Here is a 115,343-nt window from a genome sequence, read left to right on the forward strand (position 1 = left end):
CTTAAAGAAATTTTCAAGGGTTGTTGTTGTCTATTGTTCAGTTATCAAGGTTCTTTGTTTGTGTCGTTCTTTTCAAGCGACAGCTTTTATATTTTATCAAAAGCTTTTGTCTTTGTCAAGAACTTTTTTATTTTTCTTTGCCGCTCTTTTCGAGCTTTCCTTTGCCGTCTCACGCGACAGCTTATTTAGGATATCACTTTCAGAACTCTTTGTCAACAACTTTTTTGATTTATTTTTCAATCATTTCATTGATTTTTAAATCTTCCAGTTTCCTTCCGATCAAGAATGTCCCGCCTCCGCGTCTTCTTTTATCTTCTGTTCCTCTGTTGTTTCCTTTGCTGTTCCTCAGCGACGAAAGTTATCTTATCACAGCTGTTTTTAATTGTCAATGTTTTTTATATATTTCATGCAATTCAGAATATTCTGAAAAATTAGCATCTGCGTTCCCTGACACTAACAGCTATTGCAAGCTTGCTTGCACTAAGCTGATAGGGTTGGGGAACATAGGGCGAATGCCCTTAACCGAAAGGACGTCAGTTCTTTCGGTTGTTGCAGATGCGTAAACTGCGTTCCCCAACTCTAACAAATAGATCCGATAGCCAAAACAGCTGTTTTGCAAACGTCTGAATAATAATCAAAAAAACAAAAGAGACCATGCTCAACACAGTCTCTCTCTTTTACTATTTTATTTTCTTTTCAACTTCTCTCGGAAGACGTTCGTACAACCATGTCATACGTTTCAATCTCTTCACCGTCTCTTCATCAAACTGTCCCTTCTCCATTCTCCAGGTCCAGTTTCCGCCAAGTGTAGACGGTACATTGATTCTTGCCTTGCCATCCAGGTTCAATAAATCCTGCATCGGAGTTACGCAAAGGTTCGCCTTACTGCTCATTGCAAGTCGGATGAAATCCCACGCCAGATCATCTTCATCCAGGCGTTGTGCATTCATATACTCTTTTGCAAAATCTCGCGTTGCTTTATCTGTACTGTGATACCATCCTCTTGTTGTATCATTGTCATGCGTACCCGTATATACAACACTGTTTTCCGGATAATTATGCGGGAGATATGCAGAGCCTCCATTTGGATCAAATGCAAACTGTATTACTTTCATTCCCGGGAATCCACTGTCAGACAACATCTGAAGTACACTTTCTGTCAGGAATCCAAGGTCTTCTGCAATAATATTCAATTTGCCAAGTTTTTCTTCAATTGTACGGAACAGATCCATTCCCGGACCAGGCATCCATGTTCCATCCACTGCTGTCTTATTTCCATAAGGAATGGAATAATATTCATCAAATCCACGGAAATGATCAATTCTTACTACATCATATAATTTGAGACAATGACGGATTCTCTTAATCCACCAGTCGTATTCTGTCTTTTTGTGATATTCCCAATTATACAGCGGATTGCCCCACAACTGTCCTGTTGCAGAAAAATCATCCGGAGGACATCCTGCTACTGCCACCGGATTATTCTCTTCATCAAACTGGAATAACTCCGGAGATGCCCATGTGTCTGCACCGTCAAATGCAACATAAATCGGAATATCTCCAACGATCTGAATTCCCTGTTCATTTGCATAAGCGTGAAGCTGTGACCACTGTTTATCGAATTCATACTGCTGGAATTTGTAAAAATCAATCTCTTCTGCAAGTTCTTCTCTCGCATTCTCAAGTGCTGCTTCCTCACGGTTTTTCAGGGCTTCTTCCCATTCATTCCAGCTGATTCCACCTTTGCTGTCCTTGATTGCCATGTAAAGACTATAATCATCCAGCCAATACGCATTTTCTTTGATAAAGTTATCATATGCTTCATCTTTTTCGAAACGCTCAAATGCCTTTTTCAGCACTTTAAATCTTGAATTGTAGATTTTTTCGTAATCAATACTGTCTGCCTGCTCTCCAAAATCATACACTTTACATTCTTTTTTTGTCAGAAGTCCTTCTTTGATCAGTGTCTTCAAATCAATAAAATATGGATTTCCAGCATATGTGGAGAAAGACTGGTACGGGGAATCCCCGTATCCAGTCGGTCCAAGCGGCAGAATCTGCCAGTAACTCTGTCCAGCCTCTTTTAACTGATCAATAAATTTATACGCCTCTTTTGAGAAACAGCCAATTCCGTATTTTGATGGCAATGAAAATACCGGTAATAATACTCCGCTCGCTCTTTTCACGTTCTTCTCCTCCTCTTACAGATGCCAGATATCTCTGTTGTACTCTTCGATTGTTCTGTCAGATGAGAAATACCCTGCTTTCGCAATATTTACAAGTGCTTTCTTAGCCCATGTTTTCTGATCTACATAAGCTCTCAATGCTTCTTCTTTCTTTTCTTTATAGCTGTCGAAGTCAAGAAGGGTCATGAACCAGTCTTTACTGATAATCTCATGCTGCAGTCTCTCAAGATTCTCTTTCTCTCCAACTTTCAGAACTTCCTCGCTTGTAATAAAGTCAATTGCTGCCTTGATCGCAGGATTCTTCTCATAGAAATCTTTTGCGACATAATCAGCCTTTGCATAATGCTCGATTACTTCATCACTGGATGCACCGAATACAAAAATGTTATCGTTTCCAACGAGTTCATGAATCTCAACATTTGCTCCATCCTCTGTTCCGAGTGTTACAGCTCCGTTCAGCATGAATTTCATATTACCTGTTCCACTGGCTTCTTTAGATGCAAGTGAAATCTGCTCGGAAATATCACAAGCCGGAATTAATTTTTCAGCCTTTGTTACGTTATAATTCTCAACCATAACAACCTTCAGGTATGGACTTACCTCTGGATCATTGTTGATGATCTCCTGCAGACAAAGAATCAAATGAATGATATCTTTTGCGATCACATAAGCCGGTGCTGCCTTTGCTCCAAAGATAGCTGTCACCGGTGCAGCCGGAATCTTTCCTGCTTTGATCTCAAGATATTTATCAATGATATATAATGCATTCAGCTGCTGACGTTTGTACTCATGCAGACGTTTGATCTGAATATCAAAGATTGTATCAGGGCTTACTTTTACTCCCTGTGTCTCTTCCAGATATTTGCAGAGTGCTTCTTTATTTGCATGTTTAATCTCTACTAATCTGTCAAGAACCTTCTCATCATCCTTAAATGCAAGAAGTTTCTCAAGTTCAGCTGCATCTTTCTTGTATCCCTCTCCAATCAGTTCATCAAGAAGCTCTGTGAGAGCCGGATTACAATGCAGTAACCAGCGACGGAACGTAATACCATTTGTCTTATTGTTAAACTTCTCCGGATAAATCTTGTAGAAATTATTCAGTTCTGTCTCTTTCAGAATCTCTGTATGAAGAGAAGCAACACCGTTTACACTGAATCCGTAATGGATATCAATGTGTGCCATATGAACTGTATCATTTCTGTCAATGATAGAAACGCTTTCATCTTCATATTTTCTTCTTACTTTATCATCCAACACTTCGATGATCGGCATCAGCTGCGGAACTACCTTCTTCAGGTAATATACAGGCCATTTTTCCAGTGCCTCTGCAAGGATTGTATGGTTTGTGTATGCACATGTCTTAGAAACAACTTCGATCGCCTCATCCATGTCTAATCCTCTCTCTACAAGAAGACGGATCAGTTCCGGAATTACCATTGTCGGGTGAGTATCATTGATCTGGATCACTGCATAATCAGCAAGATCATGAAGGTTGCATCCCTTTGCTGTACATTCATCAAGAATCAGCTGTGCTCCTGCACTTACCATGAAATACTGCTGATAGATTCGAAGCAGTCTTCCGTTCTCATCACTGTCATCTGGATATAAGAAAAGTGTCAGGTTCTTCTCGATGTCTTCTTTATTAAAAGCAATTCCATCCTCTACGATTGTCTCATCTACAGAGTCAATATCAAAGAGATGTAATTTATTTGTCTTATTGTTATATCCTGTTACTTCAATATCATACATTCTCGCATTTACATTAAGTCCTTTGAAAGATACCGGATAAACAACATCTGTCTTTTTCAGCCAGGATTTTTCTTCAATCCATGGATTCGGAGTTTCTCTCTGAAGGTTATTTTTAAACTCCTGTTTGAAAAGTCCAAGATGATAGTTCAGTCCGACACCGTCTCCTGCAAGTCCAAGTGTTGCGATTGAATCAAGGAAACATGCTGCCAGTCGTCCAAGTCCACCATTACCAAGTGACGGCTCTGGCTCTACTTCTTCGATTTCTGCAATATTCTTACCGTTCTGTGCAAGTACATCTTTTACTTCATTAAAAATACCAAGGTTGATCATGTTGTTAGAAAGCAGTTTTCCGATCAAGAACTCTGCGGAAATATAGTAAAGTTTTTTCTTACTATCTGTACGTTCCTTTTCTCCTGCCATTTCCTGCACCATACTAAGAAGTGCTCCGTAGATTTCTTCATTGGAAGCCTGTGCAATCTCTTTACCCAGTTTCTGCTGTAATGTTTCCTGAATGTTCATTTGAATAATCTCCCTTCAAATCTGATTCTGTTTTTATGTTACATACTTTGTTTCTTTGTTTTTAACTTATGATTGTATTTTAATACGATTATCTTCAAATATCTTGCAATATACTTGCACTTTATTGTACAATACTATCATTCTTATAATTCAATCTAGTTTGACCAGCAGGTGTGTCAGATATCATTTTATTGAAAGGATCTCATTTTTATATGAACATTAACGAATATCAGAATTATCATGAAACAAAAGCGCATACATCCGCAGAATTTCCTTATAATACTTATCTCTGCTCGATCCCTCTCGATTTCCCTGGAGTACCACTGCACTGGCACGATGAGTTGGAACTTGTTGTCATTAAAAGAGGGCAGGGTTTTGTTTCTGTGGACTTTGATAAGCGTCTGGTTCACAGTGGAGATATTATTATTATTCCCCCTAGATGTCTCCATGCCATCGAACAGGATGATACTTTTAAAATGGAATATGAAAATATTATTTTCAAACCAGATTTACTTTCTTCCGGAGCAAACGATCTGTGCATGATTCAATACATCGTTCCACTTCTTGACGGTTCTCTTCCTATTGAATATTTTCTCACTCCGGCTCTCGGATCTTTTGAAGCCTTAAGCAATTGTATCCGACAGATTGACCTTGTCTGTGCTGATCAGACACCTGGATGGCAGCTTGCTGTGAAAAGTTCTCTGTTTAACTTTTTCTTTCTTCTGATCTCTGAACGTCAGAAAAAAACAGTCTCCACTTCCTCCAATTCCAAATCTTTGGAGAAAATGAAAACTGTTTTAAAATACGTAGAAAATCATTATACAGAAAAACTAACGATTGATGACATGGCTGAACTTACTTATTATAGTAAATCTCATTTCATGAAGTTCTTCAAAGCCCACATGGGAATCGGATTCACTGAATACTTAAATGATTACCGACTTACAATGGCTGCCAGACTTCTCAAATCATCCGATGACTCTATTCTGATGATTGCCGATACCAGTGGTTTTGACAACCTGTCCTACTTCAACCGCATTTTCAAAAGAAAATATGGTATTTCGCCTGGGGCTTACAGGAAAGCATAGTAACTATCTAAAAACAATTATGAGTGATAATACAGTTCGATTGGATCAATCGGATCAAATGGATGTTCTTCTTCCATTTTCTTATTCCGCCCACGACGTTTCATTAGCTCACCACTCTTGTTGTATACCCAGAAAGAATATACAAGGAGCTTATTTACCTTCCCGATCTTCTCTTTTGTCGTCTTATTATAATAGACACCACCTGTCTTGAATGCAGTCTTCTTATGGATCAAAGAGATCAGCTCTGTCTCCGTTTTGACCGGTTCAGGTAAGATTGTATATGCCCGTCCGACACAGTCTGTCTTGTGGGAATCACTTCCACCGGTCATCACCTTACCGTATTTCTCTGCCAGTTTTAAGGCACCAGCATTAGAATCCTTCGGTTCACAACAATTGAATGTCTCAATAAAATCAAATCGTTTAACAATCTCAGGTGAGAGGTAGTATCTTCTCGCATGAGTGAAGCTCATGTACTTTTCTCCGCATGGATGTGCCGGTCCCAAAACTCCACCATTGCGGTGAACCAAATCGATCAGAAGTGCAAGCGGCATTCCACGCATCTCAAGTAAACGCATCTTTACACCCTCCGGCATAATTACAAGAATATGCCCTGCATCTCTCGTATCATATTCAATTCCTTTGAGTACCACAAAATCGGTATGTTTCTTTCCTTTTAAATTCTTCTTCCAGTAGCGGTAGCCATTATATGTGTCGTGATCCGTGATCACCATTCCCTGAAATCCGTGTTCCTTGAGTATCGTGATATATTCCTCAATCCCTACCCTGCTGTCTATGGACCCCTCTTTCACGTGACAGTGCATGTCTATCTTCATATTTGAGTCCTCCTTTTCCGCAGTCCTGATTTTATCAAAAAGTACTATGTGAAATAACTTTATTTTCGTTCTTTAAAAAGACTGCTTATTGATAAATTCATTATACCGCGTTTATATAGGAGTGACAACAGAAGACACACAAAAATGCTAATTCTTGTTTAGAGCTTATAATACCTTCGACAAAAAGTTTTTCGTCCTTTCATGTTTTGGATTCTCAAACAATTCTCTAGGTGACTCATCTTCAACAATTACACCTTGATCCATAAAAATAACCCTGTCACTAACATTCTTAGCAAATCCCATCTCATGAGTTACGACAACCATTGTCATCCCTTCTTTTACAAGAGATTTCATAACATCAAGTACCTCTCCGACCATCTCTGGATCTAGTGCAGAGGTCGGCTCATCAAAAAGCATTACTTCCGGATTCATTGCCAATGCTCTTGCAATTGCAACTCTTTGCTTTTGACCTCCTGAGAGCTTGTTTGGATAGGTGTCTGCCTTGCGTTCCAATCCAACTCTTCTTAACAACTCTATTGCTTTCGTGTCTGCCTCTTCTTTTGTCCATTTTTTTAAACGCACTGGAGCTAATGTAATATTCTGCTTTACTGTCATATTAGGAAAGAGATTAAAATGTTGAAAAACCATTCCAAGATTTTCACGATATTTATCAACATTAAGTTTTGGATCCATGATATCCTGTCCATTGATATATATTTCCCCTTCTTCCGGCTTTTCCAAAAGATTAAGACATCTTAAAAAAGTAGATTTTCCTGAACCTGAAGGACCGATCACACAGACACATTCTCCTTTTCGAATATCAACATCTATTCCATTTAATACATGATTATCACCAAACGATTTCTGTAAATTTCGAACTTTAATCACTTTCTTTTAATCTCCTTTCAAATTTTCTTAAGAAAACAGACAACAGTTTTACAATCAAATAATAAACAATGCCTGCCGCAAGCAGTGGAATAAACATCTTATATGTTCTTGATGATACATAACTTGCTGCTTTCGTCAAATCCACTATCCCAACATAACCCAAAATAGAAGTTTCTTTAATCAACTGTATAAACTCATTTCCCATTGCCGGAAGAATATTCTTAACTGCTTGTGGAATAACAATATATCTCATTGTATCTTTATAGCAAAGACCAAGGGATCGTCCTGCCTCTGTCTGTCCCCGGTCAACTGCCTGAATTCCTCCACGTATCACCTCTGACACATAAGCTCCACTGTTAATTCCAAAACTTACAACAGCCGCCACATATCCAAGTCTGCTGTGGAAAACTGCAAAGTAAACAATCATTAACTGCAGTACAGATGGTGTTCCACGGATCACATCAACATAGAATGCAGCAATCAAAGAAGCGATTGTCTTCTTTCCTTTTCTATCAGCATTAATCCTTATAATTGCGACAATCAAACCAAGTAGAAGTCCTACAAAGACTGAAAGCAAAGAAACTAATAAAGTTGTACCAAGTCCATTCACATAGTATTGCCAACGATTTTCATCTACAAAGATAAACTTCAATGTTCCAAAAATTCCAACATTTTTATCCTGTGTCTCTGTTATTTGAACATTGTCATTCTCTTCTCCAGAAAAATACTTTGCATACAATTCATCATATGTTCCGTTTTCCTTTACCTTTTTTAATCCATTGTTTAAAAGTTGTGCACAATTACTGTTTCCTTTTTGAACACAAAATACAGTATCTTCTTCTGTTCCTTCTACCGGAATTGATTTGATTCCATCCGTCTGTCGGCAATAAATTTCTGCCATAATTGTATCAATGATTACAACATCAGCGCCTTTATTTTTCAGTTCCATTATTGCACTGGAAGCATTCTTAAATCGTTTTACTGTTGCACCACTAACAATACCATAATCTTCGTTTTCGCCAGAAGCAATCAAATCACTCTGAGACCCTTCAAGAACAGCAATTGTCTTTCCTGTCAGCTCAGAAAAATCTGTGTATTCATCTCCTGTTCGATATACAATACTTTGAGATCCTGTATAATAAACGTCTGAAAAATCAACACTCTGAGCTCGTTCTTTTGTCGGAGCAATAGATGCTGCAATTGCTTCAATATCCCCTGCTTCAATTGACCCCAGCAAAGAGTCAAATGGAAGATCTACCCATTTGATATTGACGTTCTCCTCTTTTGCTATTGCGTTCATTAAGTCAATATCAAAACCTGTAAGATTCCCATTGCTATCCAGATATTCAAACGGCGCATACTCTGCATTTGTTCCAACAACAATCGTATCTTTTTGTTCTGTCGCACAGACCTGTTGAGGCAGTTGCAGTATTATCATTATGGCTGCAAGTACCACAAAAAATACTGCCTTTGTTTTAAATTTTTTTTCAGTTCTCATGGGCTTCTCCTTTGTTGAAATACGTATTATATCGTTATATGATAATATAACACAGTAATATTTCAGATTCAATATATGCTTGTTTTTCCATTTCTTTTTTCTGTTTTTTACAAATTTCTTCTTTTCTTTTTGTACAAATATACAACACTTTATCTTCTCCTCAAAACAAAAGACTGTCTACAGGCTTTACACAAATGTTTTACCCTCAAACAGTCTTTTTCGTCCATCTTATTATTGCCCTATTTTGCTTCCCATATAATGATGAAACTGTGGATCCTTTGGAATATTAAGATCTATCCCTCTCTCTCTTGATGCTTTCACAAAAAGCATTTGAAATGGAATTGTATATTCTAACGTAGAAAAATCTGAGTCTTGAAGGAACTCCGCATATAGTCCGTCATCATTTTCTTTCTGAGTATTGACTGCATATTGCTTATTTTTCCCTTTATAATATTCATATAAATGTTGCATTTCTTTGGAATCGCTTCCGCTTTGTGAAAACAAATATAAAAACTCCGTCTGTTCTGTTACTGCATTATACATTCCATGAATGAATTCACATGCCTCATAGCCACGTACCGGAAAACGTGATGTTTCCGATATTTTCAACACTTCTTCTAAGAGCAGACTTTTTTGGTTACTCTCTGTCAGAATAATCAGGTCTGTACAGGTTCTCAATTTCTTTGCTTCCTTTTCAGCCCATTTTTCACAAATTGGAAGAAGTTTCGGAAGATTTAAGATTACTTTCTGAATTCGTTCTTCATATACAGTTATCTCTTCCTCTTTTAATTTCAAATCTCCTTCTGAATTTTTTGCAACTTCAAGAAGGAAAAGATATAATGTCAGGACTGTTGCTGTGTAACCTTTTGTTGTAGAACCAGCATCTTCATAACCGCATTCTACATAAATATTCGCATCAGCATGTGACACGATTTCTGTATCATATTCTCCTGTCATAGAGATCGTTGGAATTCCCGTTTCTCTTACTTTATCTAATGCCTGAATCACAGCTGTGCTTGTTCCTTGTTGTGAAATGCCAATCACAAGGGAATTTTTAGGAAATACGGTAATTTCTTCACTTAACTCAACTGGGAATACAGGCGTTACCCGTATTCCCAGTTTCTTTTTTGCAAATGTAGCTGCTGCCAGTGTTGCATTATATGAGGAACCTGATCCCGAGAGAAATATCTCATCGATCTTATGTTTTTTCACCAATTCTATACTATCCTTTAAAATTTCTTCTTTTTTTCGAAAAATTTCAAGTAGAATATCTGGTGTCTGGAGAATATATTGATAAGCATCTCCATGATAAATCATTGTAGCCCTCCAGTTAATCCGACTATTTATTCGTAATGTCTTCCGTAACCAAATGCACCTTCCAATCCACAGATTTCAGATGCAAATTTTGCTGCGTCTGCCAGTGCATTTTTGATTGCTTCTGATTTTTCCTCACCCTTTTTGATACGATCTGTGTAACCAACAAGGAAAGACGTAATCAGAGAATCACCTGCTCCCATTGTATCAACTACTTTTTCAATCGGAACTGCCGGCTGTCTGTAAAATGTTTCTCCATCATAAAGAACACAACCTTCTGCTCCTCTAGAAGCAGTTGCGAGTTCTGCTCCGCCATCAATCATCATCTGAAGATGTGCTTTTAATTCCTCTTCATTTCCGTCAAAAGAACAGAATGCATAATTTACATCCGGAAGTACTTTTTTGTAATACTCTTCTGTTGAATCATCTGAAAAGTCAAATGCAACTTTTACACCTGTCGCCTTAATCTTACCAAGCTCTGATTCTGTAAAACAATAATTACCTGAATGTACTACATCAAACTGCTTAATATAATCAAGATCAAAACGATCCAGGATATATGGTGTCTTTCCACGGATTCCTCCATCGTTCCAGTCAACAAATACTCTGTCTCCATCTTTCAATGTAACTTTAGACCATCCATTCTCGCCATCGAGCTGTTTACATTTATACATTTCGATTCCGATTTCTTCAAGTACCTTGATCACATATTCTGCATTGTCATCATTTCCAAAATATCCCATGTATGCAGATTTCTCGACACCGAAACGCTTTGCATAAGCACACAGATTAACACAATTTCCGCCTGGATACATTGTCTTCAGATGCTCATACATATCAACTACATTATCACCAAAACCTAAAATTTTTACATTATGCTCTGCCATCGCTTTATTCCCTCCTGCTTTTGAAGGGAAAAGCCTTCTCCGGCTTTTCCTCTCATTGCTTTTTCTTAGTACTCTACAACACCCATGTATCTTCTCATATCAAGTGGATGTCTTCTCTTGTCCTGAAGTCCTGTACGGTAAGCAACGCTCATTGCATAGAACAGCATTGGACAGAAGTACTCATTAACACTTTCATCAATTGCATCAATTCCAAGTTCTTTTGCATCGATCACTTCATATTTCTTTGCATATTTCTCAAGGAATGTAAGAGCTCTTTCATCCATTACTCTTGCAGCTCCTGTTCCCATCAGGAGGATATACAGATGATCTTCGTCTGTACACTCGAATGGTCCATGGAAATATTCTCCTGAATGCAGGTAGCAGCAATCCATCCACTGCATCTCCTGAAGAGAACAGATGGAGAATCCATATGCCTGTGAATAAGATGCTCCTGATCCCATGATGTAAAGGAATGGCTCTTCAAAATATTTCTCAGCAAATACCCATGTACGGTTCTGTACTTTCTTTACAGCAGCACGCACGATTCCGTCTGCTTTTTCAAGTCCATCGAGAATAGCTTCATATTTTGTATAAGATGGCTCCTGCATTTTCATCAGCTCGTTCAGAATGCGCATTACAATTCCCTGTGGTCTGTCTTTCTCATTTGTAGAATCTTCCCAAGAATATACGATTGGGTTCATTTCTTCCTGTGCACAAATAGACTCCGGATTGTGTGTCATTGTAATAACAGCTGCGCCACACTCTTTTGCATGCTTTGCTGCTGCTACAGTCTCTCCAGTATTTCCGCCGTGGGAACACAGAATTACAAGTGCTCCCTTTTTCAGGAATTTAGATGGAGAAACTACAAGTTCTTTTGCTGTAAGCCAATGTGAGTGCATTGTCTCAGACTCTGCATTAATAAAATAGTATCCCGGATACAGATCAACTAAAGATCCTCCGCATGCTGTTAAAAATACGTCTTTGATTTCTCCCTGTTCTGCTACGATTGCTTTAATTAATTCTTCTGGTGTTCTCATTGTTTAATCTCCTTTTCTTTTCATTCTTTTTTTAATTTATTTTTCACCCATTATTTGGACGAATACCTATTAGCTACATTCCTGCAGAAATTGCACAGAATACTAATGCGATAATTGTTAATACAACAAATACTTTCCAGATTGTCTTCCACCACTGGCTGAAAGAAATTCTACACACTGCAAGTCCTGCAACTGTTGTTCCTGCAACCGGACTCATCATGTTTGTCAGCTGATTTGCATACTGAAGTACTGTTACAGCTGCTTCTGGATTTGCTCCGTGAAGATCACATAACGAAGACATGATTGGCATTGTCAATGCTGCAAGTCCTGATGATGATGGAACAAGTAATGTTAATACTGACTGTACGATATACATAACAACTACAAACAATACGTTTCCTGTTCCTGCGAGCAGATTACTTAAAGAATTAAGAATTGTATCAATAATTTTTCCATCATTAGCTACAACCATGATTCCACTACAGAATCCAATTAAAATTGCTGCAAAAGCAATATCTTTCACACCTGCTACAAATTCTTCTGCAATCTCTGTCTCTCCAAGACCTCCAATAATTCCCATCAGAAGACCCATTCCAAGAAATACCATAGACAATTCGTTCATGTACCAACCGAATTTTACAAGGCCTGTAATAATTAACGCCATACCAGCAACAAAAACTACAAGTACTAATTTCTGACGAACTGTCAACTTTGTATTCCCTGCCTCTTGCGTGATCATTTCTTGTCTTTTGATGATATCATCTTTATATGTGATAGAACTCTGTGGATTCTTCTTTACTTTCATTGCACGAATTGTAGTAAAAGCAATGATAATCGCCATCATGATCACCCACTGAATCATACGAAATACAAGCTGCGGATTTCCTTGAATTCCTGCAATTCCCTGTGCAACAAGTACGCAGAATGGATTGATCGTTGAAGCAGCATATCCAACAGTAGCTGACATACATACAATCATAAATGTCGTCATTGAATCATATCCCATTGCAAACACAACCGGCATAACCAATAGATAGAATGGAACAAGTTCATCTGACATACCATATGTTGTACCACCTAAGCCGAAAAGTATCATCAAAATAGGAATCATCAAAAATTCTTTATCACCCAATTTATCAATTATACTGCGAATTCCCATATTTAATGCATTTGTTTTTGCCATAATCTGGAATACACCACCAATGATAAATACAAATGCAAGTACTTCAATTGCATTCTGGATTCCAAGCGCCGGTGCTGTAAGCACTGCCTGTATTCCCTGTCTTAGGTTTGTTCCATCTTCTGCGATTTTTGAAACTCCATGATAAGTTCCTGCAACAACTACTTCTCTTTCGCCTGTCGATGTTTCAACCATTGTTCTCTGGAATTCTCCACTTGGAATAATCCATGTCAAGACTGCTACAAGTACAATCAGTAAAAATATCAATGTATATGCATGAGGCATATGAAATCTTTTCTTCTTTTGTTCTCCCATAACTGTTTCCTCTCTCACCTTATTCGTTATAACTTATAAATAATTTTTCCATCTAAAATAGTAAGTATAACTTTTGCATCTTTTACTGTTTTCGGATTTTCTGTTGTTAAATCTCTATCAAAAATTGCAATATCTGCAATCTTTCCTTCTTCAAGCGTTCCTAGCTTATCTTCCATTCCAAGACTCTTCTGTCCACCAAGCGTCCATGCTTTCAATATTTCAGCCGCGCTTAATGTATTTTCTGTCTGAAATGGTTCTTCTTCTCCATCCATGTATCCTCCGCAAGAATAATAAATAGATTCCGGGACACTTGTAATCAAAAGAGGAAGGTCTGTTGCTCCGCAAAGATTGATTCCACTATCCTCCATCTTACGACGATTCCAATAATACTTGCCTCTTTCATTTCCAATTGTTCGCTCAATATTTTCTTTTAGGACATTCCCTGGGTCAAGTGACATAATCTGAAAATATAATTCTGCATTTGCACCAATTTTCCCTAACTTCTCAAGATCTTCTGGTGATGTAAACTCCATGTCTGTGAGTGCCTGCTTATTTACTAACTTTCCATCGACTTTTTTACACTTGTCATAGATTTTTGCAATCTTTGCTACTGCTCCATCTCCCTGCGCATGTAAGGACCACCGGAACCCTTCTTTATCTGCTTCAAGAACATCCTGTTCAATCTCATTCCACGGGATATCAATACTGCACACAAAATCTTTCTTCTCGTACGGTTTTTTCAGTTCACCTTTGTAATCAGCAATTGTTCCATCTGTCATTCGATTAAATCCACTGAATCGAATTTTATCACCTTTAAACTTCTCTCGCATCCTCTTCGCATACTCAAGATTCATTGGTGCTCCAACCGGCTGAGACATAAAGAAAAATCTCAGATGAAGATCGTCCGAATTTTCAATCTCTTTCAGATAATCTGTAAATCCATAAAAGTCATCAAATCCCATTTCTTTTACTGAAGTTACGCCTCTACTATTAAGCATTGCCGCATAATCTTTCAGTTCTTTCTCAATAAACTCACGGTCATTGAGATATTCCTTCATGATTCTGTAGTAACTTTCTGGATAACAGCTGTCTGAGGTAAACTGATACACTTCTTTTGCCTTTTCGTTCATAATACAGCTTCCTCGGTCTTCTGCAAAAAGAATGACCGGCTTATCTGGAAAAGCTTCCTCCAACATCTGCTCTCCATCTTTCTGTTTCCACTGCGTTGGCTTCCATCCATGTCCAAACAATACATTCTTTGGATGTTTCTCCTCTTCATACGCTTTTAAGGCTTTTTCACCTTCTTCATTTGTCTTTATCTCAGAGACATCTACTCCAAGATGAAAGACTGCATACCCAGTAAAGAAAGTATGAGTATCAGTAACGCCAGGCATTACAAGTTCTTTGTCAAACTCAAGAATTTCTTCTGCTTCTTCCTGGATTTTCTGACTGGCTTTTCCTTTTCCCATCTTAACGATCTGCTTATCTTTCAGACAAAGGAAACCTTCATAAGTTGACTTTTGTTTTCCATCAAATACGTGCTTTGCCTGAATTAAGAATGAATACTTTTTACTCACTTTTTCTTCCTCCTTTCTTTACTTGTATTATAACGTTATATATCATTATATTTCAATATGACCTTTCACTTCAATCGTGATTTCGTATAATTTATCCAGTTTATATGTCTTTTTTTGTATGTTCTGCCCAATTTATAGCCAACTTATCAACAAATAAGTTGATTAGAAGCGCATTTTTTTCCAAACTTCTATTTTTTTTCAGATTTAATATAACCTTTCAAACAGATATCTGATATCTCGTTCCAACAATAACTTCACTACTTAGATACAAAGGTCTGCCATCTCCATCATACATATAGTTTTTCAAAAGCATAACCGGCTCATTTTCATCTACCTGAAGATAATGGGCAATATATTCTGGTACAATTCCAACCTCAATAATACTTCGCCCCTTGTTCTGTCGGCAAATCTGATATCTCTCTTCCAGCAACCTTGTCAGAGACCCATTCTCTAGATGATCGATTGGGAAATCCGGAAAACGATCTGCCTCCATGTAAATATCTTCAAAAATTACCGGCAGTCCATCCGCTGACAGAATCCTCTGAATATGATAAACGAAACTTTCTTCTCCTATCTGAAGAAACTGTGTTTTCTCCCCTTTATTTTTTTCAATTCGAAAAGATATAACATGTGAACTCGATGTACATCCATTCAATTTACATGCTTCTGTAAAGCTGATATTATTATCCTGTTCCAATTTTCTATAGATTTTTGGTGCTTCTACAAATGTTCCCTTCCCCTGAATCTTTTTCAGGTATCCTTGCTGACACAGCTCTTCAATTGCCCTTCTAATTGTTATTCTACTAATATTATACATCTTGGACAGTTCCCCCTCTGTTGGAATCTGTTCTCCCTCCAAATATGTTCCGTTATGTATCTGCTCTTTGATTACATGCATCAACTGTATATACAAAGAAACCGTTGATTCCTTATCTAGCTTCATTTTTCGTCTCCTGTCTATGATATATTTTTAGGAGTCGCAAATGCGGCTCCTACTTCACAAAATAACATTATCGAATAAATGGCTCAAAAGCAGCCATATTCTTCCGGTCAATTTCTCCCGGATTTTCATAATAATCAAACTCTGTCAATTCCTGTCCAAGACATCCTTGATAGTTGTGGCGATTTAATGCTTCTAGATATTCCTGAAGACTTCTATTTCCGAATCCCCACGCAAGATGTCCATATGGATTACTATCAATAAAATGGGTATGGATAACTTCATCTCCAAACACATCAAACCAGTCATCTATTGTCTCTCCTTGCACACTCATTGCTGTTGTATCTATCAAAATTTTCAAATTTGGAGAATTCACTTCATCATACATCCTCTTGGCATCTTTCAATGTTACAACTAACTGTGACTCTTGAGGTCTTAAACTTTCCATCGCAAGACAAATTCCTAGTCTGCCAGCCTCATCTGCCAATTTTGAGATCATTTCCCGAGAACGTTTCCATGCTTCTTCCCTGTCTTCATTCCAATATCCCCAACCGGAATTTGTCTGCATAATTTTACAGCCAAGTTCGCTTGCTACCTGAAGACCATTCTTAAAGTACTGGAAACTTTTTTCAAAAAGTTCCGGTGTCTGAGCTGCCATTTGATACTGATACATAACATTTTCCGGTGTAAAAACCTTTACCTGAAGTCCTCGAGATTCAATTTTTTTCCGAACTACCTTCGCATCCTGATATCCCATAGAATCTAAATAAAAGTGTGGTGCCCCACCCCAGAGCTCAATTGTTTTAAATCCAAGCTCTGCCTGTTTATCCAGAAAATAATCCAATGAATAAAATAAATAATGGATATTCATGCCTGCAATCTGTTCTCTGTTTATTAGTTTCATAATTGCCCTCCTTATTTAATACGTCTTATAACGTTATGTATTTATTTAAATATATCACCACTCTACTCAACTGTCAATATTGACACATTATACAATTTCTCTTCGTATTTTTTATATGCTTTTCACAATAAAATGTGCTTTTATAAAATTTTATTTTTTCACAAGCAAAATATGCATTACGCTTTATTGTGGTTTTTTTATCTTTCCTGTATAATGAATTCATAAATTTAATTTAAATACAACAAAGGGGAATATTATGAAACTCGATTCAGGCAATGAAATGCCTCTTTACCAACAATTAAAAGAAGAAATCAAAGGCAAAATTACCGATAATACATTTCCATATGGTTCAAAAATCCCAACTGAAACAGAACTAAGTGAAATGTTTCAGGTAAGCCGTATTACCGTACGCCGTGCAATTCAAGAATTGTGTCAGGAAAATTATCTTGTCAAGAAACAAGGAAAAGGAACTTTTGTAAAACATGCCAAAGTTGCACGCAAGATCAAATATCTATTAGGATTTTCAAAATCCTGTGAAGCAAATGGCATGGTTCCTTCTAGAAAAGTGATCAAACGAGAAATTGTAGAATTATCAGATGAAGATGCAAAAACTATGGGACTAGAAGCTGGCAGCCATGCAGTTTCCATTGAGAGAATCAATCTTGCTGATGGTGTTCCTATCATGTACGAAACAAACCTTTTTCCATATCAGAAATTTGCTTTTCTGTTAGAAGAACCTTTAGATGGATCCTTGTTTGAACTTCTAGAAAAAAAATGCCATACCATTGTTTCTTATTCCAACAACTCCTATCTTGATCTTGCCCGTGCCTCCGGACGTATTGCAAAAGAATTAAGAGTTCCTAATCGCGAACCACTCTTTTTCCTTTATTCGGAAGGTTATGACAGTAATAATGAGCTCGTCTATATTGGAAAAGATTATGTATTGGCTGACCAGTATCGTTTTTATCTGGATGATCCAAAATAATATTACAGAAACTATAGTCTAATAAATCTATAAAAAGGATGCTTAAAGTTACACATATAATTTCAAACATCCTTTTTACTTCTAATTATTTTGTCACATTTTTTATCAGCAATAAGATTTCTTCTGCAAGCCTTCTATGACCTTCTTCCGTGAAATGAATTCCATCTGAGCCAATGCACTTTGCATCCAGTATCTCCGCCGCACTTAAAAAATGTGCCTTGTGAATAGCTGCAATCTGACGATATTCTTCAGTCAGTTGTGTTGCTTTTCTACAAGATTCCTCAGAAAATTCTACCCACTCTGGCTTTGGATATAACTTCGCTGGTGCAATAACTATTTTCACTGGATTCTGACCTTTTCGTCTACACACATCTTCTATTTGTAATAGAACTTCGTCAATGCCATATCCAATCTCTACTGCATTCACACCATATCTTATTTTTGTATCGTTTGTTCCTAGCATAACGATGATATAATCTAAAGGAAATTGTGAAATCAAGCAAGGGTATAAATAATCCAATGCACATGTACCTGGTTCAATTCGATCAGTAAATGCTGTTGTTCTTCCATTCATTCCCTCTTCAATAACTTCATATTCCTGTTGAAGTGCCTGTGCAATCCTTCCTGTCCATCTAACTTCTTTTTCATATTTTTTTCCACTACCTGGCATATATCCCCAAGTATTTGAATCTCCTATACAAAGAATTCTATTTTTCAATTTTATTCCCTCCTTATTTCATTTAGATGTTTACTTTTGATATAATACGTTATATTATGTTATATATAGACAGTAGCACATTGAACATTTTTATTCAATACTTTTTTATTTTTTTGGTGATTATTATGAATAACTCTACTTTTTTCTTTGACATCGATGGGACACTTGCGACTTATCAGAAGCCTGTTTCTCATCAACTACGCAAAAAATTGCTTTATTTAAAAATAAAAGGACATAAAATATTTCTTTGCACCGGAAGAGGTTATTCTGATCTTCCACCTAAGCTTCTATCCATTGGATTTAATGGGATAATTTGTTCCACAGGTGCCTATCTTCGCATACAAGATAACGTAATTTGGGATTGCCCTTTTCCACGCCCATTATTATTAGAACTATATAACTATTTGAGAGAACTTAAAATCTCATCTTATTTTGAAGGGAGTTCTTTTATTTATCGTGCAGAACAAGGAGAATCATTAGAAAAACAATTTCCAGCAATAGATCAACTACTTCAGCAACCCCCTTCCACAATGGACGCAATCTACTCTGTCACTTTTCATCTAAAACAGGCAGAAGAACTTCCTGCTATTACTCAATGGGCGCAGGCACACCACCTAAATCTATTCATGCAGACAAAACTGCATGGTGATATCCTTATGAAAGAATGTAATAAAGCTATAGGGATTAAAAAAATGCTGGAATACCTTCATCTGACAGATTGGCCGTCTTTCGGTTTCGGTGACAGCCCAAATGATATTGATATGTTTCGAACCGTAAATACAAGTATAGCAATGGGCCACGCTCCTACTGAAGTAAAAGAGGCTGCTTCCTACATAACAGGAACCTTTGAAGAAGATGGAGTATTTGAATTTTTAGAAAAGTTTGAGTAACTAACAATAACTAACAAAAAGAGGAAAGCTAACAATTACACTAATCCAACACATTCTATGTTGTTATTGTAATTGTTAGCTTTCCCTTTAATTGAAAGAATCCTGGTTCAACAAATCTTACTGCACCTTCGCAATATCGATCAGTGACAGTTTCTTAATATCTGTATTCTCAAGACTTGTGATCAGTGCATACGCTGTGTCAATTGCAGTCAGTACATTCACACCTGTCTCGATTGCATTTCTACGGATTACAAATCCATCTCTTGAATGCTCTGCACCCTGTGCCGGGATATCGATAACAAGATCGATCTTATGTCCGAGGATCAGGTCAAGAAGGTTCGGTGATTCCTGCTCGATCTTACGAACCGGAGTAGCCTTTACTCCCGCCTCATTCAGCGCACGTGCTGTTCCGCTTGTAGCAAAGATATGGTATCCAATCTTCTCAAATCTTCTTCCGATCTCTACTGCATCTGCATGGTCTTCGTCACGGACTGTCATGATCATGTTTTTATGCTTCGGAAGCTTGATTCCAGCTCCGATAAATGCTTTGTAAAGTGCTTCATCAAATGTCTTTGCAATTCCAAGACACTCTCCTGTAGACTTCATCTCAGGTCCAAGGCTGATATCAGCTCCGCGGATCTTCTCAAAGGAGAATACCGGCATCTTAACCGCTACATAATCAGCTTCCGGCTGAAGTCCCGGTGTGTATCCAAGATCTTTGATCTTCTTTCCTGTGATAACCTGTGTTGCCAAAGGAACAATCGGGATACCTGTCACCTTACTGATATATGGTACTGTACGGCTGGAACGTGGATTTACTTCGATTACATATACATCATCTTCGCCGCACACAATAAACTGGATATTGATCATACCGATAACATGGAGTGATTTTGCAAGTCTTCTTGTATACTCAGCAATCTTTGCTTTTGCTCCTTCTGTCAGGCTCTGTGCCGGATATACGGAAATACTGTCTCCGGAGTGGATTCCTGCACGCTCGATATGTTCCATGATACCCGGGATCAGGATATCAGTTCCGTCGCATACTGCATCGACCTCAATCTCTTTTCCCTGAAGGTATTTATCTACAAGGATCGGGTGATCCTGTGCGATTCTGTTAATGATTCCGATGAATTCATCAATATCATTGTCGTTGATTGCAATCTGCATTCCCTGTCCACCCAGAACGTAGGAAGGACGAACCAATACAGGATATCCAAGTCTGTTGGCAACTTCTTTCGCTTCTTCTGCTGTGAATACTGTTCCACCTGTCGGACGTGGAATCTCGCACTCTTCAAGAATCTCATCAAAGAGCTCACGGTCTTCGGCTTTGTCTACATTCTCTGCGGATGTACCAAGGATCGGTACTCCCATCTTCATAAGTGCTTCTGTCAGCTTGATTGCTGTCTGTCCACCAAACTGTACAACTGCTCCGTCCGGTTTCTCAATATCAACGATACTCTCTACATCTTCCGGTGTCAGTGGCTCAAAATACAGCTTGTCAGCAATATCAAAGTCTGTACTTACTGTCTCCGGGTTATTATTTACAATGATTGTCTCATATCCGTCTTTTGCAAATGCCCATGTACAATGTACAGAACAGAAATCGAACTCGATACCCTGACCGATACGGATCGGACCGGATCCAAGAACAAGTACTTTCTTCTTATCTTTTGTCTGTTCAACTTCATTCTCGCTTCCATATACAGAGTAGTAGTATGGTGTCTCTGCGGCGAACTCTGCTGCACAAGTATCTACGATCTTATATGCTGCAACGATACCGTTTGCATGACGCATATCGTGAATTTCCTGCTCTGTCTTACCTGTCAGCTGTGCGATTACATTATCCGGGAACTCGATACGTTTTGCTTCTGCAAGAAGTTCCGGTGTAAGTTCCTGTGTCTTCAGAGCTGTCTCCATCTCTGTGATGATCGCAAATTTATCGATAAACCACTCATCAACTTTTGTAATCTCGTGGATCAGATCGTAAGAGATTCCTCTTCTGCATGCTTCTGCGATTCTCCACATACGCATGTCATCTACTTTCTTCAGCTGATCGATCAGTTCATCATCTGTCAGATCTGTGAAGTCATAAGACATCAGACTGTCTACATGCTGCTCCAGAGAACGGATTGCTTTCATAAGAGCTCCCTCGAAGTTATTACAGATACTCATAACTTCTCCGGTTGCTTTCATCTGTGTTGTCAGTGTTCTCTTCGCACTGATAAATTTATCAAATGGAAGTCTCGGGATCTTAACTACTACATAGTCAAGCATTGGCTCAAAACTTGCATAGGTCTTCTGTGTGATTGCATTCTTGATCTCATCCAGATTGTATCCAAGTGCGATCTTCGCCGCAACCTTCGCGATCGGGTATCCTGTTGCTTTGGAAGCAAGTGCAGAAGAACGGCTTACACGAGGGTTTACCTCGATTACACAATACTCGAATGTCTCCGGGTGTAATGCATACTGTACGTTACATCCACCTGTGATGTTCAGTTCACTGATAATGTTCAATGCGGAAGTACGTAACATCTGATATTCTTTATCGCCCAGTGTCTGAGAAGGTGCGACTACGATACTGTCTCCAGTATGAACTCCAACCGGGTCAATATTTTCCATATTACATACTGTAATACAGTTTCCTGCTCCGTCACGCATTACCTCGTACTCGATCTCTTTCCATCCCGCGATACAACGTTCAACAAGAACCTGACCAACACGGGAAAGACGAAGACCATTCTCAAGAATCTCTACTAACTGCTGAGAATCATGCGCGATACCACCACCGCTTCCTCCCAGTGTATAAGCAGGACGAAGAACAACCGGATAGCCGATCTTATTTGCAAATGCAAGTCCATCTTCTACATTTTCTACAACGAGAGAAGCTGCAACCGGCTCACCGATCTTCTCCATTGTTGCCTTGAACTCCAGACGGTCTTCTGCCTTCTTAATTGTCTCAGATGTTGTTCCGATCAGGCGTACATTATTCTCTTTTAAGAATCCAGCCTCTTCGAGTTCCATTGCAAGGTTCAGTCCAGCCTGTCCTCCAAGTGTTGGAAGTACACTGTCTGGTTTCTCCTTTTTGATCAGCTGCTCAACAACCTCAATTGTCAGTGGCTCGATATAAACACGATCTGCAATATCTTTATCTGTCATGATTGTCGCAGGGTTTGAGTTGAGAAGTACAACCTCAATCCCTTCTTCTTTCAGTGAACGGCAGGCCTGAGTTCCAGCATAATCGAACTCCGCAGCCTGTCCGATGACGATCGGACCAGAACCGATAACTAATACTTTTTTGATACTATTATCTCTTGGCATTATTTCTCTCCTCCCATCATCTCAAGAAAACGATCGAACAGGTATCCTGAATCCTGTGGTCCCGGGCATGCTTCCGGATGGAACTGAACTGTAAAAATGTTCTTTCCAACATATGCAAGTCCTTCGTTTGTTCCGTCATTTACATTCTTAAATGCAGGAACTGCAACGTTTGGATCAATCTTGTCTTCATCAACAACATAGCCGTGATTCTGTGAAGAAATGTAGACTCTGCCTGTCTGAAGATCCTTCACCGGATGATTTCCACCACGGTGTCCGTATTTTAACTTGTAAGTTGTACCACCTGTTGCAAGTGCCATCAACTGATGTCCAAGGCAAATGGCAAATATTGGGATATCTGTTTCATAAAGCTTTTTGATTTCTTTGATAATTGATGTACATTCTGCCGGATCTCCAGGTCCATTGGAAAGCATAATGCCATCTGGATTAGATGCGATGATCTCATCCGCTGTTGTATCGGCCGGATAAACGGTCACTTCGCAGCCGCGATCATTTAAAGATTTTGCGATGTTTTTCTTAGCTCCGAGATCAAGAAGTGCAACCTTCTTGCCTGTTCCTTCTAAAACGTATTTCTCCGCACATGTAACTTTGGAGACAACACCTTCTACCTTATAATTCTTCAACTTGGAGATTACTTCATCAAGATCGTAATTCTCGTTTGTTGTGATCATACCATTCATGGTACCTTTTTCTCTTAAGATTTTTGTAAGAGCACGAGTATCAACTCCTGCAATACCCGGAATATCATATTTCTTGAGGAAATCCTGAATTGTACCTTCACATCTGAAGTTACTTGGCATTCTGGATAACTCCCTCACAATATATCCATCTGGCCATGCCTTTAATGACTCCATATCCGGTGTAATTCCATAATTACCAATCAGCGGATATGTCATAACCACTGCCTGTCCCGCATAAGAAGGGTCCGTCAGTACCTCAAGATATCCTGTCATTGAAGTATTAAACACGATCTCACTGATCATATCTCTCGTCGAACCAATGCTTGTTCCTGTAAACACAGTACCGTCTTCCAAAATAAGAAACGCTTTCATCTGTTCACCCTTTCCCTTCGTAAAAATATTTTTTCTCAAAAGGAAGGCGCTCATGGAGTCTTTATTCCAGAGCGCCCTCTTTCTCAAATTGTAAAGATTATACTACAGCATGAGAGACATTTCAACATCATTTTTGATGAATAACTTAGTACTTTTATTAATATATATTGGTATTTTTTACTTATAAATGGTATTTTATGCATTTTTATGAATACCAGAAGATCATTATGATCCGCTTTCTGTCGTCCACGGCATACGTATATTTCACCTCTTCCAATTGTCTGAAGTCAACAAGAAACTCCGCCGCCTGTGGAATCAAATTATCTATAATTTTCTCTTTTGCAACTTCATAAACAGCATTTTCCGAAAAGCGGATAGCAAACATTTCCTGTCCCTGTTCTATCCCTGCTTTCATTTTTTCATAGATTTCATTCTCATCAAATGTTTCATAGTACAGACCGTTGATTCGATAATATTCCAGATCATTGGAATCGCACACCGGATACGGCACAAAATCATCCTGCTGATGATCTGTAAAAATTTCTTCATCTGTACAACATAGATACTCATAATTCACAAGATCATGAGGTAGCGTTTCTCCCGTCTCATTCTCCTGAAAGATCGGATCTCCGAAAGTCACATCCATCTGATAATACTTATCATCACATTTCACTATATTCCATGCATGTGCCCCCTGCTCTTTTACTGTTCCCACAACGTAAATACATTCTATTCCCATCTGTTTCAACAGATATTGCGCTGCCCTGGAATATCCTGCGCAGACGGATTTTTTCCCAACCAAAGAACTATAAATATTCTGATTATCCAATGCGTTTTGATCATAATCCACAGTATCTACAAGATATTTGAAAATGTACTTGATCTTCTCATATTCTGTCTCACACCCCTGTGCACCTGCAAGTGCCTCTTGTGCCGCATTTTCAATCTGCTCCCGTCTGGATTCTCTCTGATCCGGTGTACAGATATAAGACGGATGAAACTCGGTATAATCTTTATATACCGTCATTTTTGAGCTCCCGTCACACCAGAACAATTCCGGCCGGTCATACATCAGATATTCGTATATCTTTCCAGCCTCATCGTTCTCGCCTGCGTGAAGAAGAATGGTCTCCTCCATGAAACAAACACCCTGCAGGATCTCACGATAAACCTGTTTTTCCTGCTCCGACAGCTGCTGATAATAAAAACCATCTGCAACATCTTCTTCTGATACATTTAACTCCGGAAATTCTATTTTCTGACCAGAATCAGGCAAAAGGACATTTCCAGACTCACGGAATAATCCGGGTACTGCTTTTGTCATCTTTAATACACCTGCCGCTCCGATGATCACAAGAAGAAGCACAAGAAACACGAATCCTTTTCTTGTTGTTTTTCTATTTCTTCGTCGTTTTTTCCTTCGTCTTCTGTCTCTTTCCATTAATTTCACTGTCTCCTGTCTGAACTGTTCCTGTACTTTATGAAAGCTCTGCTATTCTTGACACGCCAACATAAATTTCCGATATCTTATACCATGTTTTATAATCTATCTCTCCTGTTACCGGAAGACCGAATATAGATTGAAATTTCCGGACAGCCGCTTCTGTTTCAGGTCCATAGATTCCATCTTCCGTCAATTTGGGAATCTCCGGATATGCCCCCGCAATCACATTCAGTTCTTCCTGTATCTGACGCACTTTTGGACCTTGTGAACCTTGTTCCAGTGTATATCCCGGCCAGGAAGACGGAATACCTGAGATTGCTTCTGCCGTATTGATATACATATCGTCACCATAATAATACCTTAGAATTTCAATCGGAGAAAATCCCTGTTCTCCCAGACTTTTTGACCCCCACTGTGTTAACCAGTTTGGACAACTCACTCTGCGACCATCACAATACTGTGTCAGGATTGGCTGGCGCACATTCGGCCGTGACAGATAGTCTGCAAACAGTTCATCCACAATCACTGAAATAGGCTCAAATATATTGCGCTCCGGGATCCATTTATGGTCAAATGCCGTTGATGATGTAATTGTAAAATCAAACCCTTTATTTCGATACCATTCCGTATAAACCCTGTTTAAAGTGAATGACATAATTGCCAGCACATTTGCCCTTATGGTGTCTGCCGGCCAGGTTGCATAGATTTCACTTGATGCGACATTTTTTATATAATCTTTGTACTTCACATAATAATTCTGTGCTGTAGAATCCCGCGGAGATCCATCATGTACGATAATATATTCCGGTACAACCACACGGCTCAAGACAATTTCTCCTGTTTCATTTACCGGCTTAATCTCTTCCTCTGCAATCTTCGGAGGATAATTTCCATATAAAGTATGAGCAGGGATGACGAATACCTGCTCTTCTTCCCTGCTCTGATCCTTTTGTTTCATGCGTATATTCTGGATTGCCTTTGTGTTTGCCAGGATCTCTGTTCCCGAAACACTGATCGACTCAAATCCTTCTGCTTCAATATTCAAGGTATATTCTGAATATGGTTGACGTTCTTCGTTCTCATCCAGACTCCATTCTTCCGGTGGTGCATTCAGTTCAACCAGTTCTGTCTGACCGGAAGAATCCGTGACTACCTGCTCTAATATACTTTCCGGAATTCCTGTATAAGAGATGGAAATCCGTGCTTCTTTTACTGGAAATGCATTCACAGAAGATGTAACATTTACCTGCAGCTGACCACGATCGATCAGATTCTCCTGCGTTTCTTTGCTTTCAATTGAACCTTGTATCGGTTGAAAAAGTTTCATAGTTTGTCTCCCACATCTGATTCGTTTCCTTTTTCCAGTATATGCGGAAAACTCCTATTCTTTCCTGTTTTCTACACAAGTTTCAGAATGTCATTAAACATAATAACAACCATCAATGCCATCAGAAGCACAAATCCTGCAAAATGTACCATGCCTTCTTTCTCAGGCGGTACTCTTTTTCCACGAACGGCCTCAATGATAAGGAATACAAGACGTCCACCGTCCAACGCCGGAAGCGGTAACAGATTCATCACACCCAGGTTGGCGGTCAGAAGTACTCCTATATTGAGAAAATTTAAAATCACTACTACCATGCCTGCCGGAGCTGCTTCCTGATAAACGTTATCTACCGCACTGACAATTCCAACCGGACCGGAAAGATCTTTTACTCCTACCTTTCCACCAACTAACATTTTCAGACTGTCAACTGTATATGTGATCCAATACTTCACCGTATATGCTCCGTATCGAACTGTTCCAAACAGACCCGGACGAACCATCTCACCACCTGTAATTCCAAGCAGAGGAAAAGCATCTCCCTCATTCTGTTTTGGTTCCAGCACAACTGTATAATCCTTACCGTCACGCTCATACTCAACTTCTACACTTTTTGTTCCCGCATGCATCATATTATACAGACTGATATCGTTCCAGATATGAACTGATTTTCCTCCGATCTTCTTGATCACATCTCCCGGTTCGATACCTTCTTCCTGCGCTGAATATCCATCTGTCACATTACTGACAATCGGTGCTCGATATCCCGTCCAGCCAATAATAATCATGCAGAGGATCCATGCAAGAATAAGATTAAACACTGGACCTGCAACAATTACTGACATTCTTGCCCAGACCGATTTGCTGTTAAAGCTCCCTTCAGACATATCATCCACATCATCTTCTCCCATCATGCAGGCTCCGCCAAACGGAAGAAGCTTTAAGCTGAATTTTGTTTCTCCAAACTGTTTTCCAAAAATAGTCGGTCCAAGACCCAGAGAGAATTCATCCACACGGATCTTATTCTTCTTTGCAAGCAGAAAGTGTCCTAATTCGTGAAAGATTACAATCGCACTGAATAGCAGAATTGCCAAGATTATGCCCATACATTACCACCTGTTTTTAATAAATTCATATGTTTCCTGTTCTGTCTTTAGTATCTCCTCAACGGTTGGAGCCGCAATATTTTTATGCGCTTCCATACACGCCTGAATAATCTCAGGAATCTGGAGATACTTAATCTTTCTGTCAAGGAACAGCGCAACTGCTTTCTCATTTGCCGCATTTAACACGGTCGGAAGGGAACCTCCTGTTCTTCCCGCTTCAAAAGCAAGCTTCAATCCATAAAATGTTTCCAGATCCGGCTGTTCAAACGTGATCTGCTGAAGTGTCGAAAAGTCCAGTCTGTCACCCGGAAGATAACGACGTTCCGGATAATAGAGTGCATACTGGATTGGAAGTTTCATATCCGGTGTTCCAAGCTGTGCGATCACTGCACCATCTTCATATTCCACCATTGAATGAATGATACTCTGTGGCTGCACAACAACCTGAATCTGATCTACATCCACTCCAAAGAGCCATTTCGCCTCAATCACTTCAAGACCTTTGTTCACCATTGTAGATGAGTCAATTGTAATCTTGCGTCCCATTGCCCAGTTTGGGTGTTTCAATGCATCCTCTACCTGGATGTTCGCCAGATCTTCCAGTTTCTTTCCTCTAAATGGTCCACCGGATGCCGTCAGGAGAATCTTGTGCAGAGCCTTCTGCTGTCCTCCCTGAAGAGACTGAAAGATTGCGCTGTGCTCGCTATCCACCGGAAGAATAGAAACCCCTTTTTCCTTTGCCAGCGGCATAATGATATGTCCTGCTGTGACCAGTGTCTCTTTATTTGCCAAAGCAATATCTTTTCCTGCATTAATTGCTTCAATTGTAGGAAGAATTCCAATCATTCCGACAATTGCTGTCACAAGAATCTCTGACTCCGGCTGTCTCGCTACTTCAAGCAGTCCATCCATACCGCTTACTACTTTAACATCCAGATCATTTATTTTGTCTTTTAATTCATTTGCTCTTTCTTCTTTCCAAACTGCTGCCAGTTTCGGCTTAAATTCTCTGATCTGTTTCTCCAAGAGATCAATATTATTCCCTGCTGCAAGTGCTGTAACCTCTAGATCGCCATTTGTCCTGACAATCTCCAATGTCTGTGTTCCTATGGATCCTGTGGATCCCAAAATTGCAATTTTCTTCATCGTAACTTTTTACCTCTATTCTGCTTTTATGTTACAATCCACAAAACTGTGGATCAGCAACGCATCTATCACACATATATCTCCTTTTACAGAAACAGGGAAAGATAGAAAATAATAGGTGCTGTAAAGATAACACTGTCAAAACGGTCAAGAATTCCTCCATGTCCCGGAATCAGTTTTCCATAATCTTTAATGTTGTGGTATCTCTTGATTGCAGAAGCTGCCAGGTCCCCAATCTGTGAAATTGCTCCACCGACCGCACCAATGATCGCATATTGCAATAAATCTGCTGCCGCATTTCCCCAGTAGTTAATTGCAAGTCCATACAATACTCCGATCAATGCTGCACCAAGGATTCCTCCGATTCCACCTTCTATTGATTTCTTCGGACTTAAAATCGGTGCCAGCTTGTGCTTTCCGATCAACATACCGACACAGTATGCACAAGTATCACATCCCCAGGAGCATACAAATACAAGCCATACCGAGAAGATTCCTCCCGGAAGATTTCTTGTCTGATAAATGTAAGAGAGCATCACTGCCACATAGAACATTCCAAAAAAACCGGCAAAAATCTGCTGTGTATTATATTTCGGATAGGAAAATACAAGAACCGCCATCTGGCAGATCAAAAAAGCCATAAACAGCATAACAAACCAGTTTAAGGATTCTCCCGGAAGAAGCGGTTTAAAATATAATAACCCATAATACAGGATTGCAAAAATATATCCGACAATTCCTGGTGCCTTCTTCTCTATGTGAAATACTTTATACAACTCTGTCATTCCGATCAGGCTGATTAATAACAAAACTGCAAAGAGCAGGTTTCCGCCCGTGATCACTGTGACAAGCGCGATGATCACTAATAGTATTCCACTTAGTAACCTTGTTTTAAACATCTTTATTCCGCCTCCTCTACTCCGCCGAATCTTCTATGCCTGCGGTTATATTCTTCCACCGCTTTTATAAGCTCTTCTTTCGTAAATGCCGGCCACGGAATATCTGTAAAATAAAACTCTGAATAGGCCAGCTGCCAAAGCAGATAATTCGATAATCTTTGTTCTCCGCTTGTACGGATCATCAAATCCGGATCCGGAATGTCATTTGTATCCAGATAAGAATTAAATAATGATTCATCGATCGTGTCCGGATTTACCTTGCCGGCCGCACAATCCTTCGCAAGCTTTCTGGCTGCTCTTGTGATCTCATCACGGCTTCCATAATTCAGGGCAATTGTAAAATTAAGCCCTCCATTGTTGGCTGTTGCCTCTTCCAGTTCTCTGATCCGGCTCTTGATATCCTCATCCAGCGGTTCAATATCGCCGATCACACGGATCTTCATATCATTCTTTGCCGCTGTCTTCAGACATGTTTTCATGTAATTTCTTAAAAGTTTCATCAGTGCATCCACTTCATTCTGTGGTCTGCTCCAGTTTTCTGTAGAAAATGCATAGACTGTCAGGTACTTGATTCCCATACGCCATGCTTCTTCACAGATCTTCTCAACGTTCTTGGCTCCCTGTGCGTGTCCGTAATTTCTCGGCATTCCTTTTGATTTTGCCCAGCGTCCGTTTCCATCTAAAATAATCGCAATATGCTGTGGTACGTTCATTTTCTTATCCTCTCTGTCGCAACTTTCTTTAAAGAAGAAATGGAGGCCTTAAATAAGCCTCCATGTTCTTAAAAACTTATCTGCGTACAAATAATCTGTAAACAGTTTTTCCACATTACAATCTGACAATTCAGCTCTGCTGTTTTTCGATTTAGACTGTCATGATTTCCTTGGACTTCGCCTCTACCATCTTGTCAATCTTAGCAACATACTTGTCTGTGATCTTCTGAAGTTCATCTTCAAGATCTTTGATCTCATCTTCAGAAATTTCCGTTCCTTTCAGTTTCTTGAAAGCAACATTTCCATCACGACGGACATTACGTACAGCAACTTTCGCTTCCTCACCTTTTTTCTTAACATCTTTCGCAAGTTCTTTTCTGCGATCCTCTGTCAGTTCTGGGAATACCAAACGGATAGATGTTCCATCATTTGTCGGGTTGATTCCGATATCAGATGTAAGAATTGCTTTCTCAATTGCCTTGAGCATGCTCTTCTCCCATGGCTGGATCTGGATCATACGTGCTTCCGGTACAGAAACATTCGCTACCTGCTGGATCGGTGTTGGTGTTCCGTAGTAATCAACTGCCAGCTTATCCAGTACATGTGGGTTTGCACGCCCTGCACGGATTGTAGCAAGTTCTCCATCCAGATTGTTAATTGTCTTTGTCATCTTATCATCATAGATTTTGTTTTTTTCATTCATGCTGTAATTCCTCCGCTATTTGTAACTGTTCAGAGCCAAGCAAAATTTCAAAAAACAGGTATAAAATGCTTGCATTTTTAAAACTGTTTTTGAAATTTTATTTGGCGGATACGCCACACCGACGAAATGCGTAGCATTTTGGAGGTTGGCTCTGAACAGTTACTGCTATTTTAAAATAGTTTATACAGTAACTTTTGTTCCTGTGAATTTTCCCTGCATTGTATTTACAATACTATTCTCTTCATTAAGTCCGAATACAAGCATCGGCATCTTATTCTCAAGACAGAGAATGGATGCTGTCAGATCAACTGCTGCGAGTTTCTGATCGATCACTTCTTGAATAGAAATTTCATCATACTTCACTGCTGCCGGATTCACCTTCGGATCACTGTCATAGATACCGTCAATTGCCTTTGCAAGAAGCATTGCATCTGCCTCAATCTCGATTGCACGGAGAACTGCACCTGTATCTGTTGAGAAATATGGATGTCCTGTTCCACCTGCGAAAAAGATCACCTTACCTTCTTCCAGTGCTGCAACTGCCGCATCCTTTGAGAACAGAGATGTAAATGCTCCGCATACAAAAGGTGTGAATACTTCTGTCTTCATTCCTACATGACGGAAAATATCTGACACATAGATACAGTTCATAACTGTTGCAAGCATACCGATCTGATCTGCTTTTGTACGGTCAATTGTCTCACTTGTTCTTCCTCTCCAGAAGTTTCCTCCTCCTGTTACGATTGCTACCTGCACACCTTCATCTACAAGCTGTTTTACCTGCTTCGCAACTCCGATACAGGTTGCCTCATCAAATCCAGTCTTCTTCTCGCCTGCAAGAGCTTCTCCGCTCAGCTTTAACAATACTCTTTTCATACCGTATAGCTCCTTTAAATTCTATCTTTCAGTGCCTGTTCTGTCTTTTTCACACAAACCATAATTCAAAGTATAATGGCACTAACCTAACTTAGAGTATAACATAAGTTTCCACATTTGTCATGACCGAAGCGTGAAATCCTTATTTTTTTCAAAAAAAAGAACCGATTTCTTTCAGGCAATGTTTCTATACGAAAATCCTGATTAAATCGATTCTTTTCATGATTATTAAATTCGCCTACATAATAAGCATTGAAAACAGCACTGTAATAATTCCACAGATTCCGATTGCAAGACCGCTCATTGCACCCTCGATCTCACCAATTTCAATTGCCTTTGATGTTCCGACCGCATGACTACATGCACCGATTGCAAGTCCTGCTGCCACAGAATCCTTCACATGGAATATTTTGATCAGCGTCGGAGCCAGAATACTTCCAAGAATCCCCGTGAAAATAACAGCAACCACCGTAATCGGCACTACACCACCTGCCGGCTCAGAAATACTCACTGCGATAGGTGTTGTCACTGACTTAGGGATCAGTGAAACTGTCATGCTCTGATCCAGTCCAAATAATTTGCACATTCCAAACACGCTTGCCATAGATGCTGCTGACCCTGCAGTACATCCAACTACAATTGGAAGCCAGTATTTCTTCAAAACATCAATTTTTGTATAAATTGCAACCGCAAGACATGCTGTTGCCGGAGCAAGGAACATATTGATTAAAGCCCCGCCCACATCATAGCTATCATATGGAATATCAAAAATCAAAAGGACTCCTACAATCAATACAATCGCAACGATCAGTGGATTACAGATCGGTGTCTTTAATTTATTATGCAGCTTTTCTCCTATCCAGAATGCTACTACACTCAACCCTACTCCAAAATAAGGAGATGTCATTAATTCTTTCATGCTTTCTTTCCTCCCTTTTTCTTCTCCATCAATTTCACTGTCAGCGTAACTACATACGCTGTCACAGCAAATGTTACAATCGTGGATACAACACAGATTACAAGAAGCTGAAGCACTGTACTTTTTAAAATGTCAAAATAATTAATGATACTTACTCCTGCCGGTACAAAAAAGAATGCCATATTTCCTAATAAAAAATCTGCTTTTTCCTGCACATGCTCAATCTTTAAGAACCCGGTCAGCAGACAGATCAACAATAAAATCATACCGATTACACTCGCCGGAAAAGAAAACGGCAGATAATGTTCGATTACAAGACTGACCCAGCAAACACCGAATATCACACCAAACTGTTTTAAAATCTTCATTTGTTTTACCTCTTTTTAATATGTAAGCCTACATGTCAAGTTCCAGAAACAATTCTTTCGTCAGTTTCTGTCAATCTCATGCCTGGAGAACTCTCTCTTCACATGACACGCTTTTTAGATTAGCACTGCGCACTCTATCCGTCAATGTGATTATTCATGAAATAATCACACTATTTTGCATGTTTTTTTGATATATTTCTTCAAATAATCCAAAAGACATTGACATCTAATTGTATATGTTTTATGATACATATGTTTTCGCACTTTAAACAACTAAAATTTTACAGTACGAATATTAAGGAGGATGATAAAAAATGATTATTGTTTTGAAACCTCATACTTCTGAGGAAAATATACATCGTGTCGAAAATCTTGTAAAAAAGCACGGACTTGACACTCATCTGGTTCAGGGAACCGGAATGACGATCATCGGATGTATCGGAGATACAACACTGATCGATCCAAGACAATTTGAAATTGACACATGTGTTGACAAAGTTATGCATGTACAGGAGCCTTATAAGCTTGCAAATCGCGCATTTCATCCGGAAGACTCTATTATTGATGTTTCCGGTGTTAAGATTGGCGGTGAACATTTAGGACTGATTGCAGGACCTTGTTCTGTAGAATCCTATGAGCAGGTTCTTGAGATTGCTCAAAAAGCAAAAACATCCGGAGCAAATCTTCTCCGCGGCGGCGCATTCAAGCCAAGAACAAGTCCTTACGCTTTCCAGGGACTCGGACTTGAGGGACTTGATATTCTCTGTGCAGTCAGAGAAGAAGTCGGACTTCCTATTGTTACAGAACTCATGTCTTCCAAGTATCTGGATGTATTCAACGAGAAGGTTGACCTGATCCAGATTGGTGCCCGCAACATGCAGAACTTTGATCTTCTCAAAGAATTAGGACAGGTTGATCGCCCAATCCTGTTAAAGAGAGGACTGAATGCCACATACGAAGAATGGATCATGTCCGCTGAGTATATCATGGCATCCGGTAATGAAAATGTCATTCTCTGTGAACGTGGTATCCGTACTTTTGAGACTTTTACAAGAAACACTCTGGATCTTCAGTGTATCCCTGTTCTTCGCAGCAAGACACATCTTCCGATTGTTATTGACCCAAGTCATGCCGGCGGAAAATGGTGGCTTGTTGAGCCTATGGCAAAGGCTGCAGTTGCTGCAGGTGCTGACGGACTTATGATCGAAGTTCACAACAATCCGGAAGCTGCCCTTTGTGACGGAGCCCAATCTTTGAAACCTGAGAAATATGATGTTCTGCTTCAGCAAGTTCGTCAAATTGCCGAAGTAGTCGGTAAAAAATTCTAAGGAGATCGTCATGAAATTAACAGTTGATCTTGGACCGAATTCTTATCCGATCCATATTGAAAATGGAATCCTTGCAAAAACCGGAGAACTTGTAAGCGAAGTGTTCTCCGGGAAAAAAATCATGATCGTTTCAGATGATAATGTTTTTCCTCTCTATGGAGAAATTATCACAAAAGCATTGTCTGACTCAGGGTTTGAATGCCACTCTTTTGTTCTGCCTCACGGCGAACCTACTAAGAGTTTCCAGTCTCTGCCTAAGATCTATGAAGCATTAATAAATGTAAAACTAACACGAAGTGACCTGCTCATCGCACTTGGTGGCGGTGTGATCGGTGATCTTGCCGGATTTGCTGCCAGCAGTTATCTGCGTGGAATCAAATTTGTACAGATTCCAACCTCACTTCTTGCGCAAGTCGATTCTTCCGTTGGCGGAAAAGTTGCGGTAGATCTTCCGCAGGGAAAAAATCTTGTTGGTGCATTTTATCACCCAAAGGCAGTCATCATTGACCCAGATGTGCTGAATACATTGCCAGATCATTTCATCAGTGATGGAATGGGCGAAGTGATCAAATATGGATGCATCAAAGACAACGAGCTTTTTGAGCTTTTATGTAGACATACTTCCTTCGATGATTTAAAGCCGAAGCTGACACAGATTATTGCACGCTGCGTTGATATCAAAAGAATCGTTGTCGAAGCCGATCAGTTTGACCTTGGAGAACGTATCCTTCTGAACTTTGGACACACACTTGCGCACACGATTGAACAGCACTTCAATTATGAGCGCGAAAGCCATGGAGAGGCTGTTGGAATCGGTATGTATCAGATTACAAAGATTGCAGAAGAGAAAGGATTAACCACATCCGGATGCGCAGAACAGATCAAAAAGGCATTGGAGATTTATAAACTTCCGGACAACTCTAATTTACCGATTGATGTACTGACTGATGCAATTTCTTTGGATAAAAAGAACCTGAATAATCACTTGAATGTTGTACTTCTTCATGACATTGGAGACAGCTATGTATATCCAACAGATGTCAGCTTCTTTGACGGTGTCGGTATTGTATAACAGAAATACTTTATGAACAAAGAATGTGCCTTGGCACATTCTTGCGACACCTACCTTGTACGCCGCAGTGCGCATCCTGAGCGGAGCGTTTTTTATATATTAGGAAAGGACTTTCCTAATATATAAAAAACAGGATCCGCCAGTTTTATCTTTACTGACAGATCCTGTTTTCTATTTTCTGTTAAATTAATCCATAATGCTTCATGGCATATGCAATTCCATCATTTTCCACTGTCTTTGTAACAAACTCAGCATATGAATCCAATACCGAATCATGTCTGCCCATCGCAATCGCATGCTCCGCATATTCAAACATCGCCAGATCATTACTGCTGTCTCCGAAGACATACGCATGACTTGCATCCATGTCATATCTTTCCATAATAAACTGACATGCTGTCGCTTTAGAAAATCCCTTCTGAATTACCTCATAGGCCTTTCCGCCACGGTCAAGTGCTTCCATGTCATCTCCAAGATACTCACGAAAAGAATCAAAATCACTCTTATCATCTACGTAAACAAACAACTTATCATATTCAAATCTTTCGCTCTCTAAAGACTGTTCGATTCCTATTCCTCTAGATGCAAAATATCTTCTTGTAGATTCTAACCTGTCAAATCGTGATATGTGCCCAGGAAAATAACAATCCTCTTGTCCTTCCGCAATAACACCAAGATTACATTCTTTTGCTTTTCGCAGCAGTTCTATACCTCTCTGCTTCTCAATCGAGCTTTTTAGCAAAACTTCATCATGTTCTGTAAGATATGTCCCACAGCCACATAAATACCCATCAAATTGGAATTTTCTCACCTCTGTCGGAATACTACAGATTGTTCTTCCTGTATTAATAAACAGCAGATGTCCTTCCGCTCGTGCTTTTTCCATTGCCTCAATCGCACTTTGCGGTACTTCTTTTGTCACTTCACTCAACACTGTTCCATCAATATCAAAAAACAAGATTGCTCTTTCCATTTTACTTAATCCTAACTCTTATCTATTCTTAAACATTTCTACTATGTCAACCATCTCCTGAGACGGATTGGAGATTACAGCAGTTTGTATAACTTTACACGGTGCATTATTTTTCACTTCATCAACCGCTGCTGTTACTGCTGATACACTGCCACCTACAAAAACAAGTGCATGTCCACCACACTTTGTGTCCTGTGTCACATACTCTACTTCTGCAGTCTTTAACATGCGGTCAACTACGATCACCGCATTGGATTCTCCTTTTACCTCTACCAGGCCATATGCTCCATATTTCTTCATCTTATTTCCCTTTCTTTTCCTTCTCTGATTTCCTCACAAAACAATACTCTTCTCATATGTACAACAGACAATTGAACAAATACCTATTTATTAATTGTCATTGCAATTGCTTTTTCCGTATCCTCAGAAGGTGATGCAATCACCGTATGGGAAACAATCTTCGTCAACGGTCTGGCTACATCCAGTGCTGCTTCCATTGCAGCCTTCACGTCAGAGACACTTCCTCTCATCTTCACGCAGGCTCCTGCCGCAAGACGATTTCTCTCCACACCCTGAATCTTTACTGCTGCTGCCTTTGCTGCCGCATCAAGTGCTACAAAACAGATACACTCACTTTCCAGTTCAAATACGCCGATTGCCTGGTTTCTGTAATCCTCTGCCATATTTTTCTCCTCTTCTTTCTGCTGTTCTGATCTTCCAACAGTTTTTGCATGTCATATAGCTTTATTATAATACACACCTGACACTTAATCAACTATAACAGCAACTAAAATTCATCAAAAAACAACATGAAGAAGTTGCTTTCTTGTGGTTTTGTTACTATTTTGTAACTTTACAAGCTGATAACAGTCTTAATTCCACATTCATTTAACTTCTTCATGATTCATTACTTTCTTCTATTTTTAAATTCGTCTGTTATTTTGCAGATTCCACATTCACAGCCCCAAGATTCATCTTGCGGAAAACTACAACAAGTACTTTTCCAAGTGCAAGAACGAGAATTGCCGCCGCGATTGCTTCCGGAATACCAGATGCTGTCACAGTTCCCATCACCAGACCGAATACTGCTGTAAGAGCAACTTCTTTTGCCTCGGCATACTGCTGTGCAAACAGGAAATAAATACTTCCCATTACAGTGACAGTATTCACCATTGAACCAACAAATCCCACAATCGGAAGTGCAATAAACTGATTCAGTTTAATCTTTGTAAAAAGTACCCACAGCCATCCTGCTACCACACCGATCAGAATTCTGCATCCAACAGATATCCAGATTGCCTTCAACGCCCCAGGAATTCCGGTTGTACTTAAAAATGGTGAAAATGCAAAGGATAAGAGTGTCGGAGCCATTGTATTACTGACCAGAGAGCATATACCAAAAACTGCTCCAAGAATTGCTCCTGCACCAGGTCCTAACAGAATTGCTCCGAGGATCACCGGAATATGAACTGTTGTTGCCTTAATGATAGGGAGCTGGATCATACCAAGCGGTGTATTGGCCAGTACGATCACGATTGCTGCCATAAGTGCAACACTAACCATCCAACGAGTGTCATGTTTCTTTGTTTTCATTATTCAATTCCTCCTTGTTATCATTCCCAACTTGCGGGATACAATACAATTACCGGATTAGTATATCATTCCTCTGCCTAATCAACAAGTATAAAAAGAAATACAATTTCATATATTCTATTAACGATTTTCCGAGGTGAACGAATGAAACTCTCTCTTTCCCGGAAATGTATCCATTTTCCCATACACCCTTTGAAATCAAAAAAGTATTGCATTTTATTTCTTATCTTCTCTTATTTTTCAGGTATTGGAGCTGGATTTCTTAAAGAACAGATTTTCGCTTTTTCTAATGAGTCAACTTCGGCTCGCCCCTCTCCTGTCAACCAGAACTCCGTGACTTCTATTCCCCGGACGATTTCCTGTGCCCTTCCTGATCTCACACTTTCTTCAGAAGGAAACTGGGGGTTAAGTTTTCAGGAAGAAGGCAAAACTCCTGTTGGAAATGCTTCGATTCAGGAACTTGCATCTATGGATGCTTATTACGCACAGGATACGTCTGAAAAAGTTCTGTATCTTACTTTTGATGCCGGTTACGAAAACGGAAATACATCTGCCATCCTTGATGCACTGAAAAAACATCAGGTAAAAGCCACTTTTTTTGTTGTCGGAACCTACATTGACTCTGAGCCTGAACTGATCCGACAGATAATAAAAGAAGGACACACCGTGGGAAACCATACCTGGCATCACCCCGACATGTCCCATATTTCTTCTATAGAAGATTTCCAAAAAGAACTGGAATATGTAGAAACTGCCTATAAAAACGTAACCGGAAAGAATATGACCAAATACTATCGGCCTCCTCAGGGAAAATACAGTGAAGCTAATCTTCAAATGGCAAAAGAACTTGGTTACAAAAGTTTCTTCTGGAGTCTCGCCTATGTAGACTGGTATCAGGATAACCAGCCATCCAAAGAAGAAGCTTTCTCCAAACTCCTCGGAAGGATTCATCCCGGAGCTATCGTTCTGCTCCACAGCACATCTTCCACTAATGCTGAAATCCTGGATGAACTACTGACCAGATGGGAAGAGATGGGATACCATGTACAGCCCCTTGAAAATATCCTTTCCACTTCATCTGCCACCGTCCAGCAACACACGTAACTATAAATTTTCAACCGCTGCTTTCTCGATTGCAAGACCCTTAGCATATGTTTCCATAAATTTCTCGTATCCTTCCACATCTTCCGCAACCGGATCCATTCCTGTTCCCACTGCATCATGGAATACTTTGTTCTCAAGATAATCTGTCAGCGATTCCTTGTCCTCTTTCTTAATAAGGTAATCGGCAAGCAGTGCGATTCCCCATGCACCACCTTCACCTGCTGTCTCCATAACATAAACCGGTGTATCGATTGCTCCTGCAAGGATTCTCTGTCCAACACCTTTTGTCTTAAACAATCCGCCATGTCCCATCATTCGATCCAATGCAACATGTTCTTTTTTCAGAAGGATATTCATTCCTGTCTTCAATGCTCCAAGAGAAGTATAAAGATGCACTCTCATAAAGTTTGCAAGATTAAATTTGCTGTCAGGTTTACGAACGAACAACGGTCTTCCTTCGTTAAATCCTGTAATATGCTCTCCTGAGAAATAGTTGTAAGCCAGAAGTCCGCCACAATCGGAATCTCCTTCTAATGCTTTGTTATAAAGTGTTCCAAAAATCTGGTTCATATCTGCTGTCATTCCCATACTCTCTGCAAATTCACGGAACAGATTCACCCATGCATTCAGATCTGATGTACAGTTATTACAGTGTACCATCGCTACAAGATCTCCGGCCGGAGTTGTTACGAGGTCAATTTCTTCGTAAGGCTTTGTCAAGTCTTTCTCAAGTACTGCCATTGCAAATACACTTGTTCCGGCAGATACATTTCCTGTACGGACAGCAACGCTGTTTGTTGCAACCATTCCTGTTCCGGCATCTCCTTCCGGAGGACACATTGGAATTCCGGACTGAAGTGTTCCTGTAGGATCAAGCAGTTTTGCGCCTTCTTCCGTCAATACACCTGCGTCTTCTCCGGCAACAAGAACTTCCGGAAGGATTTCACGGATCTTCCATGGGAAATTCTTCTCTGCTGTAAGTTCATCAAACTGATCCATCATCTTCTCATTAAATTTCTTAGTAGCTATGTCGATTGGGAACATTCCTGCTGCATCACCATTTCCGAGCACCTTCTTGCCGGTCAGTTTCCAATGGATATATCCTGCAAGTGTTGTAATATAACGAACATCTTTTACATGTTCTTCACCATTTAAGATTGCCTGGTACAGATGAGCAATACTCCAACGCTGCGGAATATGATAAGAAAAGAGCTCTGTCAGTTTTTCAGAAGCTTCTTCTGTGATCGTATTTCTCCAGGTACGGAACGGAACAAGCAATTCATCATTCTCATCAAACGCAAGATATCCATGCATCATTGCGCTGACTCCGAGTGCTGCAAATTTTGTAAGCTTCACATTATATTTTGCTTCTACATCTTTCACAAGATCCTGGTAACATCCCTGAAGACCATTCTGGATTTTCTCCATGCTGTATGTCCAGACATTGTCTACAAGCTGATTCTCCCAGTCATAACTTCCGGATGCGATCGGACTTTTATCCTCATCAATTAAAACTGCTTTGATTCTTGTAGAACCAAACTCAATTCCAAGCACCGCTTTTCCTTCTTCGATTGTTTTCTTAATCTCTTCTTTTCCTCTCATATTTTTGCCCTCCTATAAAAAATGCGGCGTATAACTCATTTAAGTAAGTCATCGCCGCATCCGATTTTATAACATATGTTTTCTAAGCTCTTCTCCGCTCTTTGCGCTTAAGTATGCAGGTGCAATATCAAATACTGTCTTGCATCCGCTCTGACCTTCGCTTGCCAGTCTGTAAGCTGCTCTTGCATAAGCGATCAGTACAGATGATGTAAATTCCGGATTGGAATCCAGTTTCAGACTATATTCGATCAGGTGCTTATTCTCACCATTCCATCCTGTCTTTCCGCTGCGGAGTACAAATCCACCGTGCGGAATTCCGCTGTGGTTTGCTTTCAGTTCTTCTTCACTGATAAAGTGTACTGTTGTATCATAATCTGAGAAGTAGTTCGGCATTGTCTTGATCTCTTCTTCTACCTTCGCCGCATCTGCTCCTTCTTCCAGTACAACGAAACACTCTCTTGTATGTTTCTGTCTTGTTGTAAGTTCCGGATTCTCTCCGTTTCTTACTGCTTTCAGTGCAGCCTCTACCGGAATTGTGTACTGCTTTCCGTCTTTGACACCTTCAACTCTGCGGATTGCATCAGAATGTCCCTGGCTTACACCTTTGCCCCAGAATGTGTAATCATTTCCATCTGGAAGAATTGCATTCGCATACAGTCTGTTCAGTGAGAACATTCCCGGATCCCAGCCCACGGAGATGATTCCTACATGTCCGCCTTCTTTTGCGGCTGCATCTACATTTGCAAAATGCTCCGGGATTCTTGCATGTGTATCAAAACTATCGATTACATTGAACATCTTTGCGTAAACAGGTGTCTGTTTTGGAAGGTCTGTTGCGCTTCCTCCGCAAATTATCATAACATCAATCTTATCTTTCCAGTCTTCTACGTCTGCTACATTACAAACTGTCGCAGTCTCTGTCAGAATCTTGACATCTTCCGGATTTCTTCTTGTGAACACTGCCACAAGCTCCATATCATCATTCTGCTTTACTGCGCACTCAACGCCTCTTCCAAGATTACCATAACCTAAAATACCAATTTTAACACTCATACTTAAACTCCTTTTTGCTCCGCAGATCTGTCTGCTTTGCATTTTCTTAGCGGACAGATTTACGGAGACTTTTTTTCTAATTAGATATTATACCTTTTCGTTTTCTTCATTTCAATGAATTTTCGATAAATTTTTAAGTATTGAAGGTTATCCTCTTAATGATTTTTTATTTTCTAAATGCAAGTTCATTCCATCTGAGTTCATTTTTCAGATTACGGATTGTTGTATCTTTATCAATATATACAGCTTCAATTCCCATCATTGCTGCCCAGTCACCCATCTGTTCTGCAGTGATATCATAAGAGAATGCTGTATGATGTGCACCACCGCAAAGAATCCAGGCTTCAGCTCCTGTTGCGAGATCCGGCTCCGGTGTCCAGAAGTTTGTTGCTACCGGAAGCTTCGGCATTGGTTTTTCATTTTTCTTGCAGTCAACTGTATTGATGATCAGGCGGAAACGATCTCCAAGATCGATCAGTGATGTTGCAATACCCTTTCCTTCTTTTGATGTAAATACAAGTCTTGCAGGATCTTCTCTGTCTCCCATAGAAAGTGGATTTACCTTGATGCTGATCGGACCATCTGCGATAGATGGGCAGATCTCAAGCATATGAGCCTGAAGGATTCCTTCTTTTCCAGGCACAAAATTGTATGTATAATCTTCCAGCATCGATGTTCCTTTTGCATCTTTCATGCCTTCTGTCATGATCTTCATGATACGGACCATAGCTGCTGTCTTCCAGTCTCCTTCAGCTCCAAATCCATATCCCTTCTGCATCAGACGCTGGATTGCAAGTCCCGGAAGCTGTTTGAGTGCACCGAGATCTCCAAAGTGTGTAACGATTGCCTGATAGTTTTTCTCCTCAAGGAAACGCTCGAATCCAAGCTCGATCTGTGCCTGAACAGCAACATGTTTTCTGAACTCTTCCGGATCTCTTCCTTCAAGAAGGATCTCATATTTGTCATAATACTCTTCTACTAATGTATTTACATCTGCTGCGCTTACAGCATCTACAGACTCTGCGATCTCATTTACCGGATAAGCATCTACTTCCCATCCGAATTTAATCTGTGCCTCTACTTTGTCACCTTCAGTAACAGCAACATTTCTCATGTTGTCTGCAACTCTCATGACACGTACATGGCTGCTTTCGATCACACCAACTGCTGTACGCATCCAGGAAGCGATCTTCTCCTGAACCTTCTCGTCTGACCAGTGTCCAACAACAACTTTTCTCTCGATTCCAAGTCTTGTGAAAATGTGTCCGAACTCACGTCCACCATGTGCTGACTGGTTCTCATTCATGAAATCCATATCGATCGTGTCATACGGGATCTCCATATTGAACTGTGTATGAAGGTGAAGCAATGGTTTTCTGAACTCCTGAAGTCCAAGAATCCATGATTTTGCAGGTGAGAATGTATGCATCCATGTAATGACACCGGCACATTCATCATCAATATTAGCTTCATTAAAAGTCTTACGGATCAGTTCGTTTGTGATCAATGTTGGTTTCCATACAACTTCATATGGAAGAACTCCAGACTCATTGAGCTTCTCTACGATAATTTTGGCATGCTCTGCTACATGCGCCAGACATTCATCTCCGTAAAGATCCTGTGAACCTGTGCAAAACCAGAATTTGTACTCTTTCTTCTTTAACATTTTTGTGTCCTCCTTGTTATAAAATGTTTATAGTTATTTTTTATTTATCACTTAATTTGTTACTGTGTTATACTTGACAGTTATTATTTTGCTGTATTCTGTCCGTAATAGGCATTCGCACCATGTTTTCTATAGTAATGCTTATCCTGAAGTTCCTGCGGAGCCGGTTTTACCTGCGGATTGATCATCTCACATCTTGCTGCCATCTTTGCAACTTCTTCTGCAACAACTGCATTGTGAACTGCTTCGTGTGCATCTTTACCCCATGTAAATACACCATGATTCTTACAAAGAACTGCCGGAACTGCAATATAATCTTTCTTCTTGGCTTCAAACTCATCTGCAATCAGAACTCCTGTGTTCTTCTCATATGCTTCCTCAATCTCTTCTTTCGTCAGATTACGCACGCATGGGATTTCTCCGTAGATGTAATCTGCATGTGTTGTTCCGTAACATGGAATATCTCTTCCTGCCTGTGCCCAGCTTGTTGCCCATGCAGAATGTGTATGTACAACACCACCGATTTTTGGAAAACGATTATAAAGAACAACATGTGTCGGTGTATCGGAAGATGGATTGTAACGTCCCTCTACTTTATTTCCGTTCAGATCAACAACTACCATATCTTCCGGAGTCAGCTTATCATATTCAACTCCACTTGGTTTAATAACAAAAAGTCCGCTTTCTCGATCGATTCCACTTACATTTCCCCATGTAAATGTAACCAGATCGTATTTTGGAAGCAGCATATTTGCCTCATACACTTCTTTTTTTAACTGTTCTAACATTGTTCTTCTCCTTTCGTCTGCTGTCTACATGACTTCATTATATAATTTCACAGAATTTCGCATCACAAGTTCCGGTGCAAATTCCGCTGAGTACATTTCCATATTTTTATCAATCTTATCCAATATAATCTGTGCTGCACACTTTCCAATCTCATTCGCCGGATTATTCACCGACGTGATTGGTACTTCACTAAATCTTGCAAGACTGGAATTGTCGATTCCAATAACGGAAATCTGATCTGGGACTTTGACTTCCGCACTTTGCAGTACCTTGACCAGTTTACTTGCAATCTCATCATTGTAACAGACACAGGCCGTACATCCATCTAAACGTTTCAGGACTCTGTCACTTTCCATCTCCATTTCCCGGATATCTTCCGAATCAACCCATAAAATCTGACGATTTTTAATCTTAAGTGAATGCTCCATGAGTGCCTTTGTGTATCCTGCATATCGCATTCTTCCCTGCCCGTCATCCGCCTTGAAGATTCCGGCGATTCTTGTATGTCCACATTCTAAAAGATGTTTTGTTGCAAGATATCCAGCTTTCTCATCATCTAGACTGACATGTGGAATTGTGAGATTCTCATAGAAACTATTCACAAACACAACCGGTATTCCTGATTTCTGTAATTTCTGATATAAATCTAAATTCGGATTCGGAAGCCCACTTTTTACAGGCTCTGCAATCAAACCATCAATTCTTCTTGTTCTCAAAAATTCTTCCAGATGCATCCGCTCCTTTGCTACAGAATTGTCTGTCATTGCAATTTGAAGTATTCCGCCTGCCTGTGTTACCTTTTTTTCAATTTCCCGGATAATAACAGGAAAAATATAGGTATCGATATACGTCAGCATTACTGCGATTCGTTTTTCTTCATGATCTGCTCTTCTTTCTGTATTTCCAAGAAGGATTCCCGCATCTTCACATATATAAGAGCCACTTCCGCGTCTGCTTTCCACAATATTCTCTTTTACTAATTCTTCCAATGCCCGTCGTACCGTCTGACGACTGACCTGGAATTGTTCAGATAGTTCCTGTTCTGAAGGAAGCTTCTCTCCGGAAACCATTCTTCCAGACCTGACTTCCTCCTGAATCCAGGTTACAATTTTTTCAAATTTTTTCATTCGCCCGTGACCTCTCCATACAATTAACCATAATTACCGTTATCACTTACAGTGTTCTGATTATCATTGCTCTGATCAGTACTTTTTCTTCATGTACTTAATATACAACAATACATGTCACAATACAATTCGCAGTATACCCAATCTTTTTCTTCTGTTTTTTATGTAATAATATATAAAAATAAGAAGTTGTATTGTTTTTCTATTTATTTTTCAATACAGCTTCTTATAATTTTAAACCTGATTTAAATTTTTTCTCCTTTTGCTTCAAATTTTCCTCTTGCATTTTTCACTTTTTCGGTTCATAATAGCATCAGACAAAGAACTAAATATTGTCAAAGGGGAGCTGGTCAGAACCGGCTGAGAGGAGACGTGTTACCGTTTCGACCCGTTTAAACCTGATTTGGATAATGCCAACGGAGGGAATTGATACCATGTAATGATTGAGATGCCCTTGCATCTCTTTTTACTTCGGACAGCTGGTAGGATCTTCACTCAGGTGAGGATCCTTTTTTACATTTGAAAGGAGACTCAAGTTATGAAACAGACAACAAACACAAAAAAACTGGCACTTGCAGGTGTTCTCACCGCTCTTGCCATCGTTGGAAGCTTTTTAAGCTTTCCTGTAGCCGGAAGTAAATGTGCACCGGTTCAACATATGGTAAATATCTTTGCAGCCGTACTTCTTGGTCCCGGCTGGGGCGTTGGAATTGCATTCTGTGCAAGCCTTCTGCGCAATATACTTGGAATCGGAAGTCTGATGGCTTTCCCGGGTAGTATGATCGGAGCTCTCTGCTGTGGACTTGTTTACAAGAAATGTAAGAATTTAAGCCTTACTTGTCTTGCAGAAGCACTTGGAACAGGTATTCTCGGAGGAATTGCTGCTTATCCGGTTGCTTTATTCCTTATGGGAGCAGCACCGGCAGGATTATTTATCTATGTGATCCCATTCCTGATCTCAACAGTAGCCGGAAGTATCCTGGCATTCCTGCTGATTTCAGTATTCCAGAAAAGTGGAGTAATGGCACAGCTTTTTCCGACTTCTTAATCCGTAACTGCAAAATTTCCGAACAGTTACATGCGATACATTGGGGACACCACCTTGTACCGCACAAGAAAATGCAGAATCAATCTGTAATCACCGGAGTATTCCATTAATAACTTTCTTATTTTACAGTCATTAATACATCTCCGTTGAAGGCGTCAGCATAATCTTATACTCATTCGCTGGTAGTGTAGCTAAACAGTTACGTTCCTTTCCGCATCTATTCATATGCATGGAACCGTAGCTTTTCTTGTGTACGCTGTCCGTGTTTTGCTGACGTCAAAAATTATATAATTCACGTATACGAATGGAGGCAAAACAACATGAGAAACTACACAACCCAGATGGATGCAGCTCGTAAAGGGATTCTCACCCCAGAAATCAAAACAGTAGCTGAAAAAGAGCATATGGACACTGACAAACTAATGAAGCTTGTCGCAGAAGGAAAGGTTGCAATCTGTGCTAACAAGAATCATAAAGCCCTGAACCCGGAAGGTGTCGGAAGCATGCTCCGCACAAAGATCAATGTCAACCTTGGAGTTTCCCGTGACTGCAAGGATTATGATATTGAAATGCAGAAAGTAATGAGCGCAGTAGAACTTGGAGCCGAATCTATCATGGATCTTTCCAGCCATGGAGATACACAGCCGTTCCGTCGCAAACTGACTTCTGAATGTCCTGCTATGATCGGTACAGTTCCTGTATACGACAGTGTCATTCATTATCAGAGAGATCTTGCTACTCTGACTGCACAGGATTTCCTTGATGTCATCCGTATGCATGCAGAAGACGGTGTTGACTTCGTTACACTTCACTGCGGAATCACAAGAAAAACAATTGAACAGATCAAAAAGCATAAACGTAAAATGAACATCGTAAGCCGTGGAGGAAGTCTTGTATTCGCATGGATGAGCATGACAGGAGAAGAGAACCCATTCTACGAGTACTATGATGAGATTCTTGATATCTGCGAAGAATATGACGTGACAATCTCACTTGGTGATGCGTGCCGTCCTGGATGTCTGGCTGACGCTACAGACGTATGCCAGATTGAAGAGCTTGTGCGTCTCGGTGAGCTAACAAAACGTGCCTGGGATCATAATGTTCAGGTTATGGTAGAAGGACCTGGACATGTACCGCTTGATCAGGTTGCAGCTAACATGAAAGTGCAGCAGACCATCTGTATGGGAGCTCCTTTCTATGTACTTGGACCTATCGTTACAGATATTGCTCCTGGATATGACCATATCACTTCCGCGATCGGTGGAGCTGTTGCAGCAATGAACGGTGCTTCCTTCCTCTGCTATGTAACACCGGCTGAACACCTTGCTCTTCCAAATGTTGAAGATACAAAACAGGGAATCATTGCTTCTAAGATTGCAGCTCATGCTGCTGATATTGCCAAAGGAATTCCTGGTGCAAGAGATATCGATGATAAGATGGCAGATGCCCGCCGTGTTCTTGACTGGGATGCACAGTTTGAATGTGCTCTGGATCCAGAAACTGCAAAAGCAATCCGCGACAGCAGAAAACCGGAAGATGACCACAGCGATACTTGTAGTATGTGTGGAAAATTCTGTGCAGTAAGAAGCATGAATAAGGCACTGGCCGGGGAGTATATTGATATTCTGTAAGTGTCCAGAATACGCATCGCATTTTGGGAGATTAATTCCAAACAGTTATAAATTAAGGGAAAGCGACTTCAACCGCTTTCCCTTTTGCATTTACGCGATCAAACGAGTCAAAGTCCATGCTTGCACTATGCTGATCACACCTATGATCGATGCTCTCTGAAAACCTGTTATATATCCCAAGTAGACTTGTCTTTAAGAGGATAGTAAGCTTCTACCATGGCTTTTTGAACAGTTATTTATTTTTTTATCCTGTTGTCTTTTAATAGAATACTTTTAGACCTTAAATAGCACTTAATGTCAGAAAAGCTATCAATCACAACACATTTCATCTTAATTGTTGTAATCAATAACTTTTTATTTTTCTTACCTCTAGTTATTTCCAATATGTTTCCAGATAACTCTTTTCACTTCTTTTTCAATTTCTATAGTTGTTTTCTGAAATCATCTCTGAATTATGAACTTTCTAGCAATGCACTATTGCATTTCTTTTATAATTTTTCCAATAAACTCCACACTTTCCTCTAACTCTTCTGCAATCTGATCTGGTGTTTTTTTCTTCTGTAACTTTCTTTGAATTAATTCCTTTAACAATTCATCTCTTCCTTGTCGAACTCCATCATTATACATTTCCTGTATTGCCTTACACATATCAATCATCTCCTCCTTATGTTCTGCTTCACCTGGTATTTGTTTCATGTTTAGAAAAGCTTTCATTGCCTGACTCGTTTCATAGTCAACGTTCTGAAAGAACTTTTTATTCTCGTTAATATAATCCGTTAATTCTTCCTTACTATCCCTATATCTTAGCATAGTTAGTATCACTTGTAAATCATCCGAAAATTTTTCAACATCTTCCAATCGTTCTGCATCTACAAGATTAATTTTATAGTTCGGAAGATATTTCTCCAAAATTTCGTTCTCTTCTTTCGTCCCCTCCAACTGAAACATATCATACAGATCAACAGGTCCATCCCACGGCTCTGAACCATAGTAAAAGACTAATGAAATAATCGGTATCAATCGATCCTTTTTCCGAAATCGCGACAGATATTCTCCTGCAGTAAGATACTCCAACGGCTGTCCTGCTTTTTTGTTCTGTTTTCGTCGGTCATTAAAGTTTTTCCATTTATTCCGAATTTGTGTTTCGTAATCCATTCCATCATAAAGCATCACCTTGTGCGGCATCGCATAATGAATTTTATCCTGTGATTCATTCGCAAGAAGCACAAGTGTAGCCTGATTCCGCCATTTCATAATAATATCGCGGTATTTTTTCATGTTCTTTGTTTTCCCGGCCCGATTTTTTACGCTGACAGATGAAACGGGATTTACTTCTTCCAAATCCTCCGGCAATATCACCTGTCTTCCACCATAAATCACACCATTAAATAAATTTGCAAATCTTTTCTTCTCGCTTAACCAGATATTCACATTAACATCTGCTTTTCCCATAGACTCTTCCTCCTGGTTTTTATTCTTTTGTTATTTTGCAACTCATCAAAATGGAATCTCCCGCTGATACAGCCTTGAATATGAGATAAAGTTATCCTTTCGATAACACATTCAGACAAATGAAATATAGAAAATATATGTCTGAGATTTTGATGTGAATTAACTATAACAAAATCATTCAAAGGTGTCAATTAGAAAAACAGTTACAACATTTTAAAAAAGCTATCAGTTACAACAAATTTCATCTTAATTGTTGTAATCGATAGCTTTTAATATTTCTATATTATCTTATTCCGGATTCACAATCTTCCCGGCAACTGCACATGCCGCTGCTGTTCTCGGGCTTGCAAGATAAATCTCTACCTTAGATGTTCCCATACGCCCAAGGAAGTTTCTGTTATTCGTTGCTACAACTCGTTCTCCGTCAGAAAGGATTCCTCCTGTTCTTCCGCAGCACAGTCCGCAACCCGGATGTGTGATGATTGCACCTGCTTCTGCCAGAATGTCCAGCGTCCCGTCTGCCAGTGCCTGTCTGTAGATCTTGCGGCTTGCCGGTGTAACGATCAACTTCACAAAGTCCGCAACTTTCTTCCCTTTGAGTACTTCTGCTGCAGCTCTGAGGTCTTCCAGACGTCCGTTTGTACAGGATCCAATGAATACCTGATCAATCTCTGTTCCCTCTAACTCACTAACGTCTCTAATCTTATCAACCTGGGACGGACATGCCATAACCGGAACGAAATCCTCTGCCTTATATGTCATTGTCTTCATATAGACAGCATCTTCATCTCCAACAAGGCTTTTCTGGTAGTCGTTGAGTTCAATCTCACAATATTCTGCCGTCTTCTCATCTGGTGTGAAAAGAGCACATTTTGCTCCTGCCTCGATTGCCATGTTTGCCATTGTCATACGGCTTGCAACTGACATATTCTCAATCGTGCTTCCCGAGAATTCCAGTGCTCTGTAAGTTGCTCCGTCCGCACGGAGATCTCCGATCAGTCGGAGAATGATATCCTTGGACATTACATTTTCCGGAAGTTCTCCGTCAATCACAACTTTGATCGTCTCCGGAACTTTGATCCACATTGTACCGGTTCCGAGAATACTTGCCATTTCTGTATAACCGATTCCGGATGAAAATGCGCCGACACAACCATAAGTTGTCGTATGGCTGTCTGTTCCGAATGCGATATCTCCAGGTTTCACATATCCGGCTTCTGTCATCAACTGGTGACAGATTCCGTCGCTTCTATGTACGTGAGTCAGTCCATATTTTTCTACAAATCCATCTCCTTTGTGGAAATGTCTTGTGTCATCCTGCTGGCTTGCCGGAACCAGGTGGTCATAAATCAAAACCACTTTATCCGGATCGTGAAGCTTTGTAAATCCCATCTCTTCAAATTTATCTGCTACAAAAGGAATGAAAATATCATGGATCATGCATCTGTCAACATTGACTGTCACGATATCTCCCGGCTTTACTGCCTTTCCTGTATTATGTCTGATAATCTTTTCAATAATCGTCTCGCCCATCATGCTCTCCTTTCTGCTCAATCCTCAAGTCCATTCAGCTTGCGCATAGCTTTTACAAGTCCGCCTGCCTGAATGATGCTCATCAGATTCTCCGGCAGAGAAGCGATCGGATATTCTTTGCCATTATAGTCTACATGCTGATTCATCACGACATCAATTGTGTCGCCTTCTTTCATATCATCATACAGATCCGGCTGCTCGATCAAAAGCAGACCATTGTTGATTGAATTGCGGAAAAAGATTCTTGCAAATGATTTTGCGATCACACACTGGATTCCAAGTGCTTTGATGATCTCCGGTGCCTGCTCTCTGGAAGATCCACATCCAAAGTTCTTTCCTGCAACGATGATATCACCTTTCTGGATCTGTCCTGCCAACTCCGGACGAAGCGGACTGAATCCATACTGTTTCATATCGTCAATTGTTTTCAGTGCAAGATACTCTGTCGGGATGATGATATCAGTATCGATATCATCTCCGAGTACCCACACCTTTCCTGTAAATTTATCCATAGTTCACCTCAAAATATATAAGTTCTTCTCTGTGTAAATTATCTCTTGTTCCCATCACCTTACAGATCAGATGCAAGTGCGATCTCACCCTTAATTGCTGATGCTGTAACTGTTGCTGCGGATCCAAGATATACTTTTGAACTTGGGTGTCCTGCACGACCCTTGAAATTACGTGTTCCTGTACTGATCAGAACTTCATTTTCACCGATAACTCCCTGGCAGCTTCCCCAGCAGACGCTGCAATTCGGATTCATTACAATTGCACCTGCCTCCATGAAAATGTCAAGAAGTCCTTCCTTAAGAGCCTGGCGGTAAATTGTCTGGCTTGCCGGAACAACAAGGAAACGGACCTTATCTGCAACTTTCTTTCCTTTAATAACTTCTGCTCCGACACGAAGATCTTCAATACGTCCATTATTACAGGAACCTAAAAACGCTTCATCAATCTTAATTCCACGCACTTCCTTTGCCGGACTTAAATTATCTACAAAATCAGGTTTTGCCACGACCGGTTCCACTTTAGAAAGATCGATTGTATACTCTCTGATATAATGCGCATCCGGATCACTGTGAAATACAGCTTTCGGCTCACGGCCATGCTCTTTCAGGTATTCCATTGCTTTTTCATCTGCCTCGAAGATACCCGTCTTGGCTCCGGCTTCTACTGCCATGTTGCAAAGTGCGATACGATCACTGATGCTCAGTGTCTTTGCTCCTTCTCCTGTGAACTCCATCACCTGATAGTTACATCCGTTCGCACCAACCTGGCCGATAATCGTCAGGATCAGGTCTCTTGCATAAACACCTTCCGGAAGTTCTCCGATCAGATTGAATTTCACTGATTCTGGAACGAGTACCCAGGACTGTCCTGTCACCATTCCATAAAGGAAGTCTGTACATCCGACACCTGTACCGAACGCTCCGAGTGCTCCGTAGGAACAAGTATGGCTGTCAGCTCCGAAGATCAGTTCTCCCGGACGGACATAGTTCTCCATCATAACCTGATGGCAGACACCCTTTCCTTCCCAGAAGTCAATCCCGTTCTCTTTTGCAAAATCTCTCATTTTCTTCTGAGATGCCGCTGTCTTCGGACTGTCTGATGGCACATTATGATCCACAATGAATACCAGTTTCTTCGGATCTGCAATACGAGGATTCTTTAATTTGTTATTATACATATCCACAGTAAGATGCGTCGTTCCATCATTACTCATCATTCTGTCCAATGTTACTGTATGGATATCTCCCGGTTTTACGCTGTCCACACCGGCTGCAGCAGCGATGATCTTCTCTGCGATTGTCATTCCCATAGTTCTAGTCCTCCTTATTCAGTGAAGCGATCAGTCCACCCTGATTCAGAATATTCTGCATATACGCCGGCAGCTTTGTACAGGAATAAGTCTTTCCATTCGCCTCAGCTGTTCCGTCAGACATGCGAAGTTCCATTGTATCACCTGTCTTCACCTCATCCGGAAGCTCCTTACAGACAATGACCGGAAGTCCGATATTGATTGCATTTCTATAGAAGATTCTTGCAAATGATTTCGCAATGACAGCCTGTACTCCAAGTGCTTTGAGCACACCCGGTGCCTGCTCTCTGGAGGATCCACAACCAAAATTTTCTCCTCCGACTACGAAATCTCCCGGTTTTACTTTTTTCGCAAAATCCGGATCCAATGATTCAAATGTATGGCTCTTCATCTCATCTAAGTTCGGCAGAAGCAGATACTGGGATGCGATGATCTGATCTGTATCAAGATCATTATGAAATTTAAAAATTGTACCTTTTTCCATAATAATAATGTCCTTTCTGTTGTCCTGTGGATAAATTGTATCAATTTAACGTGATGAAGTCCATGAACTATTTTAACAAATCTTCATCTTATTTTGCATTGATTTTCTATATCATACTTCCACTTCGAATGGCAGAAGATCTAAAATATCTTTCTGCACATCGATTCCAGGATATACTTCTATCAATTTCAACCCCTTCGGTGTCAGGCGAAATACACAGCGTTCAGTCACATAAAGTACCTTCTGTCCATTTGCGATCGCACGTCTGGCAGAAAAACTGATACTCTTGACTCGATCTACAAATTTTGAAATAGAACCTTCCTTCTCAATTTCAACAATCCCCTTCTTCTGTGAAACTTCCAGTCCTTTTGCCGTAAAGCTGAAACAGAATACAACGGTTGGTGTTTTAGCTGTGATATTCGCAAATCCTCCGATTCCGGCAAACGCTCCCGGTCCACGGTGTGCATTCACATTTCCTTCTTTATCCACTTCAAGCGCGCCCATAAAGCAGACATCGAGACCACCATTATCATAAAGGTCAAACTGGTTTGCCATATCATAGACAGATGCCGCACCGATCATTGCTCCAAATGCTTCTCCTGAAACCGGAAATCCTCCGATTCCTCCGGACTCAACCGTCAATGTCACCATATCAAGCATTCCACTCTTTCTTGCAAAACGAGAAACCATCTCCGGAATGCCGATTCCAATATTTACAATATCATCTACACGTAATTCCTTCGATGCACGTTTTCCGATGATATTTGCCACCGTACTGTTCTTTGACTGTTTCACTGAGACAGAATCTAAACGCTCACTCCATGTGTTCCACTCTTCATATGGAATCTCAAAGCTTCCAGTCAGTGCTGTATAGGCTTCATTTCTTGCTTCCGGTTCTGCTACAACGATCGCATCTACCAGACAGCCCGGAATAATTGCATTTCTCGGTCGTGATGGGGTGTCCACCAGGCGGTCTACCTGTACGATCACCTTGCCGCGATTCGCTTTTACTGCCTGGCAAATAGACAGCGCATCACCAGACATAAACATATCGTCAAAAGTAATATTTCCCTTTCGGTCTGCTGCTGTTCCTTTAATCAGTGCAATATTAATTTTCGGTAATTTATAATAGAGAAATTCCTCTCCATCCACTTCCACATGCCTGACCAGTGAATCATCAATTGAGATTCTGTTAATTCCAGGCCCTTCTTTTCTTGGATCTACAAATATATCCAAGCCAACCTTTGAAAGTGCACCCGGGAGACCTCCGGCCTGTGCACGGATTGCATGTGAAATGCATCCAAGCGGAAGATTGTATGCCTCAAACCGGTCTTCTAAAACTAGTTTCTTTGTACTGAGCATTGCTCCAAAATGCCCGCAGATAAGCTTGTCCACAGCACCCTCTCTGATGTATCCTTCTGCATTATGTTCATCATCCCAGACACCAAAACCGGCACTGGAAATCATTGTCAGATGTGTTGGGGACTGCATCTTCTGGTATCTTCTGTAAATTGCTTCGTGAAGTTCAATTGGATTCTCTATTCCGACAAATGAATTCACACAGATACAGTCTCCGTCCCGAATCAGCCGGATTGCTTCATCGGCAGTCATTATTTCATACATGGTGTATTTTCTCCTAGTTCTCTAAAATATCTTTGGAATACATTATACACTATCTTCGGAGATCAATCATTACAAATCATACAATTATTTTCCATTTGTCTCATTATTCCAACCATTTGGTTACTCAATTCCATGTAAAATCATTAAAAGTGCAAAAAACGAGACAAACCTGTTCACACTATTTGCAGGAGGGATTAGAACTATGCCAAAACGAACACCTACTACCGGAGAGAAGAATCTGATCGGCAAAAGGCTCATTGAACTTCGTCGGCAACGCCATATGTCACAGAGACTTTTAGCTTACAAACTCCAATTGCGCGGATATGATATGGACAAAAATGTAATTACAAGAATAGAAACCAACAAACGTTACGTTACAGACATAGAATTGAAAGCTCTAACTGAGATTTTCGACGTTTCTTATGAATATCTCATTGAGGGAAAAGACATCCTTGAACCTTAACGGATGATAGAAACGGAGGTGAAACTATGGCAAATATTCAACTTGCGGATAATCTACGGCGTTTGAGAAAGCAATATAACTACACGCAGGCTCAGATCGGCAAAAAGCTGCATATCACTCATCAGGCTTATTCAAATTATGAAACCGGCGTACGTGAACCAAACCTTCAACTTCTTGCTGAACTATCCTGGATCTATCACACCTCTGTCGACTCGCTTATCACTCAGTACTGCAATGCAAAGAATCCATCATCAGTTGAAGTAAAAAACTATTTCTGTATTAAAATTGAAAATAGTGAAAACGACATTCTTCTTACAAAAAATGAAGTGAATTTTCTTTTGAAATACCGTTCTGCTGGGGAAGCTGAACGTAAACTCGCACATGAAGCTTTAAATTTTACTGAACGTTGATTTCTATTTCAAAAAGAACTGAACCCATTGACATTAATTATCTGGGTTCAGTTCTTTTTTATCTCTACTTTCTTCTACGCTGATATTGCATTTCCTGTATACAGCTGATAATACTTACCTTTCTCTTCAATCAACTGGTCGTGTGTACCTCTCTCGATAATCCTTCCCTGTTCAAGTACCATGATACAGTCAGAATTACGAACTGTTGACAAACGGTGTGCGATCACAAAGGTAGTACGCCCATGCATCAGCCGGTCCATACTTTCCTGGATAATACGCTCTGTGCGGGTATCGATCGAGCTTGTTGCCTCATCCAGAATCAATACCGGTGGATCTGCTACTGCCGCACGGGCAATCGCAAGAAGCTGTCGCTGTCCCTGACTTAAGTTTGCTCCATCTCCGGTGATCACCGTGTCATACCCTTCCGGAAGTCTGCGGATAAATCCATCTGCATTTGCCAGCTTTGCTGCTGCAATGATTTCTTCATCTGTTGCATCCAGCTTTCCAAAACGAATATTATCTTTCACTGTACCAGTAAACAAATGTGTATCCTGCAATACGATTCCAAGAGAATGTCGAAGATCTGCTTTCTTGATCTTGTTAATATTAATTCCGTCATAGCGGATCTTACCATCCTGAATATCGTAGAAACGATTGATCAGATTTGTAATTGTCGTCTTACCGGCTCCTGTTGAACCTACGAAAGCAATCTTCTGCCCCGGTTCTGCATATAACTTCACATCATGAAGGACGATTTTGTTATCATTGTATCCGAAATCCACTCCGTCAAATACAACATTCCCTTTTAACTCAACATAATCAACAGAACCATCTGCCTGATGTGTATGTTTCCATGCCCAGCGGCCAGTACGTTTCTCACTTTCTGTCAGTTTTCCATTCTCTTCTTTCGCATTAACTAATGTAACATAACCTTCATCCACTTCCACTTTTTCATCCAGAAGTGTAAAGATACGTTCCGCACCTGCGAGTGCCATAACAATCGCATTCAGCTGCTGGCTCACCTGGTTGATCGGCATACTGAAGCTTTTATTAAATGTAAGGAAACTTGCCAGACCGCCCAATGTAAATCCACCGACATGGTTAAGAGCAAGTGCACCTCCAACGATTGCACACATTACATAACTGATATTTCCAATCTGCGCATTCATAGGACCGAGGAAGTTTGCATAAGTATTTGCACGGTCTGCGCTTACAAACAGATCCTCATTCAACTTTTTGAATTCTGTCTTACTTTCTTCTTCATGACAGAATACCTTCACAACCTTCTGGCCGTTCATCATTTCTTCAATATATCCGTTGACCTTACCAAGATTCTTCTGCTGCTCAAGGAAATATTTTCCACTCTGTCCGGCAGCTTTCTTTGTTCCCCAGATCATGATCGCAACCATAACCATCGTCACTGCTGTCAGTGGAATATTCAAGATCAACATACTGATAAATACACTGACAATTGTAAATCCACTGTTGATAATCTGCGGAATACTCTGGCTTACCATCTGTCTAAGTGTATCAATGTCATTCGTGTAGATTGACATAATATCGCCATGCGCATGTGTATCGAAATATTTAATCGGAAGTTTCTCCATGTGACTGAACAGATCATTTCTCATGTTCATCATCATTCCCTGTGTCACATTGATCATAATTCGGTTGTAAGTATAAGTTGCCACGATTCCGACTCCATAAAAGCAAGCAACTTTTCCGATTGCATGTGCAAGCGGTGTAAAGTTCGGTGTATCACTGGACAATAAAAACGGTGTAATGTATTTATCAATCAAATCTCTTGTGAACATTGTTCCCTGAACATTTGCAATAACTCCTACAAAAATAAGGATGAATACTATAATGCAGTGAAATTTATAATCCCGGAAAATATAATCCATCAAACGTTTAAGTAATTTCCCAGGATTTTCCACTCTATTCTTTGGTTTTCCCATTGGTCCGCGCATTATGCTTCACCTCCATTTTCATCAAAATCTCCGCCTCCCTGTGTCTGAGACTCATATACCTCGCGATAAATCTCATCTGACACAAGCAGTTCATCATGTGTTCCGAATCCATGAATCTTTCCTTCATCCATCACAATAATACGGTCTGCATCCTGAACACTGGATACACGCTGTGCAATGATCAGCTTTGTCGTATCCGGAATCTCTTCACGGAATGCACGTCGGATCTTCGCATCTGTTGCAGTATCAACAGCACTTGTACTGTCATCAAGAATCAGGATCTTCGGCTTCTTTAGCAATGCTCTTGCAATACAGAGTCTCTGCTTCTGACCACCGGACACATTGTTTCCGCCCTGTTCAATATGCGTATTATATTTATCCGGGAAGCGCTCGATAAATTCATCTGCACAGGCCAGTTTACATGCCTGGATACACTCTTCATCTGTCGCTTCTTTGTCTCCCCAACGGAGATTGTCTAAAATACTTCCTGTAAATAAGACATTTTTCTGAAGCACTACAGACACCTGATTACGGAGCACCTCAAGATCATATTCTTTTACATTTTTTCCACCAACCAGAATCTCTCCGTCCGTGACGTCATACAGACGGCTGATCAGATTGACCAGACTTGTCTTCGCACTTCCGGTTCCTCCGATAATTCCAATCGTTTCTCCGGAACGAATCTCCAGATTGATGTCTTTGAGAACCTTCTCTGCACTGTCTTTCTTATAAGAAAAGTCTACATTTTTAAATGTAATGCTTCCGTCTGCGACTTCATATACCGGATGCTCTGGATTGTGAATATCTGTTTTTTCATTCAGCACTTCCGCAATACGGCGCATACTTGCCATACTCATGGAAATCATGACGAAAACCATCGAAAGCATCATAAGACTCATAAGAATATTCATACAATAGGCAAGAAGACTCATCAGTTCTCCGGTTGTAAGAGAATCCACAACAATCATTTTCGCACCGAACCAGCTGATTAAAATAATACAGGTGTAAACTGTAAACATCATGATCGGCGCATTCCAGATAACATTCTTCTCTGCTTTTACAAAAATATCATAAATATTCTTGCTTGCGCGTTTGAATTTACTTGTCTCTTCCTCTTCTCTTACATATGCCTTTACAACACGGATTGCAGAAACATTTTCCTGAACAGACTCATTCAATGCGTCATATTTCGGAAATGCCTGTTGGAAATATGCAGTTGCATGACGGATAATAAAAAACAAAATAATTCCAAGAATCAAAACTGCCACAAGATAAATACTTGCCAGCCTTGCATTGATTGCAAATGCCATCACCATCGCACATACCATACTTGCCGGTGCTCTCATCATCATACGTAACATCATCTGATACGCATTCTGCACATTTGTTACATCTGTTGTCAGACGCGTTACCAGTCCTGCTGTACTGAAATGATCAATATTTGCAAACGAATATGTCTGAATCCGATCAAACATTGCATTTCTCAAATTCTTTGCGAAACCTGTAGAAGCCTTTGCTCCATAACGTCCTCCCGCCATTCCGGCAAGCAGACCTAAAAATGCTGCTACGATCATGATTCCCCCCACTTTATAAATGTGGTGGATATCACCCGTATTAACCCCTTTATCAATGATCGATGCCATCAAAAACGGGATCAATGTCTCAAATAAAACTTCAAGAATCATGAAAATCGGTGTCGCGATCGATGCTGCCTTATACTCTTTTACTTCTTTTAATAAAGTACGAATCATGAATTCTCTCCTCTCATTTTTCTTAAATTGAGATGAACCTTATGAGTCACTCTCAAAAATGCCTGTAATTCTTCTTCGGTAATTCCTTCTTCCAGTTCTGCGTCCATTCGCTTGAAAATCTCTCCAAGCTTTTCGTGACTTTCGCGTCCTGCCTCTGTCAGCATAACCTTTTTCAACCTTGCATCACTCGCAACCGAAGCACGACAGACAAGTCCTTTCTTCTCTAAAGCCTGAATGATATTCGTTACTCCCGAACGGCAGATTCCGAAATACTTCTCTATGTCTTTCTGATAAATCTCTGCATCCTGATGTTCATAGAGATAACGCAAAATCCATCCATGCATAAGGGTTACTTCATCCAACCCTTCCGCTTTTACTCTCGCCTCAAGTAATTTTGAAATGGAACGATCCATTTTATGTACCTGTGGACCGATATGAAAATGTTCTTCACACAAAATTGTAATCCTCCTTTCTATCTTCACACGCAGGAACTGTTTACCAGTGAATTGTTCATTTGTGAACAGTTCCCACATAAACAAGTTTATCACATTGGTTTTTAATGTCAATAGAAAATATTGAGTTGTCTTCTATTTTTATTTTGCAAAAGAAAAGCTCACAGCTGATCATATACAACCAGCCGTGAACTTTTTATTCTAAGTTTCATAATATGAATCTATATTTACATTCTATCTCTCAGCACATGATACAACTCTGCCTCTGTATAATACTGATACGGATTTACATAAAGGAAAGTTAAGATTCCAAACGTACATGCCCCCAGCAAATGCCAGCCGATAAAGGAAAGATCCAGCACAAACGCATCCCATTTATTCCCCATCATCATTCGTTTGCTCTCCGCAAAAATCTCCTGTCTGCTCATCTCCGGATGGTCGAGCAGAAGATACGGTACCATTGCATATTCATATCCTTTGATCACACCGGGAACAATAAATAACAGTGACCACAATGTAAGATAAATTGTTTTCAGAAGCATCGTCATACGTACTGTCTTATTGCAATCTCTTACCATACGGAAAATATCTTTCACATCCTGTCTTCCGTCTCTTCCATTTTTGAAAAATTTACAACAGCCGACAGTCATTGGATTCCATAGGAAATAGGCAATAGCCAGATATACAATAAATGAAATTACAACCACAACTGCTACAGTTGCTGCAATCCCAAACATTAGGATCGGATGAAAACCTTGTATCGAAGTTTCCACCTCACTATTCTTATTTTTTAGTACATTATAAGAATGCGTAAATCCATTTCCCAAAAGAAATGTATAAATCAATGCTGCAAGAACAGAATACCAATAATTCTGTTTCAACAGGAACTTTGCTCTTCCCTTTAATTCACTTCTTGTCCACAACATAAAAATCCCTCCTGATGTCATTCTGTTGGTCGAACTGATTGCTACATAATCATTATAGCATATTCCATCTTCCAGAAACATCTCAAGAGGGATATTTTTCTTAATTTGTAACTGTTCAGAGCCAAGCAAAATTTCAAAAACAGATGTAAAATGCTTGCATTTTTAAGACTGTTTTTGAAATTTTATTTGGCGGATACGCCACACCTTCAAAATGCGTAGCATTTTGAAGGTTGGCTCTGAACAGTCACCTTAATCTTTTGATATCTACATGCCATCCGGATACTCTACACCTTCCGGTAGTGGATCCCAGTCATTCAATCCCAATGACTGTTTATATCTGGCACGATCCAATGTCAGTATTTCCACAGGCTCATTCAGATAATCTATGAGCTCTTTGATACCTTCCCGCGTCTTATTATTTACTTCGAAAATGCGCTCACATCCGGCATTCTTCATCCAAAGTCTCACCATATCAACATTTGCGTACGGTGAATCAATCTTTGTAATGATTCCGATCAATGGACGTTGGATAAAACATCTGCTTCCAGGTCCGAACAGATTGAACGGTTCATCTGCAGCCTGCACCATGGCAATCACGTCTGCCTCAAATGAAAAACAGGCAAGTCCAACACTGAAATGCTTAGACTCTGCATACTCTCCCGGAGAGTCGATCGTATCATCTTCTGTATTCGTATACTGTGTCTTCACATAATGCAGTTCTTCTCCCTTAAGAGCCTGCGTCAGTGAAGTCTTCCCCGCTTCACTTCTCCCCATCAAAAATATCTTTTTCATCCTGTTACGCCTCTGTCTTCTTAACTTCTATGAACCTCGCACACTGCAAAGCCAAGTCTCTCATTAAAAAATCGAACTACTTCTTCCACCGCTGTCTGTACCTGTATCAATCCGCCGGTCAGAATCAGTGTCCCGCAGAATCTGTCCATAAATCCAATCTCAACATCTGCGCTCTTGAATGCTACATCTGCAGCAACCACAACTGCTTCCCACGGTGTAAAACGCAGAAGTCCGATAGACTCTCCTGTGTGATCCTCACCTTCATGAGTTCCAATATGTAATCCAAGATTCTGGTAAATAACCTCATCTGATCTACTGATAATATGCGCCATGCAGACTTCCTTCCCCGGCACGCGCACACGAGTCATACGAAGCTTCTTTCCTTTCAGATTCTCATAGTCATCATGAAACAGACGCTCCATGAGCTCTTCTCTCGTTATACGTTCCCGTTCCATAAGCGCACTTCCTATCGTTTTGTAATATCACAGACTACATAACCAAGAGAATCTCTGAAATAATCCACAACTTCTGTCAATGCAGATGTAACATCAGAAATCTCTCCTGTAATAATCAGTGTGCCTGTAAAACGGTCTGCGAATCCAAGATAAACATTACCGCTTTTCACTGCAATATCAGATGCGATAACTGCTGACTCCGGTGGAGTCATATTCATAACTCCAATTGCAGAAGAACGATAATCCAGATGTGGATTTAATCCGAGTTTCTGATAAATAATCGGAGCCGGACCTCCCATTACATGTGCAAATGTAATCTCCTTACCTGCAACTGTTTCCTGTACAATTCTAATCTGTTCTCCGTGATCATTCGCCATCTGTCAGTTCCTCTCTTTCACATAGATTCTGTAATTCTCATTCATACAATCCTGTATGTTAATCCACTAACATTCTCTGTTCACAGCCAGTCTCGTTACTGTTCACACGATGTAACCAGCAACGTATCTCGCCATTTTAAATCGCCTTTGGCGATGGAGCGAGATGCATTCAAGCCAAAACATGCATCCTCCGTGTCAATCAGCGAAGTGATTGACACGGGAGTGAACAGTAACCCAGTCTCAGCTATAAACTCTCTTACTATAAATAATACTATCTATATGCCTTTCTGTCAAGGAGATTCCAATAAATCTCAACACGCTTTAATTAAGAATCAACAAAATCCAACTGTTTTATTTGTAAAAACAACAAAAACTCAAGTTTCTTTTTTATACATAAGAAAAAAGGGAAGTTTTTCACCTGCAATACACAAACACACTTCATGTAATTTCTGCAAATGAAAAACTTCCCTTTATTTTAACTATTAACTTCTGTCAATTTACACTTCTTCTGCAATCTCTCTTGCTACGAACACACCACTTGCTGATGCGTGGGACAATGAATGTGTCACTCCACTTCCGTCTCCAATCACATACAGGCCCTTGTGTTTTGTTTCAAGATGTTCATCCAGTTTCACTTCCATATTGTAGAACTTAACTTCTACACCATAGAGCAGTGTATCATCATTTGCTGTTCCAGGTGCGATCTTATCCAAAGCGTAGATCATCTCAATGATTCCATCAAGAATACGTTTCGGCAATACAAGGCTCAAATCTCCCGGTTCTGCGGAAAGTGTCGGTGTCAGAAAACTCTCTGCAATACGTGCCGGTGTACTTCTTCTTCCTCGGATCAGATCACCAAAGCGCTGTACAAGAACGCCACCTCCAAGCATATTAGACAGGCGTGCAATACTTTCACCATATCCATTACTGTCTTTGAACGGCTCTGAAAAATGTTTCTCCACAAGAAGCGCAAAGTTTGTATTCTCTGTCTGCTTCGCCGGATCTTCATAGCTATGTCCGTTTACTGTAACGATTCCGTTTGTATTCTCATTTACAACGATTCCATTCGGATTCATACAGAATGTTCTGACTTTATCTTCAAACTTCTCTGTTCTGTAGACAATCTTGCTTTCATACAGTTCATCTGTGAGATGTGAGAAAATAACTGCTGGAAGTTCCACACGGACTCCGATATCTACACGATTGGATTTTGTTGTGATATCGAGATTTTCACATACTTTTTCCATCCATTTACTTCCGCTTCTTCCCACAGAAACGATACATTTCTTACATTCATCTACACCATCTTTTGTAATCACGCGATATCCGCCGTCAATCGCTTCCACATCATCTACATGACAGTTAAAACGGAACTCTACAGTATCTTTCAACTTTGCATAGAGATTCTCAAGAACGACATAGTTGATATCTGTTCCAAGATGACGAACAGATGCATCCAAAAGATTCAGCTTATTCTGCATACAGAGTTTCTTAATATGTGTTCCTGATGTGGAATACATTTTTGTACCCTCACCACCAAATTTCACATTGATCTCATCTACGTAATTCATCAGCTCAATTGCTGTCTCTTTACCGATATACTCATACAATGTTCCACCAAAATTATTTGTGATATTGTATTTTCCATCTGAAAATGCTCCTGCTCCACCGAATCCACTCATAATCGCGCATGTCTTGCAGTTCACACAGCTCTTAATCTTCTTTCCATCGATTGGGCATTTTCTCTTCTCCAGTGGATTGCCGGCTTCAAATACCGCCACCTTCAATTCCGGTGCTTTCTCTGCCAGCTCATAAGCTGCAAAGATTCCCCCAGGTCCTGCACCGATAATAATTACATCATAATTGCTCATATATTTTTCTCCTTTCAATTACTTTCTTGTTTCTTAACTACACTACTCTTCGTCTCTTAATTTCAAGATTCCGACAATCAGCGTCTTCATATCATCAAAAATATAATCAAACGCACCGGCCTGACACATATTTATAATGACCATACCAACCGGAACAGCAAGGATCATCCAGATCACACCACCAATTCGATATCCAATATAAATCAAAAGTAGTGTAACCAACGGATTCAATCCGACACTGTCTCCGACAAGCTTCGGCTGGATCAGCTGTCTGACGATTTGCGTAATTGCATAGATCACAACAAGCATAATCGCACGTTTATAATCTCCCATAAAGACTGCATATACAGCCCATGGAATCATCGCAGTTCCTGTTCCAAAAAATGGTAGGAAATCTAGAAATGCGATCAAAAATGCAGACAATACAAAGTAATGGACTCTCAAAAATCCAAGTCCTACAGCCAAAATCAAAAATACAATTCCCATGATCTTAAACTGTGCCTTGAAATATCCACCAACCGCATATTTCAGGTTATCTATCACCATGATCATTCGTTCAGTTACTGACTTTGGCGCAATCTGTTTGACCCATGTCACAACTTCTTCTCGCTCTGAGATAAAGAAATAAGAAGACATAACCATAACGATTGTTGATACCAGATAACTTGGCACACGCTTTGCGATATTTCCTGCGGCACTTACCGTTGGCTCACTGATTTTTGACATCAGATTTCCCATCGTGTCATCCAAATTCGCAACAGTTGTCGTCCATCCATTCTGGATTCCATCCGGCAGTTTGCTAAAAATTCCGGACATAGAAATTCCAATTTGATGGAGTCCTTTTTCGAGCTGCACATACATTTCCGGGAAGTCTTTGATCAGACTGCTGACTTCTGAAACCAGCCAACTGACAGCAAAGTAGCCCAGCGTCCCCATCAACGCCAGGACTCCGATAATAATCAATGCGGAGCCTAATTTTTTTCTGATCTTCAAACGTTTTTCTAACCAGTTAACAACCGGTGTGGCGATGGATGCAATGATCCATCCAACCACAAACGGCATGAGAAATCCAAGTAATTTCCATCCGATCAGTATAAATCCAACTGTTGCTGCTATGCTGAAAAGCAAGCTTACGGCAACTTGCCAGTATGGGCGCTTATTTGTCATCCTCTGCCCCCTCGTCATTTCCATATCCGAGATATTCTGTCTCAATCAATTCCCAAATCTCATCTCTTCCCTGTTTTGTCTGGGATGAGAATGGAATTACTTTTGTTCCAGGAACAAGCTGCAGACCTGTCTTCAGCATTTTAATATGCTTCTGTACCTGACTGCGTTTAATCTTATCAAGCTTTGTTGCGATAATGATCGGCTGATATCCCTGATCCAGGATCCACTGATACATCATTTTATCATTCGCAGATGGATCATGACGGATATCGATCAAAAGGAATACTGCCTTAAGCTGTTTTGATGTATGCAGATAACGCTCGATCAGTTTTCCCCACTGAATCTTTTCCTGCTCAGAAACCTTTGCGTATCCATACCCTGGGAGATCGACCAGATACATTTCCTCATTAATCGTATAGAAATTGATTGTCTGTGTCTTTCCCGGTGTTGCTGAAATTCTTGCATAAGACTTGCGGTTCATCAGTGCATTAATCAGTGATGATTTTCCTACATTTGATTTTCCCGCAAATGCGATCTCAGGCTTATCGTTTTCCGGAAGAACGCTTGTGATTCCACAAACTGTTTCCAGATTTATATTTTTAATGACCATGTCGTTTACTCCTCCTTTCATTCTATTTTATTGCAATCTGCTGTCAGAAGCAATCTTTTTATCTTGTCAGTGCTTTCTTTAAGACTTCTTCCATTGTCTCAACCGGAATGATTTCCAGACCTTTTGTAATTTCAGAAGAAAGTTCTTCCACATCTGCTGTATTCTCTTTTGGAATAAGCACGGTCTGTATTCTTGCATTTTTAGCAGCAAGAAGTTTTTCTTTCAATCCTCCAATCGGAAGCACACGACCTCTCAAGGTGATTTCTCCTGTCATTGCGAGATCTGCGCGAACTTTCTTGCCTGTCACAGCAGAAAGCATTGCTGTTGCCATTGTGATTCCGGCTGATGGTCCGTCTTTCGGAACTGCACCTTCCGGAATGTGCACATGAATATCATGCTTCTCGAAGAAATCTTCTGCGATTGCATATTTTTTGCTTACAGATCGAATATAACTGATTCCGGCACGGGCGGACTCTTTCATTACATCTCCAAGCTGTCCTGTCAGCATGATTTCTCCCTTGCCCGGCATTACATTCACCTCAATCTGAAGCGTATCTCCTCCGACACTTGTCCACGCAAGTCCACGTACGATACCGACCTCCGGTGCTGCATTTGCCATCTGATAAGAATATTTCTCTTTTCCAAGGAATTTATGAAGATTTCTATCTGTCACAGTAATCTTCTCTTTCTCGGTTGTAAGAAGCTCTTTCGCCGCCTTACGGCAAATATTTCCGATTTCACGTTCTAACTGACGAACACCTGCTTCTTTCGTATAGTTATGTGCGATCTTCCAGATTGCTTTCTTACTAAAGCTTAACTGTTCATTCGTAATTCCATGTTTCTCCAGCTGCTTTGGAATCAGATGTTCTATTGCAATATGAAGTTTCTCGTTTTCTGTATAACTTGAGATCTCGATGATCTCCATTCTGTCCAGGAGTGGTCTTGGAATCGTCTGTAAGGTATTCGCTGTTGTGATAAATGTAACCTCTGACAGATCGAGCGGCACTTCCAGATAATGATCGCGGAACTTACTGTTCTGCTCACTGTCCAGTACTTCCAAAAGTGCAGAGAACGTATCCCCTTTATAGTCTGTACTTACTTTGTCAATCTCATCCAGAAGGAGTACCGGATTCTTCACACCTGCTGTACGGATTCCATTTGCAATTCTTCCAGGCATTGCCCCTACATAAGTCTTGCGGTGACCACGAATCTCAGCCTCGTCACGTACTCCTCCTAAAGAAATGCGCACAAACGGTTTCTTAAGAGAACGTGCCAGGGACTTGGCAATAGAAGTTTTACCTGTTCCCGGAGGTCCCACCAGACAAAGGATAGGACTTTCCCCCTTCTGTGTCAGTGTTCTGACAGCCAGGAATTCCAGGATTCTTTCTTTCACCTGTTCCAATCCATAATGATCTGCCTCTAAAACTTCTTTCGCATAGTTAATATCTGTATTATCTTCGGCACGTTTATTCCACGGCATCTCCAGGATTGTCTCAATATAAGTACGGATTACTCCATTTTCTGCCTGAGAACCGATCGTGTTCTTAAACCGTCCAATTTCCTTATGGAGCTTTTCTTTTACTTCTTCCGGTGCATCTAATTTGCTACATGCTTCTTCGAACTCATCTGCATCTGAAAATGTAGTATCTTCACCTAATTCCTCGCGAATCACCTTCAGCTGTTCTCTTAAAAGATATTCTTTTTGATGCTTATCTACTTTATTTTTTACTTTCCTTTGGAGTTCTTCTTTGATCTCCATGATCTGCATCTCATTCACAAGCTTCAATGATAATTTCTCATATCTACTCCAGAAATCCAGCTCTTCCAGAAGTTCCTGTTGATCCTTGTACTTCAATGGAATATTCGCAGCCACTTCATTTACCAGACGTTTTAAATCAGTAATATCAAGAATTTCTGCAACAGATTCTTTGGAAATCTTTCCATTCTTTGCTGCATATTCTGTAATAATTTCCTTCAATCCGCGCATCATTGCTTCCGCATTCAGATCATCCGGAATCGTGATCTCCTGTTCTTCCAGAACTTCTACTTCTGCACGAAGATAAGGATCTGTCTCTTCAATTTTCTTAAGGACCGCACGGTTCTTTCCTTCCACGAGAACCCTTACAACTTTCTTTGACAGCTTGATCAGCTGCTTCACAGATGCAACTGTTCCAGTCTCATAGACATCGTCCTGTCCGGGGTTCTCTGTCTCTATTGATTTCTGGGCAACCAGAAATATCTCCTGCTCTTCAACCATTGCCTGTTGAATTGCAGCGATGGAGCGTTCTCTGCTCACATCAAAATGAACGATCATCTCCGGCATGATTGTTAATCCTCTTAAGGCAACCATAGGGAGACTTCTTGTCTCGTTGTCCAATTCAATTCCTCCTCGTTAGAAAAGGCGGGTAGGATGGTACTCCCATCACTCCCGCCTCGTTTTATACTCCGCAACTGTTTGCAGGATTCCTGTATCCAGTTACTATTTGCTCTCAGATGTCAGGAATGATTTTCTATCCTCACTATCACGAGTATACTTCGGTTCTTCCACTCCAAGAACCGCTTCCTTCGTAATGCGGCATTCCTTGATTGTCTTATCTGACGGTACTGTAAACATCGTATCCATCATGATATTCTCCATGATCGCACGGAGACCTCTCGCACCTGTCTTACGCTTCAATGTTGTCTCTGCTATTTCTAACAGAGCATCTTTATCAAATTCAAGCTTCACGCCATCCAGCTCCAGAAGCTTCTGATACTGTTTTACGATCGCACTTTTTGGCTCTGTAAGAATGCGTATCAATGCATCCTTATCCAGAAGATCCAATGATACTGTCACCGGAAGTCTTCCGACCAGCTCAGGGATCAAACCAAACTTTACAAGATCCTGTGGAAGTGCTTCCTGAAGAAGTACATCCATATCGTACTCATGTTTTGATGCGATCTCTGCATTGAATCCGATTGATTTTCTATCGATTCTTGTCTCAATGATCTTATCGATTCCTTCAAAAGCACCACCACAGATAAACAAGATATTCGTTGTATCAATCTGGATCAACTCCTGATGTGGATGCTTTCTTCCGCCCTGCGGTGGAACAGACGCAACTGTTCCTTCAATGATTTTCAAAAGTGCCTGCTGAACACCTTCTCCGGAAACATCTCGTGTGATGGATGGATTTTCTGATTTTCTTGTGATCTTATCAATCTCATCAATGTAAATGATTCCGTGTTCTGCACGCTCGATGTCTCCGTCTGCTGCCTGAATCACCTTAAGGAGAATATTTTCAACGTCCTCTCCTACATATCCTGCCTCTGTCAGTGCTGTAGCATCTGCGATTGCAAATGGAACATTCAGGACTTTCGCAAGTGTCTGTGCCAGAAGTGTCTTACCACATCCTGTTGGTCCAAGCATCAGGATATTACTCTTCTGAAGTTCTACTCCAAGATCCTGTTCTGCCAGAATTCTCTTATAATGATTGTAAACTGCAACAGAAAGAACTTTCTTCGCCTCATCCTGTCCAATCACATATTCGTCCAGAAAAGCTTTCATCTCTTCCGGTGTCAGGAGATTAATATCGTCAAGTGCAGCTCTGTCATTAAAATCTAATTCTTCCTCAATAATCTCGGTACAAATAGCAACACAGTCATCACAGATATAGGTTCCGTTCGGTCCTGCGATCATCTTACGAACCTGGGACTGTGTCTTATTACAAAACGAGCATCTTACGATATCCTCAGTCTTTTTTCCTGCCATATTCTGTCACCTCAATAACCAATTAATGGTTTACTATTACTTCGTCAATCAGACCGTACTCTTTCGCCTCTTCTGCAGACATGAAATTGTCACGCTCTGTATCCTGCTGGATCACTTCCAGCGGCTTTCCTGTATTTGCTGCCAGGATCTCATTCAATTTCTTCTTTGTACGAAGAATATGTTCTGCTGCAATCTGAATCTCTGTTGCCTGTCCTTGTGCACCACCGGATGGCTGATGAATCATGATTTCAGCGTTCGGAAGGGCAAATCTCTTTCCTTTCTTCCCACCGGAAAGCAGGAATGCGCCCATGCTGGCTGCCATACCGATACATACTGTTGAAACATCACACTTGATGTACTGCATTGTATCGTAGATTGCCAGACCTGCTGTTACAGATCCTCCCGGGCTGTTAATATACAGCTGGATATCCTTATCCGGATCGTCTGCCTCCAAGAACAGAAGCTGTGCAACGATCACGCTTGCTGACACATCATTTACTTCTTCTCCGAGGAAAATGATACGCTCCTTTAAAAGTCTTGAATAAATATCATAGGAACGCTCTCCGCGGCTTGTCTGCTCAATGACATAAGGTACTAAACTCATATGCTATCCTTCCTTTTCTATATGATTGTCGCTATTTGCAATAGTTATTACCAGCAACGCATAATTATTGTTCTGATCCTTACTCCCGGATCAGTCCTCATCCTCTCACTTCTTATAGAAAGAGAAAAGGCACACCTGATATACAGGCGCACCCTCTCAAGAAATCTAATAAATGATTAGCCTTCTACAGATGCATCAACGATCAGAGTAACTGCATCCTGTACTGCAATATCCTCTTTCATCTGCTTCTTCTCGTTCTCACCCATGAACTCTTTCAGCTTCTCAACTTCCATCTTGTAAGACTCAGCCATCTTAGCTAACTCTTCATCAAGACGCTCATCAGATACTTCAATATTCTCTGCTGCTACGATTGCTTCAAGAACAAGTCTTGTTCTGATTCTCTTCTCAGCCTGTGGCTTAAGCTCTTCCATCATCTTCTCTTCTGAGAGACCTGTGAACTGGAAGTACTGCTCTACGCTGAGTCCCTGCTGCATAATGCGGCGTGCAAAATCATCAGCCATCTGTTTAGCCTGAAGGTCAACCATTGGTTCTGGAAGATCGATCTCTGCATTAGCAACTGCCTGCTCTACAGCCTGATCTTCTTTCTTAGCCTTTCCTTCGTTCTCTTTACGCTCTTTGATCTGAGCCTTTACTTCTGCTCTGTAAGCATCAAGTGTCTCAGCCTTCTCGGAAACGTCAGATGCGAACTCATCATCTACTTCCGGAAGCTCTTTTGCTCTGATTGCGTGTACTGTGCATTTGAATACAGCTTCTTTTCCTTTCAGATCTTCTGAATGATAATCTTCTGGGAATGTAACCTTAACTTCTACTTCTTTGTCGATCTCAGCTCCGATCAGCTGCTCCTCGAATCCCGGAATGAAAGAACCAGATCCGATTGTCAGTGGATAGTTCTCGCCTTTTCCGCCTTCGAATGCAACACCATCAACAAATCCTTCAAAATCAAGTGTAACATCATCTTTATCTGCTACAGCTCTGTCTGTAACCTCAACGATTCTTGCATGCTGCTCACGAACCTTCTCGATCTCCTCGTCAACTTCCTTCTGTGTTACTCTTGTAGAGTATTTGTCAACTTTAAGTCCTTTGTACTCTCCAAGTTTAACTTCCGGTTTAACTGCAACTTCTGCTGTGAAGATGAATGGTTTTCCCTTCTCAAGCTGAACGATATCAATTGTCGGCTGGGAAGCAATCTCAAGTTCACTCTCATCATATGCTTTTGCATATGCCTCAGAGATCATGCGGTTTGCTGCCTCATCATAAAATACTTCCGGTCCGTACATCTTCTCGATCATCTGACGCGGAACTTTTCCTTTACGGAATCCCGGAAGGCTGATTTTGCTGCGCTCTTTTAAGTAAGCTGCCTGCAGTGCCTTCTCTACTTCTTCAGCTGAAACTTCGATTGTCAGCTTTGCCATATTATGCTCTAATTTTTCTACCTGTAAACTCATTTTCTTCCTCCTTGTTTATAAGCAAATTCTTTACTTATCGAACGAATTAATTTCTTAAAAGTATACATTCGCAGTCATTGAAACAGTATAGCATATAAAGTCTCATATTTCCAGTGTTTTTTCCACTTTCCTATATCTTTTACATGTTTTTTTACATTTTTCTGACTACTTTTTCTGATTTTATTCCTTATATACAATAGATTCTGCTATTTCAGAAGCTTTTTCATTGCCAAAAAGCTGACGGATAAGTTCCAGTGCGAATGGTATCGCTGTTCCCACACCACGACTTGTTGTAATATTTCCATCTGTGACAAAGGAACAGAACTTTGCTTCTTTACAATTCAGCTGTTCTTCCATCCCCGGATAACAGCATGCTGCTTTCTCTTTCAACAATCCAAGTGCTCCAAATACAGTCGGAGCTGCACAGATTGCTGCGATTCTCTTTCCCTTTTCATTGAACTTGCAAAGTAAGTCTGCCAGACCTTTATGCTCTTTTAGATGCAGTGTTCCCGGCATACCTCCCGGAAGTACAAGAAGTTCTGCGTCATCAAAAAATGCTTTCTCAAACAATTCATCCGCTTCCACCTGTATTCCATGTGCTCCGTCAATCTGCAGTTTTTCCATAACAGAAACTGTCTCTACAACCGCTCCTGCTCTTCTCAAAAGATCCACTACAGTTAAACCTTCTACTTCTTCAAAACCGTCTGCTAAAAATACAACTACTTTCTTCATCCAATACTTCCTCGCTTTCCGATGATATCTCAACAATGATTTCATTTTACTGCGTGGATAAGTCGTTCGTCAAGTCAAGATAGTACCCATCTCACCATTGCCTTTTTATATTTCACGTATTATGATGTAAGTGTCAAAAGTATAGATTGCGTTTGTGCTCGCACAAATAAGCAATTTATACTTATTGACACGCCGAACACCGAAAACGGAATAAAATGGTGTGAACACGCCATTTTATGGAAGTTTGAGGTGTTCGAGGATTGTGGGAATTGCATAGCAATGGAGCAATCCGGTTACATCAGTAAGTGGCAAAATTTACTTTTGACACTCACTTCATATTATTATAGTATAACTAATCAACACCAGGAGGAATATTTAGTTATGGAAATAGAACGCAAATTTTTAATACAAAAGCTTGAAAAACTGCCATTTTCTCCTTTCGATTATCCACACAAAGAGCTGGAACAAGGCTACTTATGCACTGCTCCTGTCATAAGGATACGCAGAGAGGATGACGATTATGTTCTCACCTACAAATCCAAAGGGCTTATGACCCGTGAAGAATATAACCTTCCTCTTACCAAAGAAAGTTATGAGCATCTAAAAGAAAAAGTCGACGGACGCATCATTCATAAAACACGCTATGTCATTCCTATGAGTTGTGTCTGCCCGGAAAACGCAGACTTCTGTTCCACTCCGCTTTTTCTTGAATTAGATATCTTCCATGATGACCTTGCTCCACTGATTCTCGCCGAAATTGAATTCCCGGACGAAGAAACAGCTAACACCTATCCCGCACCTCAATGGCTGGGAGAGGACGTTACCTTTAGTTCTGCGTACCATAACAGTACACTGAGCCGTATGTAACATAAGAGCCAGGACAGTTACCATGTGTGGTACCTGCTCTGGCTCTTTCTATTATACTTTCAGAATCCAATGAAGCAAATACAAATTAATCTGCCATACGGATCATCTTCACAACTTCCGCCATCTCTTCTGCCTTCTGTGCATACTCCGCCTCGGTCATCTCGCCTGTGATAACAGCGAATTCTCCCTCGACATCATCTGCTTTGACAAATTCAACTTGTCCGAACACTTCGTCCACACGGGATTTGAGTACAGATTCTTCTCCATGAATTCTGACGAAAAATCTTCTCTTCGCATCCGCATTCGGAACAAGTTCGAGTGTGTTACTCTCCCATCTTGTTACAACAGTTCTGTGAAGGTGCTTTGCAGCATCTACAACATCTGCAACTACAGCACTTGCTGTCGGAAGCTTACCCGCTCCGCTTCCGTAGAACATTGCATCACCAAGCATATTTCCACGAACAAAAATTGCATTAAATACATCATTCACATTACACAGCGGATGATTCTTGGAAAGAAGCATCGGTGCAACAATTGCAGAGAAAGATTCCCCTTCTCTTTTACTGGATGCAAGCAGCTTGATTGCCATATCCATCGTCTTGGCATACTTCATATCTTCTGTTGTGATCTTTGTGATTCCTTCTGTATGGATTGTCTCGAAATCCACATGTTGTCCTGCGATCAGAGATGTCAGAATCGCAATCTTTCTACACGCATCATGTCCCTCGACATCTGCTTCCGGATTACGCTCCGCGTATCCTTTCTCCTGCGCCTCTTTGAGCACTTCATCATAATCAGCACTCTCAAAGAACATCTTTGTCAGCATATAGTTTGTTGTTCCATTCAGGATTCCCGTCACTTCGTCGATTCTATCTGCTGTCAGAGAGGAATTCAGTGCACGAATGATTGGGATACCACCACCAACGCTTGCTTCAAACATGAAATTGATACTTCTGTCGCGAGCGATTGCAAGAAGTTCTGCTCCATGTTTTGCTACCAGAGCTTTGTTGGATGTAGCAACGTTCTTACCTGCTTCCAGACAACGTTTTACAAATGTATAAGCAGGCTCTACACCTCCCATTGTCTCAACAACAATGTCTACTTCTGCATCATTTACGATTGTCTCGAAATCATGTGTCAGAATCTCTTCTACCGGATCACCCGGAAAATCTCTGAGATCCAGAACGTATTTTACATTTATCACATCCTGAGCTCTTTCATTGATGAGTTCACCATTGGTTCTGAGGACCTCTACAACTCCTGATCCTACTGTACCGTATCCCATTACTGCTACATTTATCATTCTGCTTTCTTTCCTTTCTGTGCTTCTGCATCCATGCTCAAATATGCATTAATAAAAGGATCAATATTTCCATCCATTACTGCACCTACATTGCTGATTTCTGCGTTTGTTCTATGATCCTTGACAAGTGTATATGGCTGCATGACATAAGAACGGATCTGATTTCCGAAATTAATATCTCTAACCTCTCCGCGGATGTCTGACATCTTCTCTGCCTGTTCCTGCTGTTTGAGTACATACAGTTTGGATTTCAACATCTGCATCGCCTTATCTTTATTCATGTGCTGGGAACGTTCATTCTGACACTGAACCACAATTCCTGTCGGAAGATGTGTGATTCGGATTGCAGATGACGTCTTATTGATATGCTGTCCGCCGGCACCACTGGAACGATAAGTATCGACACGGATATCATCGTCGTTGATCTCGATATCGATATCTTCTTCAATATCCGGAATTACATCACAGGATGCAAATGATGTCTGTCGCTTTCCATTTGCATTAAATGGAGAAATACGTACCAGACGATGTACACCTTTCTCGGAACGGAGATAACCATAAGCATTTTCTCCTTTAACCTCAAAAGTAACTCCCTTGATACCTGCTACATCTCCTTCCAGATAGTCCAGTACCTCGACTTCATATCCTCTCTTTTCAGCCCAGCGGCTGTACATACGATAGAGCATACTTGTCCAGTCCATTGCCTCTGTACCGCCCGCACCTGCGTGAAGTGTCACGATTGCATTATCTGCATCATACGGTCCGATCAGAAGTGTGCTGATTCTCAGTTTCTCAAAGACTTCCTCAAATGTTCCAAGTTCCTCTTCAATCTCTTCTGCGGCTTCCTGCTCCTCGTCTTCTCCTTCACTCATTTCAATCAGGAGAAGCATGTCTTCATAATCTGTAAATAATTTCTCAATCTCTTTTACAGAATCCTGAAGACCTTTCAATTCTTTCATTACATGCTGGGAAATCTCCGGGTCATCCCAGAATCCCGGTTCCTCCAGTCTCTTTTCTAATTCTTCGATCCTAAGCTTCTTTGAAGCGAGGTCAAAGTGAATCCCTCAAATCTTTCAGCGGCTCTTCATATGCAGTCAGTCTTGACTTCAGTTCATCCAGTAAAACCACCTTAATCACCTCTTTCATATATATACTTTAAATTATTGTAACTGTTCAGAGCCAACCTCCAAAATGCTACGCATTTCGTCGGTGTGGCGTATCCGCCAAATAAAATTTCAAAAACAGTCTTAAAAATGCAAGCATTTTACATCTTTTTTGAAATTTTGCTTGGCTCTGAACAGTTACAGATTATTTAATCTTTCTTCCACAGCATTGTTTGTACTTCTTTCCACTTCCGCACGGGCATGGATCGTTTGGATAAATCTTCTTCTCCTCGCGCTTTTTCGGTGCACGGACTGCGCTGTCATCTTTGTTTGTTCCGGTTACTTTTGCAACCTCTTCTCTCTCCACTTTCTGCTCAACCTTAATGTGGAATAATGTACGGATCGTGTTCTCAGCGATTGCATTTGTCATTTCACCGAACATCTCATATCCTGTCATCTTGTACTCTACCAGTGGATCTCTCTGCCCATAAGCCTGAAGACCGATTCCCTGACGCAGCTGATCCATATCATCGATATGATCCATCCATCTTGCATCAATCACTTTCAGAAGTACAACACGCTCAACTTCACGAAGCTGCTCTGCCTCCGGGAACTCTGCTTCTTTGTTCTCATAAGCTTTCACTCCACGTTCTTTCAGAAGATGCTTTAACTCCTTCTGACTCATACTCTGGCATTCCTTCTCAGATGGGAGCTGAAGCTGTGGAATCACATTGTGAAGATTCACATCCAATCCTTTGATATCCCACTCTTCCGGATCTGCCTCTGTAGAAGCGAAACGATCTGTCATATTTTCCACATATTCTGTAATCATGCTGTAGATTGTATCACGCATGCTTTCTCCATCAAGAACACGGCGTCTCTCTTCGTAAATAATCTCTCTCTGCTCGTTCATTACCTGATCGTACTCCAACAGATTCTTACGAATACCAAAGTTATTGCTCTCAATCTTCTTCTGTGCTTTCTCAATTGCACTTGAAAGCATCTTATGTTCAATCTGCTCACCGTCTTCTACACCAAGTGTATTGAAAATTCCCATCAGTCTTTCTGAACCGAACAGTCGCATCAGATCATCTTCCAGAGAAATGTAGAATCTGGACTCTCCTGGATCTCCCTGACGTCCGGAACGTCCACGCAGCTGATTGTCAATACGACGAGATTCATGTCTCTCTGTACCGATAATTTTCAGACCGCCTGCCGCACGCGCATCATCATCCAGCTTGATATCAGTACCACGGCCAGCCATATTGGTTGCGATCGTTACCGCTCCATGAAGTCCGGCATCAGCTACGATTGCAGCCTCCTGCTCATGATATTTTGCATTCAGTACATTATGCTTGATTCCCTCTTTCTTCAGCATCTTACTGAGAAGTTCGGATACTTCAATTGTAATTGTACCTACCAGCACCGGCTGTCCTGTTGCATGCGCTTCTTTAACAGCTTCTACAACTGCTTCGTATTTTTCTTTCTTTGTCTTATAAACAGCATCCTCTAGATCCACTCTCTGTACCGGCTTGTTTGTCGGAATTTCAACAACGTCCATTCCATAAATATCACGGAACTCTTTCTCTTCTGTGATCGCAGTACCTGTCATACCACTCTTCTTATCATACTTATTAAACAGGTTCTGGAATGTGATTGTTGCCAGAGTCTTACTCTCTCTTCTTACCTTCACATGTTCCTTCGCCTCGATTGCCTGATGCAGACCATCAGAGTAACGACGTCCCGGCATGATACGTCCTGTAAACTCATCGACGATCATAACTTCACCATCCGGAGTTACAACATAATCCTGATCACGGAACATCAGATTGTGTGCTCTGAGTGCAAGGATAATATTATGCTGAATTTCCAGGTTCTCCGGATCAGCAAGGTTTTCGATGTGGAAGAACTTCTCTACTTTCTTCACACCATCTTCTGTCAGGTTAACTGTCTTCTCTTTCTCATCAACAATGAAATCACCCGTCTCTTCGATTTCTTCTCCCATGATGGCATTCATCTTGGAAAATTCACCGCTTGCCTCACCTCGTTCCAGCTGTTTTGCAAGAACATCGCAGGCTTCATACAGAGCTGTAGACTTTCCACTCTGTCCGGAAATGATCAAAGGTGTTCTTGCCTCATCGATCAAAACGGAATCGACCTCATCGATAACTGCATAATGCAATCCTCTCTGAACCAGCTGTTCTTTATAGATAACCATGTTATCTCTCAGATAATCAAATCCAAGTTCATTATTCGTTACATAAGTAATATCGCAATTATAAGCCTCTCGTCTCTCGTCATTGTTCATCTCATTGAGAACAACACCGACTTTGAGTCCTAAAAACTCATGTACTTTTCCCATCCACTCAGCATCACGCTTCGCCAGATAGTCATTAACTGTGACGATGTGAACACCTTTTCCGTCCAAGGCATTCAAATATGCCGGAAGTGTGGACACAAGAGTCTTACCTTCACCAGTTCTCATCTCTGCGATACGTCCCTGATGCAGGATAATACCACCAATCAACTGTACTCTATAATGGCGCATTCCAAGACTTCTGTAAGCACCTTCTCTTACTACAGCATATGCTTCCGGAAGGATATCATCCAGAGTCTCTCCCTCTTTCAGTCGTTCTTTAAATTCTTTTGTCTTTCCTCGAAGTTCTTCGTCTGAAAGCGCCTCCATCTCCGGCCCCAGTGCCTCGATGCGGTCTACGATCGGATAAATTCGTTTCAGCTCGTTCTCACTGTGAGTTCCGAAAATCTTTTCTATAATATTCATATTTCCGCAATTACTCCTTCTCTGAATTTTGATTTTGGTCTGAAATTCCACTCTGTTCTACATTCTATCACTATCCGCTCTTGAATTCAACAACTTCATAGAGTGTTAACATTCTGTGGATTTACAAGCGGAGTGATTAACACGGGAGTGAACAGTAACTACAAACTTCTGCATATGGAATTTTCCCGCCAAACAGATCAAGAGCGCTTCCGATTGTAAAGTCTACTTTTCCGCCGCTCTCTTTTCGAAATCTCTCCAGATCTTCCATTGATCCGATTCCACCGGCATAAGTGATTGGGATTCCGTCCCAGCTCCCAAGCATCCTTACTAATTCTGTTTCCATTCCGGCACCTTTCCCCTCCACATCTACACCATGGATCAGGAATTCATCACAATATTTTGAAAGCTCATTTAACACCTTGTGTGATAATGCAAGTTCTGTGAACTTCTGCCAGCGGTCAGTAACCACGTAAAATTTACCATCTTTTCTTCTGCAGCTAAGATCTAAAACCACATGTTCTTTGCCAACTGCATTTACTAATTTCTGCAGTCTCTCTTCATGAAAAATCCCGTCTTGAAACACATAAGAAGTCACGATCACATGACTTGCTCCTGAATCTAGATATTCCTGTGCATTATCTGCTGTAATTCCACCACCGATCTGCATTCCACCCGGGTATGCCGCCAGAGCTCCCATCGCCTGCTTTTTCGTCGCCTCGTAGTATTCTGATCCAACTGGATTTAAAAGAATTATATGGCCGCCTTTCAGGTGATCTTTCTGATACTGTCTTGCATACCATGCTGCATCCAGTTCTGACGTAAAGTTTGTGCTGGCCTGATTTCCTTCATCTTTCAGGCTTCCGCCCACAATCTGTTTCACTTTTCCATTATGTATATCAATACATGGTCTGAATCTCATCCTGTCTCTCCTTCTTTTAGAAAAATGCCGCAGTTCCGTTTCCGGCCTACGGCATATTGATCACTCGTTATTCTGCATCTTGTTCTGCACGCCATTCTCCTGCGTCAGATCATCGGCTGCATCATCAACACCATTTGTGATATCGTCTGTAACATCATCCACGCCATCCGTTACATCGTCAACCGCGTCATCTAGGATACTATCTCCATTCTGGTCTCCCGCATTATTTCCGGTATTATTACCATTTTCTCCACTTCCATCATAGTTTTCACCGGATGTCGCATCATTGAGATTGTCATTCGCTGTTCCTGTGTTGTTTCCACAACCAGCGAGACTGCAAAGCATCAGTACGCACATCACACAGACAAGCAATTTTCTTATTCTCCTCATTTTTGTCTTCCTTTCAAATAAATATTGTGTCTTTACTATCTGCAATTTTTCAATATTTATTCAAAAGAAATTTTTTACAGTTTTGTCGCTTTGCTGCGAAGTTTCTCCATCGCTCTGGCTTCAATCTGGCGTACGCGTTCTCTTGTCACATTCAGTTCATCACCGATTTCTTCCAACGTATGTGTTTTTCCATCTTCCAGACCAAATCTCAAACGGATCACCTGACGTTCTCTATCATTAAGTGACTCTAACAATTCCTGTACTTCTTCTTTTTGCACAAGCTGATTCATAGCATCTTCCGGCGTTGTTGCATCCTTATCTTCAACCATATCACCAAGATTATTCTCCCCATCTTCTCCTACCGGAGTTTCCAGTGAAACCGGATTCTGAAGATATGACAAAATCTCCTTTACAAATTCCGGTGATTTATCCTTCATCTCTTCTGCTATCTCTTCTGGTGTAGCCTCTCTTCCAAATTTCTGCTGAAGATCTTTTGAAATTTTCTGTACTTTCTTCATATTCTCTGCAACATGAACCGGCACACGGATTTCTCGTGACTGCTGATCGATTGCCCGCTGCATTGCTTCTTTGATCCACCAGGATGCATATGTGGAAAATCGATTTTCCTTTGTATAATCATATTTCTCTGCTGCATGCATGAGACCAATATTTCCCTCCTGGATCAGATCCATGAGTGTAATCCCTCTTCCAGTATAATGTTTTGCGAGAGATACCACCAGGCGTAGATTCCCCTCTTCCAGCTTTCTCCTTGCATCCTCATCTCCTGAAGCACTTTTACACCCCAGATCCCTTTCCTCTTCTTCTGACAGCAAAGGGATCTGTCCAATCTCATTCAGATAGATTTTCAGCGGTTCTGTTACTTCTGTTCCTTCCGGAAGATTTAAGTCTTTTTCCATTCTAGTAATCCTTTCTATCTTCAGTCCTAATTCAAGAATGCCTCGGCATTCTTGCTGCGAGGTGCGCGTCATGCAATTGCATGACATACTTCTACTGCGCACCTCTGCAATCCTGCCGGAGGCTATAATCAGCATAAACAATTATTTACAGTTTTTCTATAATCTGACCATTTCTGTACGACGCCAGCAGCCATTCAAGATCTTTAATCTGTTCTTTTAATTTCCTTCCAGCGTCGGTGTCACCAACAAGACGTCTCTCGTTCACTCTGGTCACTACCACTGTCTCTGAATGAATGTCATTTTCCTTCTTAATTGCTGCTTCTGTAGACTCAAATGGTTCATGTGCTACCAAAAGTAATCCATACGAATTATAAACCAGCGTGTATCCTGCAATTCCGGTTTCTTTCTGATATGCTCTTGAAAATCCCCCATCAATAACCATTACTTTACCATTACACTTGATCGGACTCTCGCCATCTTTTCTCTTAACCGGCACATGACCATTTACAATGTGTGTATCCTCTTTTGGATCCAATCCAAATTCTATCATGATATTATCCACAACTGTCTCATTTTCAAGCAGAGCATAGTATGGATTTTTCTTTTCTATATGTGTTTCCTTCTCTGCAAGGAAATATCTTTCAAAGGTCGCCATCTTGTTCTTTCCAAATAACGGTGAGTCCGGATGTAGCCAGATATACCACATTGTATCTTTTCCATCTTCCCGCTCCTTTGGATCCAATGCAAAAAATCCTTTTCTCACATAACTTTCCAACACATCATACAAGGCCTTTCCACGATATTTCTTTCCGAAAATTTCCACTTCTTTCAGGTTCCCCTTCGCATCTAACGGTACACATCCATGATACAACAGATTATTGTTATATACCTTATACAAACCACCTTTCGCAAGAAGGAAACGCATATGTTCCTGCAATTTTTCACATCCCACAAAAGCATGCACCAGACGATCCATAATTTCTTCCTCTTCAGAAGTCAGTTTATATGGGTTCTTTGGATCTATTGTCGGGAAATTTGTATCCAGGAGCTTATATTCTTTTCCTTCCAGATTAATCGTACCTTTCTGATAATCAATCTTATGCAGTAACGCACGATTCTCCAAATGGAATCCTTTCTGCCTCTCTATAATCTGGCCTTCTACTTTAAACTGAATAATTGAAATCGCTTTATGTATTCTCAGATTCATCTGCATCTCATCAGATTCCGGTCTGTCAGTACCTTTCAATTTAAAACAGGTGCATGGATCATCCTTGTACATCCTCATAGCAAATGTAGCCAGTGGAAGCAGGTTGATACCATAACCATCTTCTATAATATCCAGGTTTCCATATCTGGCGCAGATACGAATCACATTTGCAATGCAGCCCAACTGTCCGGCCGCTGCTCCCATCCATACAACATCATGGTTTCCCCACTGGATATCAACAGAATGATATTTCAGCAGCTTATCCATAATAAGATGCGGTCCCGGTCCTCTGTCATAAATATCACCGACAATATGCAGATGATCCACAACCAGACGCTGGATCAGTTCTGAAATTGCTGCAATAAATTCTTCTGCCCGTCCGATCCTGATGATTGTAGAAATAATTTCATTATAATAGGACTCTTTGTCACTGACTTCCGCTTTCTCGGTAATCAATTCTTCGATCACATAAGAGAAATCCTTCGGCAGTGATTTTCTCACTTTAGATCTTGTATATTTACTTGCTGCACGCTTACTTACTTCTATCAGACGATACAGATTCACTCGATACCAGTCATCCATATTCGACTCCGTCCGCTTCACCTGTTCCATCTTCGCTTTCGGATAGTAAATCAATGTTGCCAGTGCTTTTTTGTCCTTTACACTCATTGTATTACCAAAAACATCTTCAATCTTACTTCTCACGGCACCAGACCCATTCCTCAGAACATGAGAAAAAGCTTCATCTTCTCCATGTACATCCGTCAGAAAATGTTCTGTCCCCTTCGGAAGGTTCAAAATTGCCTGCAGATTAATAATCTCCGTAGATGCAGCTGCAATTGTCGGATAAAGATCCGACAACCTGTCTAAATAACGGTTTTCCATATTTTCCATATACAATCTCCTCCAGACCCGAAATCTTCCCCTTACCGGGATCTATTTACCGGATCTTTTTCCCGCCGGTTTACCGGCTATTATTCCTCCAGTACTAAAACTGAATCACATCTCCCATGTCATACATGCCGGCTGGCTGTCCCGCAAGGAACTTTCCTGCCTCAACTGCACCTTTGGCAAATACGCTTCTTGAATATGCAGTATGTTTAAATTCAATCACTTCATCTGTTCCTGCAAAAATCACCTCATGTTCTCCTACGATTGTTCCTGCACGAACTGCTGAAATACCAATTTCCTTTGCGTCTCGCTTCTTTCTCACCTGACTTCTGTCATACACATACTCGTATTCATTTCCCATTGCGTCATTAATAGAGTCTGCCAATGCAAGTGCTGTTCCGCTTGGCGCATCCAGCTTCTGATTATGGTGTTTCTCAACAAGTTCAATATCATAGCCTGCCGGTGCAAGTACTTTGGCAGCATCTTTCAAAAGTTTCAGTAACAGGTTGATTCCCATTGACATATTCGCAGACTTAAGAACTGCAATCTTCTCAGAACACTCATCTACCTTCTTTAACTGTTCATCTGAAAGCCCTGTTGTACAAAGAACAACCGGAAGACTCTTCTTCACACAGTAATCTAACAATTCATCCACTGCTCCCGCATTAGAAAAATCAATCACTACATCTACATCCACATCACACTGTGTGATCTCCTCAAATACCGGATAATCATTTGGAATTCCTGTGAACTTGTCGACGCCTGCCGCAATCACTGCATCTTCTTCATTCTTCACAATTTCTGTGATCATGCGTCCCATTTTTCCGTTGCATCCGTGCATTAATATCTTAACCATCTGTATCTTCCTCCTGTATGAAACCTCAAGTATTCCATGATTTTTCAGAACTACTGTCTATCAGCACTACCTGTTTTTTCTTTCATCACACTCTTATTTTCCGAAATATCATATAAAAAAGAATATCACATTTGAGTTGTTATCTCAATATATGATATCCTTTTCACAAAGTTTTAAATAATGAAACAATCCACCCTTAGAATTCTTCCACACACTCCAGTTTACTGACGGAGACCTCATATGCGATTCTTGTCTCTGTTTGTGTCTCTGACAATTTCTTCACATACTCTCTGCTTTGGATTCTTCCGAATATTCTGACATGTTCCCCTACATCAAAGTTTGAAGCATATCTTGCATTTCTCCCCCAGCAGATACATGGAATATAATCAGATTTTCCATACGGTCTGTTCACTGCTAGCAGAATATCTGCAATTTCTCTTCCAAGAGGTGTTTTTCTGTAGACCGGACGCTTACACATATATCCTTCGAGAAGTATATGATTTGTTCTTGCTCCATCCGGTTCTTCCTCGATAAATTCTATTTCTCTCGCAAACACAGAAAGAACCAGTCTGTTTTTTGTCTCCTCATGACGATTATAGGATCTGAACTGACCAGACACCATTAAATATTTTCCACGGCAATCCTGTGTTACGTCAATGAGACGTTCTGATATCATGACCGGAATCCGGTCACAAGAGTTACTTAACCGCTTTACAAGAAGTTCTACCATATAGAAACCTTCTCCAAAGACCTCATGGCTGTATGTAAACTCTGATACCACCTCTCCAATAACTGTCACCTGGTTGTTTTCAATAATCTTATCTGACATAATTTATAATTCTCCCTTCCTCTGGCTGGTATTTTAAGTCATTACCTAATGTATGTCTTATTGTAATGAAATAGAACTATTTTTTACAGAAAAAACATTCGACCTTTTTCGTACTTAAAATCGAATTCAAAATCTCCCCCCTCTTCTTCAGCACAAAATGCTCCTGTTGACTTTAAATTGTATTTGAAAAGATACATAAAACATCAGATTTTAACTTTTTCTTGTAAATTTCATTTTTTGTGATAAAATAATGAAGTTATGTTACAGATAAATATTTTTTGTATAATAAGGAAGAGTGTTTAGATTATGAAAACAAAACGTGAAGATGTGAGAAATGTTGCAATTATCGCCCATGTTGACCATGGTAAGACAACTCTGGTTGACGAGCTTTTAAAACAGAGCGGTGTATTCCGTGAGAATCAGGAAGTAGAAGAACGTGTCATGGACTCTAATGACATTGAGCGTGAGCGTGGAATTACAATCCTTTCTAAGAATACTGCCGTTCATTATAATGGTGTTAAGATCAATATCATTGACACACCTGGACATGCTGACTTCGGTGGAGAAGTAGAACGTGTTCTTAAGATGGTAAATGGTGTTGTACTTGTTGTTGATGCATTTGAAGGTGCTATGCCTCAGACAAAATTCGTTCTGAGAAAAGCACTTGAGCTGGAACTTCCTGTTATCGTATGTATCAATAAGATTGACCGTCCGGAAGCAAGACCGGATGCCGTAATTGATGAGGTTCTTGAACTCTTTATCGATCTCGGCGCTTCAGATGAGCAGCTTGAGTGTCCTTTTGTATACGCTTCTGCAAAAGCTGGTGTTGCTGTCCTTGATCTCTCTGACGAGAAACAGGATATGAAACCACTGTTCGAGACAATCCTTGACTACATTCCTGCTCCGGAAGGTGATCCGGAAGCTCCGACCCAGATGCTGATCAGCACGATCGACTACAATGAATATGTTGGTCGTATCGGAGTTGGTAAAGTAGAAAACGGTACAATTTCCGTGAACCAGGATATGGTTGTTGTAAACCATCATGATCCTGACAAACAGCGGCGTGTAAAAATTGGTAAACTCTATGAATTCGACGGACTGAACCGTGTAGAAGTAAAAGAAGCTACAATCGGATCTATTGTTGCTGTATCAGGTATCACAGATATTTCCATCGGAGATACTCTCTGCTCTCCTGAGAATCCGGAAGCCATTCCGTTCCAGAAGATTTCTGAGCCAACAATCTCCATGCAGTTTATCGTAAACGACAGCCCGTTTGCAGGACAGGAAGGTAAATTCGTTACATCCCGTCATCTGCGTGACCGTCTTTTCCGTGAGCTGAACACAGATGTCAGCCTTCGAGTAGAAGAGACAGAAAATGCAGACAGCTTCAAAGTATCCGGTCGTGGTGAGCTTCACCTTTCTGTTCTTATTGAGAACATGCGTCGTGAAGGATACGAGTTTGCAGTAAGTAAAGCTGAAGTTCTGTATCACACAGATGAAAATGGCAAAAAACTTGAGCCTATGGAACTTGCTTATATTGATGTTCCTGATGAGTTCACTGGAATTGTTATTGAAAAACTCGGTCAGAGAAAAGGTGAACTCCGCAACATGACTCCGTCAAACGGTGGATATACTCGTCTCGAATTCCTTATCCCGGCACGTGGACTGATCGGATACCGTGGTGAGTTCATGACGGATACAAAAGGAAATGGTATCATCAACACAAGCTTTGAAGGATATGCACCATACAAAGGAGATATCCAGTATCGTAAGCAGGGATCTCTGATCGCATTTGAGACTGGTGAATCCGTAACTTATGGTTTGTACAGTGCCCAGGAGCGTGGTACTCTCTTCATCGGAGCCGGTGAGAAAGTATATTCCGGTATGGTTATCGGACAGAATGGTAAAGCTGAAGATATCGAACTGAACGTATGTAAGACAAAACATCTTACTAACACACGTTCTTCCAGCGCAGATGAAGCACTTCGTCTGACACCTCCGCGCGTTCTCAGCCTCGAACAGGCACTTGACTTTATTGATACCGATGAACTTCTTGAAGTAACACCGGAAAATCTGCGTATCCGCAAGAAGATTCTGGATTCCAGAATGAGAAAACGCAGCACGATCAATAAATAATATTCGTGTTTGAAACTTATGCTCGCCGATCAAAATAGCATTCATTAATTATCTGATAATTTTAAAATCGTCCTAAAGTTTTGAAAATTTTCATAATTTTAGGACGATTTATTGTATACAGAAAATCTTTTTCATGTTATAATATAACCATGATACAGAAGTAATCTAATCATTCTTCTGTATAATTTGAACAAAGGAGTTGAGCAGCATGAAATTTATTATCAGCGGAAAAAACATCGAGGTAACACCGGGATTAAAGGATGCTATCGAACAGAAATTAGGAAAACTTGAAAGGTACTTCACTCCTGAAACAGAAATCAATGTAACGCTCAGTGTAGAAAAAGGACGTCAGAAAATTGAGGTAACAATCCCAGTCAAAGGAAATATTATCCGTTCTGAGCAGACAAGCAATGATATGTATGTTTCCATTGATCTTGTAGAAGAGATCATCGAACGCCAGCTTCGCAAATATAAGAACAAACTGGTTGCTCGTAATCAGGGACATCCTACATCATATGCTCCATCAGGTAACAGCTTCAGAAAAGAATTCTTTGATTCAGAAGAAGAGACAACAGAAGACGATGAAGTTCGTATCGTTCGTACAAAGAAGTTTGGTATTAAACCAATGTTTCCAGAAGATGCCTGTGTTCAGATGGAACTTCTCGGACATAACTTCTTCGTATTCTCCAATGCCGAGACTGATGAAGTCAATGTAGTATACAAAAGAAAAGATGGTTCATTTGGTTTGATCGAACCAGAATTCTCATAGAACATATCTATTCAGTATAAGTAGATTTATTGAATGTTATATGACACACACTTAAAGGAAAGGACCCCCTGCCAGATATTCCGGCAGGGGGTCCTTTCTATCTCACAAAACAACATCTTCTATGAGAATCATTCTTCATCAAAAATCTTAATTCCATCTTCTGTCCTTGCAAACCAACAGGTTGTCTCTTCATCCAGAACCACCTGACCGTTTGTCCCTTCCATCAGTTCAGCCCGCAGGCTTCCCATCTCATCTGTTGGAACAAACACTGTCATTTCAACCTTATCTGTGTAAACAGGTTCTAATTGATCCAGATTTCGATTTGCAATCAGATATTGAATTTTTCCCAAATCCGTATAATTCGTCTCAATTCCGAGTTTCACCCCATGAATCCTTGCAATGCTCTCACTGTTCTTCAATCCTTCGATCGTTGCTGCCGTATAAGCCCTGACCAGTCCCCCCGTTCCAAGAAGCGTACCTCCAAAATATCTTGTAACAATTACAAGTACATTCGTCAGTTCTCTCCCACGGATCACCTCCAGAATAGGCTTTCCTGCTGTCCCTGCCGGTTCTCCATCATCACTCATTCTTTCTGCCGCCGGATTCCTTCCTATAATGTAAGCCCAGCAATGATGTCTCGCATCCCAGTACTGCTTTCTTGTCTTCTCTAAAATCTCCATGGCTTCTTCTTCTGATGTGACCGGATGCACTTCTGCAATAAATCTGGATTTCTTTTCAACAATTTCTCCGTCTCCGCCCTTATATATTGTATGGTAGATTTCCATTTTTCAGTCTCCCATTCCTTTTTTTATTTTTGCTATATTTGAAAATATTTCTTTATCTAATATACCATGCTTTTCTATATAAAACTGTATTTTTTCTTAAGATTTTCAGGAAAATTTGAACTTTTCAAATTTACCTTTATTTACATCGGTAAATTTGATATAATCATAGAAGTCAATAAAGGAGGATATTATACGTGAATTACGGAAAATCGAATCTTTCTAGAAGAAAAAAGCGAATTTCTTCTAAAAAGAAAAGGAAAAAGAAGCGAGTCGGCGTACGTTTTTTCAAAGCCCTCATTATTTGTTTTCTGCTTTTGATCGTCATTGGGGCAGCCGGAGTTGGCATATATGTAAAAAAAGTGATTGACAATACACCGGAAGTCACAGCAAAGGACATTATGCCACAGGGCTATACAACGAATATTGTCGATTCCAATGGAACTTTGCTTGAGCAACTCAAAGACTCTGATTCTAACCGTGTTTACAAGAAATATGACGAGATTTCACCATACATGGGAAAAGCTTTTGTTGCGATCGAGGACGAACGTTTCTTCAAGCATAATGGTATTGATATCCAGGGAATTATCCGTGCCGGTGTCAATGGTGTTGCACATGGCTTCCATTTCACAGAAGGAGCCAGCACATTAACCCAGCAGCTGATCAAAAATAATGTATTCCCTAATTTCATCAATGAGAGTAAGTATCAGCGAATTGAACGTAAAATCCAGGAACAGTACCTTGCACTAAAGATTGAAAAAGAGATGAGTAAGGAAGAGATTCTTGAAGCATACATGAACACAATCAATTTAGGTCAGGGATGCCTCGGAGTTCAGACAGCCGCACAGCGTTACTTTAATAAAGATGCAAAAGACCTGACTCTTTCTGAATGTGCAGTTATCGCAGCGATCACTCAGAGTCCGTCGAATCTGAATCCTGTCAGCAACCCGGAGAATAATGCAAAAAGACGGGAAAAAGTACTGAAAAACATGAAGGAACAAGGCTCTATCACAAAGGATGAATACGATGAGGCTATGGCTGATAATGTATATGACCGCATTTCCGAAACAGCGTCAAATACAACTGCATCCAAACCTTACACTTATTTCATCGATGCTGTCATAAATCAGGTTGTAGATGATCTTGTAACTGAGAAGAGTTATACAGAAACACAGGCATATAATCTGCTCTATAGCGGCGGCCTTACGATCAACGTTACACAGGATGCTGATATTCAGGCCATCTGTGATGACGAAGTTGCTAATGTAGGGGATTATCTCAATGGTGATACAGAATATGGGCTTGATTACGCACTTACTATCCACAGGGCAGATGGTTCTTCTGAGAACTACAGCAAAGAACAACTTGCTTCTTATATTCAGACTGCATGGGGATATGACACTCCTCTTCTCTACGGTTCTGAAGAAGCTGCACAGGAAGCAGTTGATGCATTTAAATCAACGCTCAATATCAATGAGGCTGACGGAGACACTGTTGATGAGAGAATTGAGCTCTCACCTCAGCCGCAGGCTTCTGTTGTTGTGATGGATCAGTATACCGGACAGGTGAAAGCCATCGTCGGTGGACGCGGCGAAAAGAAATCCAGTCTTTCTCTAAACCGTGCCACAGATTCTGCAAGACAGCCTGGATCCTGTTTCAAGATTCTTGCTGCTTATGCACCGGCACTTAACGAAGGAAAGATCACTCTTGCAACAACAATTGATGATGAAGAATATGAATATAAAAACGGACAGTCCGTAAACAACTGGGATAAAAAATATATCGGTCCGACACGTGTCCGTTATGGAATCGAACATTCTATGAACGTCCTTGCCGTTAAGACATTAACTGACTATGTTGGTGAAACGGAAAGTTATGATTATCTTCTTGATTTTGGATTTACAACACTGACTGAAGATGATAAATATTCACAGGCGAAAGCTCTTGGTGGTATCACAAACGGTGTATATAATATCGAGATGACAGCTGCCTATGCAGCAATTGCCAATGGTGGAACTTACATGAAACCGATTCTTTACACACAGGTTCTGGATCATGAAGGAAATGTTCTTCTCGATAACACAACCCCTGAGACACATGAAGTCTTAAAAGACTCCACTGCTTATCTTCTGACAAGTGCAATGGAAGACGTTGTCAACGGTGCCGGTGGAACCGGTGGTTCTGCAAGACTGAGCAACATGCCTGTTGCCGCTAAAACAGGTACCAGCCAGGAAAGCCGCGACTTGTGGATTTCAGCATTTACGCCTTATTATACAGCGTCTGTATGGGGTGGATATGATGAGCATAAGACAATGGATCGATTAAGCCAGAACTGGCATCAGAAACTTTGGAGAAATATCATGGAACGTATCCAGGATACAAAAGGCCTTGAGTACAAGGACTTTGAAATTCCATCCTCTGTCGAAGAAAAGACGGTTTGTACTAAAACAGGACTCCTTGCCACAAGCAGTTGTCCTGCCATTACAGAGTATTTTTCAAAAGACAATGTTCCGACTAAGAGCTGTAGTGGTCACTATTTTGCGCCATCAGAATACTATGAGAAAGATGACACCGAGAGTTCTGATGAAACCACACCTGCTACAGGTACCGATTCTTCTGGAGCAACATCATCACCGGATTCTTCCTCTGGTGGAACAACAACCGAACCCGCTGCCGGCGGAGACTCTGGTGGAACAACCGGAACAACTACAGGTGATACTGATACTTCCGGCAGCACTACTGGTAGCGACACTGGAAGTGGTGGAAGTGCCACTCAATAAGTAAATTATGCGCCGCAAGGCACACCTAAAAAGGAGAGGCTATACAAAACGCCTCTCCTTTTCGCATACTTATATAACTGATTGCTCTTGTCATCCTGTCCGTATCTCTCTGATACAATATTCTGCTATCTTGTTTTACGGTTAATATATCTTGCTTTATATTTAGAATATACAATCGTCTGATCTTTATATAAACTATAATATCCGGAAACCGCATAGCTGATTGATATCGCGATCAGATAATATGCTGCTCCTGAAAATCCAAACAGTTCGAATGAAATCAGCATTGCCGTAATCGGACAGTTCGTCACTCCGCAGAAAAGTGCAACCATGCTGGCTGCCGCTGCTAATTCCGGTGAAAATCCAAGTATTCCACCGGCAACACATCCAAATGTTGCACCTATACTGAATGCCGGTACAATCTCACCACCACGATATCCTGCCCGCATCGTAAGTGCTGTAAGTAACATTTTCCATAAAAAATCAAGTGGTCTTGCTTCACCCTTTTCAATAGCTCTTGCGATCAATCCACTACCTGCTCCCATATAATCTTTTGTATTCAGACATATTGTGATCAGAATGATCACTCCTGCTGCAACAGCAATTCTAATATACGGATTTTTCAGATACTTTGCATACAACTGCCCCACTGTTTTTAGCAAGATACAGAATAGAATACTTAAAATCCCACACCCCACTGCGATCAGTGTCATCTTAAGTCCTGTCTCCACAGTAAGTCCCGGGATAGAATGTACTGGAAATGTCTCCGGATCAATCCCCATTCCTGTTGCAAACTCTGCTGCAATGATAGCTGCGATCACACAAGGAAGAAGTGCTGCGTAATACATTACCCCCACGCTCACAACTTCCATTGCAAAAACTGCTGCTGCCATCGGTGTTCCAAACACGGCTGCAAACGCTGCACTCATTCCACACATAATCATCACATGGTGATCAAATTCATCTAAATGAGCCAGTTTTCCAAGCCAATTTCCAATACTTCCACCAAACTGTATCGACGCACCTTCTCTTCCTGCCGAGCCGCCGGTAAGATGTGTCAATAATGTTGACACAAAAATCAATGGTGCTGACAGAAACGGAACATCATCCTTTGATTTAATTGTAGCAAGTACCTGATTCGTTCCTCCGTCCTGCCTTCCTATCTTCTCATACATAAATACAATCAGAACTCCTGCAACCGGCAAAAGCATAAAAATCCAATTATGTGTATCCCTGTATTCCGTTGCTGCCTTGATACATCCTGCAAATACTGCACTCGCACCGCCTACAACCAGACCTGTCAAAACAGAAAGCCCTATCCATTTCAGAAAATTTCCCGTGTTCTGTCGGATCCTTTCATAATAATACTTTATTACTATTTTTGTATCATGAGAATGTTTTCGTTTTCCCATCTCCGCATTTTCTGTATTTTCTTTTTCTTCCATTTACATTTCCCCTCTTGTATTTCTCTTTTATTTCGAACTCTGATTACTTTCTTATGTTCAGATAGAATCCCTTGCCTTATTTATTATAAAATGATTTTCCTCACCATGCAACACAGAAAAAAGGATGGTTTTCTCACATTCGAACGTTTCTTGTTCGTTGTGTCAAACCATCCTCTAAATCAATCATTCTTCTTATACGGTGATGTGAGTGTCAAAAGTAAATTTTGCCACTCACTAATGTAACCGGATTGCTCCATTGCTATGCAATTCCCGCAATCCTCGAACACCTCAAACTCCCATAAAATGGCGTATTCACACCATTTTATTCCGTTTTCGGTGTTCGGCGTGTCAATAAGTATAAATTGCTTATTTGTGCGAGCACAAACGCAATTTATACTTTTGACACTTACATCATACTGCTTCTTCTTTTGTATTCACACTCTTGGATTCTCTGTCCTCTTTGAATTTATCATAATATGCAAACATTCCTGCAAGGAGTGTTCCTGAAATAGAATGCCATGTACAAGATACTGCACAGATGATTGCTGACTCCGGTGTGGATGCAAACTGTGCTGTTGTTGTTGCAAGGTTTGTTGCAAGTCCTGCATTCTGCATACCTACCTCGATCGAGATTGTTCTCTTCTTCGCTGTATTCATTCCTGTCAGTTTACCTGCTCCGTATCCAAGCAGATATCCAAGTCCATTATGAAGAAATACTGCCACGAAGATTACAACACCGGACTCAAAGAATTTGCTTCCCTGTGAAGATACTACACCGCCGACAACACATGCAAGTCCAAGTACTGCGATACCAGGCATAATTTTCTGAAGTTCTTTGAATGTTTTATTTTTTCCTAACAGATAGTTGAGTAAGAATCCTACTGCTACCGGGAAGATAACTGTTTCAATAATGGATACAAACATAGGTAATCCTTTGATTGAAATATGTGTACCACTTGCCAGCAGTGAAACCATAAGTGGTGTCATAACTGGTGAGAGCAGTGTTGAAACTGTTGTCATTCCTACGGAAAATGCTACGTCTCCTCCACACAGATAAGACATAATATTGGATGACACACCACCAGGACAACATCCGACAAGGATCAGTCCCAAAGCGATTCCATCCGGAAGATTCAATGCCTTTGTCAGTGCAAATGCAAGGAATGGCATAATCAGATACTGAGCGATTGCTCCGATGCAGATATCAAACGGTCTCTGCGCAAGAATCTTAAAATCCTCTGTTGTTAATGTCAGACCCATACTAAACATGATCACTCCGATAATAATAGACTGACAGGTAAATTTATTAGATACCGGATCGACAAACAAAGCGTTGTTAACCCATCCCATCATTGTCGGGACAAAGAATGTCACTACTGCAATGGCAATAACAACCACTGAAGTATAATCTGATAAAAATTTGCTGACTTTTTGTAATGCTTTCATTACAATACCTCCTTAGGATTCTTGTTCACCTAAAATTTGTATTCTTCTTGAGATATATTCAAAGAAAAAAGTCCCTTTCCAGAACTCAATCTGAAAAGGGACGAATATAATCCGCGTTACCACCCTAATTCCGCAAAAATTAATTCTGCGACACTTCACATACCAACATATGCTATCCATATAACGGTGGATCCCGGCGAGGTTTACTTGCAACATGTTCATCTGCTTTCAGCCCGCTTCTTAGAGAGGATATCCTTACCCGGTTATTGTCTGTTCACACCAGCCACAGACTCTCTGAAAATAATGACGGATACGGTTTTGTTCTCATCAACGAATTTTGGTGAACTGTATTTTGTTTACTCTGACATTATATTCCTCTGAAATCAGAAATCAAGAGTCTATTTTAATCTTTTTCTTGATTTATTTTAATCTTTTTGTATTAAAAATTTATTTTCAAGGCTTAAATTCATCTAAAAAAATAAAAGAATCATTGGAAAAAAATTATTGTTTTTCCTGTTGTTTCCCCGCACTTTTCATGCTACACTGTATATAAGAATCATCGGATTTTAACCAGAAAACAGATAGTTACTGTTCACTCCCGTGTCAATCACTTCGCTGATTGACACGGAGGATGCATGTTTTGGCTTGAATGCATCTCGCCCCATCGCCAAAGGCGATTTAAAATGGCGAGATGCGTTACTGTTCACACATCGTGTGAACAGTAACAACAGATACGGATGTTTGGGGCATCCAAAAGGTTTATTAATGCACAATACAATACGTTATTTTTCATTGCTTTCTTTTGGAAGTGATGTTTTTTTTGTAATTTTATCTGTTTTCTTTCATTATTTTATCTGGTAAAGGGGTATTTGGGAATGAATAATGAAATAACGAAAAGACGAAAGCGAACAATTGAAATGACTCAGGGATCTCTTTGGAAAAACATGTTTTTCTTCAGTGTTCCTCTTATATTTTCCCAGATTTTGGAAGTGATGTTCAACTTAAGTGATGTCGCTGTTGTCGGACATTTTGCAGATTACAAAGCACTTGGTTCTGTCGGCTCGACAACTACACTTGTCACACTGTTCACGGGACTTCTGATCGGGCTCGGAAGTGGTGTCAACGTCCAGGTTGCCAATAAACTCGGTGCCGGTGATAAGAAAGCTACAAAAGAAACCATTCACTCTGCACTCATTATCTGTGCAGCGGCAGGTATTTTTGTCTGTCTGATCTGTCTGCTTTTTGCAGGACCAATGCTTTCCATGATGAATACAAAGCCCGAACTGCTCGATCAGGCTGTTCTCTACATGAAAGTTTTTGCACTTGGCATGCCTGCCACGGCAGTTTATAATTTCGGCAACGGTGTCTTAAGCGCCCGTGGGGATACAAAGCGTCCGATGTATTACCTTGCATTTGCCGGAATACTTAATGTCCTATTGAATCTGATCTTTGTTATCGTATTCCATATGGCTGCTGTCGGAGTTGCTACTGCCAGTGCAATCGCACAGTACGTTTCAGGAGGATTGATCCTGATCCATCTGATGCGACGCGATGATGAATGTAAAGTTCGTCTGCGCAATCTGCGTTATCATAACATTTATGGAAAAGGAGTTCTTTATCTCGGTGTTCCATCCGGTCTTCAGAATGCGATTTTCGCGATTGCAAACCTTTTTGTTCAATCCGGAGTCAACTCCTTTGATGCGATCATGGTTTCCGGAAATGCTGCAGCTGCAAATGCAGACAATCTGATTTACAATGTTATGTTTGCCTTCTATGTGGCCTGTTCCAGTTTCATGAGCCAGAACTGGGGAGCCGGGAATAAAGAAAGAATGAAAAAATGCTATCTCGTAACACTTACTTATTCTTTCAGTGCAGGCCTGCTTCTCGGAGGAGCACTCTTCTTCTTTGGGCGCCCATTCTTGTCTCTGTTTGCCACAGAACCAGCCGTTATCGCAGCTGGTATGCATAGAATTAGGATTATGGGATTCTCCTATGCATTCAGCGCCTTTATGGACTGTGCAATTGCATCTTCCAGAGGAATCGGCAAGAGCATTGCTCCTACATTTATTGTTATCATGGGATCCTGCGTATTTCGTATTATATGGATCTATACGGTATTTGCTTACTTCCATACAATTCCATCTCTGTATCTGCTGTACATCTTCTCCTGGGGACTCACAGCGATTGCAGAAACCATATACTTTAAAGTTAGTTTCAAAAAGGTGCTTGCATAATAGATTTCCCAAAGAAAAAAGAGGGATTTCACAGATATCCAACATCTGTAAAAATCTCCTCTTTTTTCTTTCTACTATTTATTCTGCACTTGTTATACTTTTATCAATCCTCAAGTACCAGCTTAGCTGCTCCGCAGATTCCTGCATCATTTCCAAGAGTAGCAAGCTTGAACTTCACATTCTTATTTGCAAAGAACGCTTTTTCCATAAATGGTTTTTCGATAAATGAAAGCAGAACTTCTCCTGCTTTGGACACTCCACCACCAATTACAAATACAGCCGGATCCAGTACTGCTGCCATATCTGCCATTGCATGTCCTAAGTAATTTCCCATCTCTGTCGCAACTTCAATCGCAACTTCGTCTCCTTCTTTGACTGCATCGAAAACAGCTTTTGCAGAAAGGTCTTCTTTTGTCAGGATTGTTGCACGTGTCTCATGCTCCATCTTCTTTCTTGCAAGACGGGAGATACCTGTTGCTGATGCATACTGCTCCAGACATCCGTGTCCGCCACATCCGCAAGTATCTGTCTCTTCCAGATTCACACACATATGACCAATCTCTCCACCTGCTCCGTTCTCTCCCGTCAGTATCTTTCCATTGATGATAATGCCACCACCAACACCTGTTCCAAGTGTGACCATGATCATATTACGGTAACCAACACCGCCGCCTTTCCACATCTCGCCAAGTGCTGCGACATTCGCATCATTTCCAAACTCTGCTGTCAATCCTGTCAGTTCTTCCAGCTCTTTCTTCGCATTCTTATATTTCCAGCCAAGATTCGCAGAACCGTTGACAATTCCATCTACAGTAACAGGAGCCGGCACACCGACACCGATTCCAAGAACCTGTTCTTTCTCAATGCCGTGCTGCTCTAACTTACCATTGATTGCTTCTGCAACATCCGGAAGAATCGCCGCACCTTCATTCTCAGTTCTTGTCACGATCTCCCATTTCTCTACAATAGCACCTGCCTCACTGAACAGACCAAGTTTAACCGTTGTTCCCCCGATATCAACACCAAAACAATATTTCATAAATCTATCTCCGTTTCTTTTTATATTTCACATGAGAATGCGGTACTCTGTAACATTTGTACCGCATCCTCTGTTTCTCTTTTGTTTTATTTTCTTCTCTTTGCCAGATTCTCCTGCACACGTTTGTACAATTCCTGTGCAGCGTTGTATCCCATCTGCTTCTGTCTGTGGTTAACTGCAGCAGATTCTACGATGATCGCCAGATTACGCCCCGGACGGATTGGAATATTATGGCAGACAACTCGGTTTCCAAGAAATTCTGTATATTCCTCCTCCAGACCAAGTCTGTCGTATTCTTTCTCTCTGCTCCAGTCTTCCAGAGTAATGACCAGATCGATATTCTGTGTTTCTCTTACGCTCTGTACACCGAACATAGACTTTACATCCACGATTCCGATACCACGCAGCTCGATAAAATGTCTTGTGATATCCGGTGCAGAACCAACCAGTGTATCGTCACTGACTTTGCGGATCTCAACCACATCATCCGTCACAAGACGATGTCCACGCTTGATCAGTTCAAGAGCTGCTTCGCTCTTACCGATTCCACTTTCTCCCATGATCAGAACTCCGACACCATATACGTCAACAAGCACTCCATGAATGGAAATGCACGGAGCAAGTTTTACATTAAGCCAACGGATCAGTTCTCCCATAAAGGAGGATGTCTTCTTACATGTACCGAATACCGGAATATCATTTTTCTGAGCAATCTCAATGAAGCTTTCATCCGGCTGAAGTTCATTGCTGAAAATAATACATGGTACTTTATGTTCCAGAAGTTTCTGATAAATCTCAACTCTTTTCTCGTCTTCCAAAGTCTCCAGATAGGCACACTCTACATTCCCTATAATCTGTACACGATTCAGATCAAAATGATCGAAAAATCCTGCCAGCTGAAGTGCCGGTCTGTTCACATCCGGAACAAGAACTTCACGTTCTGTGATATCCACTTCCGGAGTGAGATTTTTCAGATTCATCTTTTCAACGATATCGGTTAATTTCACACCACTCATCTTGTAATCTCCTTTTCCTGTATCTCTTTTCGTTTCAGACATGCTGCCTTGATAAGCTCAAGAGATATATGATATTTACTGCTCGCATAAATCCAACATTTCCCTACATGTCCCATCGCCTGTACATAAGTATATCATGATTTTCTTTTCGATAAAACCCTTAATCATGAAAGAATTGATAAACCGATTCTGCTGCCTTCTCATTCATTGACGGAAGCTGCGCCAGTTCTTCTACTGTTGCGCTCCGGATTGCATCCAGGCTCAGATAATGCCGCATCAATGCCTTTCTTCTGGCCGGACCGATTCCTTCAATATCATCCAAAACGGAATGTACCTGCCCTTTGCCACGCAGCTGCCTGTGGAACTCGATTGCAAACCGATGGGCTTCATCCTGAATTCTTGTGACCAGTTTAAATGCTTCTGAATTGCGGTCAATCGGGATTTCCACATTATTGTAATATAATCCTCTTGTTCTATGATTGTCATCTTTCACCATACCACAGACCGGAATATTCAGCTTCAACTCATCAAGCACCTGCAATGCAATATTTACCTGTCCACGGCCTCCATCCATCAAAATTAAATCCGGAAATGTTGTGAATTTCCCAGCTTCCGCATTCTCCTCACGTTCTTTTAATCCATGTGTAAAACGACGCGTAAGAACTTCTCTCATGCTCGCATAATCATCCGGTCCTTTCACACTCTTGATTTTGAACTTCCTGTAATCATTCCGCTTTGGTTTTCCTTTCTCATAGACAACCATAGAGCCTACCGATTCGAAACCATTTGTATTAGAAATATCATATGCTTCCATACGGACGATCTGTTCCAGTCCCAGTAAAGATGCTATCTCCTTCACTGCACCGATCGTGCGTCCTTCTTCCCTCTTTAGCCGCTCTTTATCTTTAGACAGAACCATCCTCGCATTCTCTTCCGCCAGTTCTACCAGCTTTTCTTTTGTACCTTTCTTCGGCACACGGATCGTTACTTTCTGCCCCTTCTTCGCGCTCAGCCAGGATTCAAGAAGTTCCTGCTCTTCGATTTCTTCCGGCAGCATCAGTTCACCCGGAAGAAAAGGGGTTCCTGCATAATACTGTTTGATAAAACTGTTAAGAATTTCAGATTTTTTATCCTCTTCGCTGATTCTAAGATAGAAATGGTCTCTCCCGATCAATCTTCCGCCACGGATAAAAAAGACCTGTACAACTGCATCTTCGTCCTGGCATGCAACTGCCATGACATCTCTGTCTTCCCCACTGGAATCTGTAATCTTCTGTTTCTGAGCCACCTTTTTCACACTATTTAATAACTCTCTATATTCGATTGCTTTCTCAAATTCCAGTGCCTCCGAAGCAGCCATCATCTTATCTTCCAGATCTTTTAAAATCATATCAAAATTTCCATTTAGAAAACGGATCACCTCATCAATGGATTTCCGGTATTCTTCCTGGGAAATGTATCCCTGACACGGTGCCTCACACTGCTTGATATGATAATTCAGACACGGACGCTCTTTTCCAATGTCTTTTGGAAGTGAACGATTACAGCTTCTTATATGATACAGCTTATGGATCAGATCAATTGTGTCACGCACCGCCTGTGAGCTTGTATAGGGGCCGAAATAACGTGCTTTATCTTTTTTCATCTGACGTGCCAGCATAATGCGTGGATATGCTTCACCGGTTGTTACTTTTATAAACGGATACGCTTTGTCATCCATAAGCATCGTATTATATTTGGGCCGATGTTCCTTGATCAGATTACATTCCAGAACAAGTGCTTCCAGTTCCGAATCTGTCACAATATATTCAAAGCGGCGGATATGTGTTACCATCTGTTCGATCTTAACCCCTTTATTCCTGCTGCTTTGAAAATACTGCCGCACACGGTTTTTCAGGCTGATTGCTTTTCCGACATAGATAATCTGATCCGTCTCATCATGCATCAGATAGACTCCCGGCCTTCCCGGAAGCTTTTTTAATTCTTCCTGTATATTAAAATTATAATTTTCCATAGATCCTATTTCTTGCCTCTGCTACAGACCAGCTATGTTCTTCTGCAATTTTGGAAACATCATCATACTCGAGTTTTTCTTTCACCACTCCATATCCGGATGCTCTCTTCACATGAACGGTTCCATATTCTGTCTGCACTTCGTCTATTTTCCGCTTAAGTCCATATCTTCTACAAAAATACTCTCTGACACCAAGTGTTGAAGTGTGTTTGAATATCAGCTGTAGAAAATACTCTTTCTGCTCTGCCCTGCACATACATGTAAGCAGAATCCCCGGCCGGTTTTTCTTCATCTGAATGGAGGATGTGTAAACATCCAATGCGCCTTCTTTGATCAGAAGCTCTGTCGCATACCCGATTTCTTCCGAAGTCATATCATCCAGATTACAGCACAGTTCCAGGATTTCTTCTTCTACCTTGTCTTGCGTTTCTCCAAGAATCGCACGCACACAGTTCAGTCTTTCATACTCTCTTTTTCCAAAACCATAACCGATTTCTTCCATCTGCAGAACCGGCATCTGTTCATACTTTTTAACAAAATGCTTCAGAAGTGCGGCTCCTGTCGGTGTACAGAATTCTCCCTCCAGGTCTCCTGCATACATTGGAATTTCTTTCATCAGATACGCTGTTGCCGGTGCCGGCACCGGAAGGATTCCATGTGCACATTTCACATGACCATATCCGACACGAACCGGTGATGCAAGAATCTGATCCACCTGAAGTTCATTCAGCAAATAGCAGACAGCCACAACATCAGCCACTGCATCCATCGTCCCAACCTCATGGAAATGGATTTCATCCATGCGCTGACCATGCGCCTTTCCTTCCGCCTTTGCAATCAATTTATAAACTGCAACTGCGTCCTGTTTTACCTGATCTTCAATTTTTAACCGATTGATCAGACGAACGATCTGAGACATTGAGTGATGTCCGTGTTCTTGTGTATGCTTCTCTGGTTCTTCTGATTTATGTCCGATCTGCTCTTCCGTCTGCATATGAGGATTCTCTTCTTCCTGTCCTTTCACAAACACGCGGACCTGATATCCTCTGATTCCGCCTCTTGTACACGCCACCAACTGATATTTTACCCCCGGGATTTTCAGATCATTCAACTTTTTCACCTGTTTTACAGGTTCTGAAAACAATTGCAATAATGAAGCCGTCAGCATATCCCCTGCTGCTCCCATCCCACAGTCTAAATATAATGTCCTCATTCCTTCGTTCTCCTCTCTATGTGATTGATCCGGCTCGCAAGAAATCCCGCGCCAAATCCATTATCGATATTTACAACACTCACTCCGCTTGCACAAGAATTCAACATAGAAAGAAGTGCTGATACGCCACCGAAAGATGCTCCATATCCAACACTTGTCGGAACTGCGATCACCGGGCAATCCACCAGTCCTCCAATCACACTGGCGAGTGCTCCTTCCATTCCGGCTACAGCAATAATGACACGAGCTTCCATTAATTCGTCGAGATGTCCAAGCAGACGATGTACTCCTGCGACACCTACATCATATAAACGGACCACTTCATTTCCAAGTGTCTCTGCTGTTCTTGCAGCCTCTTCTGCAACAGGGATATCGCTTGTCCCGCCTGTTGCCACAACTATTTTCCCGTCTCCATCTTTTATTGGTGCTTCGCCTATAAACCCAATCCGGCTGGCTTCATCATATTGAAGTTCCAGGCGTTCTCCCACGTAAATTGCTGACTCCTTATTCATTCTTGTGATCAGGACTGCTTTCTGTCCCTTTTCCTTCATTGCTTCTGCAATCCGGAAAATCTGTTCCGGTGTTTTTCCTTCTCCATAAATCACTTCTGCCACACCCTGGCGCATGGCTCTGTGATGGTCAATCTTGGCAAAACCAAGATCTTCAAAAGGCTCTTCTTTTAACTTCAAAGCTGCCTGTTCTACATCCATTGTTCCGGATGCTACCTGTCTTAAAAGATCTATCATTTCCTTTTGTTCCATCTTTTTCGCCTCATTCTAATTCTTCTTATCCAGGGTTTCATTCATACTTCCCATTCTGTACCCTGTTAGATCCATTGTAACATAAGTGAATCCGAACTGCTTAAATTGTTTTACAATATCCTCACGGACTTCTTCCTGAAGCAACTTCAAAAACTCTTCCGGCATTACTTCGATCCTCGCCATCCTTCCATGCATACGGACACGAAATTGCCGGAAGCCATGTTCAAGCAATAACTGTTCCGCGTTTTCCACCATGATCAACTTCTCTTTGCTGATTGTTTCTCCGTATACAAATCTTGAAGCCAGACAGGCAAAAGATGGCTTTTCCCAGGTTGAAAGTCCCATCTCTTTTGACAATTCACGAATCTCCGTTTTTGTAAGTCCTACTTCGCGCAGTGGACTTTTTACTCCTAATTCCGCCACAGCCTGAAGCCCCGGTCTGTAGTCGCCAAGATCATCCATATTAGAACCTTCTGCAACATAAGCAATTTCATTTTTCTCTGCAATTACTCCAATCTTTTCAAACAGTGCATGCTTGCATAAATAACATCTGTTCGGTGGGTTCTGAGAAAATCCTTCAATCTTCATTTCATCCACCTGACAGACCTTATGACGAATATCTTCTTTTTTGCAAAATGCAATTGCCTCATTTAGTTCTCTCTTTGGAAAGGAACCGGATTGTACTGTGATCGCCATCACATTATCTCCCAATATCTCATGTGCCACCTTTAATAAAAATGTAGAATCAACTCCACTGGAAAATGCAATCGCAACACTGTCCAGTTCTTTTATGTACTCTTTTAAATGTGCTAATTTATTATGTAATTCATCCTGCATCTTTTTCCTCCTGTCTTGTTACTGTTCACACGATGTGCGACCAGCAACGCATCTCGCCATTTTAAATCGCCTTTGGCGATGGGGCGAGATGCATTCAAGTCAAAACACGCATCCTCCGTGTCAATCAGCGGAGTGATTGACACGGGAATGAACAGTAACCCTGTCTTTACCTTCTTGCTGTTCTGATTTTTTCTATCAATCGTAATTCTTTTCATGCAAAAAATGCACCCAATTACAATTTCATAAATCCTCGTAATCAAGTGCATTTATTATACTATGTAAAGCCCGGTTCAGGTCAAGTTAATTTGTATTGCTTCATTAATTCTATTTCATGATATCTCATGGTTTATAGTTCCATCATTCCGGACATAATGCATCCTCCGGAAGCACCATTTTGTTTCAATTCTTCCCACTGTTTTTCATCAAACTTGATTCCACCAATCGCATATACCGGAACATTCAGAGTACTGCAGACATCTTTTAAGAATCCAAGCCCTCTCGGTGCCAAACCTTTCTTGCAATCTGTAACATAAATATGTCCTGCTGTCATGTAAGACACACCAAGTCTTTCTGCTTCCTTTGCCTCTTCCACTGAATGAACGGAAGTACCGATTCTTTGAAATTGTTCTTTCACACCTTCCGGAAGTTTCCTTAATTCCGGCAATGGCAGATGTACAGATGTACATTCCAATTCCAATGCTGTTTTCCAGAACTTATGTAAAATACACGGAATCTCATATTTCTTGCAAACAGACAGAACTTCTTCTGACAGAATCCGATATTCCTCTTCTGACAGATCTTTTTCACGCAAAATAATTGCCTGCGGTTTCATCTGACAAACCCGTTCAATCTGCTCCAAAAATGGTCTTTCGCACAGTTTTCTATTACTGACAGCTATAATTTTCAAATCCATCTCCGATAAATCGCATTTCATCTTACACATAAATATAATCACTCATAACAGGCTGGAGATTATTTTTCAATAATGCATCATAAACCTCATCTACCGAACGTTCATCTGAAATCTCAAACTGGTCATCGCCCTTATCCTCGATATCATCCACATGGCTTCCAATTCCTGTACTTACCCCTGCTGAAATCTTAGTTGCCGCAATATTTACAAGATTATCTCTGACACGCGCACACTCTCTTGTTGAAACTGTAATGCTTGCAAATGGCATAAACAGACGATATGCACAGACAACCTGCAGAAGCTGTGGCTCATGAACATCCATCGGATTGATTCTGTCATTATTGATGATCGGGCGAAGTCTTGGGCAGGAAAATGCGATTTCTGCATGTGGATATTTTCTCTGTAACAGATATGCGTGATATCCTGTTGCAAAAGCATCTTTTCTAAAATCATCCAGTCCTAAAAGCGCACCGAATCCAACTCCTCGCATACCACCTTTCACTGCTCTCTCCTGTGCATTGACACGGTATGGGAAGATTCTTTTATGTCCTGCCAGATGAAGCGTCTCGTACTTATCTGAATTATATGTTTCCTGGAATACTGTCACATAATCAGCTCCACATTCATGCAGATACGCATACTCATCTGAATTGACCGGATAGATTTCCAGACCGATCACTTTGAAATACTTTCTTGCAATCTTGCATGCCTCTCCAATATACTCTACTGTAGATTTGTTGCGGCTTTCCCCTGTCAGAATCAGGATTTCCTGTAATCCTGTCTCTGCGATTGCTGCCATTTCTTTCTCAATCTCCTCTGCATTCAACTGTGCGCGGTTAATCTTGTTATGACAGTTAAATCCACAATAAATACAATAGTTTTCACAATAGTTTGCAATATAAATCGGTGTAAACATATACACACTGTTTCCAAAATGTTTTCTTGTCTCCTTCTGAGCTGCCTGGGCAATCTCTTCCAAAAACGGAAGGGCTGCCGGTGATAACAATGCTTTAAAATCTTCCGGAGTACGTTCGGAATGTGCAAGTGCATTTTTCACATCTGCTGCGGTATATTTGCTATAATCATAGGCTTCCATTGCCTCGATCACCTGATCCATGATTTCTGATCCGATATCCTCCATTCCCGGAAGATAAGTCATATGATCGATTCTGTTTTTCTTCTGATCTTCCAGTATTTCTTCACTTAAAATACTTTCATTAACATGTGTATCATTCATCTCAACTGCCTCCTAGTCTTCCAGAAATCCTGTCAATGGTGAAGATGCACTTGCACCTCGTTCAATTGTTCTTCCAAGACCTGAAAGATAAGCACTTCTTCCTGCTTCAATTGCTTTCTTGAATGCCTCAGCCATCTCCTCGACATTTCCTGCTGTTGCGATTGCTGTATTCGCCATAACAGCTGCCGCTCCCATTTCCATTGCCTCGCATGCCTGAGATGGACGTCCGATTCCTGCATCTACAATAATCGGCAGATCAATCTCATCAATCAAAATCTGGATGAAGTCTTTTGTACAAAGTCCTTTGTTAGAACCAATCGGTGCCCCAAGTGGCATTACACAGGCAGCCCCTGCATTCACCAGATCTCTTGCCGCATTCAGATCCGGATACATATATGGCATAACTACAAAGCCTTCTTTTGCAAGAATTTCTGTTGCCTTGATTGTCTCATAGTTGTCAGGAAGAAGATATTTGGAATCTCTGACAACTTCGATTTTTACAAAGTTACCACAACCAACTTCTCTGGAAAGTCTTGCAATACGAACTGCTTCCTCTGCATTTCTTGCTCCTGATGTATTCGGAAGAAGTGTTACATTTTCCGGAATATAATCCAGAATATTCGCAAGTCCTCCTTCATTTGCACGACGAAGCGCAAGTGTAATGATCTGCGCTCCTGCTTTTTCTACACATGCTTTCACAAGATCAAGCGAAAATTTTCCTGATCCCAGAATAAAACGTGAACTAAATTCTTTTCCTCCAAGTGTAAATGTATCTTTCTGATTCATAACTTAAATCCTTCTTTCTTTTTTATTCATTTAGATGTCTTTCTATACATCCTCTTCTCCAAGAAGCAAACGCGTGATCATATTTGCTTCATGCCCTGCGCAGATTGCAACTCGTGGAGCCATTAATCCATTCCCATAAGTCGGCTCTGTCACACGATCTCCACATAAATAAAAGTTCTTCATCATTCTCTTAGTACTGATTATATTGCTGCTTTCATAGCCTGCCATACCTGTTGCAGACACAAGCTTCTTCTCCGGAAAATGCTCCAGAATTCCATTCACCAGCATTGCTTTTGCTACCGGATTATCAAATGCTTCACAGACAATCTGAGCATCCGCAAACAGTTCTTTCAAATTCTCTTCTGTCACCTTCACACAATCTGTACGAATATCCAGATATGGATTGATCTTTAAAAGCAGTGACTTTAGCGCATCGGTCTTATACATTCCGATATGCTCCATGAAATACTGCTGCCGATTCAAATTGGTAATATCCACCATATCAAAATCAATCAGATGCAGATGCCCTACTCCAATTCGTGCAAGTGAATACGCTACATTGGAACCTAGTCCACCAAGTCCGGCAATCGTCACCTGACCGGCTGATAAAAGCTTCTGTTTTTCCGGCGAATGGCGTTCATTCAGCGCTGTTTCGATTTCTTCTTTGCTTAATATTCTTTCTGATGCCATCTGATATCAGCCTCCTCCTACAAATGTCACAACCTCCAGACGGTCACCGTCTTTGAGCATTGTCTCTGAATAGCTGTATTTCGGAAGAATTTCTTCATTCATTTCAACTGCGATTCTATTAATCTGGTAATTGTTCTGCTCCAGATAATCAGCAACACTCATTTCAGATGTCAGCTGGATCTGCTTTCCATTTACTGTAATCATAACTACTCCTTTCCGGATAATTGAAAAAAAGAGTTCATGAAAGAAATGTACCCGTGGTGGTGCACCCCTTCATGAACTCTCGTTCAATCTCAACTTACTCCAATCTTCAATTTTTCCTGATTAGTAACAAAGAATGTGCCTTAGCACATTCTTGCGCCTGCGGCGGTCGCTTGCGACATCTACATTGTACGCCGCAGTGTGCATCCTTAGCGGAGCGTTTTATATATTAGGAAAACACTTTCCTAATATATAAAAAGAGAGATACCAACAAATGTATCTCTCTAAAGTACTGCTTTATACATTCCTACGTTGGCATTATCCAAATCAGGTTATGGGTCGAAGTTCTCAACTTCCTCTCAGCCTGGTACACAAGCTCCCCGTGTTTTCTTCACATGATTAGTATAAAAGCTTGTCTGATAGATGTCAACCGTTTTTTCTCCATCTGATACAAGATCTTTTCCGTTACTGTTCACACAATGTGCGACCAGCAACGCATCTCGCCATTTTAAATCGCCTTTGGCGATGGGGCGAGATGCATTCAAGCCAAAACATGCATCCTCCGTGTCAATCAGCGGAGTGATTGACACGGGAGTGAACAGTAACTCTTTTCCCACAATGTGCCAGTCCAACATAACACACTTCTCCGGTCATCTCTGCGTCATATTGTTTTTCCTTTATCTGTTCCAGTGCCTTTTCTGCAAGCTTTTCTAAATCGTCTTTTTCATCTTTGGTATACTTGAATTCCAAAATTAAATTTGGATATCTGTCATGTTTTGCATAAAGACAGATATCACTTCTGCCTTCTCCGGTTTCCCGATTGCTTTTGATATCATAATCCTTTCTAAGAAATGCACACATTCCAAGCGTCATCATATGGTAACTATTCTCATCTTTCAGATCATGATAAGATGGCAATTCCAAAAGAACTCTCTGATACTCTTCTGCAAAACGTTCCATATCCTTTCTTTTAAGAGCATTTAACATCTTTTCCATATGTCTCTCATCGATTTTCAGATGACATGCTGTTAATTCCTTGAACACTTTCCACACTTCCAGATTAGGAACCCGAAGTCGGTAATAGTCCTCTTCGATTTCTTTTGTAATTGTTACAATTCCGGCATTTACAAGAAGTCCCCATAGATTTGCTTCGTCCATTTTTTCATAATAAGCCATTGAAAAATCTACTATCACTTCTACTTCACCTTCTGTGACCAAGGCCTCATATTCTTTCTCAAAAGACCTTCCCTGTACTTCAAGTGCATTACGTAAAATACTGTTTTCGCTTGTATTAACCCAATAAGAATCCATCCTTCTTCTTGCCGCATAACACGATATTGACCATGGATTATATACATCTGTACTGCCAAAATGATATCCATCGTACATCTTTTTTAGCTCATCTGAAAATTCTGCTTTACAATAAGCAAGCAGCTCTTTTACTTCTTGCTCTGTAAAACCAAAACAGTCATCATAATCTTCGTCCTGCACTGTGCAGACAACTAAATTATTGAGACCCGAAAATATATTTTCCTTCGCAATTCTCTGAATTCCTGTCAGAATTGCCTTTTGAAGATAATCGTTGCCTTTCAGGGACGTTGCCAGAAAACGATTCAACATGGCTCTTACTTCATCATAATATCCTTCGGAATTTGCAGACATAAACGGAGTATCATATTCATCTAACAGCAAAAATACTTTTTCTCCATAATACGTACTCAGTGCCTGACAAAGAACAGCAATTGAACGAATTACATGATTTTCTATTTCTTTTCCGATGCTTTCCTGACATAAACTATTATAAATCATATTGAATTCTTTCACCTGGAATTCTGACAGTCTTCCATCATTAACCATCTGATAAAAGCGCTCATACTCCGCACGTACAGTATCTTTCAATGCATAACACAAAGATTCTGCATCCCCCGCTGTCACGTTAAGGAAAGACAAAAATACAACAGGATATCGATTGAGCTCCTTGTAGTGGACAGATTTTGTAATCTTTGTTCCACAAAATAAATCGGAGGAATCTTTTGTGCAGTCAAGAAATTCTGCCAACATTGACATATTAAGTGTCTTACCGAACCTTCTCGGTCTTGTAATTAATGTAATCTGATACCAGGATTCTAAAAACTGTTCAATAAACTGTGTTTTGTCCACATAATAGGCTTTTTTTTCACGCAAATCGCGAAAGTCCTGTACTCCTATTGCAAGTTTAGGTTTTTCCTCTTGTATCCCAGATACATTGTACAGAATGCTGTCTTCCTTTACCACGTCACAACTTGCAACATAAGTTGGTTTTCTTCCAAATAATTCATCTAAGGAACAGGCTAACACCTCACTTATTCGTTCCAGTACTTCAAAGTCCGGTGTCCGGTTTCCATTCTCATAATTGGTATAAGTCGATCTGGAAATCCCCAGTTTTTCTGCCATCTGCGCCTGAGTGTAGACCCGGGATTTACGTAATTTTGTCAAATACTCGTTAAATTTTGTTTTCATAGAATCACCGCTTTTTTTCTTTTAGTATACGCTTTTATGTTTCACTTTGCAACATTCTTTTTTATTTATATACAAAGAAGGACAGAAAGGTTAACAAATCGAAACCTTTCTGTCCTTTTTAAATAGTTGCTATCTTATTTTCCTTACAGCATAGCTCCGAAATCTGTTACGATTGCCTGTCCTGTAATTGCCTTTGATTCATCGCTTGCAAAGAACAGGATTACATTTGCTACATCTTCTGCTGTACAAGATGGTGTTCTAAGATTACTGTGTGTTGACATTGCACCGATCATATCCGGGTCAAGTGCTGCCGGATTTGTTCCTGATGTCATTGGTGTAATGATATTTCCCGGGCAGATTGCATTACAACGGATTCCTGTTGCCTGGAAACGAAGTGCTGTATGCTTTGTCACTCCTACGATTGCTGCTTTAGATGCTACATAAGCAGCTCCGCCACATCCTTTCACTCCAGCGATAGAAGCAACATTTACGATAGATGCTCCTGCCTGCATCTTCTGTGATGCAGCACGCATGCAACGCATAGTTCCTTTTTCGTTCGTCTCTACGATACGATCAAGATCTTCGTCTGAGAATCGATCGATTGGTTTCAGTCCTTCCTCAAGAATTCCTGCATTATTCACAAGAATGTCTACCTTGCCATATTTCTCGATCACGAGATCCATCAGTCGCTCCGGATCTCCCTTCTTTGAGATATCTGTTGAAACAGCGAAAACTTCTCCTCCTGCTGCCTTAATCTCTTCTGCTACTTTCTCCAGTGCAGCCTCTCTTCTCGCTGTGATAACAACAGTTGCGCCCTCTTTGGCGAACATCTTTGCTGTTGCTTCTCCAACTCCTGAGTTACCACCTGTAATAATAGCTACTTTACCTTTCAAACGATCCATTTCAGAGATCCTCCTTTGTTGTTATAGGTAAAATTATACAATTCTTCTTTCAGTATTTCAATCTATTTATCTATATTTTACATTTTGTTTTATGCTTTATATTTCATCCAAACAAATTCATAGCCTTTCAAAACTGGATCTTTCACTTCTACAATTTCACCATTCACCAGATTTCTGAAAATGCCTTCTTCCTGCATCCACGCAGTCTGTTCACTTTCGCTGAAATTAAACAGTGCAATAAATCGTTCTCCCTTATACTCTCTAAGGATTCCTAAAATACTGTCATTGTGAACATCATATGTATATACTTCTGCTTCCTGGGAAAAGACATTTTCCTGTCTTCGGATCTGTTCCAATCGGTTCAACATCTGGAACAATTGTCCCTGTACAGTAGAAAGATCTTTTCTCTTATCCGCGAGTTCCCACAGGAATGCTCCTCTGTGGAGATAACGTGAATCAGATGCTTTTTCAGCATCATCTTTATAACTATAATCATTTACCTGTCCTAACTCATCACCACTGTAAAGCATCGGAATTCCCGACTGTGTCAACATGTAAGCGTGGAGCATGAGATCTTCTTGAATTGCCGTCTGCATTTTTTCTGCATTTCCTTCAAATCCCGCTGCTTCAATTCCGCACATGGATGCTGTTGTTCCACAAAATCGTGCATCTTGAGTTACAGGATCATCGTTATATAATTCCCCGCGACTGACACTTCCTTCTATCTTTCCTGTAAAATAATCATTGAGGTAACGCTTGTGGGAAGGCTCTTCCATTCCCCATTGCTTCATGGTATCAAAATCAAGTCCCCAACCGATATCATCATGACAACGAAGATAATTTAAAAATGTATATTGCTTCGGCAGACGGCTAACTATATCCATCTGTTTCTTCAAAAGCCGGATGTCTCTTGTCGCAATACTATTCCAGGTCGTCGCCATTGTTGTCACATTATAGAGCATATGACATTCCGGTTTTTCAACTGTACCAAAGTACGGCACCACCTTTTCCGGCTCCATAACCACTTCGCCAAGAAGTATCACGCTCGGACAGACAATTTCTGCAATCATACGCATCATTCTGACAATCGTATGTACTTCTTTCAGATTCCTGCAGCTTGTTCCTAACTCTTTCCAGATGTAAGGAACTGCATCGATACGGATAATATCCATTCCCTGATTCGCAAGAAAAAGAAAGTTATACATCATTTCATTAAATACTCTTGGATTACGGTAATTTAAATCCCACTGATATGGATAAAACGTCGTAAGCACATAATGCCCGATTTCCGGAAGCCATGTGAAATTTCCCGGTGCAGTTGTAGGAAATACCTGTGGAACAGTTTTTTCGTATCTCGCCGGAATATCACCGTTATCATAGAAGAAATAACGGCTCATGTATTCTCCTTCGCCTGCTCGTGCACGTTTTGCCCACTCATGTTCCTCAGAAGTATGATTCATCACGAAATCCATGCATACATTCATACCATTTTCATGACATTTTTCTGTCAATCTGGCAAGATCTTTCATTGTACCGAGATCTGGTCTTACTTTCCGAAAATCTGCCACGGCATATCCACCGTCTGATTTTCCTCTCGGAGTATCCAGAAAAGGCATAAGATGAAGACAATTTACATTACACTCTTTCAGATAAGTTAACTTTTTTTCTACACCTTTCAGATTACCGGCAAAGTTGTCAATGTACAACATCATGCCAAGCATTTCTTTTTCCTTAAACCAGTCAGGATTCTTTTCTTTCTTAATATCTCTTTTTTTCAACTCTGTGCTACGCTTCAAGTAGTAATCATGCATCTGCTCACAAAGTTCTGCATACATTGCATCATTTCCATACAACTCCATGTAAAGCCAGCGTAATTCATCCTGATGTTTTTCCATACGCTGTGCAAAGATTTTTTCTGTATTATTCACATTCTTCACCATTTTCTGTTCCATCGTCAACCAATTTATTTTACTCTTTCACAAAACAATACTGATATGCCTGATATTCGCCCGACTCTATCGGAAGCGGCATGCCGCCATACATAAGTGCAGCTCCGGTGTATCTTTTTCCACTCTTTTTTTCTCGATATACAGCTGTTTCTTCAAGCCCTTGAAGTTTTACATAATTTACTGTCATATTTCCATGAATCACCTGCATAACTATATTTAAAAGAACTTTACTTTGTTCTTTCTCATCTGTATGCACAAACTCCCATGCACAGATTTCTTCTGTTGTCGGATTTGAGAGACGATAGTACAATCCGTTCTGAATGATCGGCGCATAGCTCTTATATTCTGCGATTTGCTCTCTGATCTCCTGCTTTTCTTCTTCAGAAAGTTTCATAAGATTCAGCTCATACCCAAAAGTTCCGGACATTGCAACAACACCTCTTGTATGAAGTGGGGTCTTTCTTCCCGTCTGATGATTCGGCACTGCTGACACGTGAGAACCTACTACCGATACCGGATAACCAAAGGATGTTCCATACTGAATCCGTAATCTGTCAATTGCATCCGTATTATCACTACACCAGATTTGCGGAGTGTAATACATCATACCGGCATCAAATCTTCCACCTCCACCGCTACAGCCTTCAATCAGCAGATTCGGATATCTCTGCACAAGACGTTCCAGAAAATCATAAAGCCCCAATACATAATCATGCAACACTCTTCCCTGATCTCTTGTTACAGAAGAATAAACATCCATCAGGCTTCGGTTCATATCCCATTTTACATATTCGATATTCCCCTGATCCAACACCTTGCAAATCTGATCATAAATTTCGTCTACAACTTCTTTTCTTGAAAAATCCAATACAAGCTGATTTCTGCTTCTGACCGGATTTCTACCCGGAACCGTCAATGCCCAGTCCGGGTGTTTCCGATAAAGATCACTGTCTTCTGAAACCATTTCCGGCTCGATCCAGATACCAAACTTCACACCCAGATCATTAATTCTCTTGATCAGATTTCCAAGTGTGCCACCAAGTTTCTTCTCATTCACAAACCAGTCACCCAGTCCGCTATTATCATCATCACGTTTTCCAAACCAGCCGTCATCCATAACAAGCATGTCAATATTGACTTCCTTCGCCGCTTTGGCAAGCTCATAGATTGTATCTCCGGTAAAATCGAAATAAGCTGCTTCCCAGCTATTGATCAAGATTGGACGAATTTCTTCTTTATATTTGCCTCTGCAGATATGTTGTCTGATACAATGATGCAGATTCTGAGACAAACGATTCATTCCTTCTGAGGAATAGGATAAAATCACTTCCGGAGCCTGGAACATTTCTCCTGTTTCCAACGGATAGCGAAAAGCTTCTTCCTGAAGTCCCAGCATCATTCTTGTCTGGTTTAACTGATCTTTCAACACTTCTCCCTGGAAACATCCACTGTATACAAAGGACATTGCATAACAATTTCCTTTGTCTTCTGTCGTTTCTTTTTCTGCAAGGATCATCATCGGATTGTACTGATGACTGGAGGTTCCTCTGACACTTCCGATTTTCTGTGTTCCATGCACAACCGGAACTCTCTGAACATTTCGCTCCATCGCATGTCTACCATAAAATGTTAGAAGCTCATAATCTCCGTAAAGAAAATCCAGACTTGCTGACTCAATTTTGTTTAAATAAATTTTGCCACTGCTTTCATTTTTCACACTTACACTTCTTGTAATAATATCCTGTGCGGAAAGCACTCCATAAAGAAGCACCACCTTAACTCCCGTCACCGGATCTTCCATTAAGATTTCCAGTGTCTGTGCTTCCTCATCACTTGCATAAACTGCCGGAAGTCCTTCCAGATTATATTTTCCATCAAAGATTTTATGACTCTTGTAACGAAGGTCACAACTCATACTTCCATCTGCATTTTCTACTGCAAATGCTGTACTTCTGAAATCTCCGTTCCCGTAACAAGGAAATTCCTGTGGAAGTGTATCCATTGAATACGTACGATCTTCTCCTGCATCATATGGATTTCCCGAAAATCCCCTGTCATAATATGTCAGAAGATAGTCCATACATCCATCGGTTTTCTTCCCGTAATATAGATGTAACAAAAATCCATAGCGATCCACCTGCATCTGATATGTCGTATTTTTTGTCTGTAAAGTAAATGTTCTGTCTTTCTCGCAATATATAATTCCCATATCTAAATACTCCTGTTTTCCATTTTAGCGAAGCAAGATCTGCATTACTGTCTGTTCTCGCTTCGCTATCTTTTACTTTTTATTATTTCACTGCTCCATTAACAACTCCGTTGAGGATATGCTTCTGACAGATCAGATAGAAGATCAGAATCGGAAGCAGTGCCAACAGATAGGAGGCAAATGCCAGATTATAATTTGTTCCAAACTGTGTCTGGAAGTTCAGCTGCGCCAGCGGAAGTGTATTTCCGCTTCCTGAACCGGACATGATAACGAGTGGTGTCATAACATCGTTCCATGTACCAAGTGCTGTCAGAACTGCAACTGTCG

100 protein-coding genes, 1 pseudogene, 2 riboswitches and 1 other annotated feature (1 of these 104 running past the window's edge) are annotated in these 115,343 nt (G+C 40.7%); of the genes and pseudogenes, 16 read left to right on the forward strand and 85 right to left on the reverse strand.

Annotation, left to right across the window (positions count from 1 at the left end; all coding sequences use genetic code 11):
* Positions 1–259, forward strand: a 259-nt coding sequence (locus LI126_RS06710; protein ID WP_227165078.1) for a hypothetical protein, incomplete at its 5' end; no start/stop codon positions are given.
* Between the two features lie 421 nt (positions 260–680).
* On the opposite strand, the gene malQ is transcribed toward LI126_RS06710, so the two are convergent.
* Both malQ and LI126_RS06720 read right to left on the reverse strand, forming a co-directional pair.
* Positions 681–2,186: a 4-alpha-glucanotransferase gene (gene malQ, locus LI126_RS06715; protein ID WP_117962129.1), complete on the reverse strand. Its 1,506-nt coding sequence runs from the start codon at positions 2,184–2,186 to the stop codon at positions 681–683.
* Positions 2,187–2,201: 15 nt separating this feature from the next.
* Complete coding sequence (locus LI126_RS06720; RefSeq protein ID WP_181968162.1) at positions 2,202–4,454, reverse strand: glycogen/starch/alpha-glucan phosphorylase; 2,253 nt, start codon at positions 4,452–4,454, stop codon at positions 2,202–2,204.
* Positions 4,455–4,666: 212 nt separating this feature from the next.
* On the opposite strand from LI126_RS06720, the gene LI126_RS06725 reads away from it, so the two are divergent.
* On the forward strand, positions 4,667–5,542 hold the full coding sequence (locus LI126_RS06725) for an AraC family transcriptional regulator (protein ID WP_227165079.1): 876 nt from the start codon (positions 4,667–4,669) through the stop codon (positions 5,540–5,542).
* Between the two features lie 17 nt (positions 5,543–5,559).
* On the opposite strand, the gene LI126_RS06730 is transcribed toward LI126_RS06725, so the two are convergent.
* From LI126_RS06730 to LI126_RS06775, 10 genes are all read right to left on the reverse strand, one after another.
* A complete protein-coding gene (locus LI126_RS06730; protein WP_015529667.1) occupies positions 5,560–6,375 on the reverse strand; it encodes a PHP-associated domain-containing protein in 816 nt (271 codons plus the stop codon).
* Between the two features lie 165 nt (positions 6,376–6,540).
* Positions 6,541–7,263, reverse strand: a complete 723-nt coding sequence (locus LI126_RS06735) for an amino acid ABC transporter ATP-binding protein (RefSeq protein ID WP_117579876.1) — start codon at positions 7,261–7,263, stop codon at positions 6,541–6,543.
* Positions 7,256–8,761 carry an ABC transporter permease subunit gene (locus LI126_RS06740; protein WP_227165080.1) on the reverse strand — a complete coding sequence of 502 codons (1,506 nt, stop codon included), beginning with the start codon at positions 8,759–8,761 and terminating at the stop codon, positions 7,256–7,258. Before LI126_RS06740 ends, LI126_RS06735 begins: the two co-directional genes overlap by 8 nt.
* 231 nt (positions 8,762–8,992) lie before the next feature.
* Positions 8,993–10,078 carry an SIS domain-containing protein gene (locus LI126_RS06745; protein WP_227165081.1) on the reverse strand — a complete coding sequence of 362 codons (1,086 nt, stop codon included), beginning with the start codon at positions 10,076–10,078 and terminating at the stop codon, positions 8,993–8,995.
* A 26-nt stretch (positions 10,079–10,104) separates the two neighbouring features.
* Positions 10,105–10,962 (reverse strand): PfkB family carbohydrate kinase, encoded by an 858-nt coding sequence (locus LI126_RS06750; protein WP_227165082.1) that lies wholly within the window; start codon positions 10,960–10,962, stop codon positions 10,105–10,107.
* A gap of 65 nt (positions 10,963–11,027) precedes the next feature.
* Complete coding sequence (locus LI126_RS06755; protein WP_227165083.1) at positions 11,028–11,999, reverse strand: SIS domain-containing protein; 972 nt, start codon at positions 11,997–11,999, stop codon at positions 11,028–11,030.
* 73 nt (positions 12,000–12,072) lie between these two features.
* Complete coding sequence (locus tag LI126_RS06760; RefSeq protein ID WP_117579892.1) at positions 12,073–13,494, reverse strand: YfcC family protein; 1,422 nt, start codon at positions 13,492–13,494, stop codon at positions 12,073–12,075.
* A 26-nt stretch (positions 13,495–13,520) separates the two neighbouring features.
* A complete protein-coding gene (locus LI126_RS06765; protein WP_227165084.1) occupies positions 13,521–15,071 on the reverse strand; it encodes an amidohydrolase family protein in 1,551 nt (516 codons plus the stop codon).
* Positions 15,072–15,288: 217 nt separating this feature from the next.
* Positions 15,289–16,014 (reverse strand): GntR family transcriptional regulator, encoded by a 726-nt coding sequence (locus LI126_RS06770; protein WP_117579896.1) that lies wholly within the window; start codon positions 16,012–16,014, stop codon positions 15,289–15,291.
* A gap of 67 nt (positions 16,015–16,081) precedes the next feature.
* Positions 16,082–16,915, reverse strand: coding sequence for a sugar phosphate isomerase/epimerase family protein (locus tag LI126_RS06775; RefSeq protein WP_227165085.1), 834 nt, complete (start codon positions 16,913–16,915; stop codon positions 16,082–16,084).
* Positions 16,916–17,171: 256 nt separating this feature from the next.
* On the opposite strand from LI126_RS06775, the gene LI126_RS06780 reads away from it, so the two are divergent.
* Positions 17,172–17,900: a GntR family transcriptional regulator gene (locus tag LI126_RS06780; protein ID WP_227165086.1), complete on the forward strand. Its 729-nt coding sequence runs from the start codon at positions 17,172–17,174 to the stop codon at positions 17,898–17,900.
* An 85-nt stretch (positions 17,901–17,985) separates the two neighbouring features.
* On the opposite strand, the gene LI126_RS06785 is transcribed toward LI126_RS06780, so the two are convergent.
* Positions 17,986–18,618 (reverse strand): GDSL-type esterase/lipase family protein, encoded by a 633-nt coding sequence (locus LI126_RS06785; RefSeq protein ID WP_227165087.1) that lies wholly within the window; start codon positions 18,616–18,618, stop codon positions 17,986–17,988.
* 125 nt (positions 18,619–18,743) lie between these two features.
* Here LI126_RS06785 and LI126_RS06790 point away from each other — a divergent pair, with 125 nt between their 5' ends.
* Positions 18,744–19,508, forward strand: a complete 765-nt coding sequence (locus tag LI126_RS06790; protein WP_227165088.1) for an HAD family hydrolase — start codon at positions 18,744–18,746, stop codon at positions 19,506–19,508.
* 117 nt (positions 19,509–19,625) lie between these two features.
* Here the strand turns inward: LI126_RS06790 and carB are convergent, their stop codons facing one another.
* From carB to LI126_RS06850, 12 genes and pseudogenes are all read right to left on the reverse strand, one after another.
* Positions 19,626–22,829 carry a carbamoyl-phosphate synthase large subunit gene (gene carB, locus LI126_RS06795; RefSeq protein ID WP_015529665.1) on the reverse strand — a complete coding sequence of 1,068 codons (3,204 nt, stop codon included), beginning with the start codon at positions 22,827–22,829 and terminating at the stop codon, positions 19,626–19,628.
* Positions 22,829–23,899 carry a carbamoyl phosphate synthase small subunit gene (locus LI126_RS06800; protein ID WP_055148336.1) on the reverse strand — a complete coding sequence of 357 codons (1,071 nt, stop codon included), beginning with the start codon at positions 23,897–23,899 and terminating at the stop codon, positions 22,829–22,831. Before LI126_RS06800 ends, carB begins: the two co-directional genes overlap by 1 nt.
* A 205-nt stretch (positions 23,900–24,104) precedes the next feature.
* A complete protein-coding gene (locus LI126_RS06805; protein WP_227165089.1) occupies positions 24,105–25,340 on the reverse strand; it encodes a transglutaminase domain-containing protein in 1,236 nt (411 codons plus the stop codon).
* A 37-nt stretch (positions 25,341–25,377) separates the two neighbouring features.
* A complete protein-coding gene (locus tag LI126_RS06810; RefSeq protein WP_015529662.1) occupies positions 25,378–26,670 on the reverse strand; it encodes a peptidoglycan-binding protein in 1,293 nt (430 codons plus the stop codon).
* A 71-nt stretch (positions 26,671–26,741) separates the two neighbouring features.
* Entirely contained in the window at positions 26,742–27,773 is a 1,032-nt protein-coding gene (gene rseP / locus LI126_RS06815; RefSeq protein WP_226865952.1) for an RIP metalloprotease RseP, read from the reverse strand.
* Positions 27,774–27,776: 3 nt separating this feature from the next.
* A complete protein-coding gene (dxr, locus tag LI126_RS06820; RefSeq protein ID WP_020436664.1) occupies positions 27,777–28,919 on the reverse strand; it encodes a 1-deoxy-D-xylulose-5-phosphate reductoisomerase in 1,143 nt (380 codons plus the stop codon).
* 86 nt (positions 28,920–29,005) lie between these two features.
* Positions 29,006–29,818 carry a phosphatidate cytidylyltransferase gene (locus tag LI126_RS06825; protein ID WP_227165090.1) on the reverse strand — a complete coding sequence of 271 codons (813 nt, stop codon included), beginning with the start codon at positions 29,816–29,818 and terminating at the stop codon, positions 29,006–29,008.
* Positions 29,819–29,820: 2 nt separating this feature from the next.
* Positions 29,821–30,546: pseudogene (locus LI126_RS06830) on the reverse strand (isoprenyl transferase); the annotation flags it as partial.
* A gap of 136 nt (positions 30,547–30,682) precedes the next feature.
* Entirely contained in the window at positions 30,683–31,234 is a 552-nt protein-coding gene (gene frr, locus LI126_RS06835; protein WP_015529657.1) for a ribosome recycling factor, read from the reverse strand.
* A 180-nt stretch (positions 31,235–31,414) separates the two neighbouring features.
* Positions 31,415–32,110, reverse strand: coding sequence for a UMP kinase (pyrH, locus tag LI126_RS06840; protein ID WP_015529656.1), 696 nt, complete (start codon positions 32,108–32,110; stop codon positions 31,415–31,417).
* A 238-nt stretch (positions 32,111–32,348) separates the two neighbouring features.
* Positions 32,349–33,029 (reverse strand): LrgB family protein, encoded by a 681-nt coding sequence (locus tag LI126_RS06845; protein WP_020436661.1) that lies wholly within the window; start codon positions 33,027–33,029, stop codon positions 32,349–32,351.
* Entirely contained in the window at positions 33,026–33,397 is a 372-nt protein-coding gene (locus tag LI126_RS06850) for a CidA/LrgA family protein (protein WP_020436660.1), read from the reverse strand. Before LI126_RS06850 ends, LI126_RS06845 begins: the two co-directional genes overlap by 4 nt.
* A gap of 314 nt (positions 33,398–33,711) precedes the next feature.
* On the opposite strand from LI126_RS06850, the gene aroF reads away from it, so the two are divergent.
* Together aroF and aroB are read left to right on the forward strand one after the other, a co-directional pair.
* The gene (gene aroF, locus LI126_RS06855) at positions 33,712–34,725 is read left to right on the forward strand and encodes a 3-deoxy-7-phosphoheptulonate synthase (protein WP_015529653.1); all 1,014 of its coding nucleotides are present in this window, start codon (positions 33,712–33,714) and stop codon (positions 34,723–34,725) included.
* A gap of 10 nt (positions 34,726–34,735) precedes the next feature.
* A complete protein-coding gene (gene aroB, locus LI126_RS06860; RefSeq protein ID WP_227165091.1) occupies positions 34,736–35,797 on the forward strand; it encodes a 3-dehydroquinate synthase in 1,062 nt (353 codons plus the stop codon).
* A gap of 181 nt (positions 35,798–35,978) precedes the next feature.
* Here the strand turns inward: aroB and LI126_RS06865 are convergent, their stop codons facing one another.
* From LI126_RS06865 to LI126_RS06880, 4 genes are all read right to left on the reverse strand, one after another.
* Positions 35,979–36,770 carry an HAD family hydrolase gene (locus LI126_RS06865; protein ID WP_020436658.1) on the reverse strand — a complete coding sequence of 264 codons (792 nt, stop codon included), beginning with the start codon at positions 36,768–36,770 and terminating at the stop codon, positions 35,979–35,981.
* Positions 36,771–36,788: 18 nt separating this feature from the next.
* On the reverse strand, positions 36,789–37,070 hold the full coding sequence (locus LI126_RS06870; RefSeq protein ID WP_015529650.1) for a BMC domain-containing protein: 282 nt from the start codon (positions 37,068–37,070) through the stop codon (positions 36,789–36,791).
* An 83-nt stretch (positions 37,071–37,153) separates the two neighbouring features.
* Complete coding sequence (locus LI126_RS06875; RefSeq protein ID WP_015529649.1) at positions 37,154–37,453, reverse strand: BMC domain-containing protein; 300 nt, start codon at positions 37,451–37,453, stop codon at positions 37,154–37,156.
* A 253-nt stretch (positions 37,454–37,706) separates the two neighbouring features.
* Positions 37,707–38,363, reverse strand: coding sequence for an ECF transporter S component (locus LI126_RS06880; protein WP_020436657.1), 657 nt, complete (start codon positions 38,361–38,363; stop codon positions 37,707–37,709).
* A gap of 333 nt (positions 38,364–38,696) precedes the next feature.
* On the opposite strand from LI126_RS06880, the gene LI126_RS06885 reads away from it, so the two are divergent.
* Positions 38,697–39,467, forward strand: a complete 771-nt coding sequence (locus tag LI126_RS06885) for a delta-lactam-biosynthetic de-N-acetylase (protein ID WP_330627412.1) — start codon at positions 38,697–38,699, stop codon at positions 39,465–39,467.
* On the opposite strand, the gene LI126_RS06890 is transcribed toward LI126_RS06885, so the two are convergent.
* From LI126_RS06890 to LI126_RS06910, 5 genes are all read right to left on the reverse strand, one after another.
* Positions 39,468–41,069 carry a xylulokinase gene (locus LI126_RS06890; RefSeq protein ID WP_155204563.1) on the reverse strand — a complete coding sequence of 534 codons (1,602 nt, stop codon included), beginning with the start codon at positions 41,067–41,069 and terminating at the stop codon, positions 39,468–39,470.
* Between the two features lie 66 nt (positions 41,070–41,135).
* Positions 41,136–42,122: a diaminopimelate dehydrogenase gene (locus LI126_RS06895; RefSeq protein ID WP_227165092.1), complete on the reverse strand. Its 987-nt coding sequence runs from the start codon at positions 42,120–42,122 to the stop codon at positions 41,136–41,138.
* A gap of 166 nt (positions 42,123–42,288) precedes the next feature.
* Positions 42,289–43,788 carry an L-arabinose isomerase gene (gene araA / locus LI126_RS06900; protein WP_020436653.1) on the reverse strand — a complete coding sequence of 500 codons (1,500 nt, stop codon included), beginning with the start codon at positions 43,786–43,788 and terminating at the stop codon, positions 42,289–42,291.
* Between the two features lie 83 nt (positions 43,789–43,871).
* Complete coding sequence (locus LI126_RS06905; protein ID WP_055148293.1) at positions 43,872–44,576, reverse strand: L-ribulose-5-phosphate 4-epimerase; 705 nt, start codon at positions 44,574–44,576, stop codon at positions 43,872–43,874.
* Positions 44,577–44,600: 24 nt separating this feature from the next.
* Entirely contained in the window at positions 44,601–45,704 is a 1,104-nt protein-coding gene (locus LI126_RS06910; protein WP_226901259.1) for a GntR family transcriptional regulator, read from the reverse strand.
* A 329-nt stretch (positions 45,705–46,033) separates the two neighbouring features.
* Positions 46,034–46,147, forward strand: a riboswitch (TPP riboswitch).
* Positions 46,148–46,242: 95 nt separating this feature from the next.
* Here LI126_RS06910 and thiW point away from each other — a divergent pair.
* Complete coding sequence (gene thiW / locus LI126_RS06915) at positions 46,243–46,752, forward strand: energy coupling factor transporter S component ThiW (protein ID WP_015529641.1); 510 nt, start codon at positions 46,243–46,245, stop codon at positions 46,750–46,752.
* Positions 46,753–47,072: 320 nt separating this feature from the next.
* Entirely contained in the window at positions 47,073–48,383 is a 1,311-nt protein-coding gene (gene thiC, locus LI126_RS06920) for a phosphomethylpyrimidine synthase ThiC (protein ID WP_226901258.1), read from the forward strand.
* Between the two features lie 474 nt (positions 48,384–48,857).
* On the opposite strand, the gene LI126_RS06925 is transcribed toward thiC, so the two are convergent.
* The 6 genes from LI126_RS06925 to LI126_RS06950 form a co-directional block, all read right to left on the reverse strand.
* Positions 48,858–49,835: an Rpn family recombination-promoting nuclease/putative transposase gene (locus LI126_RS06925; protein WP_227165093.1), complete on the reverse strand. Its 978-nt coding sequence runs from the start codon at positions 49,833–49,835 to the stop codon at positions 48,858–48,860.
* 288 nt (positions 49,836–50,123) lie between these two features.
* A complete protein-coding gene (locus LI126_RS06930) occupies positions 50,124–51,368 on the reverse strand; it encodes a 3-isopropylmalate dehydratase large subunit (protein ID WP_227165094.1) in 1,245 nt (414 codons plus the stop codon).
* 17 nt (positions 51,369–51,385) lie between these two features.
* Positions 51,386–51,880, reverse strand: coding sequence for a LeuD/DmdB family oxidoreductase small subunit (locus LI126_RS06935; RefSeq protein ID WP_015529637.1), 495 nt, complete (start codon positions 51,878–51,880; stop codon positions 51,386–51,388).
* Positions 51,881–51,939: 59 nt separating this feature from the next.
* Complete coding sequence (locus LI126_RS06940) at positions 51,940–53,190, reverse strand: 3-isopropylmalate dehydratase large subunit (RefSeq protein ID WP_015529636.1); 1,251 nt, start codon at positions 53,188–53,190, stop codon at positions 51,940–51,942.
* 4 nt (positions 53,191–53,194) lie between these two features.
* Positions 53,195–53,674 (reverse strand): LeuD/DmdB family oxidoreductase small subunit, encoded by a 480-nt coding sequence (locus LI126_RS06945; protein ID WP_020436470.1) that lies wholly within the window; start codon positions 53,672–53,674, stop codon positions 53,195–53,197.
* 111 nt (positions 53,675–53,785) lie between these two features.
* Entirely contained in the window at positions 53,786–55,297 is a 1,512-nt protein-coding gene (locus tag LI126_RS06950; RefSeq protein ID WP_015529634.1) for a CoA-transferase, read from the reverse strand.
* Positions 55,298–55,499: 202 nt separating this feature from the next.
* Here LI126_RS06950 and LI126_RS06955 point away from each other — a divergent pair, with 202 nt between their 5' ends.
* Together LI126_RS06955 and LI126_RS06960 are read left to right on the forward strand one after the other, a co-directional pair.
* The gene (locus LI126_RS06955; RefSeq protein WP_054752341.1) at positions 55,500–55,760 is read left to right on the forward strand and encodes a helix-turn-helix domain-containing protein; all 261 of its coding nucleotides are present in this window, start codon (positions 55,500–55,502) and stop codon (positions 55,758–55,760) included.
* A 26-nt stretch (positions 55,761–55,786) separates the two neighbouring features.
* Positions 55,787–56,170 (forward strand): helix-turn-helix transcriptional regulator, encoded by a 384-nt coding sequence (locus LI126_RS06960; RefSeq protein ID WP_227165095.1) that lies wholly within the window; start codon positions 55,787–55,789, stop codon positions 56,168–56,170.
* Positions 56,171–56,244: 74 nt separating this feature from the next.
* On the opposite strand, the gene LI126_RS06965 is transcribed toward LI126_RS06960, so the two are convergent.
* The 15 genes from LI126_RS06965 to LI126_RS07035 all read right to left on the reverse strand — a co-directional run bounded on the left by LI126_RS06965 (position 56,245) and on the right by LI126_RS07035 (position 73,094).
* Entirely contained in the window at positions 56,245–58,140 is a 1,896-nt protein-coding gene (locus LI126_RS06965) for an ABC transporter ATP-binding protein (RefSeq protein ID WP_196019929.1), read from the reverse strand.
* Complete coding sequence (locus tag LI126_RS06970) at positions 58,140–59,891, reverse strand: ABC transporter ATP-binding protein (RefSeq protein WP_227165096.1); 1,752 nt, start codon at positions 59,889–59,891, stop codon at positions 58,140–58,142. The genes LI126_RS06965 and LI126_RS06970 overlap by 1 nt, the downstream gene beginning before the upstream one ends.
* Positions 59,888–60,346, reverse strand: coding sequence for a MarR family winged helix-turn-helix transcriptional regulator (locus LI126_RS06975; RefSeq protein WP_226865947.1), 459 nt, complete (start codon positions 60,344–60,346; stop codon positions 59,888–59,890). The genes LI126_RS06970 and LI126_RS06975 overlap by 4 nt, the downstream gene beginning before the upstream one ends.
* A gap of 224 nt (positions 60,347–60,570) precedes the next feature.
* Positions 60,571–61,269, reverse strand: a complete 699-nt coding sequence (locus LI126_RS06980; protein WP_226901256.1) for a DUF975 family protein — start codon at positions 61,267–61,269, stop codon at positions 60,571–60,573.
* 264 nt (positions 61,270–61,533) lie between these two features.
* On the reverse strand, positions 61,534–62,061 hold the full coding sequence (locus tag LI126_RS06985; RefSeq protein WP_055148280.1) for a EutP/PduV family microcompartment system protein: 528 nt from the start codon (positions 62,059–62,061) through the stop codon (positions 61,534–61,536).
* Positions 62,062–62,081: 20 nt separating this feature from the next.
* A complete protein-coding gene (locus LI126_RS06990) occupies positions 62,082–62,516 on the reverse strand; it encodes a BMC domain-containing protein (RefSeq protein WP_227165097.1) in 435 nt (144 codons plus the stop codon).
* An 11-nt stretch (positions 62,517–62,527) separates the two neighbouring features.
* Positions 62,528–62,893, reverse strand: a complete 366-nt coding sequence (locus tag LI126_RS06995; RefSeq protein ID WP_015529621.1) for a BMC domain-containing protein — start codon at positions 62,891–62,893, stop codon at positions 62,528–62,530.
* A 497-nt stretch (positions 62,894–63,390) separates the two neighbouring features.
* Complete coding sequence (locus LI126_RS07000; protein ID WP_015529620.1) at positions 63,391–64,764, reverse strand: NAD(P)/FAD-dependent oxidoreductase; 1,374 nt, start codon at positions 64,762–64,764, stop codon at positions 63,391–63,393.
* Between the two features lie 42 nt (positions 64,765–64,806).
* Positions 64,807–65,931, reverse strand: coding sequence for a sporulation integral membrane protein YtvI (gene ytvI, locus LI126_RS07005; protein ID WP_227165098.1), 1,125 nt, complete (start codon positions 65,929–65,931; stop codon positions 64,807–64,809).
* Positions 65,921–66,541 carry a ribosome biogenesis GTP-binding protein YihA/YsxC gene (gene yihA, locus LI126_RS07010; protein ID WP_015529618.1) on the reverse strand — a complete coding sequence of 207 codons (621 nt, stop codon included), beginning with the start codon at positions 66,539–66,541 and terminating at the stop codon, positions 65,921–65,923. Before yihA ends, ytvI begins: the two co-directional genes overlap by 11 nt.
* A gap of 58 nt (positions 66,542–66,599) precedes the next feature.
* Entirely contained in the window at positions 66,600–68,891 is a 2,292-nt protein-coding gene (lon, locus tag LI126_RS07015) for an endopeptidase La (protein ID WP_442919968.1), read from the reverse strand.
* Positions 68,892–69,020: 129 nt separating this feature from the next.
* Entirely contained in the window at positions 69,021–70,292 is a 1,272-nt protein-coding gene (gene clpX / locus LI126_RS07020) for an ATP-dependent Clp protease ATP-binding subunit ClpX (RefSeq protein WP_015529616.1), read from the reverse strand.
* Between the two features lie 22 nt (positions 70,293–70,314).
* Positions 70,315–70,896 (reverse strand): ATP-dependent Clp endopeptidase proteolytic subunit ClpP, encoded by a 582-nt coding sequence (clpP, locus tag LI126_RS07025; RefSeq protein ID WP_015529615.1) that lies wholly within the window; start codon positions 70,894–70,896, stop codon positions 70,315–70,317.
* Positions 70,897–71,072: 176 nt separating this feature from the next.
* Positions 71,073–72,362: a trigger factor gene (gene tig, locus LI126_RS07030; RefSeq protein WP_117826641.1), complete on the reverse strand. Its 1,290-nt coding sequence runs from the start codon at positions 72,360–72,362 to the stop codon at positions 71,073–71,075.
* Between the two features lie 180 nt (positions 72,363–72,542).
* Complete coding sequence (locus tag LI126_RS07035; protein ID WP_055172050.1) at positions 72,543–73,094, reverse strand: DJ-1 family glyoxalase III; 552 nt, start codon at positions 73,092–73,094, stop codon at positions 72,543–72,545.
* Positions 73,095–73,475: 381 nt separating this feature from the next.
* Here LI126_RS07035 and LI126_RS07040 point away from each other — a divergent pair, with 381 nt between their 5' ends.
* Positions 73,476–73,961 carry a CYTH domain-containing protein gene (locus LI126_RS07040; protein ID WP_226901254.1) on the forward strand — a complete coding sequence of 162 codons (486 nt, stop codon included), beginning with the start codon at positions 73,476–73,478 and terminating at the stop codon, positions 73,959–73,961.
* 85 nt (positions 73,962–74,046) lie between these two features.
* Here LI126_RS07040 and LI126_RS07045 read toward each other — a convergent pair whose 3' ends face one another.
* The 9 genes from LI126_RS07045 to LI126_RS07085 form a co-directional block, all read right to left on the reverse strand.
* Entirely contained in the window at positions 74,047–75,264 is a 1,218-nt protein-coding gene (locus LI126_RS07045; protein WP_227165100.1) for a homoserine dehydrogenase, read from the reverse strand.
* Positions 75,261–76,392 (reverse strand): peptide chain release factor 2 gene (prfB, locus tag LI126_RS07050; protein WP_412310187.1). Its coding sequence is split into 2 segments (ribosomal slippage): positions 75,261–76,328 and positions 76,330–76,392, totalling 1,131 coding nucleotides; the frame shifts between segments, so codons are not numbered across the junction. Before prfB ends, LI126_RS07045 begins: the two co-directional genes overlap by 4 nt.
* A gap of 180 nt (positions 76,393–76,572) precedes the next feature.
* The gene (gene secA, locus LI126_RS07055; RefSeq protein WP_015529608.1) at positions 76,573–79,149 is read right to left on the reverse strand and encodes a preprotein translocase subunit SecA; all 2,577 of its coding nucleotides are present in this window, start codon (positions 79,147–79,149) and stop codon (positions 76,573–76,575) included.
* A 136-nt stretch (positions 79,150–79,285) separates the two neighbouring features.
* Entirely contained in the window at positions 79,286–80,068 is a 783-nt protein-coding gene (gene hisA, locus LI126_RS07060) for a phosphoribosylformimino-5-aminoimidazole carboxamide ribotide isomerase (protein ID WP_226861717.1), read from the reverse strand.
* Between the two features lie 60 nt (positions 80,069–80,128).
* On the reverse strand, positions 80,129–80,458 hold the full coding sequence (locus LI126_RS07065) for a hypothetical protein (protein ID WP_055157208.1): 330 nt from the start codon (positions 80,456–80,458) through the stop codon (positions 80,129–80,131).
* 74 nt (positions 80,459–80,532) lie between these two features.
* Complete coding sequence (locus tag LI126_RS07070) at positions 80,533–81,375, reverse strand: sigma-70 family RNA polymerase sigma factor (RefSeq protein WP_015529606.1); 843 nt, start codon at positions 81,373–81,375, stop codon at positions 80,533–80,535.
* Between the two features lie 145 nt (positions 81,376–81,520).
* Complete coding sequence (locus tag LI126_RS07075) at positions 81,521–83,476, reverse strand: fructose-bisphosphatase class III (protein ID WP_055157209.1); 1,956 nt, start codon at positions 83,474–83,476, stop codon at positions 81,521–81,523.
* 94 nt (positions 83,477–83,570) lie between these two features.
* Positions 83,571–84,329: a 4-hydroxy-tetrahydrodipicolinate reductase gene (gene dapB, locus LI126_RS07080; protein ID WP_227165101.1), complete on the reverse strand. Its 759-nt coding sequence runs from the start codon at positions 84,327–84,329 to the stop codon at positions 83,571–83,573.
* A 196-nt stretch (positions 84,330–84,525) separates the two neighbouring features.
* Positions 84,526–85,158: a single-stranded DNA-binding protein gene (locus LI126_RS07085; RefSeq protein WP_055157210.1), complete on the reverse strand. Its 633-nt coding sequence runs from the start codon at positions 85,156–85,158 to the stop codon at positions 84,526–84,528.
* 306 nt (positions 85,159–85,464) lie between these two features.
* Between LI126_RS07085 and typA the strand changes: the two genes are divergently transcribed.
* Both typA and hpf read left to right on the forward strand, forming a co-directional pair.
* Positions 85,465–87,294, forward strand: a complete 1,830-nt coding sequence (typA, locus tag LI126_RS07090; RefSeq protein ID WP_227165102.1) for a translational GTPase TypA — start codon at positions 85,465–85,467, stop codon at positions 87,292–87,294.
* A gap of 208 nt (positions 87,295–87,502) precedes the next feature.
* A complete protein-coding gene (gene hpf, locus LI126_RS07095) occupies positions 87,503–88,063 on the forward strand; it encodes a ribosome hibernation-promoting factor, HPF/YfiA family (RefSeq protein ID WP_015529601.1) in 561 nt (186 codons plus the stop codon).
* Between the two features lie 128 nt (positions 88,064–88,191).
* Here the strand turns inward: hpf and LI126_RS07100 are convergent, their stop codons facing one another.
* Positions 88,192–88,848, reverse strand: a complete 657-nt coding sequence (locus tag LI126_RS07100; protein WP_020436449.1) for a YigZ family protein — start codon at positions 88,846–88,848, stop codon at positions 88,192–88,194.
* A 194-nt stretch (positions 88,849–89,042) separates the two neighbouring features.
* Here LI126_RS07100 and LI126_RS07105 point away from each other — a divergent pair, with 194 nt between their 5' ends.
* Positions 89,043–91,625, forward strand: a complete 2,583-nt coding sequence (locus tag LI126_RS07105; RefSeq protein WP_196019949.1) for a transglycosylase domain-containing protein — start codon at positions 89,043–89,045, stop codon at positions 91,623–91,625.
* 125 nt (positions 91,626–91,750) lie between these two features.
* Here LI126_RS07105 and LI126_RS07110 read toward each other — a convergent pair whose 3' ends face one another.
* Together LI126_RS07110 and LI126_RS07115 are read right to left on the reverse strand one after the other, a co-directional pair.
* Positions 91,751–93,070, reverse strand: a complete 1,320-nt coding sequence (locus tag LI126_RS07110; RefSeq protein ID WP_227165103.1) for a chloride channel protein — start codon at positions 93,068–93,070, stop codon at positions 91,751–91,753.
* Positions 93,071–93,481: 411 nt separating this feature from the next.
* Positions 93,482–94,516 carry a bile acid:sodium symporter family protein gene (locus LI126_RS07115; protein WP_015529598.1) on the reverse strand — a complete coding sequence of 345 codons (1,035 nt, stop codon included), beginning with the start codon at positions 94,514–94,516 and terminating at the stop codon, positions 93,482–93,484.
* Between the two features lie 93 nt (positions 94,517–94,609).
* Positions 94,610–94,856: a binding site (T-box leader), on the reverse strand.
* A gap of 535 nt (positions 94,857–95,391) precedes the next feature.
* Between LI126_RS07115 and LI126_RS07120 the strand changes: the two genes are divergently transcribed.
* Positions 95,392–96,750: an MATE family efflux transporter gene (locus tag LI126_RS07120; protein ID WP_055148246.1), complete on the forward strand. Its 1,359-nt coding sequence runs from the start codon at positions 95,392–95,394 to the stop codon at positions 96,748–96,750.
* Between the two features lie 103 nt (positions 96,751–96,853).
* Here LI126_RS07120 and LI126_RS07125 read toward each other — a convergent pair whose 3' ends face one another.
* The 18 genes from LI126_RS07125 to LI126_RS07210 form a co-directional block, all read right to left on the reverse strand.
* On the reverse strand, positions 96,854–97,789 hold the full coding sequence (locus LI126_RS07125) for an ROK family glucokinase (protein ID WP_015529587.1): 936 nt from the start codon (positions 97,787–97,789) through the stop codon (positions 96,854–96,856).
* 86 nt (positions 97,790–97,875) lie between these two features.
* Positions 97,876–98,805, reverse strand: a complete 930-nt coding sequence (gene hprK / locus LI126_RS07130) for an HPr(Ser) kinase/phosphatase (RefSeq protein WP_020436445.1) — start codon at positions 98,803–98,805, stop codon at positions 97,876–97,878.
* A 160-nt stretch (positions 98,806–98,965) separates the two neighbouring features.
* Entirely contained in the window at positions 98,966–100,819 is a 1,854-nt protein-coding gene (uvrC, locus tag LI126_RS07135) for an excinuclease ABC subunit UvrC (protein ID WP_226901450.1), read from the reverse strand.
* Positions 100,806–102,032 (reverse strand): nickel pincer cofactor biosynthesis protein LarC, encoded by a 1,227-nt coding sequence (larC, locus tag LI126_RS07140; protein ID WP_055148242.1) that lies wholly within the window; start codon positions 102,030–102,032, stop codon positions 100,806–100,808. The genes uvrC and larC overlap by 14 nt, the downstream gene beginning before the upstream one ends.
* Complete coding sequence (gene larB, locus LI126_RS07145; RefSeq protein ID WP_054752309.1) at positions 102,029–102,793, reverse strand: nickel pincer cofactor biosynthesis protein LarB; 765 nt, start codon at positions 102,791–102,793, stop codon at positions 102,029–102,031. The genes larC and larB overlap by 4 nt, the downstream gene beginning before the upstream one ends.
* 15 nt (positions 102,794–102,808) lie before the next feature.
* Positions 102,809–103,630, reverse strand: coding sequence for an ATP-dependent sacrificial sulfur transferase LarE (gene larE, locus LI126_RS07150; RefSeq protein WP_055148240.1), 822 nt, complete (start codon positions 103,628–103,630; stop codon positions 102,809–102,811).
* Positions 103,603–103,845, reverse strand: a complete 243-nt coding sequence (locus tag LI126_RS07155) for a hypothetical protein (protein WP_055161760.1) — start codon at positions 103,843–103,845, stop codon at positions 103,603–103,605. The genes larE and LI126_RS07155 overlap by 28 nt, the downstream gene beginning before the upstream one ends.
* A gap of 131 nt (positions 103,846–103,976) precedes the next feature.
* Positions 103,977–104,573, reverse strand: a complete 597-nt coding sequence (locus LI126_RS07160; RefSeq protein ID WP_227165104.1) for a thiamine phosphate synthase — start codon at positions 104,571–104,573, stop codon at positions 103,977–103,979.
* On the reverse strand, positions 104,566–105,780 hold the full coding sequence (thiH, locus tag LI126_RS07165) for a 2-iminoacetate synthase ThiH (RefSeq protein WP_195942171.1): 1,215 nt from the start codon (positions 105,778–105,780) through the stop codon (positions 104,566–104,568). Before thiH ends, LI126_RS07160 begins: the two co-directional genes overlap by 8 nt.
* 12 nt (positions 105,781–105,792) lie before the next feature.
* Positions 105,793–106,566 carry a thiazole synthase gene (locus tag LI126_RS07170; protein ID WP_020436699.1) on the reverse strand — a complete coding sequence of 258 codons (774 nt, stop codon included), beginning with the start codon at positions 106,564–106,566 and terminating at the stop codon, positions 105,793–105,795.
* A 42-nt stretch (positions 106,567–106,608) separates the two neighbouring features.
* On the reverse strand, positions 106,609–107,256 hold the full coding sequence (gene thiF, locus LI126_RS07175) for a sulfur carrier protein ThiS adenylyltransferase ThiF (RefSeq protein WP_227165105.1): 648 nt from the start codon (positions 107,254–107,256) through the stop codon (positions 106,609–106,611).
* 6 nt (positions 107,257–107,262) lie between these two features.
* Positions 107,263–107,460: a sulfur carrier protein ThiS gene (thiS, locus tag LI126_RS07180; RefSeq protein WP_020436697.1), complete on the reverse strand. Its 198-nt coding sequence runs from the start codon at positions 107,458–107,460 to the stop codon at positions 107,263–107,265.
* 284 nt (positions 107,461–107,744) lie between these two features.
* A riboswitch (TPP riboswitch) is annotated at positions 107,745–107,850 on the reverse strand.
* Positions 107,817–108,074 (reverse strand): hypothetical protein, encoded by a 258-nt coding sequence (locus tag LI126_RS07185; RefSeq protein WP_173021133.1) that lies wholly within the window; start codon positions 108,072–108,074, stop codon positions 107,817–107,819. (Overlaps the previous riboswitch by 34 nt.)
* A complete protein-coding gene (locus tag LI126_RS07190) occupies positions 108,025–109,956 on the reverse strand; it encodes an AAA family ATPase (protein WP_227165106.1) in 1,932 nt (643 codons plus the stop codon). Before LI126_RS07190 ends, LI126_RS07185 begins: the two co-directional genes overlap by 50 nt.
* Positions 109,957–110,099: 143 nt before the next feature.
* Positions 110,100–110,858, reverse strand: a complete 759-nt coding sequence (locus LI126_RS07195; RefSeq protein WP_020436695.1) for an SDR family NAD(P)-dependent oxidoreductase — start codon at positions 110,856–110,858, stop codon at positions 110,100–110,102.
* A gap of 89 nt (positions 110,859–110,947) precedes the next feature.
* Complete coding sequence (locus tag LI126_RS07200; RefSeq protein WP_227165107.1) at positions 110,948–112,810, reverse strand: amylosucrase; 1,863 nt, start codon at positions 112,808–112,810, stop codon at positions 110,948–110,950.
* A 16-nt stretch (positions 112,811–112,826) separates the two neighbouring features.
* Complete coding sequence (locus tag LI126_RS07205; protein WP_227165108.1) at positions 112,827–115,016, reverse strand: alpha-galactosidase; 2,190 nt, start codon at positions 115,014–115,016, stop codon at positions 112,827–112,829.
* Positions 115,017–115,098: 82 nt separating this feature from the next.
* Positions 115,099–115,343, reverse strand: the end of a protein-coding gene (locus tag LI126_RS07210) for a carbohydrate ABC transporter permease (protein ID WP_172790456.1). The gene runs 601 nt beyond the window's last position; 245 of the gene's 846 nt are visible here — the last part of the coding sequence; its start codon lies beyond the right edge, outside the window — the gene reads right to left on this strand; the stop codon is at positions 115,099–115,101.

The sequence above is a fragment of the Mediterraneibacter sp. 210702-DFI.5.30 genome (assembly GCF_020560115.1).
Lineage (GTDB): Bacteria > Bacillota > Clostridia > Lachnospirales > Lachnospiraceae > Mediterraneibacter > Mediterraneibacter faecis.

What these genes read in the sequence shown, in the direction of transcription:
- LI126_RS06720 (WP_181968162.1), bottom strand. Translation starts at nt 4,454, where the DNA reads ATGAACATTCAGGAAACATTACAGCAGAAACTGGGTAAAGAGATTGCA.
- LI126_RS06725 (WP_227165079.1), top strand. Translation starts at nt 4,667, where the DNA reads ATGAACATTAACGAATATCAGAATTATCATGAAACAAAAGCGCATACA.
- LI126_RS06730 (WP_015529667.1), bottom strand. Translation starts at nt 6,375, where the DNA reads ATGAAGATAGACATGCACTGTCACGTGAAAGAGGGGTCCATAGACAGC.
- LI126_RS06740 (WP_227165080.1), bottom strand. Translation starts at nt 8,761, where the DNA reads ATGAGAACTGAAAAAAAATTTAAAACAAAGGCAGTATTTTTTGTGGTA.
- LI126_RS06745 (WP_227165081.1), bottom strand. Translation starts at nt 10,078, where the DNA reads ATGATTTATCATGGAGATGCTTATCAATATATTCTCCAGACACCAGAT.
- LI126_RS06750 (WP_227165082.1), bottom strand. Translation starts at nt 10,962, where the DNA reads ATGGCAGAGCATAATGTAAAAATTTTAGGTTTTGGTGATAATGTAGTT.
- LI126_RS06755 (WP_227165083.1), bottom strand. Translation starts at nt 11,999, where the DNA reads ATGAGAACACCAGAAGAATTAATTAAAGCAATCGTAGCAGAACAGGGA.
- LI126_RS06760 (WP_117579892.1), bottom strand. Translation starts at nt 13,494, where the DNA reads ATGGGAGAACAAAAGAAGAAAAGATTTCATATGCCTCATGCATATACA.
- LI126_RS06770 (WP_117579896.1), bottom strand. Translation starts at nt 16,014, where the DNA reads ATGAAGCTAGATAAGGAATCAACGGTTTCTTTGTATATACAGTTGATG.
- LI126_RS06775 (WP_227165085.1), bottom strand. Translation starts at nt 16,915, where the DNA reads ATGAAACTAATAAACAGAGAACAGATTGCAGGCATGAATATCCATTAT.
- LI126_RS06780 (WP_227165086.1), top strand. Translation starts at nt 17,172, where the DNA reads ATGAAACTCGATTCAGGCAATGAAATGCCTCTTTACCAACAATTAAAA.
- LI126_RS06790 (WP_227165088.1), top strand. Translation starts at nt 18,744, where the DNA reads ATGAATAACTCTACTTTTTTCTTTGACATCGATGGGACACTTGCGACT.
- carB (WP_015529665.1), bottom strand. Translation starts at nt 22,829, where the DNA reads ATGCCAAGAGATAATAGTATCAAAAAAGTATTAGTTATCGGTTCTGGT.
- LI126_RS06800 (WP_055148336.1), bottom strand. Translation starts at nt 23,899, where the DNA reads ATGAAAGCGTTTCTTATTTTGGAAGACGGTACTGTGTTTACAGGAACA.
- LI126_RS06805 (WP_227165089.1), bottom strand. Translation starts at nt 25,340, where the DNA reads ATGGAAAGAGACAGAAGACGAAGGAAAAAACGACGAAGAAATAGAAAA.
- LI126_RS06810 (WP_015529662.1), bottom strand. Translation starts at nt 26,670, where the DNA reads ATGAAACTTTTTCAACCGATACAAGGTTCAATTGAAAGCAAAGAAACG.
- rseP (WP_226865952.1), bottom strand. Translation starts at nt 27,773, where the DNA reads ATGGGCATAATCTTGGCAATTCTGCTATTCAGTGCGATTGTAATCTTT.
- dxr (WP_020436664.1), bottom strand. Translation starts at nt 28,919, where the DNA reads ATGAAGAAAATTGCAATTTTGGGATCCACAGGATCCATAGGAACACAG.
- LI126_RS06825 (WP_227165090.1), bottom strand. Translation starts at nt 29,818, where the DNA reads ATGTTTAAAACAAGGTTACTAAGTGGAATACTATTAGTGATCATCGCG.
- frr (WP_015529657.1), bottom strand. Translation starts at nt 31,234, where the DNA reads ATGAATGAAAAAAACAAAATCTATGATGATAAGATGACAAAGACAATT.
- pyrH (WP_015529656.1), bottom strand. Translation starts at nt 32,110, where the DNA reads ATGAAAAGAGTATTGTTAAAGCTGAGCGGAGAAGCTCTTGCAGGCGAG.
- LI126_RS06845 (WP_020436661.1), bottom strand. Translation starts at nt 33,029, where the DNA reads ATGAAAGAATTAATGACATCTCCTTATTTTGGAGTAGGGTTGAGTGTA.
- LI126_RS06850 (WP_020436660.1), bottom strand. Translation starts at nt 33,397, where the DNA reads ATGAAGATTTTAAAACAGTTTGGTGTGATATTCGGTGTTTGCTGGGTC.
- aroF (WP_015529653.1), top strand. Translation starts at nt 33,712, where the DNA reads ATGATTATTGTTTTGAAACCTCATACTTCTGAGGAAAATATACATCGT.
- aroB (WP_227165091.1), top strand. Translation starts at nt 34,736, where the DNA reads ATGAAATTAACAGTTGATCTTGGACCGAATTCTTATCCGATCCATATT.
- LI126_RS06865 (WP_020436658.1), bottom strand. Translation starts at nt 36,770, where the DNA reads ATGGAAAGAGCAATCTTGTTTTTTGATATTGATGGAACAGTGTTGAGT.
- LI126_RS06870 (WP_015529650.1), bottom strand. Translation starts at nt 37,070, where the DNA reads ATGAAGAAATATGGAGCATATGGCCTGGTAGAGGTAAAAGGAGAATCC.
- LI126_RS06875 (WP_015529649.1), bottom strand. Translation starts at nt 37,453, where the DNA reads ATGGCAGAGGATTACAGAAACCAGGCAATCGGCGTATTTGAACTGGAA.
- LI126_RS06880 (WP_020436657.1), bottom strand. Translation starts at nt 38,363, where the DNA reads ATGAAAACAAAGAAACATGACACTCGTTGGATGGTTAGTGTTGCACTT.
- LI126_RS06890 (WP_155204563.1), bottom strand. Translation starts at nt 41,069, where the DNA reads ATGAGAGGAAAAGAAGAGATTAAGAAAACAATCGAAGAAGGAAAAGCG.
- LI126_RS06895 (WP_227165092.1), bottom strand. Translation starts at nt 42,122, where the DNA reads ATGAGTGTTAAAATTGGTATTTTAGGTTATGGTAATCTTGGAAGAGGC.
- araA (WP_020436653.1), bottom strand. Translation starts at nt 43,788, where the DNA reads ATGTTAAAGAAGAAAGAGTACAAATTCTGGTTTTGCACAGGTTCACAG.
- LI126_RS06905 (WP_055148293.1), bottom strand. Translation starts at nt 44,576, where the DNA reads ATGTTAGAACAGTTAAAAAAAGAAGTGTATGAGGCAAATATGCTGCTT.
- LI126_RS06910 (WP_226901259.1), bottom strand. Translation starts at nt 45,704, where the DNA reads ATGAAAAAATTTGAAAAAATTGTAACCTGGATTCAGGAGGAAGTCAGG.
- thiW (WP_015529641.1), top strand. Translation starts at nt 46,243, where the DNA reads ATGAAACAGACAACAAACACAAAAAAACTGGCACTTGCAGGTGTTCTC.
- thiC (WP_226901258.1), top strand. Translation starts at nt 47,073, where the DNA reads ATGAGAAACTACACAACCCAGATGGATGCAGCTCGTAAAGGGATTCTC.
- LI126_RS06925 (WP_227165093.1), bottom strand. Translation starts at nt 49,835, where the DNA reads ATGGGAAAAGCAGATGTTAATGTGAATATCTGGTTAAGCGAGAAGAAA.
- LI126_RS06930 (WP_227165094.1), bottom strand. Translation starts at nt 51,368, where the DNA reads ATGGGCGAGACGATTATTGAAAAGATTATCAGACATAATACAGGAAAG.
- LI126_RS06935 (WP_015529637.1), bottom strand. Translation starts at nt 51,880, where the DNA reads ATGGATAAATTTACAGGAAAGGTGTGGGTACTCGGAGATGATATCGAT.
- LI126_RS06940 (WP_015529636.1), bottom strand. Translation starts at nt 53,190, where the DNA reads ATGGGAATGACAATCGCAGAGAAGATCATCGCTGCTGCAGCCGGTGTG.
- LI126_RS06945 (WP_020436470.1), bottom strand. Translation starts at nt 53,674, where the DNA reads ATGGAAAAAGGTACAATTTTTAAATTTCATAATGATCTTGATACAGAT.
- LI126_RS06950 (WP_015529634.1), bottom strand. Translation starts at nt 55,297, where the DNA reads ATGTATGAAATAATGACTGCCGATGAAGCAATCCGGCTGATTCGGGAC.
- LI126_RS06955 (WP_054752341.1), top strand. Translation starts at nt 55,500, where the DNA reads ATGCCAAAACGAACACCTACTACCGGAGAGAAGAATCTGATCGGCAAA.
- LI126_RS06960 (WP_227165095.1), top strand. Translation starts at nt 55,787, where the DNA reads ATGGCAAATATTCAACTTGCGGATAATCTACGGCGTTTGAGAAAGCAA.
- LI126_RS06965 (WP_196019929.1), bottom strand. Translation starts at nt 58,140, where the DNA reads ATGCGCGGACCAATGGGAAAACCAAAGAATAGAGTGGAAAATCCTGGG.
- LI126_RS06970 (WP_227165096.1), bottom strand. Translation starts at nt 59,891, where the DNA reads ATGATTCGTACTTTATTAAAAGAAGTAAAAGAGTATAAGGCAGCATCG.
- LI126_RS06980 (WP_226901256.1), bottom strand. Translation starts at nt 61,269, where the DNA reads ATGTTGTGGACAAGAAGTGAATTAAAGGGAAGAGCAAAGTTCCTGTTG.
- LI126_RS06985 (WP_055148280.1), bottom strand. Translation starts at nt 62,061, where the DNA reads ATGAAAAAGATATTTTTGATGGGGAGAAGTGAAGCGGGGAAGACTTCA.
- LI126_RS06990 (WP_227165097.1), bottom strand. Translation starts at nt 62,516, where the DNA reads ATGGAACGGGAACGTATAACGAGAGAAGAGCTCATGGAGCGTCTGTTT.
- LI126_RS06995 (WP_015529621.1), bottom strand. Translation starts at nt 62,893, where the DNA reads ATGGCGAATGATCACGGAGAACAGATTAGAATTGTACAGGAAACAGTT.
- LI126_RS07000 (WP_015529620.1), bottom strand. Translation starts at nt 64,764, where the DNA reads ATGAGCAATTATGATGTAATTATTATCGGTGCAGGACCTGGGGGAATC.
- ytvI (WP_227165098.1), bottom strand. Translation starts at nt 65,931, where the DNA reads ATGACAAATAAGCGCCCATACTGGCAAGTTGCCGTAAGCTTGCTTTTC.
- yihA (WP_015529618.1), bottom strand. Translation starts at nt 66,541, where the DNA reads ATGGTCATTAAAAATATAAATCTGGAAACAGTTTGTGGAATCACAAGC.
- lon (WP_442919968.1), bottom strand. Translation starts at nt 68,891, where the DNA reads ATGGTTGCCTTAAGAGGATTAACAATCATGCCGGAGATGATCGTTCAT.
- clpX (WP_015529616.1), bottom strand. Translation starts at nt 70,292, where the DNA reads ATGGCAGGAAAAAAGACTGAGGATATCGTAAGATGCTCGTTTTGTAAT.
- clpP (WP_015529615.1), bottom strand. Translation starts at nt 70,896, where the DNA reads ATGAGTTTAGTACCTTATGTCATTGAGCAGACAAGCCGCGGAGAGCGT.
- tig (WP_117826641.1), bottom strand. Translation starts at nt 72,362, where the DNA reads ATGAGTTTACAGGTAGAAAAATTAGAGCATAATATGGCAAAGCTGACA.
- LI126_RS07035 (WP_055172050.1), bottom strand. Translation starts at nt 73,094, where the DNA reads ATGAAGAAAGTAGTTGTATTTTTAGCAGACGGTTTTGAAGAAGTAGAA.
- LI126_RS07040 (WP_226901254.1), top strand. Translation starts at nt 73,476, where the DNA reads ATGGAAATAGAACGCAAATTTTTAATACAAAAGCTTGAAAAACTGCCA.
- LI126_RS07045 (WP_227165100.1), bottom strand. Translation starts at nt 75,264, where the DNA reads ATGATAAATGTAGCAGTAATGGGATACGGTACAGTAGGATCAGGAGTT.
- secA (WP_015529608.1), bottom strand. Translation starts at nt 79,149, where the DNA reads ATGAATATTATAGAAAAGATTTTCGGAACTCACAGTGAGAACGAGCTG.
- hisA (WP_226861717.1), bottom strand. Translation starts at nt 80,068, where the DNA reads ATGAGATTCAGACCATGTATTGATATACATAATGGAAAAGTGAAACAG.
- LI126_RS07065 (WP_055157208.1), bottom strand. Translation starts at nt 80,458, where the DNA reads ATGAGGAGAATAAGAAAATTGCTTGTCTGTGTGATGTGCGTACTGATG.
- LI126_RS07070 (WP_015529606.1), bottom strand. Translation starts at nt 81,375, where the DNA reads ATGGAAAAAGACTTAAATCTTCCGGAAGGAACAGAAGTAACAGAACCG.
- LI126_RS07075 (WP_055157209.1), bottom strand. Translation starts at nt 83,476, where the DNA reads ATGGAAAATATGGAAAACCGTTATTTAGACAGGTTGTCGGATCTTTAT.
- dapB (WP_227165101.1), bottom strand. Translation starts at nt 84,329, where the DNA reads ATGGTTAAGATATTAATGCACGGATGCAACGGAAAAATGGGACGCATG.
- LI126_RS07085 (WP_055157210.1), bottom strand. Translation starts at nt 85,158, where the DNA reads ATGTCAGATAAGATTATTGAAAACAACCAGGTGACAGTTATTGGAGAG.
- typA (WP_227165102.1), top strand. Translation starts at nt 85,465, where the DNA reads ATGAAAACAAAACGTGAAGATGTGAGAAATGTTGCAATTATCGCCCAT.
- hpf (WP_015529601.1), top strand. Translation starts at nt 87,503, where the DNA reads ATGAAATTTATTATCAGCGGAAAAAACATCGAGGTAACACCGGGATTA.
- LI126_RS07100 (WP_020436449.1), bottom strand. Translation starts at nt 88,848, where the DNA reads ATGGAAATCTACCATACAATATATAAGGGCGGAGACGGAGAAATTGTT.
- LI126_RS07110 (WP_227165103.1), bottom strand. Translation starts at nt 93,070, where the DNA reads ATGGAAGAAAAAGAAAATACAGAAAATGCGGAGATGGGAAAACGAAAA.
- LI126_RS07115 (WP_015529598.1), bottom strand. Translation starts at nt 94,516, where the DNA reads ATGAAAGCATTACAAAAAGTCAGCAAATTTTTATCAGATTATACTTCA.
- LI126_RS07120 (WP_055148246.1), top strand. Translation starts at nt 95,392, where the DNA reads ATGAATAATGAAATAACGAAAAGACGAAAGCGAACAATTGAAATGACT.
- LI126_RS07125 (WP_015529587.1), bottom strand. Translation starts at nt 97,789, where the DNA reads ATGAAATATTGTTTTGGTGTTGATATCGGGGGAACAACGGTTAAACTT.
- hprK (WP_020436445.1), bottom strand. Translation starts at nt 98,805, where the DNA reads ATGAGTGGTGTGAAATTAACCGATATCGTTGAAAAGATGAATCTGAAA.
- uvrC (WP_226901450.1), bottom strand. Translation starts at nt 100,819, where the DNA reads ATGGAAAATTATAATTTTAATATACAGGAAGAATTAAAAAAGCTTCCG.
- larC (WP_055148242.1), bottom strand. Translation starts at nt 102,032, where the DNA reads ATGAGGACATTATATTTAGACTGTGGGATGGGAGCAGCAGGGGATATG.
- larB (WP_054752309.1), bottom strand. Translation starts at nt 102,793, where the DNA reads ATGGAACAAAAGGAAATGATAGATCTTTTAAGACAGGTAGCATCCGGA.
- larE (WP_055148240.1), bottom strand. Translation starts at nt 103,630, where the DNA reads ATGCAGGATGAATTACATAATAAATTAGCACATTTAAAAGAGTACATA.
- LI126_RS07155 (WP_055161760.1), bottom strand. Translation starts at nt 103,845, where the DNA reads ATGAAAAGAATTACGATTGATAGAAAAAATCAGAACAGCAAGAAGGTA.
- LI126_RS07160 (WP_227165104.1), bottom strand. Translation starts at nt 104,573, where the DNA reads ATGTGTAAGATGAAATGCGATTTATCGGAGATGGATTTGAAAATTATA.
- thiH (WP_195942171.1), bottom strand. Translation starts at nt 105,780, where the DNA reads ATGAATGATACACATGTTAATGAAAGTATTTTAAGTGAAGAAATACTG.
- LI126_RS07170 (WP_020436699.1), bottom strand. Translation starts at nt 106,566, where the DNA reads ATGAATCAGAAAGATACATTTACACTTGGAGGAAAAGAATTTAGTTCA.
- thiF (WP_227165105.1), bottom strand. Translation starts at nt 107,256, where the DNA reads ATGGCATCAGAAAGAATATTAAGCAAAGAAGAAATCGAAACAGCGCTG.
- thiS (WP_020436697.1), bottom strand. Translation starts at nt 107,460, where the DNA reads ATGATTACAGTAAATGGAAAGCAGATCCAGCTGACATCTGAAATGAGT.
- LI126_RS07190 (WP_227165106.1), bottom strand. Translation starts at nt 109,956, where the DNA reads ATGAAAACAAAATTTAACGAGTATTTGACAAAATTACGTAAATCCCGG.
- LI126_RS07195 (WP_020436695.1), bottom strand. Translation starts at nt 110,858, where the DNA reads ATGGATCGTTTGAAAGGTAAAGTAGCTATTATTACAGGTGGTAACTCA.
- LI126_RS07200 (WP_227165107.1), bottom strand. Translation starts at nt 112,810, where the DNA reads ATGGAACAGAAAATGGTGAAGAATGTGAATAATACAGAAAAAATCTTT.
- LI126_RS07205 (WP_227165108.1), bottom strand. Translation starts at nt 115,016, where the DNA reads ATGGGAATTATATATTGCGAGAAAGACAGAACATTTACTTTACAGACA.